The sequence below is a fragment of the Pseudofrankia sp. EUN1h genome (assembly GCF_001854645.1).
Lineage (GTDB): Bacteria > Actinomycetota > Actinomycetes > Frankiales > Frankiaceae > Pseudofrankia > Pseudofrankia saprophytica.
Window position 1 is genome coordinate 230686 of record NZ_MBLN01000025.1, and the last position, 115343, is coordinate 346028.

General features: G+C 72.3%; 92 protein-coding genes, 1 tRNA gene and 1 pseudogene (2 of these 94 only partly in view). 48 read left to right on the forward strand and 46 right to left on the reverse strand.

What is annotated here, in order from left to right; translation table 11 throughout:
- Together larC and larB are read right to left on the reverse strand one after the other, a co-directional pair.
- On the reverse strand, window positions 1-276 hold the start of the coding sequence (gene larC / locus BCD49_RS07290; protein ID WP_007518043.1) for a nickel pincer cofactor biosynthesis protein LarC. The gene continues 1266 nt to the left of window position 1, outside the view; only the first 276 of its 1542 coding nucleotides appear in the window; it begins with the start codon at window positions 274-276; its stop codon lies beyond the left edge, outside the window.
- Window positions 277-437: 161 nt separating this feature from the next.
- Window positions 438-1211 (reverse strand): annotated as a pseudogene (larB, locus tag BCD49_RS07295) (nickel pincer cofactor biosynthesis protein LarB); the annotation flags it as partial.
- A 364-nt stretch (window positions 1212-1575) separates the two neighbouring features.
- On the opposite strand from larB, the gene BCD49_RS07300 reads away from it, so the two are divergent.
- Window positions 1576-2616, forward strand: coding sequence for a glycine betaine ABC transporter substrate-binding protein (locus BCD49_RS07300; protein ID WP_007518046.1), 1041 nt, complete (start codon window positions 1576-1578; stop codon window positions 2614-2616).
- A gap of 39 nt (window positions 2617-2655) precedes the next feature.
- Here the strand turns inward: BCD49_RS07300 and BCD49_RS07305 are convergent, their stop codons facing one another.
- A complete protein-coding gene (locus BCD49_RS07305) occupies window positions 2656-4467 on the reverse strand; it encodes an MFS transporter (protein WP_007518048.1) in 1812 nt (603 codons plus the stop codon).
- Between the two features lie 129 nt (window positions 4468-4596).
- On the opposite strand from BCD49_RS07305, the gene BCD49_RS07310 reads away from it, so the two are divergent.
- The 3 genes from BCD49_RS07310 to BCD49_RS07320 all read left to right on the forward strand — a co-directional run bounded on the left by BCD49_RS07310 (window position 4597) and on the right by BCD49_RS07320 (window position 8874).
- Window positions 4597-5916, forward strand: a complete 1320-nt coding sequence (locus BCD49_RS07310; protein ID WP_007518050.1) for a DUF3027 domain-containing protein — start codon at window positions 4597-4599, stop codon at window positions 5914-5916.
- A gap of 517 nt (window positions 5917-6433) precedes the next feature.
- Window positions 6434-7333 (forward strand): futalosine hydrolase, encoded by a 900-nt coding sequence (mqnB, locus tag BCD49_RS07315; RefSeq protein WP_007518051.1) that lies wholly within the window; start codon window positions 6434-6436, stop codon window positions 7331-7333.
- Window positions 7334-7941: 608 nt separating this feature from the next.
- Entirely contained in the window at window positions 7942-8874 is a 933-nt protein-coding gene (locus tag BCD49_RS07320) for a 1,4-dihydroxy-6-naphthoate synthase (protein WP_007518052.1), read from the forward strand.
- Window positions 8875-8904: 30 nt separating this feature from the next.
- Here the strand turns inward: BCD49_RS07320 and BCD49_RS07325 are convergent, their stop codons facing one another.
- From BCD49_RS07325 to BCD49_RS07335, 3 genes are all read right to left on the reverse strand, one after another.
- Complete coding sequence (locus BCD49_RS07325) at window positions 8905-9300, reverse strand: cold-shock protein (protein WP_007518054.1); 396 nt, start codon at window positions 9298-9300, stop codon at window positions 8905-8907.
- Between the two features lie 215 nt (window positions 9301-9515).
- Window positions 9516-10946 (reverse strand): ATP-dependent sacrificial sulfur transferase LarE, encoded by a 1431-nt coding sequence (larE, locus tag BCD49_RS07330; protein WP_083401325.1) that lies wholly within the window; start codon window positions 10944-10946, stop codon window positions 9516-9518.
- A gap of 54 nt (window positions 10947-11000) precedes the next feature.
- Entirely contained in the window at window positions 11001-12818 is a 1818-nt protein-coding gene (locus tag BCD49_RS07335; protein ID WP_071041299.1) for a serine/threonine-protein kinase, read from the reverse strand.
- Window positions 12819-13232: 414 nt separating this feature from the next.
- Here BCD49_RS07335 and BCD49_RS07345 point away from each other — a divergent pair, with 414 nt between their 5' ends.
- Together BCD49_RS07345 and BCD49_RS07350 are read left to right on the forward strand one after the other, a co-directional pair.
- Entirely contained in the window at window positions 13233-14111 is an 879-nt protein-coding gene (locus tag BCD49_RS07345; protein WP_007518059.1) for an Fpg/Nei family DNA glycosylase, read from the forward strand.
- Between the two features lie 148 nt (window positions 14112-14259).
- Window positions 14260-14640 carry a rhodanese-like domain-containing protein gene (locus tag BCD49_RS07350; protein ID WP_007518061.1) on the forward strand — a complete coding sequence of 127 codons (381 nt, stop codon included), beginning with the start codon at window positions 14260-14262 and terminating at the stop codon, window positions 14638-14640.
- Between the two features lie 82 nt (window positions 14641-14722).
- Here BCD49_RS07350 and BCD49_RS07355 read toward each other — a convergent pair whose 3' ends face one another.
- Complete coding sequence (locus BCD49_RS07355; protein WP_241832276.1) at window positions 14723-15364, reverse strand: TetR/AcrR family transcriptional regulator; 642 nt, start codon at window positions 15362-15364, stop codon at window positions 14723-14725.
- A 267-nt stretch (window positions 15365-15631) separates the two neighbouring features.
- Here BCD49_RS07355 and BCD49_RS07360 point away from each other — a divergent pair, with 267 nt between their 5' ends.
- The gene (locus BCD49_RS07360; RefSeq protein ID WP_071041300.1) at window positions 15632-16375 is read left to right on the forward strand and encodes an HNH endonuclease family protein; all 744 of its coding nucleotides are present in this window, start codon (window positions 15632-15634) and stop codon (window positions 16373-16375) included.
- 1117 nt (window positions 16376-17492) lie between these two features.
- On the opposite strand, the gene BCD49_RS07365 is transcribed toward BCD49_RS07360, so the two are convergent.
- Window positions 17493-17575, reverse strand: a tRNA-Leu gene (locus BCD49_RS07365).
- 455 nt (window positions 17576-18030) lie between these two features.
- Between BCD49_RS07365 and BCD49_RS07370 the strand changes: the two genes are divergently transcribed.
- From BCD49_RS07370 to BCD49_RS07405, 8 genes are read left to right on the forward strand one after another with little or no spacing between them, the layout of a single operon-like run.
- The gene (locus tag BCD49_RS07370; protein ID WP_071041301.1) at window positions 18031-19653 is read left to right on the forward strand and encodes an FhaA domain-containing protein; all 1623 of its coding nucleotides are present in this window, start codon (window positions 18031-18033) and stop codon (window positions 19651-19653) included.
- A gap of 6 nt (window positions 19654-19659) precedes the next feature.
- The gene (locus BCD49_RS07375) at window positions 19660-20211 is read left to right on the forward strand and encodes an FHA domain-containing protein FhaB/FipA (protein ID WP_007518069.1); all 552 of its coding nucleotides are present in this window, start codon (window positions 19660-19662) and stop codon (window positions 20209-20211) included.
- Window positions 20208-21578 (forward strand): PP2C family protein-serine/threonine phosphatase, encoded by a 1371-nt coding sequence (locus BCD49_RS07380; protein ID WP_007518071.1) that lies wholly within the window; start codon window positions 20208-20210, stop codon window positions 21576-21578. Before BCD49_RS07375 ends, BCD49_RS07380 begins: the two co-directional genes overlap by 4 nt.
- Window positions 21575-23260: an FtsW/RodA/SpoVE family cell cycle protein gene (locus BCD49_RS40405; RefSeq protein WP_083401326.1), complete on the forward strand. Its 1686-nt coding sequence runs from the start codon at window positions 21575-21577 to the stop codon at window positions 23258-23260. The genes BCD49_RS07380 and BCD49_RS40405 overlap by 4 nt, the downstream gene beginning before the upstream one ends.
- 46 nt (window positions 23261-23306) lie before the next feature.
- On the forward strand, window positions 23307-24758 hold the full coding sequence (locus BCD49_RS07390; RefSeq protein ID WP_071041329.1) for a peptidoglycan D,D-transpeptidase FtsI family protein: 1452 nt from the start codon (window positions 23307-23309) through the stop codon (window positions 24756-24758).
- Entirely contained in the window at window positions 24755-26479 is a 1725-nt protein-coding gene (locus tag BCD49_RS07395; RefSeq protein ID WP_027140321.1) for a serine/threonine-protein kinase, read from the forward strand. Before BCD49_RS07390 ends, BCD49_RS07395 begins: the two co-directional genes overlap by 4 nt.
- Entirely contained in the window at window positions 26472-28574 is a 2103-nt protein-coding gene (gene pknB / locus BCD49_RS07400; protein ID WP_083401327.1) for a Stk1 family PASTA domain-containing Ser/Thr kinase, read from the forward strand. Before BCD49_RS07395 ends, pknB begins: the two co-directional genes overlap by 8 nt.
- Window positions 28575-28578: 4 nt before the next feature.
- The gene (locus BCD49_RS07405) at window positions 28579-29229 is read left to right on the forward strand and encodes an aminodeoxychorismate/anthranilate synthase component II (protein WP_007519348.1); all 651 of its coding nucleotides are present in this window, start codon (window positions 28579-28581) and stop codon (window positions 29227-29229) included.
- A 23-nt stretch (window positions 29230-29252) separates the two neighbouring features.
- Here BCD49_RS07405 and BCD49_RS07410 read toward each other — a convergent pair whose 3' ends face one another.
- The gene (locus BCD49_RS07410) at window positions 29253-30050 is read right to left on the reverse strand and encodes a DUF881 domain-containing protein (protein ID WP_007519350.1); all 798 of its coding nucleotides are present in this window, start codon (window positions 30048-30050) and stop codon (window positions 29253-29255) included.
- A 187-nt stretch (window positions 30051-30237) separates the two neighbouring features.
- On the opposite strand from BCD49_RS07410, the gene BCD49_RS07415 reads away from it, so the two are divergent.
- The gene (locus tag BCD49_RS07415) at window positions 30238-30501 is read left to right on the forward strand and encodes a cell division protein CrgA (protein WP_071041302.1); all 264 of its coding nucleotides are present in this window, start codon (window positions 30238-30240) and stop codon (window positions 30499-30501) included.
- A gap of 155 nt (window positions 30502-30656) precedes the next feature.
- Here BCD49_RS07415 and BCD49_RS07420 read toward each other — a convergent pair whose 3' ends face one another.
- Together BCD49_RS07420 and BCD49_RS07425 are read right to left on the reverse strand one after the other, a co-directional pair.
- Window positions 30657-31013, reverse strand: coding sequence for a hypothetical protein (locus BCD49_RS07420; RefSeq protein ID WP_071041303.1), 357 nt, complete (start codon window positions 31011-31013; stop codon window positions 30657-30659).
- Window positions 31014-31618: 605 nt separating this feature from the next.
- A complete protein-coding gene (locus BCD49_RS07425) occupies window positions 31619-33523 on the reverse strand; it encodes a glycoside hydrolase family 15 protein (protein ID WP_071041304.1) in 1905 nt (634 codons plus the stop codon).
- Between the two features lie 635 nt (window positions 33524-34158).
- On the opposite strand from BCD49_RS07425, the gene BCD49_RS07430 reads away from it, so the two are divergent.
- On the forward strand, window positions 34159-35289 hold the full coding sequence (locus tag BCD49_RS07430) for an SAM-dependent methyltransferase (protein ID WP_071041305.1): 1131 nt from the start codon (window positions 34159-34161) through the stop codon (window positions 35287-35289).
- A 56-nt stretch (window positions 35290-35345) separates the two neighbouring features.
- Here the strand turns inward: BCD49_RS07430 and BCD49_RS40410 are convergent, their stop codons facing one another.
- Together BCD49_RS40410 and BCD49_RS07440 are read right to left on the reverse strand one after the other, a co-directional pair.
- Window positions 35346-36548, reverse strand: a complete 1203-nt coding sequence (locus BCD49_RS40410) for a rhomboid family intramembrane serine protease (RefSeq protein ID WP_007519360.1) — start codon at window positions 36546-36548, stop codon at window positions 35346-35348.
- A 213-nt stretch (window positions 36549-36761) separates the two neighbouring features.
- Window positions 36762-37289, reverse strand: a complete 528-nt coding sequence (locus BCD49_RS07440) for a peptidylprolyl isomerase (RefSeq protein WP_007519362.1) — start codon at window positions 37287-37289, stop codon at window positions 36762-36764.
- Between the two features lie 729 nt (window positions 37290-38018).
- On the opposite strand from BCD49_RS07440, the gene BCD49_RS07445 reads away from it, so the two are divergent.
- Window positions 38019-39482 carry a hypothetical protein gene (locus BCD49_RS07445; RefSeq protein WP_007519363.1) on the forward strand — a complete coding sequence of 488 codons (1464 nt, stop codon included), beginning with the start codon at window positions 38019-38021 and terminating at the stop codon, window positions 39480-39482.
- Between the two features lie 131 nt (window positions 39483-39613).
- Here BCD49_RS07445 and BCD49_RS07450 read toward each other — a convergent pair whose 3' ends face one another.
- Window positions 39614-41596, reverse strand: a complete 1983-nt coding sequence (locus tag BCD49_RS07450; protein ID WP_051466162.1) for a GMC oxidoreductase — start codon at window positions 41594-41596, stop codon at window positions 39614-39616.
- Between the two features lie 53 nt (window positions 41597-41649).
- Window positions 41650-43488 (reverse strand): hypothetical protein, encoded by a 1839-nt coding sequence (locus tag BCD49_RS07455; protein ID WP_071041306.1) that lies wholly within the window; start codon window positions 43486-43488, stop codon window positions 41650-41652.
- A 719-nt stretch (window positions 43489-44207) separates the two neighbouring features.
- On the opposite strand from BCD49_RS07455, the gene BCD49_RS07460 reads away from it, so the two are divergent.
- Window positions 44208-44972 (forward strand): alpha-ketoglutarate-dependent dioxygenase AlkB, encoded by a 765-nt coding sequence (locus BCD49_RS07460; protein ID WP_007511852.1) that lies wholly within the window; start codon window positions 44208-44210, stop codon window positions 44970-44972.
- A gap of 132 nt (window positions 44973-45104) precedes the next feature.
- Here the strand turns inward: BCD49_RS07460 and BCD49_RS07465 are convergent, their stop codons facing one another.
- On the reverse strand, window positions 45105-47468 hold the full coding sequence (locus tag BCD49_RS07465) for a C2 family cysteine protease (RefSeq protein ID WP_071041307.1): 2364 nt from the start codon (window positions 47466-47468) through the stop codon (window positions 45105-45107).
- Window positions 47469-47650: 182 nt separating this feature from the next.
- On the opposite strand from BCD49_RS07465, the gene BCD49_RS07470 reads away from it, so the two are divergent.
- Window positions 47651-48871, forward strand: coding sequence for an acetyl-CoA C-acetyltransferase (locus tag BCD49_RS07470; RefSeq protein WP_071041331.1), 1221 nt, complete (start codon window positions 47651-47653; stop codon window positions 48869-48871).
- A gap of 365 nt (window positions 48872-49236) precedes the next feature.
- Here BCD49_RS07470 and BCD49_RS07475 read toward each other — a convergent pair whose 3' ends face one another.
- Complete coding sequence (locus BCD49_RS07475; protein WP_232793945.1) at window positions 49237-50367, reverse strand: phosphatase PAP2 family protein; 1131 nt, start codon at window positions 50365-50367, stop codon at window positions 49237-49239.
- Window positions 50368-50921: 554 nt separating this feature from the next.
- Here BCD49_RS07475 and BCD49_RS07480 point away from each other — a divergent pair.
- Entirely contained in the window at window positions 50922-51122 is a 201-nt protein-coding gene (locus BCD49_RS07480; protein ID WP_007511843.1) for a DUF1918 domain-containing protein, read from the forward strand.
- Window positions 51123-51230: 108 nt separating this feature from the next.
- Here the strand turns inward: BCD49_RS07480 and ahcY are convergent, their stop codons facing one another.
- Complete coding sequence (gene ahcY, locus BCD49_RS07485) at window positions 51231-52667, reverse strand: adenosylhomocysteinase (RefSeq protein WP_071041308.1); 1437 nt, start codon at window positions 52665-52667, stop codon at window positions 51231-51233.
- Window positions 52668-53003: 336 nt separating this feature from the next.
- Here ahcY and BCD49_RS07490 point away from each other — a divergent pair, with 336 nt between their 5' ends.
- The 3 genes from BCD49_RS07490 to BCD49_RS07500 all read left to right on the forward strand — a co-directional run bounded on the left by BCD49_RS07490 (window position 53004) and on the right by BCD49_RS07500 (window position 58081).
- A complete protein-coding gene (locus tag BCD49_RS07490) occupies window positions 53004-54086 on the forward strand; it encodes a GNAT family N-acetyltransferase (protein WP_051466161.1) in 1083 nt (360 codons plus the stop codon).
- 174 nt (window positions 54087-54260) lie between these two features.
- Window positions 54261-56813: an efflux RND transporter permease subunit gene (locus BCD49_RS07495; protein ID WP_007511836.1), complete on the forward strand. Its 2553-nt coding sequence runs from the start codon at window positions 54261-54263 to the stop codon at window positions 56811-56813.
- A 458-nt stretch (window positions 56814-57271) separates the two neighbouring features.
- Window positions 57272-58081, forward strand: coding sequence for a peptidoglycan recognition protein family protein (locus BCD49_RS07500; RefSeq protein WP_007511834.1), 810 nt, complete (start codon window positions 57272-57274; stop codon window positions 58079-58081).
- A 43-nt stretch (window positions 58082-58124) separates the two neighbouring features.
- On the opposite strand, the gene BCD49_RS07505 is transcribed toward BCD49_RS07500, so the two are convergent.
- Entirely contained in the window at window positions 58125-58769 is a 645-nt protein-coding gene (locus tag BCD49_RS07505) for a LuxR C-terminal-related transcriptional regulator (protein ID WP_027140317.1), read from the reverse strand.
- 98 nt (window positions 58770-58867) lie between these two features.
- Between BCD49_RS07505 and BCD49_RS07510 the strand changes: the two genes are divergently transcribed.
- Entirely contained in the window at window positions 58868-60211 is a 1344-nt protein-coding gene (locus BCD49_RS07510; protein ID WP_007511830.1) for an MFS transporter, read from the forward strand.
- Window positions 60212-60284: 73 nt separating this feature from the next.
- On the opposite strand, the gene BCD49_RS07515 is transcribed toward BCD49_RS07510, so the two are convergent.
- Genes BCD49_RS07515 through BCD49_RS07525 form a run of 3 tightly spaced genes read right to left on the reverse strand, consistent with a single transcriptional unit; the run spans window position 60285 to window position 62355 of the window.
- Window positions 60285-60986 (reverse strand): GOLPH3/VPS74 family protein, encoded by a 702-nt coding sequence (locus tag BCD49_RS07515; RefSeq protein ID WP_007511827.1) that lies wholly within the window; start codon window positions 60984-60986, stop codon window positions 60285-60287.
- Between the two features lie 33 nt (window positions 60987-61019).
- Window positions 61020-61352 carry a hypothetical protein gene (locus tag BCD49_RS44895; RefSeq protein WP_007511825.1) on the reverse strand — a complete coding sequence of 111 codons (333 nt, stop codon included), beginning with the start codon at window positions 61350-61352 and terminating at the stop codon, window positions 61020-61022.
- A gap of 10 nt (window positions 61353-61362) precedes the next feature.
- Entirely contained in the window at window positions 61363-62355 is a 993-nt protein-coding gene (locus BCD49_RS07525) for an SPFH domain-containing protein (RefSeq protein ID WP_007511823.1), read from the reverse strand.
- Window positions 62356-62750: 395 nt separating this feature from the next.
- Here BCD49_RS07525 and add point away from each other — a divergent pair, with 395 nt between their 5' ends.
- From add to BCD49_RS07545, 4 genes are all read left to right on the forward strand, one after another.
- Window positions 62751-63728: an adenosine deaminase gene (gene add, locus BCD49_RS07530; RefSeq protein ID WP_007511821.1), complete on the forward strand. Its 978-nt coding sequence runs from the start codon at window positions 62751-62753 to the stop codon at window positions 63726-63728.
- A gap of 629 nt (window positions 63729-64357) precedes the next feature.
- Entirely contained in the window at window positions 64358-65488 is a 1131-nt protein-coding gene (locus BCD49_RS07535) for a glycerate kinase (RefSeq protein ID WP_035924409.1), read from the forward strand.
- A 64-nt stretch (window positions 65489-65552) separates the two neighbouring features.
- On the forward strand, window positions 65553-65963 hold the full coding sequence (locus tag BCD49_RS07540) for an MmcQ/YjbR family DNA-binding protein (RefSeq protein ID WP_007511818.1): 411 nt from the start codon (window positions 65553-65555) through the stop codon (window positions 65961-65963).
- Window positions 65960-66472 carry a GNAT family N-acetyltransferase gene (locus BCD49_RS07545; protein WP_007511816.1) on the forward strand — a complete coding sequence of 171 codons (513 nt, stop codon included), beginning with the start codon at window positions 65960-65962 and terminating at the stop codon, window positions 66470-66472. Before BCD49_RS07540 ends, BCD49_RS07545 begins: the two co-directional genes overlap by 4 nt.
- Before the next feature lie 103 nt (window positions 66473-66575).
- Here BCD49_RS07545 and BCD49_RS07550 read toward each other — a convergent pair whose 3' ends face one another.
- The 8 genes from BCD49_RS07550 to BCD49_RS07585 form a co-directional block, all read right to left on the reverse strand.
- On the reverse strand, window positions 66576-67067 hold the full coding sequence (locus tag BCD49_RS07550; protein WP_071041309.1) for a hypothetical protein: 492 nt from the start codon (window positions 67065-67067) through the stop codon (window positions 66576-66578).
- A gap of 272 nt (window positions 67068-67339) precedes the next feature.
- Window positions 67340-68119, reverse strand: a complete 780-nt coding sequence (locus BCD49_RS07555; RefSeq protein WP_051466160.1) for a methyltransferase domain-containing protein — start codon at window positions 68117-68119, stop codon at window positions 67340-67342.
- 300 nt (window positions 68120-68419) lie between these two features.
- Window positions 68420-69145: a DUF4232 domain-containing protein gene (locus BCD49_RS07560; protein ID WP_007511810.1), complete on the reverse strand. Its 726-nt coding sequence runs from the start codon at window positions 69143-69145 to the stop codon at window positions 68420-68422.
- 195 nt (window positions 69146-69340) lie between these two features.
- Window positions 69341-70207 (reverse strand): protein phosphatase 2C domain-containing protein, encoded by an 867-nt coding sequence (locus BCD49_RS07565; RefSeq protein ID WP_007511807.1) that lies wholly within the window; start codon window positions 70205-70207, stop codon window positions 69341-69343.
- Complete coding sequence (locus BCD49_RS07570; protein ID WP_007511805.1) at window positions 70204-71496, reverse strand: glycosyltransferase family 4 protein; 1293 nt, start codon at window positions 71494-71496, stop codon at window positions 70204-70206. The genes BCD49_RS07565 and BCD49_RS07570 overlap by 4 nt, the downstream gene beginning before the upstream one ends.
- Before the next feature lie 129 nt (window positions 71497-71625).
- A complete protein-coding gene (locus BCD49_RS07575) occupies window positions 71626-73296 on the reverse strand; it encodes a tyrosine-protein kinase domain-containing protein (RefSeq protein WP_071041310.1) in 1671 nt (556 codons plus the stop codon).
- Between the two features lie 356 nt (window positions 73297-73652).
- Complete coding sequence (locus BCD49_RS07580; protein ID WP_007511801.1) at window positions 73653-74810, reverse strand: UDP-N-acetyl glucosamine 2-epimerase; 1158 nt, start codon at window positions 74808-74810, stop codon at window positions 73653-73655.
- A 41-nt stretch (window positions 74811-74851) separates the two neighbouring features.
- The gene (locus tag BCD49_RS07585) at window positions 74852-75901 is read right to left on the reverse strand and encodes an NAD-dependent epimerase/dehydratase family protein (protein ID WP_007511799.1); all 1050 of its coding nucleotides are present in this window, start codon (window positions 75899-75901) and stop codon (window positions 74852-74854) included.
- Between the two features lie 336 nt (window positions 75902-76237).
- On the opposite strand from BCD49_RS07585, the gene BCD49_RS07590 reads away from it, so the two are divergent.
- The 7 genes from BCD49_RS07590 to BCD49_RS07620 all read left to right on the forward strand — a co-directional run bounded on the left by BCD49_RS07590 (window position 76238) and on the right by BCD49_RS07620 (window position 83735).
- Window positions 76238-77281 (forward strand): glycosyltransferase family 2 protein, encoded by a 1044-nt coding sequence (locus BCD49_RS07590; RefSeq protein WP_083401328.1) that lies wholly within the window; start codon window positions 76238-76240, stop codon window positions 77279-77281.
- Window positions 77281-77937 (forward strand): acyltransferase, encoded by a 657-nt coding sequence (locus tag BCD49_RS07595; RefSeq protein ID WP_083401329.1) that lies wholly within the window; start codon window positions 77281-77283, stop codon window positions 77935-77937. Before BCD49_RS07590 ends, BCD49_RS07595 begins: the two co-directional genes overlap by 1 nt.
- Window positions 77938-78019: 82 nt before the next feature.
- Window positions 78020-79132 (forward strand): NAD-dependent epimerase/dehydratase family protein, encoded by a 1113-nt coding sequence (locus BCD49_RS07600; protein ID WP_007511794.1) that lies wholly within the window; start codon window positions 78020-78022, stop codon window positions 79130-79132.
- The gene (locus tag BCD49_RS07605; protein WP_071041311.1) at window positions 79120-80307 is read left to right on the forward strand and encodes a glycosyltransferase; all 1188 of its coding nucleotides are present in this window, start codon (window positions 79120-79122) and stop codon (window positions 80305-80307) included. The genes BCD49_RS07600 and BCD49_RS07605 overlap by 13 nt, the downstream gene beginning before the upstream one ends.
- Window positions 80298-81629 carry a glycosyltransferase family 4 protein gene (locus tag BCD49_RS07610; RefSeq protein ID WP_083401330.1) on the forward strand — a complete coding sequence of 444 codons (1332 nt, stop codon included), beginning with the start codon at window positions 80298-80300 and terminating at the stop codon, window positions 81627-81629. The genes BCD49_RS07605 and BCD49_RS07610 overlap by 10 nt, the downstream gene beginning before the upstream one ends.
- Complete coding sequence (locus tag BCD49_RS07615; RefSeq protein ID WP_007511790.1) at window positions 81626-82528, forward strand: dTDP-4-dehydrorhamnose reductase family protein; 903 nt, start codon at window positions 81626-81628, stop codon at window positions 82526-82528. Before BCD49_RS07610 ends, BCD49_RS07615 begins: the two co-directional genes overlap by 4 nt.
- Complete coding sequence (locus BCD49_RS07620; RefSeq protein WP_007511788.1) at window positions 82521-83735, forward strand: polysaccharide biosynthesis protein; 1215 nt, start codon at window positions 82521-82523, stop codon at window positions 83733-83735. The genes BCD49_RS07615 and BCD49_RS07620 overlap by 8 nt, the downstream gene beginning before the upstream one ends.
- Window positions 83736-83987: 252 nt before the next feature.
- Here the strand turns inward: BCD49_RS07620 and BCD49_RS07625 are convergent, their stop codons facing one another.
- From BCD49_RS07625 to BCD49_RS07640, 4 genes are all read right to left on the reverse strand, one after another.
- Window positions 83988-85658 (reverse strand): hypothetical protein, encoded by a 1671-nt coding sequence (locus tag BCD49_RS07625; RefSeq protein WP_241832280.1) that lies wholly within the window; start codon window positions 85656-85658, stop codon window positions 83988-83990.
- A gap of 95 nt (window positions 85659-85753) precedes the next feature.
- Window positions 85754-86773 carry a CgeB family protein gene (locus tag BCD49_RS07630; RefSeq protein ID WP_007511785.1) on the reverse strand — a complete coding sequence of 340 codons (1020 nt, stop codon included), beginning with the start codon at window positions 86771-86773 and terminating at the stop codon, window positions 85754-85756.
- Window positions 86770-88137 carry a lipopolysaccharide biosynthesis protein gene (locus tag BCD49_RS07635; RefSeq protein WP_027140316.1) on the reverse strand — a complete coding sequence of 456 codons (1368 nt, stop codon included), beginning with the start codon at window positions 88135-88137 and terminating at the stop codon, window positions 86770-86772. The genes BCD49_RS07630 and BCD49_RS07635 overlap by 4 nt, the downstream gene beginning before the upstream one ends.
- On the reverse strand, window positions 88134-89012 hold the full coding sequence (locus BCD49_RS07640) for an FkbM family methyltransferase (RefSeq protein WP_035924403.1): 879 nt from the start codon (window positions 89010-89012) through the stop codon (window positions 88134-88136). The genes BCD49_RS07635 and BCD49_RS07640 overlap by 4 nt, the downstream gene beginning before the upstream one ends.
- 278 nt (window positions 89013-89290) lie before the next feature.
- Here BCD49_RS07640 and BCD49_RS07645 point away from each other — a divergent pair, with 278 nt between their 5' ends.
- Window positions 89291-90601 (forward strand): glycosyltransferase family 4 protein, encoded by a 1311-nt coding sequence (locus BCD49_RS07645; RefSeq protein WP_051466159.1) that lies wholly within the window; start codon window positions 89291-89293, stop codon window positions 90599-90601.
- Window positions 90602-90772: 171 nt separating this feature from the next.
- Here BCD49_RS07645 and BCD49_RS07650 read toward each other — a convergent pair whose 3' ends face one another.
- Together BCD49_RS07650 and BCD49_RS07655 are read right to left on the reverse strand one after the other, a co-directional pair.
- Window positions 90773-91615, reverse strand: a complete 843-nt coding sequence (locus BCD49_RS07650) for a TylF/MycF family methyltransferase (RefSeq protein WP_007511780.1) — start codon at window positions 91613-91615, stop codon at window positions 90773-90775.
- A gap of 407 nt (window positions 91616-92022) precedes the next feature.
- The gene (locus tag BCD49_RS07655) at window positions 92023-93807 is read right to left on the reverse strand and encodes a polysaccharide deacetylase family protein (RefSeq protein ID WP_007511778.1); all 1785 of its coding nucleotides are present in this window, start codon (window positions 93805-93807) and stop codon (window positions 92023-92025) included.
- 491 nt (window positions 93808-94298) lie between these two features.
- Between BCD49_RS07655 and BCD49_RS07665 the strand changes: the two genes are divergently transcribed.
- Genes BCD49_RS07665 through BCD49_RS07675 form a run of 3 tightly spaced genes read left to right on the forward strand, consistent with a single transcriptional unit; the run spans window position 94299 to window position 95703 of the window.
- Window positions 94299-94763 (forward strand): VOC family protein, encoded by a 465-nt coding sequence (locus BCD49_RS07665; RefSeq protein ID WP_027140315.1) that lies wholly within the window; start codon window positions 94299-94301, stop codon window positions 94761-94763.
- The gene (locus tag BCD49_RS07670; RefSeq protein ID WP_007511776.1) at window positions 94760-95188 is read left to right on the forward strand and encodes an ArsR/SmtB family transcription factor; all 429 of its coding nucleotides are present in this window, start codon (window positions 94760-94762) and stop codon (window positions 95186-95188) included. The genes BCD49_RS07665 and BCD49_RS07670 overlap by 4 nt, the downstream gene beginning before the upstream one ends.
- A complete protein-coding gene (locus BCD49_RS07675) occupies window positions 95185-95703 on the forward strand; it encodes an SRPBCC domain-containing protein (RefSeq protein ID WP_007511775.1) in 519 nt (172 codons plus the stop codon). Before BCD49_RS07670 ends, BCD49_RS07675 begins: the two co-directional genes overlap by 4 nt.
- Window positions 95704-95832: 129 nt before the next feature.
- On the opposite strand, the gene BCD49_RS07680 is transcribed toward BCD49_RS07675, so the two are convergent.
- The 5 genes from BCD49_RS07680 to BCD49_RS07700 form a co-directional block, all read right to left on the reverse strand.
- Complete coding sequence (locus BCD49_RS07680) at window positions 95833-97269, reverse strand: OsmC family protein (protein WP_007511774.1); 1437 nt, start codon at window positions 97267-97269, stop codon at window positions 95833-95835.
- Window positions 97270-97341: 72 nt separating this feature from the next.
- Window positions 97342-97941 carry an HdeD family acid-resistance protein gene (locus tag BCD49_RS07685; protein ID WP_232793942.1) on the reverse strand — a complete coding sequence of 200 codons (600 nt, stop codon included), beginning with the start codon at window positions 97939-97941 and terminating at the stop codon, window positions 97342-97344.
- Window positions 97942-98072: 131 nt separating this feature from the next.
- Window positions 98073-99707: an ABC transporter permease gene (locus BCD49_RS07690; protein WP_007511771.1), complete on the reverse strand. Its 1635-nt coding sequence runs from the start codon at window positions 99705-99707 to the stop codon at window positions 98073-98075.
- Window positions 99704-100729 (reverse strand): ABC transporter ATP-binding protein, encoded by a 1026-nt coding sequence (locus BCD49_RS07695; protein ID WP_007511770.1) that lies wholly within the window; start codon window positions 100727-100729, stop codon window positions 99704-99706. The genes BCD49_RS07690 and BCD49_RS07695 overlap by 4 nt, the downstream gene beginning before the upstream one ends.
- Window positions 100726-101421, reverse strand: coding sequence for a TetR/AcrR family transcriptional regulator (locus BCD49_RS07700; protein ID WP_007511769.1), 696 nt, complete (start codon window positions 101419-101421; stop codon window positions 100726-100728). The genes BCD49_RS07695 and BCD49_RS07700 overlap by 4 nt, the downstream gene beginning before the upstream one ends.
- Window positions 101422-101584: 163 nt before the next feature.
- On the opposite strand from BCD49_RS07700, the gene BCD49_RS07705 reads away from it, so the two are divergent.
- On the forward strand, window positions 101585-102253 hold the full coding sequence (locus BCD49_RS07705; RefSeq protein ID WP_007511768.1) for an alpha/beta fold hydrolase: 669 nt from the start codon (window positions 101585-101587) through the stop codon (window positions 102251-102253).
- An 88-nt stretch (window positions 102254-102341) separates the two neighbouring features.
- The gene (locus BCD49_RS07710) at window positions 102342-104075 is read left to right on the forward strand and encodes a serine/threonine-protein kinase (protein ID WP_007511767.1); all 1734 of its coding nucleotides are present in this window, start codon (window positions 102342-102344) and stop codon (window positions 104073-104075) included.
- 53 nt (window positions 104076-104128) lie between these two features.
- Here the strand turns inward: BCD49_RS07710 and BCD49_RS07715 are convergent, their stop codons facing one another.
- Window positions 104129-104908, reverse strand: a complete 780-nt coding sequence (locus BCD49_RS07715) for a hypothetical protein (protein ID WP_007511766.1) — start codon at window positions 104906-104908, stop codon at window positions 104129-104131.
- A 287-nt stretch (window positions 104909-105195) separates the two neighbouring features.
- The gene (locus BCD49_RS07720; protein ID WP_007511765.1) at window positions 105196-105768 is read right to left on the reverse strand and encodes a TetR/AcrR family transcriptional regulator; all 573 of its coding nucleotides are present in this window, start codon (window positions 105766-105768) and stop codon (window positions 105196-105198) included.
- Between the two features lie 96 nt (window positions 105769-105864).
- On the opposite strand from BCD49_RS07720, the gene BCD49_RS07725 reads away from it, so the two are divergent.
- A complete protein-coding gene (locus tag BCD49_RS07725; RefSeq protein ID WP_071041313.1) occupies window positions 105865-106824 on the forward strand; it encodes an NADP-dependent oxidoreductase in 960 nt (319 codons plus the stop codon).
- Window positions 106825-107113: 289 nt separating this feature from the next.
- On the opposite strand, the gene BCD49_RS07730 is transcribed toward BCD49_RS07725, so the two are convergent.
- The gene (locus BCD49_RS07730) at window positions 107114-107725 is read right to left on the reverse strand and encodes a TetR/AcrR family transcriptional regulator (RefSeq protein ID WP_007511762.1); all 612 of its coding nucleotides are present in this window, start codon (window positions 107723-107725) and stop codon (window positions 107114-107116) included.
- Between the two features lie 151 nt (window positions 107726-107876).
- Between BCD49_RS07730 and BCD49_RS07735 the strand changes: the two genes are divergently transcribed.
- From BCD49_RS07735 to BCD49_RS07755, 5 genes are all read left to right on the forward strand, one after another.
- The gene (locus BCD49_RS07735; RefSeq protein WP_007511761.1) at window positions 107877-109409 is read left to right on the forward strand and encodes an MFS transporter; all 1533 of its coding nucleotides are present in this window, start codon (window positions 107877-107879) and stop codon (window positions 109407-109409) included.
- A gap of 154 nt (window positions 109410-109563) precedes the next feature.
- Entirely contained in the window at window positions 109564-109809 is a 246-nt protein-coding gene (locus BCD49_RS43090) for a TnsA endonuclease N-terminal domain-containing protein (RefSeq protein ID WP_157845179.1), read from the forward strand.
- Window positions 109810-109920: 111 nt separating this feature from the next.
- Complete coding sequence (locus tag BCD49_RS07745) at window positions 109921-111381, forward strand: alpha/beta hydrolase family protein (RefSeq protein ID WP_007511759.1); 1461 nt, start codon at window positions 109921-109923, stop codon at window positions 111379-111381.
- Between the two features lie 578 nt (window positions 111382-111959).
- Window positions 111960-112283: a YciI family protein gene (locus tag BCD49_RS07750; RefSeq protein ID WP_007511758.1), complete on the forward strand. Its 324-nt coding sequence runs from the start codon at window positions 111960-111962 to the stop codon at window positions 112281-112283.
- Window positions 112280-113512: an RNA polymerase sigma factor gene (locus BCD49_RS07755; protein ID WP_007511757.1), complete on the forward strand. Its 1233-nt coding sequence runs from the start codon at window positions 112280-112282 to the stop codon at window positions 113510-113512. Before BCD49_RS07750 ends, BCD49_RS07755 begins: the two co-directional genes overlap by 4 nt.
- 10 nt (window positions 113513-113522) lie before the next feature.
- Here the strand turns inward: BCD49_RS07755 and BCD49_RS07760 are convergent, their stop codons facing one another.
- Window positions 113523-114521 (reverse strand): ROK family protein, encoded by a 999-nt coding sequence (locus BCD49_RS07760; protein WP_083401332.1) that lies wholly within the window; start codon window positions 114519-114521, stop codon window positions 113523-113525.
- 215 nt (window positions 114522-114736) lie between these two features.
- Window positions 114737-115343, reverse strand: the 3' portion of a protein-coding gene (locus BCD49_RS07765) for a lipase family protein (RefSeq protein WP_232793941.1). It continues 578 nt past the right edge of the window; 607 of the gene's 1185 nt are visible here — the last part of the coding sequence; the start codon falls outside the window, past its right edge — the gene reads right to left on this strand; its stop codon occupies window positions 114737-114739.

Consider the following 115343-nt stretch of genomic DNA (forward strand, 5'->3'; position numbering starts at 1 on the left):
GACCCTGACCGGCTCGGCCAAGGGCGCGCCGGCGAGCAGCCCGCGGACGTCACCCCAGGTGCGGACGGTGTCGTCAGCGGGCACGACGACGTCGACCTTGGTCGCGGCGAGGCCGGCGCGCCGTACCTGGCTCGCCTCGAGCCTGATGGGCAGCCCCAGCGCGTCGACGGCGCCGGCGATGGCGCCGAGCGGCACCCCGGCACCAACCAGGGCGCCCAGCAGCATGTCGCCGCTCGCTCCGCAGGACAGGTCCAGCCAGCCAACCCGTCGCGTCATCGCGGCCCGACCGGCCCCACCGGTTCGGCCGGTTCGGCCGGCCCCACCGGCCTCGGGACGGCCGCGACCGGGGCCCGCGGCCCGCGGCCGTCGCGGCCGTCGTCGACGCCCGCTTCGGTGACGTCGGGTGTGACGGCCGTCGTGCCGCGGGCGCCGGCGGTGGCGCGGGCGACCCGCGCGGCGAACAGGCCGGCGCCGAAGCCGTTGTCGATGTTGCAAACGGCAATCCCGGGCGCACATGCCGTGAGCATCCCGAGCAGCGCCGCGAGCCCGCCGAACGCGGCGCCGTATCCGACGCTGGTGGGCACGGCGACGAGCGGCACTCCGACCAGGCCGCCGATCACGCTGGGCAGGGCGCCTTCCATCCCGGCGACCACCACGAGGCAGTCGGCGCCCGCGAGCACGTCGCGCACCGCGAGCAGCCGGTGCAGCCCGGCCACGCCGACGTCGCACAGCACCTCGACACCCGCGCCGCTGGCCGCGACCGTGAGGGCCGCCTCGTCGGCGACCGGCGTGTCTGAGGTCCCCGCGCAGACGACGACGACCCGGCCGCGGGCCGGCGGGAGCTGGCCGACGGCGACGGTGGCCAGCGGGCGGGCTCGGTCGGTCACCATGGCGTCCGGCCAGTGGGCGAGCAGAGCGTCGACCGTCTCCCTGCCGGCCCTGGTGACCAGGGTGGGCCGGCCGTCACCGCTCGCCGCGCGCAGCGCGGTCACGATGCCGACGGTCTCGGTCGCCGTCTTGCCAGCCGCGTAGACGACCTCCGGGTCCCCGGTGCGCACGCCGCGGTGGGTGTCGACCCGCGCGTACCCGAGGTCCACGAAACCGGCGCCGTCGCCGAGCGGCCCGGCCGCGAGCCGAGCCATCGCCTCGTCCGTGTCGACCCGACCGGCGGCCACCTCGGTCAACAGCGCGCGCAGCTGTTCGGTGTCCATCGGTGCCAGTCTCACCTCCGCCGCCGCTCCGCCGCCGTCTGTTCGGCGCCCGATCGTACGTTCGCCCGCCGGCAGCCGGGGGCCGGCGCGGATGTGGCCGCGGATGTGGCCGACGGCGTCCCTCGTCCCGCGGCTACTCGCTACGGCTGCTCATCCACGCTCCGCAGCCGGGCTCGTTTGTATGACACGAGGATTACAGTTCTGTGGTTTTCCACCGGGAATAGGCAGTATCTGGTTGCGTTGCCTCGATCGGCCGGACAACGTGTTGCGGACCGTTGCCCAGCCCACTTCCACACGACGAGGCCCGGCCAGCCGCCGGTGCACGGGGCAGGGCGCAGGGCGCCCACACTCAGGAGAGGTACCTGTGGCAGAAACGACACCGTTCGCCGACGATCCCGATCCGCGGCCACGCCGCCGCGGCCGCCCACACCTCGGCCGGCTGTTCGGCCGCGGCGTCGGGCCACGCGTGGTCGGCGTCGCGGCCGTGCTGGCAGTCACCCTGGGCGCGGCCGCCTGTGGCGGCTCCGACGACGACTCCGGGCAGCCTGCCGCCAGCGGTACCACCAGCGCCGCCAAGGGGCACCTGACCATCGCCGACGCCGGGTTCACCGAGAGCAAGATCCTGGCCGACATGTACGGCCAGCTGCTCACCAAGGCCGGCTTCGAGGTGGACCGGACCTCGGTGCAGAGCACCGAGATCGCCCAGTCCTCACTGGAGAGCGGCCAGATCGACGTCATGCCGCAGTACGTCGCCACCTACGCCGACCTGCTCAACTCGCTGGTCAACGGCAAGGACGCGGCGTCGGTCTCGTCGTCGGACCTGGACGCGTCGCTGGCGGCGCTGCGCAAGCTCGCCACCGGCAAGGGCCTCACCGCGCTGGACCCGGCGGACGCCGTCGACCAGAACGCGTTCGCCGTCAGCAAGGACTTCGCGTCCAAGAACGGCCTCAAGACGCTGTCCGACCTGGGCGCCAAGGGCCTCGAGGTGAAGATCGCCGCGGGTCCCGAGTGCGCGACCCGGCCGTTCTGCCAGCCGGGCCTCGAGAAGACCTACGGCATCAAGGTCACCGGGATCGTCGAGACCGGCGTCGACACCGCGCAGACGAAGTCCGCGGTCAAGGACAACACCGCCCAGCTCGGGCTGGTCCTGACCACGGACGCCACGGTCGACGACTACGACCTGGTCGTGCTCGACGACGACAAGAAGCTGCAGAACGCTGACAACCTGGTTCCGATCGTCAACACGAAGTCACTCACGCCCGAGATCAGCGCGGCGCTGAACGCGCTGGCGCCCGTGCTGACCACCGCCGACCTCGCCGAGCTGAACAAGAAGGTCGACTCCGACCGGGAGAAGACCTCCGACGTCGCCGAGGAATACCTGAAGAGCAAGAACCTGCTCGCCTAGCAGTCCGAAGCCGGCCCGGTCTCGACCGGGCCGCGGACGCTAGTCGGTAGGAAGATCGGCCCTGGGCGGCGGCACCTGCGGGTGCCGCCGTTCCTGGTCGAGGGGGCGGGTCGTGTCCGGGTCGGGTTCGATCGGCCGCGCGCTCGCGCGCGGCCCCCACCGGCGCCGGCGGGCCGGCAGGGTCACCTCCGCGTCTACGGCTGGCACCGGGCCGCCCGCCGCCGCGGCGGCGGGCGGCCAGTCGTCGCCTTCTCCCCAGCCCGGCCCATCCGTCTGCGACGGGTCCCCGGACCACGAAGACTGGGGCCAGTCCGAGGTCGACGGTGGTCGCGGAGCTGCCTGCGGCCGCGTGCGGCTTCCCCATCTGCGGGTGGGCTTCGGCTGGTCCCTGGGAACCGTGGCGGCCGCTGGCCAGCCAGCGGGCGGCGACTGGTCCCCGGGCGGCGGCATCATCGCCGGAAGAACCTCTCGCCCGGCCGACCAGGTCTCACCGCCCGACCAGGGCTCGCCGGTCGGCCAGTCGCCCGCCGTCTCCGGTGCGTCGGCCTCGGCGCGGCGCGCCGCGCGGATCCGCCGAAGCTCCCGCGCCTGCCCGAACACCGTCGCGCCGGCCGCCGCGGCCGCGAGGACGAAGCCCAGCGGGCCGGGCATCTCTATCAGCCCGACGGCGCCACCGCCGACCCAGCCGAGCTGCAGGACGGTCTCCGAGCGGGCGAACGCCGAGTTGCGCACGTCGTCGGCGGTGTCCCGCTGGATGATCGCGTCCAGGGCGAGCTTGGCCATCGAGGCGGCCAGCATCGCCAACAGCGCGGCGAGCAACGCCGTGAGCTTCGCGTAGGTGACCGCCGCGAGCGCGCAGCTGCCCGTCGTCAGCAGCAGCGCGAGGGTCAGGAGACGTTCGGGGCGACGCCGGCCGAGCCGCCCGCCGATGAGGACGCCCAGACCACTGCCGACAGCCGCCGCCGCGGCCAGCACGCCGAGCCACAGCGAGGTTCCGCCCTCGGCGCGCAGCAGGAAGGCCAGGTAGAAGGTCAGGAATCCCACAATCGTGCGCAGCACCAGGGTCGAGCGCAGCGCCGCCGGTGACCCGCCGAGCACCGCCCGCACGGCGGCGCGCGCCCGGGCCGGCCGGCTCTGGTTCCTCTGCTTCTTCTCCCCGGCGACCAGGGGAGCCCGCGGGCCGGTCGCGGAGGCGACCACGTCCCGCAGCCGGCGCTCTCCCTCGTTCGAGTCGACCCGCTTCGGCAGCTTGAACGCGTACGGCACGCCGGCCAGGTAGAGCACCGCGCAGATCCGCAGCACCCACGGGTAACCGACGTAGGGGATGTGCGCGACGCCGAGGCCGACCGGGGCGGCGATGGTGCCGGCAACGATGTTGACCATCGACATTCGCGAGTTGACCTTGACGAGGGTCAGCTCCGGCGGAGCCACCCGCGGGATGACCGCGCTGCGCGCGACCCCGAACGCCCGCGAGAGCATGAGCAGGCCGAGCGCAAGCGGGTAGACCGCGAGCCCGGTCAGCGAGGCGGCCAGCTGCCAGGCAAGCATGCCGCGGCCAAGGCAGAGCGCGGCGAGGGCCGAGCGCCGCCCGTAGGGAAACCGGTCGAGGACCGGTCCGATCACGGGCGCGAGCAGCACGAACGGCACCATCGTGATCAACAGATAAAGGGCGACTTTGGAGCGCGCCTCACCCGTCGGGACGGAAAAGAACAGCGATCCAGCCAGCACCACGGTGACCAACGCGTCGCCGGCGGCATTGATCACGGACAGGTCGAGCAGGGCCGCGAGCCCTGATCGGTCCGCGCCATCCCGTCTCGTCGACGCGCGCACCCGAGTCAGGCCCGTGCCCATCCCGGCGCGGGCCTTTCCCACCGTTCGGCCGATCCCGCCAGTACCCACCCTGCCGAGTGTGCTCGCGAAACAGCCGCTGGGCCACGACCACGCCGGGCGTACCGGTCACGGTTGGGCGAGAATGTATTCGTGGACGATGTGACAGGCGCTGACGACGCCGTGAGCGCAACCCCGGCGACGCCGGCCGCGGCCTCAGCTACGCCTGTGGCCGCGCAGCCGGATACGTCGATCGCGGCCGGGACGCCAGACCCCGTGACCAGCGAGGAGGCACCGGAAGCGCTCGCCGGCCAGGCCGCCGAGCCGGTTGCCGTTTCGGCCGAGGCCCCGACGAGTAACCCCCCGGTTCCCGATACGCCGGCCGCCGAGACACCGACCGTTGAGACACTCTCCGGGGAGCAGCCCACTGCCGAGACGGTGACGGTGCCGACCGCCGAGGCCTCCGAGGAACCCGAAGCAGTCACGCCACCCGAAGCCGAGCCCGAGACGGTGCCGACCGCCGAGGCCTCCGAGGAACCCGAAGCAGTCACGCCACCCGAGCCCGAGCCGGCTGTCGCCGAGATCCAGGGCGCGGCGGACGAGGACGAGACGGTCGACGAGGGGGGCCGTGGTCGCGCGGGGCGGGCCGTCCGGGCCCCCGACCCGGTCTGTGCGGCCGCGGTCGACGTCGCCCGCGAGGCCGCCGTCGAGGAGGCCGGCGACGCGGACGCGGTCGGCGAGCACCTCAGCGTCGAGGCCGAGGGTGAGCGACTGGTGCTGCACCGGTTCGCCTGCCGCACACCCGCCTACCGGGGCTGGGTGTGGGCCGTCATCACCGCGCGGGCGCCACGGGTTCGCCGGGTGACCGTCGACGACGTGGTGCTGATGCCGGGCGAGGGCGCGCTGCTCGCGCCGCCCTGGGTGCCGTGGTCGCAGCGGCTGCGCCCGGGCGACGTCGGCGTCGGCGATCTGCTGCCGACCGCCGTCGACGACCCCAGGCTCGCGCTGCGCCGTAGCGACGTCGACGAGCTCGTCGACACCGACGACTTCCTGGAGCTCGGCCTCGGCCGGCCGCGGGTGCTGTCGGCGATCGGCCGCGAGGAGGCCAGCGCGCGCTGGTACGCCGGGGAGCCCGGCCCGGACGCGCATGTGGCGAAGGTCGCCCCGGCCACCTGCCTCACCTGCGGCTTCCACGTGCGGCTGGCCGGCGCGCTTGGCCGCCTGTTCGGCGCGTGCGCCAACGAGCTGGCGCCGGACGATGCACGGGTGACCTCCATCGACCACGGCTGYGGCGCCCATTCCGAGGCGCTGGTCGCGCCGTCGGCGCATCCCGAGTCAGTGCCCTTCGACGAGGATCCATCCGATCTGACGCCGACGGACGTCGAGCTGGTCGGCGCGACGGCGGGCGGCGCTGGCGGGGACGCTTCCGGCATCAGCCACGCCGGCCGCCCGGAGCCATACGGTCACGCCTGAACCGGTCTGAACCGCGCGTGGACCGCCTTTGAAGCGCGCGCTCCGCCGGGCGGCCCAACCGGCCCCCCGGTGGGGCATCGACACCGCTCGGCGGAGGCCCCCGGGGCCGCCAGGCCGCCGGCGTCCCCGCCGCCCCCGGCATGCCCGCGGGATGCCCGGGGTCCGCGGCGGTGGCGCACGAGCCGGACGTGCCGATCCGGGTCGAGTCGCCACCGAGCCGGACATGGAGATGCGGGGCACCACGCACCGTCGACGGCGATGCTAAGGTCCGTCAACAAAGTCCTGTTTGCCCGTCTTGGAAACCCCGTGCTGTTACCGCGCCATCCGACACGGTGGCGCTTCCGGTGGGCATGTTGATTCCTTCGATGGCGCACGGAACCGACCCAGGGCCGCCAGGCCGACCCCGGACCCCGAAGGAACGTGACCGGCAGGACCGACCACGCGCCTCAGGCGTGACAATAGTGCGACGCAACGTAACAGCGACACGAAAGCCAGGAACCATGCCTCGGACACGCCGATGAGCCGCACCCTGATCGTCACCGCCGTGCAGGCGGAGGCGGACGCGGTGTGCGCGGGCCTGATGGGTAGCTGGTCGCGTTCCCGCGGACGTTCCGCCGAGGCGCCGAGCGCGCCCGTCTCGCCCGACTGGGACCGGCAGTTGCTGACCACGTCCACCCTCGGCCCCTACGTCGGGCGCCGCCGCGGCCCCGTGACGGTGCTCGCCGCCGGCACTGGCGGGCCGGCGGCCTCGGCCGGCACCGCGGTGGCGCTCGCGGTCGCGCAGGCGGCGGGCGACCCCTTCACCCTCGTGCTGTCCATGGGGGTCGCGGGCGGGTTTCGCGGCTGGGCCGAGATAGGCGACCTCGCGGTGGCGGGGCGGCTGATCGCCGCCGACCTGGGCGCCGAGTCGGGCCTCGACGACCTGCGCGAGCCGCAGGGCCAGATCCACGAGATGGATCGCAGCCTCGGCTTCCACAGCACCGGCGCGCCGCCGCTGCCACGCACCACCAGCTCGTCCGTCGACGGCAAGTTCCTCACCCTGGACGACCTGGGTCTCGGCTCGTCCACGATCGTCCCGGACCCCGAGCTCGTCGAACGGCTGCGCACCGTGCTCGGGCTGACCGGCCGCCGAGTGGCCGCCGGCCCGGTGCTCAGCGTCGCCACCGTCACCGGCACCGAACTTCGCGCGGCGACTCTCACCGCCCGCTTCGACCCGGTCGCGGAGGGCATGGAGGGCTACGCGGTCGGCATCGCCGCCGCGGCCTTCGGGGTGCCCGTCGGCGAGATCCGCGCGATCAGCAACCAGGTGGGCCGGCGCGACCGGGGCAGCTGGAACATGCCGTCCGCGCTCGCGAGCCTGCGCACCGCGGCGGGCGCCCTGGTCGCCCACCCTGACGGCCTGCTCCAGACGCTCTGACATTGGTTCGCTCCGTGCGGGCACGGCGCTCCGGCCCCGTACTCGCTTCGCTCCCACGGGACCTCCGCGCCGTGTCCTCCTCCGCGAACGTGCGCTCCGGCGACCTCGCTGCGGCCCGGCCCACTTCGCTTCGCTCGTGGGTCGGGCCTCCGCGAGGCGCGCCTCCGCGCCAGCTCGGTTGCGACCCGCTTGACCGGCGCTAGTCCAAGATCGGGGCCCGATCTGGAGCAGATCCTTGCGGGAGCCACCCACGAGCGAAGCGAACGTGGCCCTGGGAGCACAGCCGTTCGGGTTGGTGACGATCAACGGCGGGTGACCGTGCGGCGCGGAGGCGCGCCTCCGCGGAGACCCGACCCACGAGCGAAGCGACGTGGCCCTGGGAGCACAGCCGTTTCGGGTTGGTGACGATCAACGGCGGGTGACCGTACGGCGCGGAGGCGCGCCTCCGCGGAGGCCCGACCACGAGCGAAGCGAAGTGGTTGGGCCGCAGCGGAGGTCGCCGCAGCGCACGTGAGCGGAGGAGGACGGCGCGCGGAGGTCCCTTCCGCAGCGAAGCAAGGAAGGGGCCGGAGCGCGCCGCCCGCACGGAGCGAACCAAAATACACAGCATGGCAACCGAGCTGACCCAGCCCAGGCCGACCGCCGCGCCCGGGGGTGTGGCGCCGCTGAGTCTGGCTATCTCGCCGTGCCCGAACGACACCTTCGCGTTCCATGCGCTGGCGCATGGCCTGGTGGCGGGGATGCCGCCGGTGTCGGTGACGTTCGCCGACATCGACGTGCTCAACGCGCGGGCGGCCGAGGGCCTGGACGACCTGGTGAAGGTGTCCTACGCCGCGCTGCCGTGGCTGCTCGACGGCTACCGGCTCCTGCCGTCAGGCGGCGCGCTCGGCCGCGGCTGCGGCCCGCTGGTCCTGATGGCCGCCGGCCGCGCGCCCGGCGGCGGCCCTGACGCCGCCCAGGTGGATGAGCGGGCGACGGGCACGGCCGGCCCGGGAGTCCTGCGCGGCGCCAGGGTGGCCATCCCCGGCACCCGCACCACGGCGTATCTGCTGTTCCGGCTCTGGGCCGCCGGCGTCGACGTGGCCTCGGTCGACGTGCTCCCGTTCGACCAGATCATGCCCGCGGTCCGCGACGGCCGCTACGACGCGGGCCTGGTGATCCACGAGTCCCGGTTCACCTACCCGTCCTACGGGCTGGTGTCGGTGGCCGACCTCGGTGACTGGTGGGAGGGAGCCACCGGCCTGCCGATCCCGCTCGGCGCGATCCTCGCCCGCCGGGATCTGCCCGCCGCCGTCGGCGACCTCGGCGTCGCCGTGCGGACCAGCGTCGCGGCCGCCTTCACCGACCGGGCGGCGTCCGCGGGCTGGGTGCTGGCGCATTCCCAGGAGATGGCGCCCGAGGTCGTCCAGGCGCACATCAACCTCTACGTCAACGACTTCAGCCTCGATCTCGGTGACGAGGGCTACGCCGCCGTCGAGGAGCTCCTCGGACGGGCCGCCGCCGAGGGCCTCGTCCCCCGCCTTCCCACCGCCCTGCGCTGAACCGCCAGCCCTGGACTTCGAACGCCAGCCCTAGACTTCGAGCTCGCTGGCGACGGCGTGGACGACCTTGGCGACGCGCTGGGCGGCGCGGCGGTCGGGGTAGCGGCCGCGTCGCAGGTCCCGCTGGACCTCGTCGAGCATCTTGATCATGTCTTCGACCATGCTGTGCAGCTCGTCGGGGCTGCGCCGGGCGGCCTGTGCCGCCGCCTTCGCCACCGACGGGGGCGCCGCGAGCACCCGGACGGACAGGGCCTGGTCGCCCTTGCGGCCGGCGGCGACGCCGAACTCGACGCGGTCGCCCGCGCGGAGCTTCTCGACACCGGGCGGAAGCGCCGCCTTGTGGACGAACACGTCGCCGCCGTCGTCGCGGCTAAGGAAACCAAATCCCTTGTCGACGTCATACCACTTGACCTTGCCGGTGGGCACGGGCGACCTCGTTCTGTGACACGACGGGATGGAACAGGGCCAAAGAAGGCGCGGCCACCTGTACCCGGCCGCGCCTTCGCCGGCCTTCGCCCCGGGCGACCGGGGCGGCTCGACCAGCCAACGACGGTCATCAGGCTATAGGGCGCGCGCCCGTCAGGCGCAGGAATTCATCCGCGCCAGTCAGCGGTCGACAGCCGACAGCCGAAAGTCAGCGGTCAGGACAGCAGCTCGTTCATGGAGCCGGAGCGGAAGCCACGCGGGTCGACCTCGACGGCGGGGAAGCCCTCCACGACGGCGACCAGGTCCGGCCGGTCGGCGAGGGTCGTCACCAGCCCGGCGTCCACCTCGATGCGCGCCCGGTCACCCAGGTCCCGCACCCGCAGGTCGCTGTAGTCCAGCCCGGCTCCCGCCAGCGCGAGCCGAAGCGCCCCCTCCGCCTGCTCGACGCGGGCGAGCCGGCTGGGGGTCACCTCGATGCCGTAGGCGATCCGGCTGGCGAGGCAGGCGGCGGCCGGCTTGTCGGCGGTGACGAGGCCCAGCCGGCGCGAGGCGGCCCGCACCTGGCGCTTCGTGAGGCCGGCGTCGAGCAGCGGGGTGGCGGCCCCGCGCTCGGCCGCCGCCCGGATGCCGGGACGGAACCCGGCGACGGCGTCGTCGGCGTTGGTCCCGGTGACGACGTGCGCGAGGCCCAGCTCGGCCGCGAACGGCAGGAGAGTCTCGGTGAGCTCCGCCTTGCAGAAGTAGCACCGGTCGGCGCCGTTCGCCCGGTAGCCGGGCCGGGACTGCTCGTCGGTCGCGGGCAGCACGTGGCGCACGCCCAGGTCGCCGGCGAGCGCGCGCGCCCCGGCGAGCTCCGCCGCCGGCAGCGACGGCGAGACGGCTGTCGCCGCGACGACGGCGTCCGGACCGAGCGTGCGCACCGCCCACGCGAGCAGGAAGGCGGAGTCGGCGCCGCCGGAGAAGGCGACGAGCACCGAGCCGAGGTCGGTCAGCCTCGCGGACAGGGCCGCGAGCCGCCGGTCGAGCACGGTGTCGGCCAGCCAGTCGGGAAACGCGGCGAGCGCGCCCAGGACCACGTCGGCGCCCGCGGCGGCGAGGGCCGCCGCGTCGTGCGGCCCGGTGGTCAGCCCGACGGCGAGGGCGCCACCGGCACGGGCCCCGATCATGTCGCCCTCGTGGTCGCCGACGAAGATCTCGACGCCGAGTTCGCGGATCGCGTCACCCTTGGTGCTGGCGTAACGGTTGCCGACGACGACGTCCGGCTCGATGCCGATCGCCGCGAGGCTGGCACGGGCCTGCGGCTCGTTCTTCGCGGTGACCACGACCACCCGGCCACCCTCGCGGCGCACCGCCTCGATGGCCTCCACGGCGCCGGGCATCCGCTCGGACACCGGGATCGCGTGCACCGCGTACAGCTCGCGGTACAGCGCGGCGACCGCCGCGATCTCGCCGGGCGGGAACCAGTTCGCGAGCTCCTCCTCCAGCGGCGGGCCCAGCCGGCTGACGGCCAGCGCGCTGTCGACCGGGACGCCGGTACGCGCCGAGAGCTCCACGTATGTCGCCGCGATGCCGCGGCGCGCGTCCAACAGCGTCAGGTCCAGGTCGAACCCGACAACCAGCGAAGAAGCAGGCGCACCATCTGACACTCCCTGAGCCTAACGACCGCGCTCGCTCGCCGGCCGGCGCCGACCGGATCGGCGTCAGAGCTGGATGGTCACGCCGTCGCCGAGGAGTCCGTCGTGCAGCTCGAGACGTGACGGATGGGCCACCGACGGGATGTCGAACACGAGCGTGCCGCTGACTTCTCCGTCCGGCTTGACCGAGTTCCAGAGGCTCTCCAACGGGAAGTACCAGCGGGAGYTGGAGTAGGCCTCGTGCTTGCCGCCGTTCTGGTCGAACATGAACTGCTGGTTGGCGACCAGGCCACGCGCGGTGTTCCCGGCGTTGTGGACGCTCACCTTGACCAGGCAGTACTGCCCGTCCGGATGCTTCTTGATGATCACACCGATCTCGGTCACGCCGCAGCGCACGTCCTTGATGGTGAACTCCAGCGAACCGTCGCGGTAGACCCGCTCGGTGGGCGTCGGCGTCGCCGGCGTCGCCGACGTCCCGGACGAACCGGAGCCGACGTCGCTGGACGTGCCCGGGTTCAGCGCGATCGCGGCGATCGCCGCCGCTCCCAGGACGAGCAGCAGGACGGTGAGCCAGAGCCCGACGCGGCTGCCGCGGTTGCCCGGCCCGCGACGCCGGGCAGGCGGCGGACCGCCCGGCCCTCCGCCTGGTGGGCCGCCCCCGGGCCAGTGCCGTTCGCCCCCGACGGGGGTCGACGGCCGCCGCGGCGACACGATCCCCCCGGAAGCTCCGGGGTAGGCGGCGGCCTGGCCTCGGTTGGGTGCGGCCTGCCCCTGCCCCGCTTCCCGGGCCCCCGGTGGGCGCTGACCCGCAGGACCGTGACCGGCGGCGCCGTAGCCGGGCGGCGCGACCCTCGTCCTGGGCAGCCCTCCGGCCCGGCCCACGCCGCCCTGGTCCGGTCCTTGCTGGCCTGGGCCGTGCTGGTCGGGGCCGGTCAGCGCCGCCACGACGGGGCCGGCCATCACGTCCGCCCGATCCGCGGCGAGCCCGAGCAGCTCCTCCCCCGKGGCGAGGCCCGCGCCGCCGCTCGGGCCCGTCTCGACCAGGGCGAGCAGCAGGTCGCGAGCGCTGGGCCGGCCGTCGGGGTCCTTCGTGAGCGCCGCGGCGACCAGGCCGTACAGCGGCGGCGCGAGGCCGATCAGGTCGGGCTCGGCCGAGACGGTCCGGTAGGCGAGGTCGATGTCCTGCCCCTCACCGAAGGGGTGCCGGCCGGTACCGGCGTAGGCCATGAGGATGCCCCAGGTGAACACGTCCGCGGCCGGCCCGATCGGCTGCCCGTTGATCTGTTCGGGCGCCATCCAGCCGGCGGAGCCGAACCCCCAGGACGTCGGTTTGGCCTTGCTGTCCGCGGCCACGGCCTGGGCGATGCCGAAGTCGATGACCCGGGGCCCGGACAGCGAGAGCAGCACGTTGCTCGGCTTGAGGTCACGGTGGATCAGCCCGGCCCGGTGGATCGCGGTGAGCGCGGTGGCCACCCCGACCGCGAGACCGGTCAGCGTCGACGACGTGAGCGGGCCACCTCTGGCGATCGCCTGGTCCAGGCGCAGGCCGTCGATGAACTCGGTCACCAGGTATGGCGCGGACGCGTCGGGGTCGGCGTCGAGCACCTCGGCGGTGCAGAACGGGGCGACCCGGCGGGCGGCGGCCACCTCCTGGCGGAAGCGGCGGCGGAACTCCTCGTCCGCGGCCAGGTCGGGCCGGATGACCTTCACGGCGACCAGCCGGCCGGCTGGCCCCCGCCCGAGGTAGACCGTTCCCATCCCGCCGGTTCCGAGCCGGCTGAGCAGGGCGTACGGACCGATCCGGCGGGGGTCGTGCGCGGCGAGCGGCTCGCCTGGCACACCGGAGGCCGGGCGTCGCGCCGCGCCCGCCACGTCCTCCGTCACCCGCGCCCCCGGTCTCCTGGCCCGATGACCCCGGTCACCCTCGCCGTTGTCCCGCCCGCTCTCGCTTCCGTCCCGCCATGCCGCCAGCCAGTGAGCACCGCGCGACCTGGCGCGACCCACCAGCCGCAGTCTGCCCCATCACCCCGGTTCCCCGCCCCCCGCGTTCAGCTAGCCGACACCCCGGGCGACGACCTGTCGGGGTCGTCGGGGGGGAGGAACGAGACACGGCGACCGCAGTCGTCGCAGACGGCGACCGCGGCTCCCGGCTCCTCGTCGGAGGGAACGAGGTGAGCCAGCGGGACGATCCCGGAACACCAGGGGCAGGTCAGCCACGGGCCGTCGGTCTGGCCGTCGTGGACAGAACCGCCAGTTGTCATGCCTCCACGATCGCATGCGGTAGGAGACACTGGGCACATGCCGGAGCTACCGGAGATGGAAGCGCTTGCGTCGGTCCTGAGAGAGCGCGCGGTCGGCAAGGTGGTCGCGCGGGCGGAGCCGGTCGCGATCAACGCGCTGCGCACCGTCTCTCCGGGGCCCGGTGACCTGGTGGACGCGGCATTGGTCGACGCCACCCGGCACGGGAAGTTCCTGGACCTGGTCTTCGCCGCGGCGGGCGGCGAGCGGCTCGACCTGGTCACCCATCTGTCCAGAGCCGGCTGGCTGCGCTGGAAGGACAGCCAGCCGGCCGCGCCGGGACGCGCCGGCCGAGGGGGGCTCGCGTTCCGGCTGGTGTTCACCGACGGGTCCGGCTTCGACCTGACGGAGGCGGGCACCCAGAAACGGCTAGCCGTCTACCTGGTGCGCGACCCGGCCGAGGTGCCAGGCGTCGCGAGGCTCGGGATCGACCCCTTCGACGACGCGTTCACCGTCGAGGCGCTCGCGGGGCTGCTCGCGGCCGCCGGGCGGGCCCAGATAAAGGGGGTGCTCACCGACCAGTCGGTGCTCGCCGGGGTGGGTAACGCATATTCCGACGAGACGCTGTGGGCGGCGAGGCTCTCGCCGTTCGCGCCCGCGAGCGGTCTCGGCGCCGAGCAGGTCGCGGCGCTGCATGCCGCGGTGGTCGGGGTGCTGCGCGCCGCCGTCGACGCGGCCGGCGGCCTGGGCGCCGCGGACCTGAAGGCGGAGAAGAAGGCGAACCTGGCTGTCCACGGCCGCACCGGACAGGCCTGCCCGCGCTGCGGCGACACCGTGCGTCAGGTCGCCTTCGCGGACCGGAGCCTGCAGTACTGCCCCACCTGCCAGACGGGCGGCCGGATCCTCGCTGACCGCCGCCTGTCCCGCCTGCTCAAGTAGCCGCGGGCCGGAGCCACCTCTGGCCATGATCGGAGGCACTTCCCGGTGCCGGCCGGAGGCACTTCCGGGTCCCGGGGCCAGGCCGGCCACCGCGCCGACGGCGGGCCCCAGTCGCCGGATCGCCGTCTCGGAATGCGAGGATGGCGTGGTGGGAGCTGACCAACTGCCGACCGTCACGGTCGCTGACATCCCGCCGAACCATTCCTCCGACCTCGGCGCCGCCGATCCAAGAGGGACCTCGGCCGGATTGTTCCTGCTCGACGTGCGCGAGCCGGAGGAGTGGACGGCCGGTCACATCGACGGAGCGGTCCATATTCCGATGGGGGAGCTCACCGGCCGTCTCGACGAGGTCCCGCGCTCGGCGAGGGTGGTGGCGGTCTGCCGCTCCGGCCACCGCTCGGGCAGGGTCACCGCCTTCCTGGTCGACGGCGGCTGGGACGCCTACAACCTCGAGGGCGGCATGATGGCCTGGGCCTCGGCCGCCCGCCCGATGACGGCCGACACGTCAGTCCCGCCCTTCGTCCTGTAGCGGCGGGCCGGCCCGCCGCGAAGGCGTTCCCGCGAGGGCGTTCCCTGGCGGCGGTTGCCCGCGCTGTCCCGCGTCGGGTGGCCTACCTGAGCTCGGCGATGGTCACGGGCGCGCCGGCCAGCAGGGCGAGCGAGACCGGTGGGTCCTCGAGGCGACTGTTGTGGTCGCTGGGGCGCAGTCCGTCGAGCATCAGGTCGACATAGCGGCGCCAGGTGCCCCCGGTCGGCGCGTCGGTGAGCTCGAGGATCACCCGCAACGCACGTAGCAGCACGATCAGGTCCGCGAGCACCACGTCCGCGCGCAACAGGCCGGCCCGCTGAGCATCGGCGAACATCGTCCCGATCAGCGGCACCACCTCGTCGAACACGGCCGCTCGGGTGCGTCCGGTCCAAAGCCGGCGGGAGACGAATGCCCACCGGCAGGCGTCGTCGCTCAGTCCGGTCACCAGGAACTCGCGCAGCGCCCGCCCGGGCGGCTGTGCCTCGATGGCGACGACCGCGAGCTCACGCACCCGCCCGACCGCGGTCACGAGGGTCTCCTCCACGAGCGCGTCCTTGTTGGGGAACCGGCGGTACAGCGTGCCCATGCCGACGCCGGCGCGCCGGGCTATCTCGTCCACGCCCACGCTCAGGCCCTGCTCGATGAACAGTTCGCGGGCCGCCCGTAGGATGCGCTCCCGGTTCCGCTCCGCGTCGCGACGCAAGGGCCGACCCGGCCCAACCACCTTGACTACCTTGACCACCTGCGAGCCCCCCGGGTGCATGCGGCCACTGTAAGGGCCCCAAGCCAGCGGGATCGGCCCATTCGATCACACACCCGAATTCGTGGGTCGCAACCGGCGCCGGAGGTGCCAAAGTGCAGGATGGGGGGCGGATCGCGCTTCTCGTCGACTACCCGGAAGATTGGGCCGACGAGGCAGACTGCCCACGGACGATCGGGCGGCGGTCGCAGCGGCGGCGGCGGACAGCGGACAAAGGACAGGCGGGCGTAGATGAGCAAGTTGGTGTCGCGACGAATGAGCGTGGCGGCCGCGGCATTGGTGACCAGTGTGGTCGCCGCGATGCTGTTGACCTCGTGCGATGGGGTCCAGCAGGCCGTCGACAGTCTCTCGAGCCCAACACCCACGCCGGCGGCGGGCCCGGCGACGGGCGGCGCGGCCGGGGATGGCTCGGCGCTGGCGGTGCTGRCCACCCTGCAGGTGCAGCCGCTGAGCACCGAGAAGAAGTACGACCGCGACGAGTTCGGCACCGCCTGGAAGGACGTCGACCACAACAGCTGTGACACCCGCAACGACATCCTGCACCGCGACCTGCGTTCGGTCACGGTCGGCAAGAACGACGACTGCATCGTGCTCTCGGGCGAGCTGAGCGACCCGTACACCAACCGGATCATCCGCTTCAACCGGGGCCGGGACTCCTCGGCGGTGCAGATCGATCACGTCGTCGCGCTCGCCGACGCCTGGCGTACCGGCGCGTACGCCTGGACCGACGACGTGCGGGAGGCCTTCGCCAACGACCCGCAGAACCTGCTCGCCGTCGACGGCCCAACGAACATCGACAAGAGCGACCAGGACGCGAGCGAGTGGCTCCCGCCCGCCAAGGGCTACCAGTGCAGCTACGTCGCCCGTCAGGTCGGCCTGAAGGCCCGCTACCACCTTTGGGTCACCCAGGCCGAGGCCGATGCCATGCGCGGCGTCCTGTCCACCTGCCCCTCCCAGCCCGAACTGGGCGAGTAGGGCGGTCCCGCGGCCGGACGCTTCGCGCCCCAGCAGGGACCCCGGCCTCGCGTCGCCAGCGGTGGTCGGGTCGCGATCCCGGACGACCGGGAACCTCGCGTCCCGCCTCGTCGCCAGACAGCCGAGGCCATGAGATGTCCTAGGGCGGCCCGCGGAACGGCGGGCTCGTGGGGACGGCGGGCCCGTGCCACCACGCCGGTGGCGATCCGGACCAAGGAGTCCAGATCGCCACCGGTGACGCCGGCGTAGCGAGCGGGCGCCAGTAGCCGCGACGGACACGGCAACCCCGCCACTTCCGCTCACACCTACCAGTATTTCCCAATCCGGCAGTTTTCAAAAGATTTACCAATGTGCCCCTGCTCGCGAATGGGTACCAAAACTCGGAAAGGTAGCCGGAAAGAATCGCCGGGGAACATATCGACACCCGGCCGCGTCCCGTTCGGATCAGTGGCACCGCGACGACGGGTCCGAGGTTCGGTCACCTCACCCACCCGCCGGAGTTCACCTCATCCACCCCGTCACGGCCTCGAACGCCCTTTCGATCCAGCGCCACCGACGCCGACGAGAAGACGAGACCCAGCCTGCCGCCCACCCAAGCCAGGAACAGATCCACCGCACAACTTCAACCAACCTCGACCACATGCCCCGACCAAGGCCGATACAGCCACGACGAAAGCGTCGTCCAGCCGTCCCCGGTCTCCTCCCCGCCCCCTCCACCAACCCCGATCAGGAGGGACCAGGAGGCGAATCCCCAGCTCGACGCCCCGACTCCCCGCCAGAGCCCGCGTCAGCCAACACAAGAGCCGGGACCGCCCGACAAAAGAAGAGCTCCCGGAATACCGCACCCCCAGCCACCAGTCTCRCCGCGRCACCGGCTATCCGAGGCCCAGCGAAAGAGCCAATCCCATACGGCCCCAAAAAACACCGCAGCAACATCGCTAAAGCGATCCGAAGCCCCACCAACAGCACGCAAAAGCTGGAAACCAACCGAATGGGGGTTCCAGGGGGCGAAGCCCTCCCTGGCGCGGGGACCGGGGCTCGGCCCCGGAGCAACATAACGCGGGAGCCCAGGAGTAAATCCCGAAAGGGATTTACGAACAAGATTGAGCCGATCGCGTGGGCGAGGGGGGAGTTGAACCCCCACGTCCTTTCGGACACACGGACCTGAACCGTGCGCGTCTGCCATTCCGCCACTCGCCCGAGTGGTCTTATCTCGTGACCGGAGCTACCGTACCACGTCCGCGTGGGGCGGTGACGCGGGGCGGCCTCGCCATCGGACATCGGCGGTGCACGGCGGGACTGGTTGCGGGTCAGGCGGTATGGCGGCGCGCGGCTGGTCTCCGGCCGGGCCGGTGGACGGGCGGACGGGCGCGCGATCCGGCCCGGGGTGGACCTATGACATCGGGCTTGACGGGGTATCGGTAAGACGACCTACGCGAAGCACCCGAAGACGGTGGCGGCCAGCGCCCTGTCAGATAGCGTCCCCTGCCAACCAGCGTCCCCCGCCAACCAGCGTCCCCCGCCGCCGACCCCGGCTGGTCCCGCCATACACACTGACTCGTAACCAGTCCCGCCGGGCGCTGCCGGCGCCCGATGACGGGGGCGGCGCGCGTCCTCGTCATACGATCCACAGACCGGGCGAAGGGAGGTCGGGCATGGGCGTGCTGCAACGCTTCGAACGCCGCCTGGGCGGCCTCGTGGAGGGCGCGTTCGCGAAGGTCTTCAAGGGCGGCGTGGAACCGGTCGAGATCGCGGGCGCCCTGGCGCGGGAGACCGACGACCGGCGGGCGATCAGCTCGAACCGGGTGCTGGTGCCGAACCAGTTCGCGGTGGAGCTGGCGAACGGGGACTATGYGCGGCTCGCGCCCTATGCCCGGGCGCTGTGCGACGAGCTGGCGGAGATGGTCCGGGAGCACGCGGCGGAGCAGCGGTACACGTTCGTCGGGCCGGTCAGCGTGAAGCTGTCGGAGGCGCAGGACCTCGACGTCGGTGTGTTCCGGATCCGCAGCAGCGTGGCCTCGGCCGATCCGGGAGTTGTCGCCGGCCCGCGCGGCGCGGCGCCGCGCGCGACGCCAGGCACCCCCCACCTGATGATCACGAGCAAGGACGCGCCACCTGGGGCGGAGCGGGAGTACTCGCTGACAGGCGAGTCGACGCTGATCGGCCGCAGCGTGGAATGCGACATCCGGCTTACGGACACCGGGGTGTCGCGCCAGCATGGCGAGATCCGGCGCATGCCGGACGGCAATTTTCTCTATGTCGATGCCGGTTCGACGAACGGCAGCATCGTGAACGGTCGGCCGGCGACGCAGGTGAAGCTGGTCAACGGGGATCTCATCGAGCTCGGCAACGCGCTGATCACGTTCGTGCGCGAGGACGCGCGGCCCGCTCGGACGTCGACGCCGCCGCCACCGGAGCATTCTCGCCGCCCCGGTGGCCAGGAGCCTTATCGCCCCCGTGAACGGGATCGCGATCGGCGCCCCGAGCCGCCGCCCTACGCGGACCATGTCACCCCCCGCCCCGAGCCCTATGCGGACCGCGTTACCCCCCGCCCCGAGCCCGTCCGGGACATACCGCCGCCACCTGGCCGACCGGACCCGTACGCGGACCGGGAACGTCCCCACCCGCGCGGCGACCAGCCTCGCGACCGTTCCAACCCCCGCGGCGAGCCGTATCGGGACGCGCCGCCGCCGGTACCACCGCCCCCGGCGGCCCGGCCGGAACGGCCAGTGCGGCCAGGGCGRCCAGACTCATTCGTCGACCGCTCCGGTCCGCCCCGAGGCGAGCGCTATCGCGAGGAGGCCGACAGAGTCCCGTCAAACCCACGTAACGAGCCGTATCGGGACGGCGGCGGCCGGGACCCGCGTGACGGAMACGATGCCCGAAATGTCCGCTCCCGACAGGGCGTCGACACCGATCTGTACCCTGACGGGGAGGACGAATATGGCCCCGGTCGCCGTGCCGACGGACGCCCCCGTGGACGCTATGGATCCGAACGCTATGGTTCTGACCGGTCCAGCACTGAACGTCCCGGTGCTGAACGTCCAGGTACGGACCGTCCCGGTGCTGAACGTCGAGGTACGCCGCGGGGAGCGAACGGCTTCGACGGTCCTCCGGCCGAACGGGTGGGGCCCGGCCGCGGTGGCCGTGACGACCGTGCTCAGAACGAGATCTACGATGCCGAGACCGAACTACCCGGCCGGACCCCTGCTCGTCCTCGGCCCGACGACCACCGACGTCGGCCGGGCCCACCCCCTCCGAGCGACCGGAGCTGGTAAAGCCTGATGGATCCATCCCAGCCGAACGAGCTCGTCCTGCTGCTGGTGAAAATCGGTTACCTGACGTTGCTCTGGGCGTTCGTCCTGCTGGCGGTCCGCGCGGTGCGGGCGGACCTGCTCGGCCCGACGCGCCGACAGGCGCGTCGTGGCGCTCTCGACGGAGCGGGCGGTCGCGGCCCCGCCCCGCGAGGGCCGGCGAGGCCGCGGCCGGCTCAGCCACGGGGGGGCGTCCAGGTCCCGCCACCACTGAACGCGCCCAATGCATACCCGCCAAGCAAGCTTGTGGTCACAAAGGGTCCCCTCGCGGGCACCGTGATCCCACTAACCGGCGAACCGATCACCATCGGACGCGCGCCAGACTCGACGCTGGTTCTCGACGATGACTTCGCGTCCGGTCGACATGCGAGACTCGTCCATCACGACGGCCGATGGTTCGTCGAAGATCTCAACTCGACCAATGGAACGTTTCTCGAACACACGAAAGTGACCACGCCCATGCCGGTATCCCTCGGCGCGCCGGTCAGGATCGGCAAGACGGTCCTGGAGTTCCGCCGGTGAGCCTTCGGCTTCACTACGCGATCCGCTCGGACGTCGGCCACGTCCGAGAGGGAAACGAGGACTCGGCCTACGCCGGTCCCTACCTGCTTGCCGTCGCCGACGGCATGGGTGGTCACGCCGCCGGTGAGGTGGCGAGCTCGACGGTCGTGTCGGCGCTCGCCGACCTGGATACCGAGATCGACGCCGACGACCTCCTCGAGGCCCTCGTCGCCGCCATGCACGACGCGAACGCGCAGCTGCGCGCGATGTCCGCCCGGGACGGGACGCTCGACGGGATGGGCACCACGGTCACCGCGCTGCTCGCCTCCGGCGACCAGCTCGGCGTGCTGCATGTCGGCGACTCGCGCTGCTACCTCCTGCGCGACGAGGTACTGAGCCAGGTCACCCATGACCACACGCTGGTACAGGACCTCGTCGACCAGGGCCGGATAACCCCGGAGCAGGCGAACACCCATCCGCAGCGTTCGCTGCTCATGCGCGCGCTCGACGGCCGGGAGGTCGAACCGGACCTCACGGTGCGCCAGATCCGGGTCGGTGACCGCTATCTGCTGTGYAGCGACGGCCTGTCCGGCGTCGTCAGCGGCGAGACGATCCTCGAGGCCCTGCTCGGGACGACCCCGCGGGACGCCGTGGACCGTCTGGTCGAGCTGGCGCTGAAGGGCGGCGGTCCGGACAACATCACGGTCGTCGTCGCGGACGTCGTCGACGACGACGAGCCGATCGAGGGCGCGCTGGTCGCCGGCGCCGCCGCCGAGAAGGGCACGGTCCCCGGCGCGACCGCCGCGCGGGTCGGCCCGAACCCCCGTAACCCGGACACCGACTCCGCGGCCGCCAAGGCCGCGCGGATCGGGCGAGGCGCCCAGCGCGGCGGCCTGTCGGCCGAGGACTTCGCCGAAGGGACCGGGCGGGGCCGCGGCAAGCGGCGCCTCATCGTCATCGGCGCGACGGTCGTCGTGCTGCTGGTCGTCACCGCCGTGGCGGGCCTGGCGTGGATGCGCGACCAGTACTACGTCGGCGTCCACGAGGGCAAGGTCGCGATCTTTCAGGGCGTCCCGAGCCTCGGCGCGCTAGCCAACGTCAAGACCACCTTCGGCCCGATCTCCGAGATCGCGGAGCCGCAACGCAGCGCCGTGCAGTCCGGTGTGCGCGTGGACAGCCTCGCCGACGCAGAGGCCAAGGTCCGTGACCTGCCGAAGAACCCGAGCACCGACACCAAGGAACCGAACTCGTCGGCGTCCCCGACCCCGACACCGAGCGCGTCGGTGACAGGTCCGGGCGTCGTGGACCCGAACGCGGCGGCGGCCACCGCGTCCGCGTGCGCCGCCGACCCCGTCAACTGCCTGAACGCGTCCGCTTCGTCCCGATGAGTTTGCCGCCTCGCCGGCAATGGTCCGCGAACCTCACGGCAGCCTTCGCCCGCGTCCCGTCGCCACAGGGGGTAGAGCTACCCCCTTACCGGCGGAGCGAGCTGGTTCTGCTGGTGGCCGCGGGCATTCTGACGACCGCGGCGCTCTCCGCGCTGACGCTGGCGCATGACGGCCATCTGACCTACCACATCGCCACGTACGCGCTCGGGTTCTACGTCTTGTGGGGCTTTGTCCACCTGGCGATGCGCCGGTTCGCGCCGGCCGCCGATCCGCTGCTGATGCCGCTGTGCGCGGCGCTCAACGGGCTCGGCCTCGTCATGATCTACCGGCTGGACCTGGCCAGGTCCGACGCCGCGAAGCAGGCCGGACGCGCCATCCCCCCCAGCGCGGCGCACACCCAGGTCATCTGGACCGCGCTGACGGCCATCGTGTTCGTGGTGGTGCTGGCGCTGGTGCGCAACCACAGCACGCTCGCCCGCTACACCTTCACCGCGGGCCTGGCCGGCCTGGTGTTCCTGCTGCTGCCGGTGCTGCCTGGCATCGGTGCGACGATCAACGGGGCCAGGCTGTGGCTGCAGGTCGGCCCGTTCTCCTTCCAGCCGAGCGAGATCTCGAAGATCCTGCTGGCCATCTTCTTCGCCGGCTACCTGCGGACCTTCGGCGCGCTGATGTCGGCGCACGTGGTGACGAAGGCGCGCAGGCGCTCGGCCGGCAACGCCGCCGCCGCCCTCACCGGCGCGATCAGGCGGCTGCGGCCGGGGGCACACGGACCGGGCGAGCAGGCGGCGCCGGCCGGCGTCAGTGACTCGAGCGGCACATACACCGGCGTCATCAGCCGGGTGTGGTCGAAGGGGCCGCGCTTCTACGTGCCGGCGATCCTCACCTGGGTCGCCGGGCTCGGCGTCCTGGTCATCGAGCGTGACCTGGGTTCATCGCTGCTGTTCTTCGGGATGTTCCTGGTCGTCCTCTACGTGGCCAGCGAGCGGGCCCGGTTCGTCGTCGTGGGCCTCAGCCTGTTCATCGCCGCGGCCCTCGCCGCCTACCACCTGTTCAGCCATGTGCAGGTGCGGGTGGACATCTGGCTGCACGCGTTCGACGGGACGAACCCGAGCAACAAGTCCTACCAGCTGGTCCAGGGCCTCTACGGCTTCGCCGCGGGCGGGATCACCGGTACCGGCCTCGGCCGGGGCCATCCGAACAAGGTGCCGTTCGCGAACACCGACTTCATCATGGCCAGCCTCGGCGAGGAGCTGGGGCTCACCGGGGTCATGGCGATCCTGGTGATGTACCTGCTGATCGTCGTGCGCGGGATGCGGATCGCGCTGACCACCCCGGACCCGTTCGGGAAGCTGCTCGCCACCGCGCTGGCCGCGACGCTGGGCATCCAGGTCTTCGTGCAGGTCGGTGGCGTGATGCGGCTGATCCCGCTGACCGGTGTGACGCTGCCCTTCGTCTCCTACGGTGGGTCGTCCCTGGTCGCGAACGCAGCGATCATCGCCCTGCTGCTGCGGATCAGCGATACGGTCCGCCGCCGCCAGGCGGAGGCGCAGGACGTCCTGGAGGTCGAGCCCGACCAGATCGCGAACGTGCAGACCGAGATCGWCCGCAGGGTCGACGTCCAGGAGGTCCAAGCGATCCAGGAGGTTCCGGAGACCCAGGAGACCCATGAGCCAGCCGAGTAGTCCGGGCGACGCCCGGCGGTCCGGCCCGGACCAGCGCGCCGCCCACATGAACCGGCCGATCCGACGGGTCATGCTGGTCTGCGGCGCGCTGTTCGCCGGCCTGCTCGTCAACGCGAACTGGGTACAGGTCGGCGAGCAGCACAGTCTCAAGCAGGAGCCGACGAACAGCCGTGAGATCGCCGCCCGCCTGGACCGCCAGCGCGGGATGATCCTCGCCGGCTCCACCACGATCGCGTCGTCCAAGCCCGTGGACGACGAGTTCAAGTACCTGCGTCAGTACGCGGACGGCTCGCTCTACGCGCCGCTGACCGGCTACTACACGCTCTACAGTGCGACCGGCCTGGAGCAGTCGGAGAACCTTTTCCTCAGCGGTGACGACGACCGGCTGCTGGCCAGCCGGGTGAGCTCGTTGTTCTCCGGCTCGGACCGCAAGGGCGGTTCGGTGATCACCACGATCGACCCGGCGATCCAGCAGGCCGCCTCGCAGGCGCTTGCGGGCCGCAAGGGCGCGGTGGTCGCGATCGACCCGCGCACCGGCGCGGTCCTCGCCATGGTGACGGCGCCGACGTACGACCCGAACTCGCTCGCCGGCCACGATGTGAACGCCGTCCAGCAGCAGTACAACACCCTCAGCGGCGACGACGACGATCCGCTGCTGAACCGGGCCGCGCAGCAGACCTACCCGCCCGGCTCCACCTTCAAGATCATCACTTCCGCCGCGGCGCTCTCGACCGGCAACTACTCCCCGGACTCGGTCATCCCGGCGCCGGACCGGCTACCGCTGCCGCAGAGCACCGTCGAGCTGCCGAACTTCGGCGGTGAGCGGTGTGGCAACGGCCAGACCGACACCCTGATCCACGCCCTGACGATCTCCTGCAACACCGCGTTCGCGCAGCTCGGCATGGACCTCGGGGGCGACAAGCTGCGGGAGCAGGCCGACGCGTTCGGCTTCGACACCACGATCGACGGGTTCGAGCTGCCGCAGGCCAAGAGCGTCTTCCCGGACTCCCTGGACAAGCCGGAGACCGCGCAGTCCRCGATCGGCCAGTTCAACGTGCGGGTCACCCCGCTGCAGATGGCACAGGTGGTCGCGGCGATCGCGAACGACGGGCGGATGATGAAGCCGTATGTCGTCCAGGAGCTTCAGGGGCCAGACCTCAAGCGGATTGCCCAAACCAAACCGAAGGAACTCGGCCAGCCCATCAGCTCTCAGGTGGCCGACCAGCTGACTACCATGATGCAGTCCGTGGTCACGTCAGGCACTGGCCGGAAAGCACAGATCAGCGGCGTGTCGGTCGCAGGCAAGACCGGTACAGCCGAACATGGGGCGAACGAGCCGCCACACGCGTGGTTCGTTGGCTTCGCCCCAGCCGAAAACCCCACCATCGCCATCGCGGTCGTCGTCGAGGACGGCGGCGGGGAAGTCGGGACCGGCGGCGCCATCGCTGCCCCGATCGCGCAGAAGGTCATGCAGACCGCATTGGACGTTCGAGGATGAACAACCCGTCGGGTCAGCCCGCCCACCAGCCAGCCCAGCCGTTCGCCGGAGCCGTTCCGCCGAACACCGTTCTCGACAACCGCTACCGCCTCGACGGCCGGATCGCCACCGGCGGCATGGGCGAGGTGTGGCGGGGCGTCGACCAGACCCTCGGCCGCCCGGTCGCGGTCAAGCTGCTGCGCCCGGAGTACGCCAGCGACGAGTCCTTCCTCGTCCGCTTCCGCGGCGAGGCCCGCCATGCCGCCCGGCTCTCGCATCCGGGCATCGCCTCCGTCTACGACTACGGCGAGGTGGCGACGGTCGACGACCACCCGACGGCCTACCTGGTGATGGAGCTCGTCGAGGGCGAGCCGCTGTCGGCGGTGCTGCACCGGGAGAAACGGCTCTCGCCCGAGCGGATGCTCGACGTCCTCGGCCAGTCGGCGGACGCGCTGGAGGCCGCGCACGCGCTCAACATCGTGCACCGGGACATCAAGCCGGGCAACCTGCTGATCCGCCCCGACGGCGTGGTCAAGGTCACCGACTTCGGCATCGCGCGGGCCGTCGACGCGGCCCCGCTGACCGCGACCGGGATCATGATGGGCACGGCGTACTACGTCTCGCCCGAGCAGGCGTCCGGGCGCCCGGTCACCCCGGCCAGCGACGTGTACTCGCTGGGCGTCGTCGCCTACGAGTGCCTGGCCGGGCGCCGGCCGTTCGACGACCGCAACCCGATCGTCGTCGTCATGGCGCACCAGCAGGACACCCCGCCGCCGCTGCCGGCGGACGTGCCGTACCAGGTGCGCTCGCTGGTCGAGCAGGCGATGGCGAAGAACCCGGCCCGCCGGCCGTCGTCGGCCGGCGCGTTCGCGCGCAGCGCCGCCGGCATCCGCCGCGAGCTGTTCGCCTCCGAGCCGCGCTGGGCCTCCGGCGCCGGCGTGAGCCCCGACCTGACGGCGCGGCACCCCGCCCCCTCCGGACCGCCGCCGCGCGGCCGGAACAGGGCGCCCTCCTGGGTCGCCGACGGCCCCGCCGGAGGCCCGGGAGCGGCCTACCCTGGCGCACGGCCCGGCTACGCCGGTGCGGGTGGCACCGGGCGAGGCACCCCCAGCCCGGCGGGGGCACCCCAGCCGGGGGCCACCGCCTACCAGCCGGGCGCGACGGGTTACCAGCCAGGTGCGACGGGTTATCAGCCGGGTGCCGCCGCCGGCCAGCCGGGCGCGACGGCCTATCAGCCGGGCGGCGGCTACCAGCGCGGCGGGACCGGCTATCAGCAGGGCGCCAGCGGCTACCAGCCCGCCGCCGCGCCGGCCGGCTACCAGCAGGAGCAGCCAGGACACTCCGCCTACCAGCCGTCCCCGACGGCTTACCAGCCGACCGCCGGCGGCTCCTGGCCGCCGGGCGAAGCCGACGATCAGCTCGCCGAGACCGGGCTCGCCGCGGCGCATCCCGCGGCCGACGCCGAGGACGCCGAGCCGGGCGGCTGGCAGCCGGGCGGCCGGGCAGCGGGCGGCCGGGCGGCCAACCGCCGGGCCGGCGCGGCGGGCAGGCGCCGGCGCCGGCTGACCCTGCCGGTGCTGATCGTGCTGCTGTTGCTCACAGTGGCTGTCACCGCGCTCATCACCCGCTCCCTCGCCGGCTCGGGCGGTTCTTCGCACGCAGCGGCCTCCGTCACACAGGCGGTGACGACCGGTCCCAGTGGTGGTGGGATCGTCGTCGGGGAGGGAATCGCTGGTGTCTGATGTGACGGAGATGTACGGAACGGACCCACGCATGATCGGCGGCCGGTACGAGCTGGGCGCCGGCATCGGCTACGGCGGCATGGCGGAGGTCTACCGCGGCCGCGACATCCGGCTGGGCCGGGACGTGGCCGTCAAGGTGCTGCGCTCGGACCTCGCGCGCGACCCGAACTTCCTCAAGCGCTTCCAGCGGGAGGCGCAGTCCGCCGCCGGTCTCAACCACCCGGCGATCGTGTCGACCTACGACACAGGCGAGGACGTCATCAACGGCGTCCATCTGCCGTACATCGTGATGGAGTTCATCGAGGGACGCACGCTGCGCGAGGTGCTCCAGCAGGAGGGGCCGTTCCCCGAGCGCCGGGCGATGGAGATCACCTCCGACATCTGCGCCGCGCTCGACTACAGCCACCGTCTGGGCATCATCCACCGGGACATCAAGCCGGCGAACGTGATGCTCAGCCCGGACGGCTCGATCAAGGTGATGGACTTCGGCATCGCCAAGGCCAACAACGCGACCTCGTCGACGATGACGGCCACGCAGGCCGTCATCGGCACCGCGCAGTACCTCTCCCCCGAACAGGCCCGCGGCGCCAAGGTCGACGCGCGCAGCGACGTCTACTCGACCGGCGTGCTGCTCTACGAGCTGCTCACCGGCGAGCCGCCGTTCCGCGGCGACAACCCGGTCGCCGTCGCCTACCAGCACGTCCGGGAGCTGCCCGACCCGCCGTCGCGGCGCAACCCGCAGCTGTCCGCCACGGCGGACGCGGTGACGCTCAAGGCGCTGGAGAAGGAGCCGGACGACCGGTACGGAAGCGCCGGCGAGATGCGTGACGACCTCGAGCGCGCGCTGTCCGGCCGGCGGGTCTTCGCGCAGCTGCCGTCGCCGCGGCCGGCCGGCGGCGGGACCGGCGCCGCGGCGGCCACCCAGCTGGCCCCGGGCGGCTACGGCGACGACTACCGCGGCGGCACCGGCCCCCGCTACGGCGACACCGGGTACCGCGACACCGGGTACCGCGAGACGGGCTACCGCGACACCGGCTACGACGACCAGACCGGTCCCTACCCGACCGGGGGCTACGGCGGCGGCTACGACGACGACCAGCACACGCGGATCGGCGGCTACCCCGGCCGCTACGACGACGAGTTCGACCGGGCCGGCGCCCCCAGCGGCCCCGGCCGCTACGGCGCGGGGGGCGGTCCGGCCGGGMCGGAGCCCAGCCGCGGCTCCAACGCGTGGAAGTGGGTCCTCGCCGGGCTCGCGGTCGTGCTCACCTTCGTCGTCGTGTCGCTGGTAGCCACGTCGCTGCTCGGCGACAAGAAGGGCAACGACGGCGACACGGCGAGCACCGGCCAGGCGACGATCCCACAGGGCCTGCAGGGCCAGCCGCAGAAGGTGGTGGAGGCCCGGCTGAACGAGCTGGGCTTCACCAACATCACGATCGAGCAGAACAAGACGGCCGACGCTCCGAAGGACGGGAGCAACCCCGTCGCCAAGGTCGACCCGGCCGAGGGCAGCACGATCGACAAGACCGCGAAGATCACCCTGACGGTCGCGATCCCGACGGACTCGGTCGACATCCCGGACGTGACCGGCAAGGGCAGGAACGACGCGGTGAACATCCTGACGCAGGCGGGCTTCCAACCCGATGTCCAGGACTTCATCGGCCAGGCCACCCACAAGGCGGGCACGGTGGAGAAGACCGACCCGCCCGGCGGCCAGGCGGCCCCCCAGGGCAGCAAGATCACGATCTACGTAGTCAGCTCGAAGATCAACATCGGTGACTACACGGGCCAGCAGGCGGGCACCGCCCAGTCGGAGCTGGAGAAGCTCGGCCTCAGGGTCACGATCACCGAGCGAGCCCTCGCCGACCAGCCGGCGGGCACCGTCCTCGACCAGAGCCCGAAGAACGCGACCGTCAACCGCGGCGACACGATCACCCTGTTCGTCGCGGCGCAGACCGCCCCCACCGAGACGGCCTCGCCGACGGTGAAGCCGACCACCAAGCCGCCCACCAGCGAGCCACCGACCACGCCGCCGCCCACCACGCCCGACGGCGGCACCGGGGCGCCCACCACCGGCGCCGGCGGGAACGGGTAGCGACGTGCGCATCCTGGTCGTCGACAACTACGACTCGTTCGTGTTCAACCTMGTCCAGTACCTCGGGCAGCTCGAGGCGGAGTGYCTGGTCCGCCGCAACGACGAGGTGGACCCGGTGCTCGTCGGCGAGCTCGGGGTGGACGGCGTGCTGCTCTCCCCCGGTCCCGGCACGCCGGAGGCGGCCGGCGTCACCATCCCGATGGTGACGGCCGCCGCGTCGGCCGGCCTGCCCGTGTTCGGCGTCTGCCTGGGGCACCAGGCGATCGGCGTCGCGTTCGGCGCGACCGTCGACCGCGCGCCCGAGCTGCTGCACGGCAAGACCTCGGTCGTCCACCATGACGGCGCCGGGGTGCTCGCGGACCTGCCGAACCCGTTCATCGCGACCCGCTACCACTCGCTCGCGGTGGAGGAGTCCACGCTGCCCGCGGAGATCGAGGTCACCGCGCGGACGGACAGCGGCGTGGTGATGGCCATGCGGCACCGGACGCTGCCGATCGAGGGGGTCCAGTTCCACCCCGAGTCGGTGCTCACCCAGGGCGGCCACCTGATGCTCGCCCGCTGGCTGGACTCCTGCGGTGACGGCGGTGCCGCGCTGCGGCTGGCGCCGGCCCTGTCCACCGAGGTGGAGACCCTCCGCGAGGCCGCCTTCGCCTGAGCCCGCGCCACCCCGCTGCCTGGCTAGCCGGGCAGCGGGGTGGCGTAGTGGGCGCTGGGCAGGTCCGCGGCGGGGAACGTGGCGTTCCCGACCCTCTCCATGCGGTAGCCGAGGTCATAGGCGGCGACGTACTGGCGATACAGGACCACGTCGGGGTCGTCCTCGAGAGCCGCGACGAGGCGGTCCTGGTCGCCGATCGCTGAGATCGCGAACGGCGGGGCGTAGACGCCACCCTCCAGCCGCAGCGTGTTCCCGACGCACCGGACGGCGGTGCGCGCGGTCACCCGTATCCCCATGATCGTCATGGCTCGCGCCCCGCCGGCCCAGAGCGCGTTGACCACCGCCTGCACGTCCTGCTGGTGCACGACGAGGTCGTCCGCGACCGGCGGCCGGAACCGGGGGTCCCACGGCCCGGCGCGCCGCTCCCGCGGGGTGTCGTCCAGCGTCACCGTCACCGCGGGTCCGTGGGCCTCGGTCAGGCCCGCGCGTTCCAGCGCGCCGGCTGGCGACGCGGGTGCGGCGCCGGTCGGGCCGGCGGCGGTGGGCGACGCGTCCGGGCCGTTCGCGCGTAGCTGGGTGAGCCGGCCGCGCGCTCGGTCCACGCCAGCCTGGTCGGCGGCGGCGACGGCCGCGAGGCCGCTCCCGTAGGCGCTCAGACCGCTGGTCGCGGACGCGCTCCTGTCGCCGGCCTCGTCCCTGCTCCCTGCGGCGAGCGCGACGACCAGGCCGGCGAGCACGGCGCCGAGCATCCCCGCCAGCGCGCGCCGTGAGCGGGCACCCGGCGGGCGCGGCCGCCGCGCCCGCCGCCCCGTCCATCCCACACGCGCCACCCTCCTACGGTCGGGACAGCCGCGTCCACCTTGCCCGCCGGCACCGGCGGACTGGCCGCCCGACCGGACGGACCTGGAACACGTCGATAAGGGCCAAGCCCTCACATAGCCAGTCGGCGGGGGTGGGAGGGTAGCCTTCTCGCAGTGTTTGTGTAGCCCCCGACGAGGAGAACCTTCCGTGCCCGAGTCGCGACGTCGCAAGCCGAAGAAGTCCACCTCGGCCCGTCCCAGCACGACCGTCGCCGCGAAGCGCAGGGCGCCGTCGCCGCGCTGGTTCGGCGGGATGATCCTTGCGTTCTTTCTGATCKGGATCGCCTACCTGCTGACGTACTACTTCTCCAACGGTGGCGTTCTGGGGATGGAGTCGTTGGGCGGCTGGAACATCCTGATTGGATTTGGTTTTGTGGTAATTGGCCTGGGCGTGGCCACTCAGTGGCACTAGCCGTGCCATCCGCCCGAAGTCGGTAAACGTCCGGCGCCACGACCCCACAGGTCGTGGCGCCGGTGAAGTTGCACGGCCGAGATTTATCCACAACCGTTGTCCACATGTGTGGATAGAGGTCCACCAGAACAACGGAGCACAAAGTATCGACTTGGTTACCTGATGTGACGGGCCTGGATCCTGGCCACCGTCTCATCCGGGTCCTCGACGCCGACGATGAAACGCTCGAACTCGCTGCCGGCGGCGAGCTCGACGACGACCGCCGGCCGTCTGCGATAGATGGCGACGAAGTCCTTGCCGCCGCGGTGTCGYCAGGTACCGATCGCGATCACCCCCGGCACCCCCGTCCCAGGGGCGCGGATGCCGCGCAGCTCGCCGAACGGGTGCGGCGAGACACGCACGGCGGCGATCTCGTCGAGCGCCGCCGACACATCCCCGCGCAGCGCCGCGAGCCGCTCCTTCTGGCTGAGAACGACCTCGACCCGCCCGCCCGCGACCTCCACCTTCGCCACGCCCCCATGCTAGAAGCTGTGTTTCTGGTTCGCTCCGTCCGGGCGGCGCGCTCCGGCCCCGTACTCGCTTCGCTCCCACGGGACCTCCGCGCGCCGTCCTCCTCCGCTCACGGGCGCTCCGGCGACCTCCGCTGCGGCCCAACCACGTTCGCTTCGCTCCGTGGCCGGGCCTCCGCGGAGGCGCGCCTCCGCGCCGCACGGTCACCTACCGCTGAACGTCACGCACCCGGAGCAGGCTCGTCCGTAAGGCCACTTCGCTGCGCTCGTGAGGTGGCTGAACAGTGGCGAAGACCGCCACGAGCGCAGCGAGGTGCCATACGAGCGCTGTGGTTTCGGTTGGTGACGGCACAGCGGCACGCAACCGAGCTGGCGCGGAGGCGCGCCTCCGCGGAGGCCCGGCCACGGAGCGAAGCGAACGTGGTTGGGCCGCAGCGGAGGTCGCCGGAGCGCCCGTGAGCGGAGGAGGACGGCGCGCGGAGGTCCCGTGGGAGCGAAGCGAGTACGGGGCCGGAGCGCCGTGCCCGCACGGAGCGAACCAGAAACAGAGCGCCGTGCCCGCACGGAGCGAACCAGGCAATACAGCCCGCACGGAGCGGGCCAGGCAACTAGGTCGAGGGGGACGGCCKGGCGTAGGCCTCGGCGTCCTCGGCGCGGATGACGTACATCACCGCGGTGATCAGCGCCAGGTGGGTGAAGGCCTGCGGGAAGTTGCCCAGGTGACGCCCGGTCGCCGGGTCGACCTCCTCGGCGAACAGGTCCAGCGGGCTCGCCATGGACAGCAGGCGCTCGCACAGCTGCCGGCCGCGGTGCAGCTCGCCGATCTCCACCAGCGCGGACACCAGCCAGAACGAGCAGATCATGAAGGCGCCCTCCTCGCCGCCCACGCCGTCGTCGGTCTCGTCCGTGCGGTAGCGCAGCACGAGCCCGTCGACGGTCAGCTCGTCGGAGATCGCCAGCACGGTGGCCTTGACCCGGTCGTCGGAGGCGGGCAGGAAGCCGAGCAGCGGCACGAGCAGGGCGGACGCGTCGAGCGACTTCGACCCGTAGTACTGGGTGAAGACGCCTCGTTCGTCGACGCCGTGCGCGCAGACGTCGGCGTGGATCTCCTCGGCGATGGTCTTCCAGCGGGCCGCGGACTTCAGGTCGCCGCGCATCTGCGCGAGCCGGCGGCCCCGGTCGAGCGCGACCCAGCACATCACCTTCGACGTGGTGAAGTGCCTGGGTTCGCCGCGCACCTCCCAGATGCCGCGGTCCGGCTCCCGCCAGTGGGTGGCCGCGGACTCGACCAGCCGGACGAGCACCGGCCACAGCCGCTCGGAGAGGTAGTCCCGCGACTTGGTGTGCAAATAGACCGAGTYGAGCACGGTGCCCCACACGTCGTGCTGACGCTGCTTGTAGGCGTCGTTCCCGACGCGCACCGGGATGGCCCCGTCATAGCCGGACAGGTGCCCGAGCACCCGTTCCTGCAGGTCGGACTCGCCGCCAACCCGGTACATCACCTGGATGTCGCCGTTCTCCTCGCAGACGTCGGCGATGAAGGAGAAGAAGTCGTTCGCCTCGTAGTCCAGCCCGAGCGTGTACAGGCCCCACAGCGCGAACGTCGAGTCGCGGATCCAGCTGTACCGGTAGTCCCAGTTGCGCTGGCCCTGGGGGGTCTCCGGCAGCGAGGTGGTCGCGGCGGCGAGCAGCGCGCCGGTCGGGGCGTAGGTCAGGCCCTTGAGGGCGAGCGCGCTGCGCTGCAGGTGCCGCCGCCAGGGATGGTCGGGGAACATCCCGCGCGAGAGCCACTGCCGCCAGAACTCGGTGGTCGACTCGACAGCCGCCATGGCCTGCGCGTAGGTCGCGGGCAGCATCGGCTCGTGCGCCCGCCAGGTGAGCGCCACGAACGCCGCGTCGCCCTCCTTGAGGGTGGTGCGCACCAGGGCACGGCGACCGTCGAAACCGAGCCGCAGGTCGGTGCGCAGCCGCAGCGTGAGGCCGGTGCGGGCGTTGGAGATGACCCCGGACGAGTAGCCTTCGCCCTCGTACTCCCAGGACTCGGGCTGGCGGCCGTAGTCGAAGTTCGGCTCGCAGACGAGGCTCAGGTCGACCTCACCGTGCTCGCAGCGCGCCGTGCGCAGCAGCACGTGCTCGGCGTCCCAGTCCATCGGGGTGCGCCGCAGGGTCTTGGACCGGGCCGCGGTGCGGTGCCAGCGGCCGACGACCAGGCAGTCGGTGACGATCAACCAGCCGTTCGGCGTCTGCCAGGTCGTCTCCACGATGTTGGTGCCGGGCAGGTAGCGCCGGCCAGCCGGGATCATGATTCGTTCGGGACCGAACCGGAACCCGCCGGCCGAGCGGTCCAGGATCGAGCCGAACACGCTGGGGGCGTCCGGGCGCGGCGCGCACATCCACTCGACGTTCCCGCTGGGCGCCACCAGGCACGACGTCTCGCAGTCCGACAGGAACGCGTACTCGGCGATCGGCGGGAACGGGCTGCCCCCGAGCCGACGCGTCGGTGAGTGTGCCACCGCGACCCCCGCCTTCCGGGGCCCGCGGTGGCACCGGGGAAGAACCCTCTGCGCCTCGCGTGGCCCGTCCGCTACCTGGTCCGGAACGGGCCCCGGCGACCCGTCCGCCCACCGGGACCTCACGACCCCGAGCCATCGCTCATTGTATCGACGATGGGAGCGCATAGTAATCATGCGTCGGTCGCCGCGGCCGGCTCCCTCCCGACCCGGGCGATTCCGGGCGACTTCGCGCAGAAAACCGGCATCGCGATCGGGGGGAAGCCCTCATTCACGGCGGTGAGACACGCGGCTAATCTGACCCCGCGCACGGTGAGGGGACCGCATGCTCGGCCGTACCCATTGGGTCGACTACCCGCCGAGGTAGCAGGAATGCCTATATCGCACTCATTCCTGCCCAGGCATGGCGTCACGGCCGGCCCCACTCGTGGTCATCACTGGCTGTGCGTCCGCTGTCCCGGCGACGTTCGGATCCGTGCCCCGGATGCCGCCGACCCGTGTTCGGTCCCGCCATCGGGCCGCGTCCAGGGGCCTTCCCGTGGCCCGCGCGCCCGCTGTCGACGAACAGGGTGTTCCGACCACGGTGTCCGCCGCCCCGGCTGGTGGCCACCGACGCGCAAACACTGAAAGGTGATGACATGACGTCCACCGGGCCCATGCTCGCCAGAAGGCACGGCGGCAGCATTCCCATACCCGTGACGATCCCGGCCCGCTCCAACGGCCGGGATCGAGGCCTCGTCGACGGCCCCGTCCGTGGCGCCCAGCCGGCACGCCCGACGGGCCTCCCGGCCGTCAGCCTGCTCAGGTCCGCCAGCCCGTCGCGAACGGCCGAACCCCTCGGACCGGCCGGCCCGGCGTGGGTCTCGAACCTCATCGGTTCGCCCGGCTCGTTCTGGCAGGGCGGGCAGGACGAGTCGATGYGGCCCGTCGGGCCACGGCGTCCGGTCGAGCAGACCGGTCCGGACGGCGGCCTCACCGTCCCGATCCCCACCGAGTTCCACCCAGAGGGGGACCTCAACGAGCTCCCCACCCCGGGTGGAATCCACGACGCGCTGCTCGGCGGCACCTCCCACCGCCGGGTGGACCGGCAATGGGCGCTGCGGATCCTGCTGGAGTGGCCGGAGGCGCCCGCCGCCGCCCACGCGTCCAAGGAGTTCCTCGTTCAGGCGGTGAGGTTCGCCGCCCGCAATGGCGTGCGCCAGTTCCTCGCCCTCAGCGGCGGCGCGTACGCCGCCGACCCGGTCCACGAGATCGCCTGCGCCGTCGCGCCGGAAAGCCGGACGGTCTACGTGGAGCCGCGTTCGCAGACAATGACCCGCGTCGCGTCGAACGTCCCGGCGGAGTTGGCCACCGTCGTGCGAGCCGACCCCACCCGCCCGGCCGAGGTGCTGGCGCACCGGGGCGTACGCGCCCGGCTGGACGTCACCCGCCCGATCGCCCTGCTGGTCGTGCCCGGGATGCCGCACATCGCCGATCACGAGGACCTACGCGCCGTGCTGCTCGGCTACCGGGAGGCGACGGCCCGGGGCAGCTTGCTGATCTTCTCCCAGCTCTGCGACGAAGGCTCCGCGCGCGGTCTGCGCTGGGTCCTCACCCAGGCCGGACTGCCCGGCAGTCCCCGGCCGCACGCGCAGGCCGTCGACGTCGTCAGCACCTGGGAGCCGATCGAACCGGGCCTGGTCCCGGCCGAGGAGTGGCACGCGCCCGACGAGTGTTCCCGCCCGCACTTCGGCCGGCTTCCCGTGTACGCCTCGATCGGCTGGCACTGACGACCTCACCGCGCCTGGCCTCACCGCGCCTGGCCTCCGTCGCGATCGGCTGAGGATCAGCCGCCGGTCATGGACGTCAGGCTCTGGGAGTTCAGCACCGCGGCGACCAGTAGCACCGCCACGACGGCGCCGGTGCCCAGAGCCTGCAGGGCCACGCGGCGCGACGGCACATAGGCGTAGAGCAGGCCCAGCAGCAACCCGGTGCCGAGGCCGCCGAGGTGGCCCCACTTGTCGATGCCAGAGATCGTGAACGTGATCACCAGGTTGATGCCGACCACGATGAGGATCTGGTTCGTGTTCAGCCGCAGCCGGCGCGCGATCAGGTAATAGGCGGCGAAGAACCCGAAGATCGCCGTGGACGCGCCGTAGGAGAACGTCCGCTCGCCGGACATCAGGTAGCTGAGCGTGTTACCGCCGATCGCGCAGGCGAAGAACAGCGCGAGGTACCGCGCCCGGCCCAGGACCGCCTCGAGCTGCGTCCCGAGCAGGAACAGCGCGTACATGTTGAACAGGATGTGCAGGACGCTGCCGTGCAGGAACGCGGCGGTGACCAGTCGCCAGTACTCGTCGTCCAAGGCGATCTTGACGCCGATCAGCGAGTAGTCGATGGTGAACTGGTTGATCCGACTGGTGCCCGTCAGCCCGGGCACACCCTGCAGCACATAGGCGACCAGGCACAGGCCGATGAGGATCTTCGTGACCAGGCCCGACGAGGCCTGGGCGCGGCCACCGAGCGCGGTGCGGGGCTGCCGCTGCGGCCTCGGCGAGGCGCCCTGCTCCTCCGGGCAGTGGAAGCCGACCGAGGCCGGGCGCATGCAGTCGGGGCAGATCGGCCGGCCACAGCGCTGGCAGAAGACGTACGCCTCCCGCTCCGGATGGCGATAGCAGCGCGTCTGCTGCCCGGAGGGCCCGGAGCCCGGAGCCTGCCCGGCGTTACCCCCACCGCCCGGCCGTGCGCCCTGGCCGGGACCGCCCTGGGCGGGACCGTCTGGCGCGGCGCCATCAACCCTCGGCGCGCCCCAGGACACCTGAGCGGGCGGCGGCCCGGGCGGCGTCCCCCAGCCGGGATGCCCGTGCTGCCCGGGTGACGCGGCCGGCGCGGACTCGGCGGGCGGCTCCCCGGCACCGGTCGGACGAGCCCAAGGGGAGCGCTCGTCGCCCGCGGTCGGCGCGCCGTGGCCGGGACCCGCGTCGCCGGTGCCTGATGCCGCCCGCCCAGAGCCGGCTGCCGGCTCGGGCTCGATGCCCTGCGCCGTCACCAGCGCCACCCCCTCCGGGCCAGCCGGCCCGCGATCCTGTCCGTCCGAGCTTCTCGGCCTGTCCAGTGTGGTCCAGTTCAGGGCCTCCGGTCGCGCGAGGCCTCACCCGGCGCCGCTGGGCGAGCCTCGGCCGCGTCCGCCGAGCTCCCAGCCGAGGTCTGCCCCGGGGAGGTGGGCCGTGGTCATGGCCCACCTCCCCGGCCGTGCGGCGAGCTAGGCGGGGCGGCGCTCGATGGCGATCTTCTCGATCACCACGTCGGTGCGCGGCCGGTCCTGCGGGCCGGTCGGGGTCTTGCTGATGGCGTCGACGACCTCGGTGCCGCGGGTGACCTCGCCGAAGATGGTGTGCTTGCGGTTCAGCCAGTCGGTCGGGCCGACGGTGATGAAGAACTGCGAGCCGTTCGTGCCGGGGCCGGCGTTCGCCATGGCCAGCAGGTACGGCCGGTCGAACGACAGGTCCGGGTGGAACTCGTCGGCGAACTTGTAGCCCGGGCCGCCGCGGCCGCTGCCGAGCGGGTCGCCGCCCTGAAGCATGAAGTTCGGGATGACGCGGTGGAAGATCGTGCCGTCGTAGAGCGGGGTGCCGGTCTTCTTCTCGCCGGTGCTCGGGTCGGTCCATTCCTGCTCACCCGTGGCGAGACCGACGAAGTTGCGGACGGTCTTCGGAGCGTGATCCGGGAACAGCCGGATCTCGATGTCGCCCTGAGTCGTCCGCAGCGTCGCGTACAGCTCCTCGGCCATGTGTCTCTCTTCTCTTCATGTCGCGGGCCGCCTGGCCCGCGCCGGATTGGCGTCACCGGCCGCATACCCAACCGGAAGACGGCTGCGCGCCACGCGACGTTCCCGCGAGGCACGACGTGCTGTCCCTGGGGCAGCGACTCCCTGGTGTCGGCTCGGCTCGGCGCGGCCGAGCGCAAGGCTCGACATCGGGGCTCGCCCGCGGGCGTTGTTCGCGGGCTCGAACGGGCTGACCCGGATCAGGGAACCGCGGCCGGCCCAGCCCGGCACGGCTGCCCCGAGCTGGCCGCGCCGAGGACGATCGTATGTGCCGCTCGCCCACCTCGGACGCGGCGCCCGATCACAGGGCGCCGCTCCCCGCCCGCCACCCGGCCCGCGCCGGCGCCGGCACCCGCCGCCGACCGAGTCGGGATCAGCATGCCTGGCCGCCGATGTCCGGCGAAGCCGGCCGACCGGGCGGTGGGCGCGACAGAAGCGGGCCGAGGCGCGAGAGTGCTACCAGCACTACGCAGCGTGAAAGTGATGTTTGGCGGTGGTCAGGGGACATCCCCGGGGCGGACATCGCTGGCCCGGGCTCCCGCCACGACGCCGGCCCGCCCGGCGCCGGACCTCCAGATCGGCTTCGCCGATCCGGCAGGAACCCCGGTACCGACCGGCGGAGGCCAGGCGGCGAGCGGGCGGTAGCCAGGTCGCCCCACCACGCCAAGAGGCAACGCCAGGAGAGGGAGACCGATGGGTAGCAGTATGCGGAACCGGCTCTCACGCGTCACCGAGGCGGCGCCGGGCGACGCGAGGCGAGGCCGGGACGCACGCGGCCAGGAGCGGGGCGGCCTGATGCGCCGCCTGCGCCCCGACAGCGTGGTCGAGCAGCGGTCCGGCCGCGGCCACGAGGGCGGCGGCCCCATGGCGGGCCTGCTCGGGGCGTCGCACCTGCTCGGCGGCGCCGGCTCGGGTGCCCCCGGCAGGGCGGGGATCCGGGGCGCCTTCGGCGAGGACGGGCAGCGATCGGCCGGTCTCCAGCTGGCCGCCCGCGGCGCCGCGGGCCGGGCTGGCTCGGCGGTCACCGGCGCGGCCGGGATGGCCGCCCGTGCCGGGCAGTCGGCGGCCTCGGCGACCCGGGACGCCAGCACCACGCTGGCTCACCGGATGTCGGACGTCTCCACCCGCATGTCGGAGCGGTCCGAGCGGGCGTCGGAGCATTCCGACGCCGACCTGGACTGGGCGGCAAGCCGGCTCGGCGAGCGGCCGAGGCGCGAGCGCGGGCGGTCCTGGGACGAGCCGCGCGACCAGCCATCCTGGGAGACGCCCGGCCAGCGGCCGTGGAGCGAGCCGGCCGGCGGCGGCCGGACGGGCCGGACGGCCCGGCTGGGTCGGCGGCGGGAGCTGATGATGCCCGGCGAGGAGCTGGCAGGGCGCGTCGAGGACCGGCCCCGCCGGATGCCGACGCGTGGCCAGCCGTGGGACCAGGATGGCCTCCGGGAGCGGCTTCCGGCCGATGGCGGGCAGCGCTGGGAGCAGCCCGGCGGGCGCGGGCGGGGCGTGGGCCGGCGCGAGGAGCAGGGCCGGCGCGTGGCGCAGGGCGAGCGGATGCGCGCCGGCGACCGTTCCTGGCGGGAGCAGGGCGGCGAGCCGCCCCGGTGGGCACTGCCGGAAGGGCTGTCCTGGGAGGAGCTCACCAGGGGGCAGGCCCGGGTGCACGGCGTGTCCAAGCGGCAGCAGCGGCGGATCGAGAAGGCCCAGGGCGCGGCCGACGACCTGACCCAGCGTGCCTATGAGGCGAGCGAACGGGCCATGCGGCATGGCCACTCGCGCCGGGCGCGCCGGTCGGAGCACAAGGCGACGACGCAGGCCGACCGTGCCCAGCGCGCGCTGGAGCAGCACCTCGTCCGCGCCGAGCGCCGGATGGCCCAGTCGCACCAGCGCCGTCGGCGTGGGTTGGGACTGCTGCTCCTGGCCGGCGCGGGAGCCGGCGCCGCCGTGGCCGCCCGCCGATTCCTGGGGCAGCAGGGCGTCAACCAGCCGGCCATGCCGCGCGAGGAGCAGGCCGGCCAGCGGCCGATGCCGACGACTCCCGGCGGGTTCCCCGGCACCGACCGGCTGTCGGAGCGGATGGCGAGCGATGCCACCTCCGGTCGGATGGAGGAGATGCCCGGCGTCGACACGCTGAGCGATCCGTCGACGTCCCGTCGTTTCTGAGGACCTGGAGTCTCTGAAGAACTGGAGTCTCTGAGGACTGGACAGGAAGCGACCCTCGCGGCTCCCGCCGCGAGGGTCGCTTCTGTCGTGTGTGCCAGGTGCCGGGGGCCACTACGTCCGTACGTCTGGGGTCAGTGCTTCTGGGGCACCTTGGGGATCGCGACCACCGGCAGGTCGCCAATCCGGTAGGCGGCGGGGGCGTCCGCCGGGACGACGGGATGACGCGGCGCCACCGGGTCGATCTGGCGATACGGCGCGCCCAGCGGGGGACGTGGGTCGGAGTCACCCTTGTTCGGCCACAGCGACATGGCGCGCTCCGCCTGTGCGGTGATCGTCAGCGACGGGTTCACCCCCAGGTTCGCGCAGACGGCGGCACCGTCCGCGATGTGCAGCCCGGGGTGCCCGAACACCCGCTGGTAAGCGTCGACGACCCCGCGCTCGGGGCTGTCCCCGATGGGCGCTCCGCCCAGGATGTGCGCCGTCAGCGGGATGTTCGCGATCTCGGTTATCGAGCCGGCCGGGTGGCCGCCGATCCTGGCGGCGACCCGCCTGGTCGCCTCGTTGCCCGCGGGGATCCAGGTCGGGTTCGGCTGGCCGTGGCCCTGGCGGCTGGTCAGCCAGCTGGTCCGCAGCGGGCCGCGGCGGCGGCGCACGACCAGCGAGTTGTCCTGGGACTGCATCACCAGAACGATCATCGTCCGCTCCGACCACCGCCACGGCAGCCCGGCCGCGACGGCCAGGTGCGGCCGGCGCAGGCAGGCGCCGAGGAACCGTGCCCACCGCGGCAGCCGCCCGCCGCCGTCGGTCATCGGGGCGCCCAGCGGCGCCAGCACGTTGCTCCCGCGGCCGTAGCGGACTGGTTCGACGTGGGTGTACGGGTTCGGGTAGAAGCTGGACGTGATCGCGACACCACGCGTGATCCGCTCGTCCGGCCGCAGCCTCATCGCGCCGAGGATGGCCTCCGAGTTCGTCCTGGTCAGGTGACCGAGGCGGTCCGACAGGCCTGGTAGCTGGCCGCCGTCGCGCATCGCGTGCAGCAGCCGCTGGGTGCCGAGCGCGCCGGCCGCGAACACCACCTGCCCGGCTCGCCAGCGGCGCTGCCGCCGCCGAGCCTTCGCCCGGCCCCAGGCCGTGACCGTCGGCCAGGCACCGGTCGGCTCGCCGACCACCTCGTAGCCGCCGCCCGGCAGCGGCGTCACCGAACTGACGGTGGTGTCGGCGACGATCGTGACGCCAAGTCGCTCCGCCAGGTACAGGTAGTTGCGGTCGAGGGTGTTCTTGGCGTTGTGCCGGCAGCCGCTCATGCACTCGCCGCACTGCAGGCAGCCCACTCGCCGCGGGCCGACACCGCCAAAGTACGGGTCGTCGGCGGGCTCGCCCGGTGCCGGCCGCCCGTCCGGGCCGAAGTACACGCCCACGTCGGCCAGCTGGAAGGTGTCGCCGACGCCCATCTCCTCGGCGACCGTCTGGAACACCTGGTCGGCGTAGGTGGTCGTCGGGTTACGGACGACGCCGAGCATCCGCTCGGCCTGGTCGTAGTACGGCGCCAGCTCGGCCCGCCAGTCGGTCAGGCCCGCCCACTGCGGATCGGCGTAGAACGGCTCCAGCGGGCGGTACAGCGTGTTCGCGTAGACCACCGAGCCGCCGCCGACCGCGGCGCCCGAGAGCACCAGCACCCGGCCGAGCAGGGTGATCTTCTGGATACCGTGGCAGCCGAGCCGCGGCAGCCAGAGGTAGCGCCGGATGTCCATGCTGGTCCGGGGCAGCGGGGCGACCACGTCGCCACGAGAACGCCGCTTCTCCGGCGCATCGCCACCAGCCGCGGGCCCCTGGCCAACGCCGCTGCCACCGTCAGGGTGCTCTTCGCTGGTGGCGCCGGAGGCCTTTGGCGGCGCCTGGCCGAAGGCGCCACCAGAATGCCTTTCGCTGGTGGCGCCGGAGGCCTTTGGAGGCGCCGTGTAGCGGCGGCCGGCCTCGACGACCGTCACGCGGTAGCCCTTCTCGGCCAGGCGCAGCGCGGTCACGCTGCCGCCGAACCCGCTCCCGACGACCAGGACATCCACATCGAAACCGCCGGTTTCGTCAGGTTCGAGACCTGAGCTGGCGTTGCCCATGGCTCCATCATGTCGCCCGGGCCGGCGGCCGGCAGACGAGCCGACCGGGAGAGTCAGGAGGCGCGTGCCCGGGCGAGCAGGGCCGCCTGCTCGGCGCCGACGGCGGCGGCCCGCTCGATCTCGGCCAGGTCGGGCAGCGCGGACGCCGCCCCGTCCCCGCCGGGTTCCGACCGGTCGGAGGTGGCCCGCGGCGCGGGTGTCACCGCGCGCCAGGACCGGCAGGCGCCGCACGGGCACTCGACGCTGGTTCTCGGCAGATGCTTGAGCCGCCAGGTGAGGCCGTCGGCGGGACTGTCGGAGCCGACCTTCACCCCGCCGACCACCAGGTGGACGAGGTGCGTGGCGAGCGTGGGCGCCGACCAGCCGCCTTCGTTGAGGATGTCGGTGAGCGGCCCCACGCAGTCGGCGAAGGCGTCCGGTTCACAACGCATCGCGCTGGCCAGGGTGACGACCACCTGCCCCGCCGCCTCGGCCACGGGGTCGCGCGGCACCTGGACCACCGGCTCGGCAGGCGCGGGCGGTTCGACGGGCGCGGGCGGTTCGACGGGCGCGGTCAGGTCCGAGGCCGACACGGCGGCCGCCCTGGTCTGCGCCGAGGGCGACGTGTCCACCAAGGGCGACATGTCCACCGCCGGCGGACCGCCAACGTGCGCGCCGTCCGCCAGCGGCCCGCCGACGGGTGGGGAGCCACCGCCCACCGGCGCGGATGAGACATCTTCGGAACCCGCGTCCCCGGCGACGGCATCCGCCGRCCCGACGTTTCCGGGCCGGGCACTCACCGGCTCCGCGTATGCGGCGTACGGGGACGAAGAGTCCGAGCGGGCGGCCTCCCTGACCGCGTAACCCCAGTCCTGGCCGGCGACAGGCGAGGAGGTGGGCGCGGTGGGCCTGAGCCCGGCGGTGGAGGCGGGCCGCGCCGGCCTGGTCACGGCGGGCAGCGTGGTCAACGGCGTCCAGCGCGGCGGGACCGGCCGGCGGCCGGCTGCGCCGGTCAGCAGCTCGAGCGCGTCGGGAATGAGGTTCGGCGGCAGCCTGTCCCCATCCTCGGCGAAGTCCTGGCGGGAGGCCGAAGCGTTCGGGCGCGCGCCGAGGCGCGTCAGCGTGCCGGCGATCCGGGCCCGCCCCCGCTCGCTCGAGGCGGACCGAGGTGGCCGCGGGCGCCCGCCCGCCCGTCGGCGTACCCGGCCGCCGGCGTTGGCCGCCGGGGCGCCGGCCACGCCGGCCAGAGGTTCGGCGTCCGCCATGGGGTCGGCGTCCGCCTCGGCGATCGCCGCCGCTTCGCCCTGCTCCTCCTGACGGGCCGCCGCTGGGCGGCTCGAGGCCTCCACCGCGTCGGCCACCGCCCCGAGGGCGACGGCCGCGAGGCGGCCGCGCGACCGCTCGGCCGGGTCCGCGGTGGCATTCGTGGCGCTGGCGGCCGGGGCGGCGCCGGCGGCCGGCCGGGCGCGATCGGCGTCCCCGGCCTTGGCCCGCGCGGCTGGCTCGGCCAGTCCCACTCCGGCGCGGCGGGCGACCTCCGCCGGCAGCGTCAACACGAACCGCGCCGGTCGGCCGGCCGCGGGCCGGCCGACCGAGGTGAGCCAGCCCAGCCTGCGCAACAGCGCGAGCTGGCGCTGGACGTGGGTCCGGCTGTACTTGGTCTGTGTCACCAGCACCCGCAGGCCAGGCGCGCAGACGGCGGAGCCCGCCGGCAGCTGCGGATCGGCACCGCTGGCCGGTTCGACGTGGCTCGCCAGGATGAGCGCGACCAGCTTGGTCGCGGGCGGCAGGCCCGCCTGCGCGACGGCGCGCTGCCAGCCCACGTTGTCCGCGACGATGGCACCGGAAGGCGGGGTGGAAACCAGGACGAGGACCCCGGGGAGCGGGAGCTGACGCATCGGGTCGGTCGCCACGGAGTCTCGCCTCCTTCCTTCGTGCTGCCTTCGCGGGTGGGCCTGGACGCCATGTCCGCGCCCTCGCGCGAATGGACCGAGGTGCGTGGGTGGAGCCGCTGGCCGCGTGGCGGGTGGACGTCGGACCGGAGAGCCGGGTGAGCGGCCGGGCCTAGGGACTCTGGGTCAGTTCGGGTCGTGTCGGGCGTCGGCGGGCTGTGCGACGCGCTGGCTGGCTATGCCGGTTGAGGCACGTTACCCCGCGCTGGCGAAGGGGTAAGGGGAGCGCGACCAAGGGGCACACATAACGGCAACATGCCTACGCGAGCGCGTTGAGAGCGCTCGACCAGCGCTTATGCACATCCGCGATGTGCTCGTGGGGGGTCCAGCCGACGGCCAGTCCGCCCGCGACCCGACGAGAACCGGCGGCGGGAAACACCGACCCACCCACAGCCCACGCGACCGCAACCATCCACCTACGACGGCCCCTTACCTCTCRATTGCCCCTTTCCCAACGATTGYCACCTTTTTCACCGATTGGCCCTCACCATCGGTCGCGCCGCCCCACCAACGTCCGGATCGAGGATCAACGCCGACCGGCACGCCCGAGCCTGTCTGACCCGGCAGCCAATCCTGGACTTCACTCTGCGTGAACAGGCGACGGCGACAAGGCCGTGGGGCGGAACCCGTAGGCCTTCGGAAGTGCCAGAGGTGTCAGAGGTCGCCGGTACCGTCGAGGCATGTCCGCCGAGCGGGCCGGCCAGGCCGGCGAAGGCCCGGCCCTCACCGGTCCGGTCGGCGAGGGGGACGTCTCGGCGCCGGCCGGCCGCACCGACGTCGCCGCCCTCGTCAGGGTGCTGACGGCGGCTCCTGTCGAGCGGCACTGGCTCGACCGGACGTCCTGGGTGGACGTTGGCCGCGGCTGGCTGCCGGCCGCCGACGAGCTCTACCAGCGGGTCCGTGACACCACCCAGTGGCGGGCCGGCGCGATGTGGCGCTACGAGAAGTATGTGACCGCGCCGCGGCTGAGCGCCTGGTACGAGGCGGGCCGGCCACCGCCCATCCCCGAGCTCACGGCGGCACACGCCGCGTTGCGCCGCCGCTATGGCGTCGAGTTCGACGGCTACGGCATGTCCTACTACCGAGACGGCGCGGACTCGGTCGGGGTGCACCGCGACAAGGAGCTGCGGTGGCTCGACGACACCGTGATCGCGATCCTCACGCTGGGTGCCCGCCGGCCGTGGACCGTGAAGCCGGTGCGGCTCGGCCAGGGCCGACGCATCCTGAACGACCCGAGCGACGCCGGCGGCCTGCTCGATCTCGCGCCCAGCTCGGGTGACCTGCTCGTGCTCGGCGGGCGTGCCCAGGCGGACTGGCTGCACGGCGTGCCCAAGATCGCCGGCCACGTCGGCGGCCGGATCTCGGTGCAATGGCGTTGGACGGCGCGGACCGGCAGGCCCCTGCAGGGCCCTGGCTACATGGCGTCCCGGCACTTCGGTCGCTGAGCCGGGCCGGGCCGGCGAGCGCTCGGCTCGCATGTGGCGTGCGCTAGCCGAGCGCTCGCGACCAGGGGGCGACGTCATCGCGGCCGCGCCCGGCGGACCCAATATGCCCAACTGTCATCTGCACGTCGTGCCTCAGGCCGTCGAGGTCAGGGTGACCGCACGGAGGCAGGGACGCAGCTCGTCCCAGCGGTACCACCGGACCAGCTCCTCGTCGGGGCTGYCCCACGGGTTGCGCAGCAGCAGCCGGCCGCCCGCGGCATCCGCGGCCAGGACCGCGTAGGCGTGCCGCTCCACGAGACCGCCCGACGGTCCGTCCGCCGCGCCCGGGCGAGTGGAGACCGTGATGACGTCGCCCGTGGCGAGTCGGGACGCGATGTCCGCGACGCTGAGCGAGCCCGGCGGCACCGCGTGATGCGGGCGGCCGGTGAGGTCGCTCGCGGCCACGCCGGGATCACCGCCGCTGATCGCGTCGTAGCCGCCGTGGAGCCGGGCGTACGCCTTCTCGTAGACGGCCGCCCACAGCTCCGGGCGCCCCGTGAGGTCGAACGCGGCGATCGAGGGCACCGGCCGCGCGCCGCCGRCTTCGCCCCCTCCACCGCCTCCCGCCGCGCCGCCGGCGGCGTCGCCCGTGGGCAGGCCGGGCAGGGCACGTGTCACGGTGACCGGGAAGGGTCGGCCGTCGCGGTAGAAGGTGACCGTGAACGTGCCGTTCGGGTTCTCCCGGATCCCCTCGACGAGCAGGTCGGGACGCTGTCTGGCCAGGCCGATGAGCGTGGCGGCGAGGTAGCAGTCGCCGAGGCCGCCCTGGCCGACGTCGGAGGTGCTGACGCCGTCCCGGACGACCGGGTCGGCCCGGTTCGCCTCGTCCGCCCCGGCGGAGGCCACGGCCCCGTTGGCGGCGGCCGCGCCGCCGGGCGGGGCGGGCTCGAGGTCAGGCAGCAGGCGGACGAGCTCGGCGACCAGCGCGGCCGGCGCGCTCGCGAGCAGCAGGTCCGGCACCGCGGCCAGGGCCTCGAGCTCGTGCCGGGAACGGCCGCCCGCCCGCCGCAGCAGGCGGGTGAGAGCCCCCGTCAGCGCCCGCAGTGGCTGGCCGCGCAGCCGGCTGACCACCGCCTCACGGACGGCCGGCGGCAGGGCGGCCAGCCGCCGGCCGGCATCCCGAACGTCCGCCGCGGACAGCGCGGCGGGGTCGGTCCCGACCAGCGCGACCAACCCGGCGGCGGCCGTCCTGATCCAGCCGAGGTCCGGCGGTGGGGCGTCGTCGAACCAGGAACGCGGGTCGATCAACACGCCGCCGGTCCGCACCGCTTCCTCGGCCGCCACGAGATGCGCCGTCCGACGCTCGATCGCCGCGGCGAGATCCGGCCCGCCGACGGCGAGGGCGTGCGTGCCCAGCCGGAGCACGTCGGTCGGCACGGGCAGGCCGGCCAACCGGAACGAGCCTGGCGGCCTGGCCGGCGCGGCGACGCCGAGTGCCTGGGCAAGGCCGCCGCCCGCCGCCGCGACCGTCGCGCTCAGGCCGACGACGACCGCATCCAGGGCCGTCTCGTCCGTCCGGCCGACGGCCGTGGCGAGCCCGGCCGCGGCGGTGCCGGCGACGCGCAGTCTGCCGGCCAGCGCGCCGAGCAGGCCGGGGTCGAAGGAGACGGGACCGCCTCCGCCCAGGTCGCCACCGTGGCCGCCCCCGTCCCCGCCGCGCCCGGCCGCGGCCGCGCCAGCCCAGGCGTCTCCCGACCAGACGTCGCAGGCTGGCGCGACGCGACCGCCCCGCCGGCCGTCGGCGCCCAGCGAGCCGTCGAGAAACGGGTCTGCCGGGACGGTGCCGTCGTCGGTGCTCAGCTCACGCAGCAGGGCCGCGTCGGGGACGTCCCAACCGGCCGGCATCCTGGGAATCTCGGGCAGGCGCGGCTCTAACTCGGCATCCGGAGTCCCCGCCGATCCGGCCCTGTCGACCGTGCTGCCCTCCCCGGCCGCGCTGGTCAGGCCGGTCGCCGCGGCGGCAGCGAACTCGAACGCCTCGGCGGTCCTCACATACCAGTGAGCGCGGGCGGCCATCGCCTCGGCGCCACCGCGCAGCGCCCGCAGCCAGCCGTCGACCCGGGCCGTCGCGCGCCGCTGCCACGGCGACGACCAGGTCTCGGGAGTGTCCAGGGTCAGCACCGGGCCGAGCAGACCGGAGGCTGTCGTGGCGAGCCCACCCAGCTCGACCGCGGCGGCGCGCAGCTCGGCGGCCGCGGTCCCGAGCACGGACGGAGCCCGCCCCACCAGGGCATCCGCGTATCCGGAAGGCATCGCGTCACCGACCTCCTGACAGCCACCCGGCCCTGACCGCCGGCGTACGAACAGCGCCGCCGGCGTGCGGCGGCCCGCGACGCCCGCGCACCCCACGCACTCCCGCGCGGCGCGCGCCAGCCAGAACGCGGCCGACGAAACGATCATGTCTTGCTGATCGACGTCAGGGTAGGACGCGGTGGCGGCGGTGTCGTGGGGCCGCATGATCGCGACCCCACGAGATCGCGGGCTCGAACGGACGAACTGCGCTAGCTTGGGCGAGGTGCCCGTTGCCCGGCGACGGCCCGTTCCGGCCAGCGCCGGGCGAGCCGCGCGAGACCGGCGCGGGAGAGCACGGGAAGGGGCCGCGAGGCTCCATCGCCCGGACACCGCGGAAGGAGCCCGACGTGCCCGAGGCCGTCATCGTCGCCACCGGCCGGTCCCCGATTGGTCGCGCCTACAAAGGATCGTTGAAGGACCTACGGCCGGACGACCTGGCCGCGACCGTCGTGCGCGCCGTCCTCGACAAGCTGCCCGGGCTGGATCCCACGACGATCGACGACCTGATGCTCGGCTGCGCGCAGCCCGCCGGCGAGCAGGGCTTCAACATGGCGCGCGCGGTCGCGGTCCAGCTCGGCATGGACTTCCTGCCCGGCACCACGGTGAACCGCTACTGCTCCTCGTCGCTGCAGACCACCCGGATGGCCTTCCACGCGATCAAGGCCGGCGAGGGCGACGTCTTCGTGTCCGCCGGTGTCGAGACGGTCAGCCGGTTCGTGAAGGGCAACGCGGACGGCCTGCCTGACACCCACAACCMGCTCTACGCCGAGGCCGAGGCCCGCACGAAGGCCCGCGCCGAGGCCGGCTCCGCGGGCTGGACCGACCCGCGCGCCGACGGGGTGCTGCCCGACATCTACATCGCGATGGGCCAGACGGCCGAGAACGTCGTCCAGCACACCGGCCTCACCCGGGCCGAGCAGGACGAGTTCGCGCTGCGCTCCCAGCAGAACACGGCCAAGGCCATCGCGGACGGGTTCTTCGAGCGGGAGATCATCCCGGTCACGCTGCCGGACGGCACGGTCGTCCGGGCGGACGACGGCCCGCGGCCGAGCACCACCCTCGAGGCGCTCGCCGGCCTGAAGCCGGTGTTCCGCCCCGACGGCACGGTCACCGCCGGCAACGCCTGCCCGCTCAACGACGGCGCCGCGGCGGTGGTCGTCATGAGCGACACCAGGGCCCGAGAGCTGGGGCTGACCCCGCTGGCCCGGATCGTGGCGACCGGCGTCACCGGCCTGTCACCGGAGATCATGGGCCTCGGGCCGATCKAGGCGGTGCGGCAGGTGCTCGGCCGCGCCGGCATGACGATCGACGACATCGACCTCGTCGAGATCAACGAGGCGTTCGCCGCCCAGGTCGTGCCGTCCGCGCGTGAGCTCGGCATCGACTTCGACAAGCTCAACGTGCACGGCGGCGCCATCGCGCTGGGCCACCCGTTCGGCTCGACCGGCGCCCGCATCCTGACCACGCTCCTCAACGGCCTGCGCACCAGGGACAAGACCATCGGTCTCGAGACCATGTGCGTCGGTGGCGGTCAGGGCATGGCGATGGTCATCGAACGGCTCGATTAACTGGTTCGCTCTGTCTCTGGTTCGCTCCGTGCGGGCGCGGCGCTCCGGCCCCTTGCTCGCTTCGCTCCCAAGGGACCTCCGCGCCGCGTCCTCCTCCGCTCACGTGCGCTGCGGCGACCTCCGCTGCGGCCCAACCACTTCGCTTCGCTCGTGGCCGGGCCTCCGCGGAGGCGCGCCTCCGCGCCGCACGGTCACCTGCCGCTGAACGTCACCGATCCAAGACCAGCCCGATCCAGAGCCATCGCCGCGGGGGCACTTCGCTGCGATCGAGGCGCGCCTCCGCGGCAGCATGGACCTGGCTCGACTAGAGCGTCCTGGTGATCTTCACTGGGACGCTCTCGTTTTCGGCGCTCGTGTGTGCGGCCTCAGCTGGCGGGTGGGTCCGGGGGCGCTGCTCGGGGGCGCGGCACCCGGTCCGCGGCGGCGCCCTGGGCCGAGGCCGGTTGGGCTGTTGGACCGACCCTGGCGGTCCTGGTGACGGCCTGGCTCTGTATCCGGGCCTGGGTGGACGCCGCGGCGGCGGCGAAGCCGGTGGTCGTCTGCCTGGCGGACGGTACGGACCTCGCCACCACGGACGCCAGCTCCAGCCATGGGGGGCCCGCCGGCGGGTGCCCGGCCGGCGCGCCGCGGCGGAAGGCGTCGCGGACTCGACGCGCCGGGGCGAGCGTCACCCCGGTGACGCGGTCCCAGCGAGGCTGCCGGGTCAGGACGATGGCGCCCCAGACCAGGCCGCCGCCGATCAGGCCGTCGAGCCAGTAGTGGTTCGCGGTGATCACGACGACGAGCGCGGTGACGACCGGGTGCGCGACGGCGAGCCAGCGCGCCCGCCAGCGCAGGATCGTGATGACCCCCCAGGCCTCCAGGATCGCCCAGCCGATGTGCAGGCTCGGCATCGCCGCGTACTGGTTCGCCTGCGCGGCGCCCACCTCGTTGTAGGCCGAGGGGCCGATCACGACGCCGGTGTCGACGAAGGGGATGTTCGGGCTCACGGCCGGCAGGAACCGCGGCGGGGCCAGCGGGTACAGGATATGGATCACGAGGGCGACACCCGTCGAGATCATGATCACGTTCCGTACCCGCTGCCAGTGCGCCCGCTGGAAGAACATGACCCAGAGCAGGAACCCGATGGCGGCCGGGAAGTGCACGGTTATGTAGAACCGGTTCGCGAACTCCAGCAGGTCGGTGGAGCGCAGCGCCAGCCGCTGGATCGACGACTCGTCGGGCAGGTCCAGCAGCCGCTCGAAGTGCCAGACCGCCAGCGCGTGCCGCAGCGCCTCGACCCGCCGGCCGTCCGCGAGGGTCCTGCCCAGCCGGTAGACCATGAACAGCCCGCCCAGCAGGGCGATCTGGCCGAGGAAGTAGGACGACGTCAGGAGCGCGCGGCGCGCCCGGGAGGGCGCTGCGCGCTCGGAGGCGTCGGAGGCGGCAGCTTCGGCCGGGCCGCGGAACCGAATGCCATCACCCGCCTGCGGGCCCGATGGACACGGAATGCTCACCACATCGCACCCCTACGCATGAGAATGCCTCCCCATCCCACGGGGATCCGACTTATACCGTCCTACTAACCGACCGGTAAGCACAACCAGCCAGCCGGTGACACATCTCTCGCCTCCGGCGTCAACCGGCCAGTCGCCCTCCGCAACGATTCGACGTCGAAGTCGTGACTTAGTGAAGTCATCTCGACGCGAATTTGCCACATAGAGGCTTCAGGTGCGACCCGCGACTCGGTTGTGATGACAAAACCGAACGGAAGTGTCACGCAAGGTAGCGATACCGTGATCGCTCGCCGTTACTAAACAGCAAACGCCAGGCAACTATTTCCCTCAGATCTTCTGAACGGCTGACCACTCGCGCCTACGAATGTCATCTATCGGACATCCGGTCGTCATCCAGACCAAGCGTCAGACATCCAGAGCCGGCCGGGCCTCGATCCGGGCGCCGCGAACGGACCGCCMGGTCGACGTTACTCAGAGAACTCAAAGGGTAACTATCTTCACATGATCGCCTGAACAAACCCTGCTGGCGACCGCCACAGTCGAGGAGGATCGCGATGCACGCGAACGTCGGCGACCGCGTATGTGTCCACAGCCGCACCATCGGCCAGCCCGAACGACACGGAGTCGTTCTGGAGGCCCGCGGCGAGACCGGGCCGCCCTACCTGATCCGCTGGGACGACGGCCATGAGGGGCTGCTCTTCCCGGGCGCCGACTCGGTGCTGGAGGTCTTCGCCTTCCAGCACGCCGGAGTCTGACGGGCGGCCGGAGCGGCCCGCAAGCGGCGAAGGCCGCTCCCGATAGCGGGAGCGGCCTTCGTGTCGAGCGGTTGGGCGGCCGCCGTCGACGACGGCGGCCGGCCCCGATCAGTAGCGGTAGTGGTCGGACTTGTAGGGGCCGTCGACGTCGACGCCGATGTACTCAGCCTGGGCCTTGGTGAGCTTGGTGAGCTTCACGCCGAGGGCGTCCAGGTGCAGGCGGGCGACCTTCTCGTCGAGGTGCTTCGGCAGCGTGTAGACGCCGACCGGGTACTGGTCGGTCTTCGTGAACAGCTCGATCTGGGCGATCACCTGGTTGGTGAAGCTGTTCGACATCACGAAGCTCGGGTGGCCGGTGGCGCAGCCGAGGTTCATCAGCCGGCCCTCGGCCAGCACGATGACCGAGTGGCCGTCCGGGAAGACCCACTCGTCGACCTGCGGCTTGATGTTGATCTTCTCGACACCCGCGATCTTGCCCAGGCCGGCCATGTCGATCTCGTTGTCGAAGTGGCCGATGTTGGACACGATCGCCTGGTGCTTCATCGCCGCCATGTGGTCGGCGGTGATGATGTTGAAGTTGCCGGTGGTCGAGACGAAGATGTCGGCGATCCCGACGACGTCCTCGAGCACGGTGACCTGGAAGCCGTCCATCGCGGCCTGCAGCGCGCAGATCGGGTCGATCTCGGTGACGATGACCCGGGCGCCCTGGCCGCGCAGCGCGTCCGCGCAGCCCTTGCCGACGTCGCCGTAGCCGGCGACGAGCGCGACCTTGCCGCCGATGAGCACGTCGGTCGCCCGGTTGAGGYCGTCGATGACGGAGTGGCGGCAGCCGTACTTGTTGTCGAACTTGCTCTTGGTGACCGAGTCGTTGACGTTGATCGCCGGGAAGAGCAGCGAACCGCCCTTGTGCATCTCGTAGAGGCGATGCACGCCGGTGGTGGTCTCCTCGGTGACGCCCTTGATCGCCTCGGCGGCCGCGGTCCAACGGCCGGGCTTCGCCGCGATCGTGCTGCGCAGCGTGTCGAGGATGATCGCGTACTCCTCGGAGTCCGAGGGGTCGGTCGCCGGGACGGCGCCCGCCTTCTCGAACTCGGCGCCCTTGTGGACGAGCAGCGTCGCGTCGCCGCCGTCGTCGAGGATCATGTTGGGAGCGCCGCCGTCCGGCCAGGCCAGCGCCTGGTCGGTGCACMACCAGTACTCCTCGAGCGTCTCACCCTTCCAGGCGAACACCGGGACACCGGCGGGAGCGTCCTTGGTGCCGTTCGGGCCGACGACGACCGCGGCGGCGGCGTGGTCCTGGGTGGAGAAGATGTTGCAGGAGACCCAGCGGACGTCGGCACCGAGGGCGACGAGGGTCTCGATGAGCACGGCGGTCTGGATCGTCATGTGCAGCGATCCCATGATCCGCGCACCCTTGAGCGGCTGGCTCGCGGCGTACTCGGCACGGGTCGCCATCAGCCCCGGCATCTCGTGCTCAGCCAGCCGGATCTCCTTGCGGCCGAACTCGGCCAGCGCAAGGTCCGCGACCTTGAAGTCGAAGCTCATCTCTCTCCTTCGGCGCTCGAAACGCGCCCCGTCCCAGGGATCAGGGCGCGCGAGAGCGCGGGGTAATCCGTGCCCGTGCCGTACCGCACACGGTACTGGGTGCGCCTGGGCGCCACGCCCTCGGGCGCGCAGCGCCTCGCCTCACATTCGCCGGTCGGCGCCGGCGCCGCGGCTACGTGCCCGGCCGGTATCAGGGGCCCCTGCCGTATGCCTCTCAACCGGGAAGCAGGCGGGCAGGGTGGGTGGGCGGGCAGGCGCCTCAGCTCCCGACAGGCCGGCTCGTGGGAGGCGCGGAGCAGCCTCCCGACCCGGTCAGCTCTTTCTAGACTCCGGCGCATGGTTGTGCCGGCTTCTACCAGTCCGCATGCTGATGACCCCGCTGTCGCAGACGTCGCCGTCCTGCCCGGGCCGCCGCCCGCCGCGGCGCGCGCCCTGCGGACCGCCGTGTTCGTGGGCGAGCAAGGGGTCCCGGCCGAGCTCGAACACGACGACGCCGACGCGTATGCCGACCACGCGGTCGTCTGGGACGTCCGGACCTCCGAGGGCGGGAACCCCGGGCGGGCGCTCGCGACCGGGCGGCTGCTCGACCCGGCGGCCGTCCCCGGCCTGGATACGGGTCCCGAGCCGGGCCCGGGCGAGGTGGTACCCGCTGGCCTGTCCGCGGGGCTGGTCGGCGTGATCGGGCGGGTCGCGGTCCGGCCGGACATGCGGGGGCGCGGCCTCGCGCGGGTCGTGATGGCGGCGCTGGAGCGGCGCGCCGCCGAGCGCGGCCTCCCGGTGATCCGGCTGCACGCGCAGGCCGCCGTCACCGGGCTGTACACCGGCCTCGGCTATCGCGCGTTCGGGCCGCGTGACCTGACCGCCGGGATCGAGCACGTCTGGATGGCCCGCTCGATCCTGCCGGGTCTGCGGGCGGTAAGGGATGCCGACGGCCCGGCGCTGGAGCGACTGATCGGCGAGATCTGGGCCGAGTACCCGGGCTGTGTGCTCGACGTCGACGGCGAGGAGCCGTGGCTGCGCGCGCCAGCCGCCGCCTACATCGGCGACGCGGTTCCCGGCCGCTACCGCGGTGCGATGTGGGTGGTCACTCAAGGTGAAGGAGCCGGCAAGGACGAGCCGCTCGCCGCCTGCGTCGCGGTGCGGGAGACCCGACCGGGCTGGGTGGAGCTGAAGTCGCTCTATGTGGCGGCCTGGGCGCGCCGACGCGGCCTGGGCGTGGCGCTCGTGCGCCTGGTCGAACGCGAGGCGCGTCGGCGGGGCGCCACGTTCGTAGAGCTGTGGACCGACACGCGGTTCGCGGACGCCCATCGCCTTTACGAACGACTCGGTTACCTAGCGACAGGTGAGGTCCGAGAGCTTGGCGACCGTTCCAACACTGCGGAGTTCCGGTATACCAAGGAGCTACCAACGCAGCCCTGACCGGTTCGTATGGTGATGCCGCGACTCCGTCGTGAAGTTGTTGTGCCGGGTGGCCCGTCGGGGCTCCACATATCGCTGTCATCTGGGCTATACAGCTTGGAGTCTGTTGTCTAACTCACAAGTAACCTGCGGGGCTGCCACCATCGCCCCCACCGATCCGCTGGGAGCCCGCTCGTGTCCACACCCCCAGGTCCCGCCGAGCCGCGCGGACCCGAGCCAGCTGATCGCTCCGACGCCTTCTGGACGTCGGTCGCACAGCAGGCTGGGAAGCGTGGCGGCATTGTCGCGATCATCGCGGTCCTGCTCACCGTGGGCCTCGGCTTCGGCATCACCCAGCTGGAGTTCAGCACCGACCAGAGCAACTACCTGAACTCCGACTCGCAGATCGCCAAGGACAACGTCTCGTACCAGTCGTTGTTCGGCGGCGAGGCGATGATCTCCGACCTGACGGTCGACAAGGGCAAGAAGCTCACCGACCTGTTTACCCAGCACAACCTCGCCGAGTTCGACGCGGTGACCAAGCAGCTCGAGGCCGACCCGCGGATCGTCGCGGTGATCACCCCGGTGACCGCCCTGCAGTTCACTCACAACCTGGTCACCAGCTCCGACGGCAACCCGGTGAACAGCCCGGCCGGAAAGATGCTCCTCAGCGCGCAGCAACGGGACACCGATCCCACCTCGCAGGCAAAGCGCCTCCAGGACTCGATCGCGACCCTGACCCGGATCAACCAGATCCCGCCCGCGCAGCAGACCCTCAGCAACCCGGCCTGGGTCGACTTCCTGCTCCACGACAACACCGGCAAGATCCGCACCTCGCTGCTGCCGTTCTTCCCGAACGACGACAACGCCCAGCTGGTGGTGCGGCTCGCCGGCAACGCGGACATCAAGACCGAGGGCGGGGCGGCCTCCCTCGTGGAGGACGCGATGGCGGCGCGGCACTTCGACAACGCGCACGTCGTCACCACCGGCGCCACGGTGCTGCTGCGCGACATCAACGACTACCTGCGCAGTGGGTTCCTCACCCTCGGCGCGATCGCGGCCGCGCTGATGATCGGGCTGCTGCTGGTGGCGTTCGCCGTGCGCTGGCGGCTGCTGCCGCTCGGCGTCGTCGTCATCGGCCAGGTCTGGGCGTTTGGTCTCGCCGGCTACGTGGGCCTTCCACTCAACATCGTGACGATCAGCGGGCTACCCGTACTGCTCGGCGTGGGCATCGACTTCGCCGTCCAGCTGCACAGCCGGGTGGAGGAGGAGGCGCAGCTCGACCGCGCCGACCATCCGGTCGCCGAGACGCTGCGCCGACTGGTGCCGAGCCTGGCGCTCGCGACCGTCGCCGCCGTCGTCGCCTTCCTGGCGCTGGAGTTCAGCGCGGTGCCGATGATCCGCGACTTCGGCGTGCTGCTGGCCATCGGCCTGCCGGTGATCGTCATCGCGACCATACTGCTGACGTCCACGTCGCTGGCGTGGCGCGAGCGACGCAAGCCGACGCCCGCCAGGGACTACACCCGCGGGCCACTGGGGCGCGCCACGGTCGCGCTCGGCTCGCTCCCGCGCGCCGCGGCCATTCCGCTGGTCGTCATCGCGGTCGCGCTGTTCGCCGGTGGCGCGGTCACCGAGGGCAATCTGAAGGTGCAGACGGACCCGCAGAAGTGGGTCAACCAGGGCAGCCAGGTGGTCAAGGACCTCGACTACCTGAGCGACCACACGGGCACGACCAGCGAGCTCGGCGTCTTCGTCCAGTCGAACAACGTCTTCGACGACCAGACGGTGGCGTTCGTCGACGGCTTCGCCCGTCAGCAGCTCGCGAAGCACCACGATGACCTGACCAACGCCTCGAGCCTGGTCACCACCGTCGGCTTCCTGCTCGACGTCCCGGGCGCGAAGACGGTGCCGCCGACCGGAGACGACGTCCGCGCGGCCTACCAGGTCGCCCCCGAGGCGATCAAGCGCAGCACGGTGAACCTCTCGAACGCGAACGGCGACGCCGGCGCACTCAACCTGATCTTCCAGACCGGCCCGCGCACGCTCGAGCAGCGCGCGGTCGTCGTCAAGGACATCAGGGCGACGGTGAACCCCCCGGAGGGTGTGCGGGCCACTCCGTCGGGCCTCGCTGTGGTCGGCGCCGGGCTACTGGACAACATCGGGAAGAACCGGGTCGAGTTCACCTACTTCGCGCTGCTGGGCGTCTTCCTGGTGCTGCTGCTGCGCTACCGCGGACCGGTCAAGGCACTGCTGTCGGTGGTGCCGGTCCTGATCGCGGTCGGGCTCACCTCGCTGATCGCCTGGCTGTCCGGCCTGGAGCTCTCGCCGCTGACCGTCGTCAGCGGTCCGCTGGTCATCGCGCTGTGCACCGAGTTCACCACGCTGATCGTTCAGCGCCATCTCGAGGAGCGGGCCCGCGGGCGCTCGCCGCGGGAGGCGGTCGACGAGGCGGCGGCGCGTACGGGGCGGGCCTTCCTCGTGTCCGCGGCCGCGGCGGTCATCGGCATCCTGGTGCTGGCGTTCAGCTCGTTGCCGCTGCTGCGGGACTTCGGCCTGCTGGTCGCCGTCAACGTCGCGGTTGCCTTGCTGTCCGCCCTGGTCGTGCTGCCGCCGCTGTTGGTGTGGATGGATGACCGCGGCTGGGTCCACCGCCCGAAGAAGGGCACCGGCCCGCGGGTGCCTGACCAGCCGCCGACGGGCGAGGCCCGGACGCTGGACCCCTCGGTCCCCGGCGACGCGCTTTCCTGAGCCTGGCCGGGGGCGGGGCGCCGCGCGCCCCGCCCCCGGCCAGGCCACCTGCCAGGCACCCACCGGCCCCGTGGGTGTGTGGACCTACACCGCCCTCGACCAGCCGCGGATAGGCGGACTGTCACCGTTCGGGTCATGAGTGCACTGCTTGTGGACACTCGCGCGGGCCGCGTGGATCAGACCGGCGCAACGTATCTCCGCTGGTAACGGTCCTATTAGTCGATGGCCTGTCGAGCCGGCAGCTAAGGCGTGACGGATACCACAGGCGATGTTTGCCGCAAGTTGCGCTTTTCTGGTCAGGGCCGGCGACGGCACGGCCGGCGCGGCACGCCAGGATTTCCGAAACAGGCAAAGGCGGCAACAGGGGTTCTCATGGACACACGGACGAGTACGGCAAGGGCGGCACGGGGCTCGCGCGGCGCGATGGTCGCGACCGTCACACCGCGACGGCGGGGGCGATGACCGTGGCCGCCACCCGATACGCGCCCGCCACCTGGCGCCCGGTCCGCAACACTTCCGGCACGATGCTGCAGCCGACCAGGGGTTTGATCCCGCACGTCCAGGTGGGCAACGGCTCGCTGTACGGGATGTTCAACAACCCGGCGACGGAGGTCTCCAGCCACCTGTGGGTGTCCAAGGGCGGCGCGCTCGAGCAGTACGTCGAGCTGGACAAACGCGCCTGGGCGCAGGCCGACGGCAACCCGTACTGGATCTCGGTGGAATGTGAGGGCTACGACACCGAGGACTACACCCCCGTCCAGGTTCAGCGGATCGCCGAGTTGTACGCGTGGGGAATGGCTGAGTTCGGCTGGAAGGCCGAGGTAACCGACAGCGTGGACGGGTACGGCCTCGGCACCCATCGCATGGGAGGTGTGCCCTGGGGCAACCACTCCTGCCCCGGCACCATCCGCGCGAACCGCCGGCCGGACATCCTGGCGGCCGCGCTGGCGATGAGCGGGGACTCCAGCACCACGCAGGCGCGGCAGCGCTATGTCTCGATGCCGACCCTGCGACAGGGTGACCGCGGCCCGGCGGTCGTCACCCTCCAGAACGCACTGAACATCATCTTCGGCCACGAGGCGCCGACCGGCGACCCGAACCGGCTCACGCCCGACGGCGCCTTCGGCCCGAAGACCGTGGCCAGGGTCGGCTCGCTGCAGCGGCTCAACTCGCCGTACTACGGCCCGATCTCCCCGGACGGCGTCGTCGGCCAGGAAAGCTGGCTGAAGATCGGCTACATCCTCACCGGCATGAACCGCTGGGTCTGACGCGGGCTTGGGTGAGGCGCCGGTCGCCTCACCCAAGCCCGCGTCAAGAGTTCAGATAGGCGAGGACGGCGAGCACGCGGCGGTTGTCGTCAGCGGACGGCGGCAGGCTCAGCTTGCTGAAGATGTTGTTGGTGTGCTTGCCGACGGCTTTCTCGGTGACGAACAGGCGGCCGGCGATGGCCGCGTTCGAGCGTCCCTCGGCCATGAGCCCGAGAACCTCGCGCTCGCGAGCCGTCAGGGTGCGCAGAGGCTCGTCCCGGGAACGCCTGGTCAGCAGCTCGGCCACCACCTCCGGGTCCATCGCGGATCCACCGGCGGCGACCCGGCGAATCGCGTCGACGAACTGGCCGACGTCGCTGACCCGGTCCTTGAGCAGGTAGCCGACCCCGCCTCCGGGGCTGGCCAGCAGCTCGCGGGCATACAGCGGCTGCACGTCCTGGGAGAGGACGAGTACCGGAAGGCCGGGGATGCGCGAACGGGCCTCGATCGCCGCGAGCAGGCCCTCGTCGGTGAAGGTCGGCGGCAGCCGGACGTCGACGACGGCGACATCGGGCCGGTGCGCGGTCAGCGCGCGCACCAGTGACGGACCATTGTCGACCGCCTCGACCACCTCGAAGTCGTAGGCCGTCAACAGCCTGATCAATCCGTCACGCAGCAGGGCCAGGTCCTCGGCGAGCACGACACGCACGCTCATAGCCTTCCACCTCACCCGGACGGCCGGTCGATCAGCCCGGATTGACCGATTCGACCCGTGTCCCCATCCTGGCTACGAGCCAAGGAGGGCACGTGGAGCGGCAGGCCAACCGTGACGACGCACCCGGCGCCCCCCGGACGGCACCCGAACCCGACGCCGCGAGCACGCCGGCGGCGGGTGGCGAGCCCGTGAGCCGCTGGGCAGCGCTGGCCGGTTACGCCGCGGTCGCCGCCTGTACCCAGATGCTCTGGCTTACCTATGCGCCCATCACGACGGACGCGGCGAAGCACTATCACGTGTCCGAGGGCGCGATCGGAACGCTGGCTAACGTCTTCCCGCTGTTGTACGTCGTTCTCGGGATTCCAGCAGGCAAGCTGCTGGACCGGTCGTTCCGCACCTGGCTCGCCGTCGGCGCGGTGCTCACCGCAGCGGGCGGCCTCGCGCGGCTCGCGGGCGGCGGGTTCGGCGCGGCCATCGCCGGGCAGCTGCTGGTGGCCGTCGCACAGCCACTGGTCCTGGGCGCGGTGACGACGCTCGCCGGCGGCTACCTGGCGCACCGGCACCGGGCGACCGGCATCGCCCTCGGGTCGGCATCGCTGTTCGTCGGCATGATCTGCGCCTTCGTGCTCGGCGCGGCCGTCGGCGCGGACCGGATGACCACCCTGCTCACCGTCCAGGCGGTGCTCGCCGTCGCCGCGGCGCTGGCGGTGCTGGCCGTGCTCCGCCACCCCGGACCCTTCACCGACGAGGCCGAGTCGACCGTGGCCGGTGGCACGGCGCCTGGCAGCGCACGACCGGGCGCCGTGCGCCGGCTGTGGGGGGACGGCCGGGTCCGCCGGCTGGTCATCCTGGTCACGCTGGGTTTCGGGGTGTTCATCGCGCTGACGACCTGGTTGCAGGCGCTCCTCGAACCCGCCGGGGTGTCCGCGGACGCCGCCGGCGCGCTGCTGCTCGGGATGGTCGTCGCCGGCACGGTCGGCTCAGCGGTGCTGCCGTCCTGGGCGGCCCGCCGCTCGCGGCGGACCGCCGTCGTACGGCTCTCGGTCGCGGTGACGGTCGTGGGCTGCGTGGCGCTCGCGGCCGCGCCGGGCGTCCTGACAGCCGCCGTCGCGGTCAGCGCGATAGGCCTGCTGCTGCTCGCCGACCTGCCGGTCCTCCTCGAGGTCGCCGAGACCCGGCAGGGCGGCGACACGGCTACGCTCGCCGCCCTCGTCTGGCTCGCCGGCAACGCGGGCGGCGTCGTCGCCTCGCTGGCCGTCCAGGGCCTGCTCGACCATCCGGCGATCGCGTTCACCCTGCTGGCGGTCGTGATCACGGCCGGCCTGCCCCTGCTGCGCGAGCCCTGGCTCGACGCGCCGATGACGGCCGGCGTCCTCGATGACGTTCCCGGCGTCGGCGTCGGCGCCGACGCCGACGCCGACGTCAGCCGTGCCTGAGCTCGCCCCACCGCTCCTCCCGAAGGCCCGCCGAGTGACGGTCGACCGCCCGGTCAGCCCTGTCGGGGCTGGCTCATCCTCCGGCTCCGGCGCTGTGCTCGGCCTTCTGGGCCTGGACGACCTTGTGCAGGGCGTGGCCGGCCGGGGCGATGGAGGCGGTGAGCTCGCCGATACGGGCCTTGTGCGCGCGCCGCTCCCGCCAGGTGGCGAGGACGCGAATCTCGGCCAGGGCGCCGAGCGCGGCGAGCTGGCGGTCACGGCCGTCGAGGCGGTCCACCGAGGTCGGGCCGCGAAGCGCGCGGCGCACATCGTTGATCAACGCCCGCACCGTTCGCGGGTCGCGAACGGTCACGACCGTGCGCGGGAAGATCCCGAGAACTCGTGTCCGATCCACTCGGATCCAGCGGCCGGCCTCCAGGTAGTCGCGGGCACACCGGGTCGTACGCCGGTTGTCCTTGCCGATCCAGTGCTTCCAGGAGCGCTGGCGCCCGGAAGCCCCGACCTGCTCCAGTACCCGCGCCAGGATCGGGTCGTCGAGCGTCAGCCCGCGGGCGGCACCGGGCGGGCCGATCCGGCCGGTGGCACGGGCTCCCGAGACCGGGGCCACCTTGCCGGCCTCGTCGAGGATCCGGCCGCGCCGCCGCAGTTCCAGCAGGGCCGCGGCGCGCAGCGCCGGTCCGAGGTAGCCGCTGGCGACGCAGCCGTCCATCCGTTCTTTCTCGGGGTTGTAGGTCAGCAGGTAAAGCTGGGCTGGCAGCGAGTCGGGCAGCTCCACGGCATGCTCCTCGGGTCCATGCGGTGCTGGGAGTCATGAGTCGTCGTCATCGGCTGGGTGGTCGTGGGAAGCCTCGAGCTCGGCCTCGTCGGCGACACCGGCGGTGAGCTCCGCCTCGTCGGCGACGCCGACGGTGAGCTTGTCCTCACCGGCCGGTGAGGATGTCCCGGTGGCCGACTTGGGCGGCCGACCGCGGCGCGGTATCCGGCCGACGGTGCCTGGCAGGCGGCCGGCGGACGACAGCGCCCCCCGCAGCAGGAACTCGATCTGGGCGTTCGTGCTGCGCAGTTCGTCGCCGGCCCACCGCGCCAGCGCGTCGTGGACGGCCGGGTCGAGCCGTAGCAGGATCTTCTTCCGCTCCGTCACGGGCCGCGGATCAGTGGTAGAGCGATCCGGCGTTCACCACCGGTTGGGTCGACTGCTCACTGCACAGCACCACGAGCAGGTTGCTAACCATGGTCGCCTTACGCTCCTCATCCAGTTCGACGACGTCCTGGCTCTCCAGCCGGGCCAGCGCCGTCTCCACCATGCCGACCGCGCCCTCGACGATCCGGGACCTGGCGGCGACGACCGCGTTCGCCTGCTGACGGCGCAACATCGCCTGGGCGATCTCGGGTGCGTAGGCAAGCCGGGTGATCCGCGACTCGATGACATGGACACCGGCTGACGCCACCCGAGCCCCGATCTCGACCGACAGCTTGCCGGTGACCTCGTCGGCGTTCTCGCGCAGCGACATCTGCCCTGTGTCGTGCGCGTCGTACGGGTATCGGGTAGCGATGTGCCGAACGGCGGTCTCTGTCTGGATGGCGACGAACTCGACGAAGTCGTCGACCTCGAACAGAGCCTGGGCGGTGTCGGCGACCTGCCACACCACCACGGCCGAGATCTCGATCGGATTGCCGTCGGCGTCGTTGACCTTGGCGACGCCGGTCTCGTGGTTGCGGATCCGTGTCGAGACCTTGCGCCGGTTGGTGAACGGGTTCACCCAGCGCAGGCCGGTGACCCGGATCGTCCCGACATAGCGGCCGAACAGCGTCACGACCCGCGCCTGCCCCGGAGCGACGGCGGTCAGCCCACCGAGGAACACGAAGCTGGCGATCAGGGCGAGGATGCCGACGACGAGTGCGGCCGCGCCGCCGCCACCTGTGCCGTTGTCGAACAGCAGGCCCGCGAGCACGATCAGCGCCACCCCGATCACGAAGATCAGGAGCGCGCCCAGGAAGCCGACCGCGCCCGAGAGGCCTGTCATCGCCCGTTCCCGCACCCGCGGCTGGGGCATGTCGACCACGTCATCAGGCTCGAGGGTGTCCCGGTGTGCGTCCGGGCCTTCTGGGCCCATCGGCGCCTGGGGCGGGTTACCCGTGGTCATGGCGGTCTCTCCTCCGATCCGACGAGCGAGCCACCCCGATGGCGGCACCCGCTCGGCGTCTATCAAAGTGATAGCACTTTTTCGTGGAACCCGTAAACCCGTGTCGCGCGACTCGCGTCGTCGCGCACCGGACAGCCACTCGGCCGCGAGGTACGCCGCGATCTCCGCGGCCGGGTACCGGGAGCGCGAGCCCGCGGACGCGGCACGCGCCTGGCCCACGAACACTTGTGTCCAGGCGGTAAATACCAAGCGATGATCTCCCGGATAGACGGTTCGGTCCGTACCGTCGTCGCAGGCACGCCACGGCGGGCTGGCACGGCTCCGCCGGCTCGCCGGTCCGGCCCGCGCGGCGTCAACGCGACGGCGAGCCGACCCACGCGGCGTGAGGACTGGTGATGCGAGAACTGCGCGACCTGCCCAAGGGGCATCTGCATCTGCACTTCGAGCTCGGCATGCGTCCGTCGACACTTGCCGAGCTCGCCGCGCGCAATGGCATGCCAACACCCCGGACCACCGGTTTCACGGAGTTCGGCGGCTTTGGCGAGGTAGTCGGGGGCATCCTGCCGATTTTTCGGGAGGTGGCCGACTTCGAGCGGCTCGTCGACGAGATGGTCGAGGATGCCGCTAGCGAGGGCATCGTCTACCTGGAGCCGAGCTTCTACCCGTACCCGTATCTGCAGATCTTCGCCTCCGCCGAGGCGGCCTGGGAGACCGTGCTCACCCGCGGCGAGGAAGCCGGCGCCCGCCACGGCGTGACGGTGCGCTGGATGGCGGCCGTCGACCGGGTCCTGGACACCCCCGAGCACGGGGTGGAGGTCGCCAAGACGGCCGTTCGCTTCCGGGACGCCGGCATCGTCGCGCTCGGACTGCACAACGACGAGAACGGCTACCCGCCGGAGCCGTACGTCGACGCGTTCCGCTACGCGAAGGACGCCGGGCTGCTGTCCACCCCACACGCCGGCGAGCTCGACGGGCCGGCGTCCGTGCGCAGCGCCATCGACATCCTGGACGCCGACCGGGTCCAGCACGGCATCCGTGCGATCGAGGACCCGGCGCTGGTCGAGGTCCTCGCGCAGCGGGGAACGACGCTCGACGTCTGCCCTACCTCGAATGTGCAGCTGTCCGTGGTGCCGTCGCTGGCCGAGCACCCGCTCCCCGCGTTGCTCGCCGCCGGCGTGCGCTGCTCGATCAACGCCGACGACCCGCTCATCTTCGGGCCGAGCTGCCTACAGGAGTACGAGCTGTGTCGCGAGGCGTTCGCCCTGACCGACGAGCAGCTCGCCACCTGTGCCCGCAGCTCGATCACCGGCGGCGCCGCCCCCGCCGACGTCCAGGCGCGCGCCCTCGCCGGCATCGATGCCTGGCTGTGTTGATGGTTCGCTCCGTGCGGGCGGCGCGCTCCGGCCCCGTCCTTGCTTCGCGGCGGACGGGACCTCCGCGCGCCGTCCTCCTCCGCTCACGGGCGCTCCGGCGACCTCCGCTGCGGCCCAACCACGTTCGCTTCGCTCCGTGGCCGGGCCTCCGCGGAGGCGCGCCTCCGCGCCGCACGGTCACCTAACGCCGAACGTCACGCACCCGGAGCAGGCTCGTCCGTAAGGCCACTTCGCTGCGCTCGTGAGGTGGCTGAACAGGCGCGAAGACCGCCACGAGCGAAGCGAAGTGCCCATACGAGCGCTGTGATTTCGGGTGGTGACGGCACAGCGGCACGCCACCGAGCTGGCACGAAGGCGCGCCTCCGCGGAGGCCCGGCCCACGAGCGAAGCGAAGTGCCCATACGAGCGCTGTGATTTCGGTTAGTGACGTCACAGCGGCGGGTGACCGTGCGGCGCGGAGGCGCGCCTCCGCGGAGGCCCGGCCACGAGCGCAGCGAAGTGGTTGGGCCGCAGCGGAGGTCGCCGCAGCGCACGTGAGCGGAGGAGGACACGGCGCGGAGGTCCCGTGGGAGCGAAGCGAGTACGGGGCCGGAGCGCCGTGCCCGCACGGAGCGAACCAGAATTACAGCATGACTGGTCGGCTGAAGGTCGTGATCGCGCCGGACTCGTTCAAGGGGTCGCTCGCGGCCAACCGGGTGGCGGCGGCGCTGGCGGACGGCTGGCTGTCGGTGCGGCCCGATGACGAGGTCGTCAGACTGCCCATCGCCGACGGCGGGGAGGGCACCCTCGACGTGTTCGCCGCAGCCGTGCCCGGCGCGTGCCGCCGGGCCGTCAAGGTCACCGGCCCCGATGGCGCCCAGGACACCCGCCTGGTCGACGCCGAGTGGCTCGCGCTGCCGAACGGGACGGCCGTCGTCGAGCTCGCCAGCGGCAGCGGCCTGCCACTTCTCGGCGCCCGGCGGGACCCGCTCGGCGCGCACACCGTCGGCCTCGGCCAGTTGCTCGCCGTGGCGCTCGACGATCCGGCGACCCGCCAGATCATCGTCACGCTCGGGGGCTCCGCGTCGACCGACGGCGGCACCGGGGCCCTGACGGCCCTCGGCGCCCGCTTTCTCGACGACGCGGGCGTTCCCCTGCGGCCGGGTGGCGGGTCGCTCGCTCGGCTCGCGTCCGTGGACTCGCGCGGGCTGCGCCCCGCACCGCCCGGCGGCGTGCTCTGCCTGACCGACGTCGACGCGCCCCTGTGCGGCCCTCGTGGGGCCGCGGCCGTCTTCGGCCCGCAGAAGGGGGCGAGCCCCGACGACGTACCCCTGCTCGACGACGGCCTGCGCCGGCTGGCCGCGCTGCTCGGCGGCGAGCCTGACGCGCCGGGCGCCGGTGCCGCCGGCGGCACCGGCTACGGTCTGGCCGCCGCATGGGGCGCCCGGCTCGTCCCCGGCGCCGCGACGGTGGCCGAGCACGCCGGGCTGCCCGCCGTGCTGACGGACGCCGACCTCGTCATCACCGGCGAGGGTCGCTTCGACGCGACCTCGCTGTCGGGCAAGGTCGTCGGCGGGGTTCTGCGCCTCGCCGCCGCCCGCGGCGGCGAGGCCGGCCCGGTGCCGGTCCTGCTCGTCGCCGGCCAGTTGGGCGCGCCGTCACCGCCAGGCGTCGACGCCGCCGTCGCGATCGCCACGCTGGCCCGCGGTGTTCCCGCCGCGGTCGCCGAACCCGAGCGATGGCTCGCCGCCGCGGCGGCCCAGCTGGCCGCCGCCAGGTGAGCCGCCGCGGCTCGGCGCCGCCCGGCGGTTTGGGATTGGTCGGGCTTCTGGCGAGAATCGAAACATGGTCGACGATCGGGACCCACTGACGGAGCTGCGCCGCGTCTGCCTCGCGCTGCCCGAAGTGACGGAACGGCCGAGCCACAGCTCGCCGACCTGGTTCATCCGGGACAAGAAGACGTTCGTCAGCTTCGTCGGCGAGCACCACGGCAAGCGCCTGGCCTTCTGGTGCGCCGCCCCGCCCGGCACCGCCGCCGAGCTGATCGGCGAGGATCCGGGCCGGTTCTTCCGCCCGCCCTACGTCGGCCACCGCGGCTGGCTTGGCGTGTACGTCGACACCCCGGTCGACTGGGCCGAGATGACCGAGATCATCCTCGACGCCTACCGGGCCGTGGCCCCCAGGCGTCTGCTCGCCGAGCTGCCGGAACGACTGCCTGACCCGCCCACCGCGTGGGCACCACCCGACGCGACGTGATCGAGACCGAACGGCTACTGCTGCGCCCGCTGCGGGTCGACGACGTGGACGCCTACGTCGGCCTCCACGCCCATGACGAGGTGAGCCGTTTCCTCGGTTCCTACTCCCGCTCGGAGGCGCTGGACCGGCTGACGGCGGTCGAGCAGGGGTGGGCCGAGCGGGGCCACGGACGCTGCGCGGTCGAGCTCAGGACGACCGGGGACTTCATCGGTGTGTCCGGCCTGCGGTACTGGGAGTCCTTCGACGAGGTGGAGATCGCCTGGACCCTGCGGCCCGACCGCTGGGGCCACGGCTACGCGACCGAGGCGGCCGGCGCCTGGCTCGACTGGGGCTTCCGCAACCTGACTGATCGTTACTTCACGGCGATGATCAGGCCGGCGAACACCCGGTCGATCCGCGTCGCCGAACGCCTCGGCTTCCGGCCCCTTCGCGAGGACACGCTGTTCGACCGCCCCACAACCGTCTACTTCCTGCCCCGGCCAGAGGACCGGAACAGCGGGGTGCCGTGATCGTCGCGCGGCCCGGTCTTCCGGTCCCCGGTCTTCCCCCGGTCGTCCGCTCCCCGACACCGTCTGTCGACCGCGGCGTTGCGGCCAGCGAGCCTGGCGAGGATCAGAGGTGGTCGCGCGCGGGGCKGGCGGCGGGGCCGGGCTGGGTGGTGGCGCAACGGGGGCAGACCACCGTGGCGGCGGCCGCCGGGGCGGAGAAGCGGTGGGCGCAGGCGCCGAGCCAGCGGTGCGCGAGCCAGCGGTCGGGGACGAACCGGCTCACCGGCCAGGGGCGTGGGCCACGGGCGGCGCAGGTCAGCTCGGTGCCGAGCGGCGGCTCGTCGTCGACGACGCGTGGGTGGACCGAGGCGCAGATGCCGCAGACCACCTCGGGCGGCGACGCGACGAACGTGGGGTCCCGGAAGGTCGCGGAGAAGATCTGGACCTCGGCGTGATGCGGCGTAGGACCCCCGCACGTGTCGCACTGGATGTACCGGATCGGCGTCGACTCGTCGCCACGGGTGTCCCGCACGAGGGCGACCAACGCGGACAGCATGCCGCGGCCGGCCGGGTCGACGCGGGCCGGGTCCTGGTCGTCACTGTGTCTGGGCCCCACACCTCCATGGTCGCCGACACGAGGCCGTCCGGTCGCACCGCCCGGCAGAACGCGTGGCGGACTCCTCCGGTCCCGGTGCCGGTCGGGCGGGGAAACCTCGCCGCGCGGCCATCGGGACCGCCGCGAGCCCAACCGGTCGCCGGGGCGGCGGCAACACCCCCGGTCGCGCGAGAGGAACGCGGACCCGCGGCGAGCAGGACATGTGACGCTGTTGCTCACCGCGCCGGCCCGCCGCCGGCCCCCGCCCCGCCGTCGACCCCCGCCATCCACCGTCAGCCGGTGGGGGCCTGGCGGCAGACGGCTATCAGTCCGCTCGCGAGGAAGGGCGCGAACAGCCTGGCGGCACGTTCGGCCGCCAGTGCGGTGCGCGCGCGGCCGGGCATCTCTCGCTCGGAATCCTCATAGGGGTGGAAGGCGACGACCTGCCATGAATGCCTTTCCAGAACGCTGACGAGCGTGTACCACGAATAACGGGAGACGTGTCCTGGATGCGCCAGCTCGCGGCCGGTCAGTGTGGCGGCGAGATTCATCAGCCGGAATGCGTTCGACGTGGTGACGACCATCGTCCCGTCAGGTGTGGTCAGAGCACGCAGGCCGTCGAGGAAGGCCCCGACGCTGTCGACGTACTCGATCACCTCGCTGACGACGACGAGCTCGGACGGGCGGATCGCCGCCCTGGCGACATCGGCCGGGTCACCGCAGTCGATCGCATGTGCCTCGTAACCCGCGGCCCTCGCCTCAGCGACGCCCTCCACGTCGATGTCGACACCAACCAGGTCGCGCGCGACGCCGGCCAGCCGGGCGTGCAGCCAACGGCCGTCGCGGCGTGCGACGTCGCGCATGGTCGCGTCGGCGAACCCGACATGGGTCACCGCCCGCCCGGCGGCCGCGCCGAGCAGGAACTCGTCGCGGTCCACCACGCGCACCCGCGGCAGTCGGTGTGTGGTGACGAGCGCCTGGTCACCCGCCCGCCCGGTCCTCGGCTGCGTGGGTACCCACGCAGCCGCCGTCCGGGCATTCCGTGACCCCGGTGTCACCAGCGCGTCCGCCATCTTTGGACTTCTTCCGGGAATTGTCGTCGCTTCGTCCATCACGACTCCCTCCGTACACCGCCCCCGCAACCCTAGGATTTACCAGGAAACCAGCGGAGGGCGTCGCCAGGAAGAAGTCGCGCGTTTCGCCGGCCCGCCGCCGCACTCCCGGCAACTCCGGCAAGGCCGGTAACGCCGGTAACGCCGGCGAACGGACCTCCAGTGCCGCGCCCGGCCCGCCAGCCGGTCAAGGACCTGGCCGGCTGCGCCATCACTCACGCAATGGCGCGAGGTCGCGCGGACGCGGCCCGGCGGCGGGCGTCAGGCGCTCAGGGGGCCGATCAGAAGTTGGCGGACGTCGGTGGAGACRCACGCTGTGACGCCACCGGCCAGTCCGACCGATACGGTGCCCGCTCCGCCGGGAGGTGTCACCTCCAGGGCGGACGCCTCCCTGGTCACGTCCGAGCTGAGGCAGCCCTCCTGGATGCCCGGCTGGGTGATGCGCAGTACAGCCGTCGCCGTGCCGCCCGGCGCCAGCAGGACCGGCCCTGGCATGGGCCCGGAGTCGTCATGGTCCGCCGGCGCACCGAACTCGGCCCCGCCGGCGTCGGCGAACCGGACGCCGGGGAAGCCGCTCAGCTTGCAGGCGGCCGGGCTCGCGTTGGTGAGCACCAGCTTTCCGTATACCTGTCCGGCCGCGCCCTCGATGTCGTCGAACTTGCCGGTGAGGGCGCCTGCCGCGCAGACGGCCGCGGCCGCTACCTCCTCGGGCGCGGCACTGGATCCGGCCACGGCCGCCGGCACGCCGGGACCGCCCCGGCCGGACGCCGAGGGGGCGACGGATTGCGCCGGCCCTCGCGAGCCCGCTCCCGACGAGCCCGCGGCCACGGTCGCGGAGCTGCCGCCGGCCATCGTCGAGCCGCACCCGGACCCGACCGCGACCAGCCCGAGTGCGACCGCGGCTACCGCGGTGGCCTTCGCCCTTCCGGCGCGGGGCGCCCCGGCATGCCGCCGGCATGCCGGCGCCCTGACCCGATCCGTCCGCATCGCGGGCTCCTTGGTCTGGCAGGCGGCAGCCTTGTGACCTGCTGCTGACGCACCGCATTCAAATACTGACGGAAATGACCGTAGCCAGCGAGCAGCGGCCAGGGAAGCTCTACACACCGTAGGGCGCGTGTCGCACCTAGTTCCACGTTCCCGCGGTTACGTTCGCGGCCCCGACCGAGACAGCGGAACGCCGCGTCAGCGGCGCCAGCGAGCCCGCCATGACGGCGCCGCGGCGGGCAGCAGTACGGCCGCCGTGATGTTGTCGCCGGCGCCGGCGGCCCCGGCCCGACCGACGAGGGCTCGGCCGACCGCGGGAGCGTCGGGAGCGGACCGCCCGTCGCCGCGCAGAACGGCCCCCACCACTTCCGGGAAGGCACGGCCCAGGTAGTCGGGCACGCCGTCGGAGACGATCAGAACGGCGTCTCCCGGCCGCCGGTGGCGGCGCTGGACGGACCGGTCCTCATCCTCGCTCCCGCGGGTACCCGGGCCGAGGAACTCGGACGGCGTGCTGATTACCCGCGGGCGGCCTCGACGCACCAGCGCCGTCAGCGTGTCACCGTAGCCGATCGAGAAGATCGACTCGTCGACGGCGAGCACGAGGCCCAGCGCGGTGCGCGCAGGCTCCGCGACGTCCGCCACGCCGTCCACGGCGGCCGCGGTGAGCGCGCGCACGAGTCGGGCGCCGCCGCCGCGACCGGCGGCCCCTTCCGCTGGAGTGGCGAGCAGGTCGGCCGCCGCGGCGGCCAGCCCGCGCAGGGCCGCGGTCGAGGCGGCCGAGCCGCCGTGGCCGTCCGCCACCGCGAGCAGCAGCCCGCCGGGGCCGGCCGCCAGCAGGACGCCGTCCTCGTTGGGCTCGACGGACGGCACCGCCTTCGGCATCCAGCCGGCCGACAGCGCCGCGCCGAGTGCCGCCGGGTCGCCCCGAGGGCCATCGATGCCGTCGACGCACGCCGAAATGCCGGCGATGACCGTCTCGCGCCGGGTCGGATAGTCCGGGCCCAGCAGCAGCACCGAACGGACCGTCGACGCCGCGCGCGGGGGACGGGCCGCCACGTCGGTCACGTGCTCAGGGTCGGCACGGCAGCGCTCGCGCCGACGGCCGGCCCACCGACTGGCACCCGCTCCGGCGCGGCCGACAGACCCGCGGCGGCGCGCAGATGYCGCTCGACCCGGTCGAGCAAGGCGGCCCGCTGGTAATGGGTCACGTAGTACCGCCGCGCGGCGGCACCCATCGCCGCCCGCTCGGCTGGCCCTAGCGCCGCCACCTTCGCGATCGCGCCCGCGAGCGCCACCGGGTCCTCGGCCGGTACCGCGATTCCGCCAGCCGCCGAGACCACACGGGCCGTCGCACCGCCGGCCGATGACACCATCGGCCGGCCGCAGGCGAGGAACGACTGCACCCGGCTCGGAACCGTCAGCGCCCACACGGGGTCGCGGCGCAGTGTCGTGACCAGCACGTCCGCGTGTGCCAGCAACTCCGGCGTCCGCTCGAGCGGGGCACGTCCCAGCAGGTGGACCCGGTCACCGAGGCCCCTTCTGCGCACCTCGTCCGCCAGCCACCCAGCCCGCTGGCCGTCGCCGAGGACCACCCAGCGCACCCGCGCGCCATGAGGATCCCCTCGCAGTCGATCGGCCGCCGCGACCAGCGTCTCCAGCGACTGGCCGACGCCGAGGTTGCCGGCGCACATCGCGACGAACCCGTCGGGGATTCCGGCCGCGCGGCGGACCTCCGGGTCGGCCGGAACGGGGCGGTAGTGCTTCTCCGCCCAGTTCGGCAGGTAGTCGAGCCGGTCGGCCGGGATGGCGGCCTCACGAAGCAGCGGCAGGAAGTCCTCGGACCGCCCGAGCACCCGGGCGCAGCGCCGGTAGCCGGCGCGCGCCGTCCAGTCGAGCAGAGTGAGTACCCGTTCGGAGCGGACCGTGCCTGTCGCGTACTGGCTCCACGGCCACAGGTCCTGCACCCACAGCACCACCGGAGTGCCCCGGACCTGCCTCAGCAGCAGCGCTGGCACCAGCGTCACCGGCGAGATCTGGTAGACGAGCACCACGTCGGACGGTGGCAGCCGAGGCGCGCCCAGCACGCTGGCGCTGGCCGCGAAGGACAGGTGGCTCAGCGCGAGACGCCATGGCTCGCCGCCRCCGCGCGAGGCCAGCGGCACCCGCACCACCTCGACGCCCTCGTACCATTCCCTGGCCGAGCGCCGGCGACCCGCGAACGCCTCCCGGTCCGGGTAGCCAGGCTGCCCGGTCAGCACCGTCACCCGGTGGCCTCGCTCGCGCAGACCAACGGCGAGGTCGTTGACCCGGAACCGCTCAGGCCAGAAGTACTGGCTGACGATCGTCACCCGCATCGGTTCGCCCTTCCTCGAGGCGCCATGCGTGTTCCGGCCGCGCGGGCGGCGGGGATGAGCCGTCCCGGGCTCCTTGAGGGCCTGGGTTGGCGCGGCCGAGCCGCGGAAGCCGCGGCGCCGGGTCGATCGTCATCGGCTGGTCTTGACCGAGCTGTCCTCATCGAGCCGCTGGTCGGGAACCCGGTGGCGGCCAGACGGTGCCGTTGCGGATCGGGCCGCCGAACGCCCGTAGCCGTAGCCRTAGCCGTAGCGCCGCCCGGACCCGACCGACTTGTTGAAGACGTAGCCGAGCACCGGCGTGCCGACGAACTCCAGTCGGTGGCGGGCCTCGGTGAGTACCCGCAGCGGCGTCCCGCGCCCGACCACCAGCACCACCGCATCGGCCTGCGAGGCGATCGCGGCCGCTTCGCTGGCCGCCAGCAGCGGCGGCGAGTCGACGATGACGACGTCGGCGTGGCTGCGCAGCCGGCCGACCGCGCGGCGGAACCGGCCGGTCCGGAAGAAGCTGGCCGGGTCGTCGAGCGCCGTCCCGGCGGGCACCACGTCGAGCGCCTCGGCACCGTCGAGGTCGAGGTGGCGCACGGCGGCGCTTACCGACACGTCGCCGCCCAGGTCGGACAGGCCCGGCTCGTGGGAGACTGCGGCGAGCCCGGTCAGCCCCCGCATCCGCTCGTCACCGTCGACGACCGCCACCTTGCGATCGTCGCGCGCCATCGCGATCGCGAGGTTGAGCGCGGTCACCGTCTTGCCATCACCAGAGCGTGGGCTGGTCACCGCGACAACGCTGCCGCCGCCCTCGGCGGCAAGCGCGAACCCGATGCTCTCCACGAGGAAGTTGTAGGCCTCGGCCGCCGGGGACGTGGGTTCGCGCGCGGCGGGCAGCGCCCGCCCGCCGGTGGAGACGGCGAACTCGGGGACGTCACCGAGCAACGGGACGCCGAGAATGGCCGCCGGGTCCTGCTTCTCGTCCGCCTTACGGCGGAACTCATCGCGCCACCACACCGCGGCGGCGGCGAGCAAGAACCCCAGGAAGGCGCCTACGACGACCGCGCGCAGCGGCCTGGGCTGCGCCGGCGCGCTCGGCGGGTTCGCCTGCTCGAACATCTGCACGCCGTCGCCGTACGTCGCGGTGTCCACCGCGATCTCGTCAGCCCGGCTCTGCAGCGTCAGCAGCTGGGTGGCCGCGGCCTGCCTGGCGGYGGACAGGCTCGGGTCGGCCGGGCCCTCGCCCGAGTTCAGCTGCTCGTCCAGGTCGCTGATACGTCCGCGCAGGTCGGCGATCGTCTGGTCGAGCTCGTCGGTGGTGGACTTCGCGTTCGTCTGGGTCAGGTTCCGGATGGTCTGGCGGTAGGCCTGGCAGACGGCATTGGCCACGGCGGCGGCGCCCTCGGCCGTCGGGTCGGTGGCGGTCACGCTGACCTGGTCGAGCTGGTCCGAGGAGGTCGCCTGCACGCGGCCGCGCAGCTGGTCGACGGTGAGCCGGTTGTGAAGGAGCGAACGGGCGGTCGTGAGCACCTCGGTGGAGGTGAGATAGCGCGCCTGGGAACGGACATACCGCGACGGGTCGCCGATAAAGCGGTTGTTGTCGTTGAACACGCTGGAGATGCGCGGGTCGTTGAGAAGCATGGTCGCGCTGCTCGAGTACAGCGTCGACTGGAGCGAGGCGAACAGGAACCCAGTCGAGCCGAACAGGATGGTCACGACAAGTAGCAGGTGCCATCGCCGCGCAAGCAGCGCGAGCAGGCTCCGACCACTGCGGGCAAGATCGCCCCGAGTGTCCGCGGTGGGGTCCGTCTCCACAGRCTCGCTTCTCCTTTCCGTGGTGGCACGTGCGACCGACACCGGCCACCCGCCACCTTGGTCTCTCCAAGAGAGCAATCGACTACCTGGAGTGACAGTACGGTCGTTGTGTCGAAGCCGGGGGAGGCGCGCCGAAGGCCCCGCCGCACGCAATGGATGGCCACATTCCGGGCTCGAATACCAATGCCATGGGGTACGGCTTCGAGCGGCCGATCAATTACCAAATGGCAATATGTGTCGACCAATGTCCAACAAGTGCGCGAACGGCGATCGTCGATATTGACGGTATGCCTGCGCGCGCCAGTCGCCGTGGAGCACGCCGTGGCGTTCGCCGGTCTCCGCGCGCCGGTGATGGTTCAGGACAGGATCCCAGGACGCTCGTACCAGACCGTCCGGCGGACGTTGTCGACGTAGCTCATGATGATGTGCAGAACTCGCCGCGAGACGTCGTCGACGTCGTAGTCCGTGACGATACGCGGGTGCGACCGGTTCGGCGTCGTCATGAGCTCGACCGCGGCCAGCACCCTGTCCGGGTGCAGGACGCTCGACACGAGCACGCCGTGGTCCATACCCTCGGGCCGTTCGTGCGCCGCCCGGATCATGACGGCGGGAAAGCCGAGGAGCGAGGACTCCTCTGTGATCGTCCCGCTGTCCGAAACGACACAACGGGCATCGCGTTGCAGCGCTACGTAGTCGAAGAGGCCGAACGGCTTGCAGAATCGCACCCGTTCGTCGAGCGCGACCGCCGCCCCGTCGCGGCGCAATTCCTCCAGCCGGTCGCGGGTGCGCGGATGCGTGGTCACGATGACCGGAACCTGGTACGTGACGGCGAGCCGGTCGAGCGTCACCAGCAGGGCGCGCAGTAGTTCCGGCTGGTCGACGTTCTCCTCGCGGTGCGCGCTGACCACCATGTACTCGCCGGCGCGCAGCCCCAGCACCGACAGGATATCGCTGCGATCGATACCCGGCCGGTAGTAGGTGAGAACCTCATTCATCGGCGAGCCGGTCACGAACGTCCGTTCCGGCGGCAGGCCCTCGGCGAGCAGGTGCCGGCGGGCGTGCTCGGTCAACGGGAGGTTCACGTCGCTGAGGTGGTCCACGAGCCGCCTGTTGATCTCCTCAGGTACACGGTCGTCGAAACACCGATTACCCGCCTCCATGTGGAAAACGGGAATGTGGCGCCGCTTCGCCGGGATCACGGAAAGACAGGTGTTCGTGTCTCCGTAGAGGAGAAGGGCATCCGGGTTTTCCGCGGCCATCACCGCGTCCGCCCGCGCGATTACCTGCCCGATCGTCTCGGCGGCGGTGGCGCCGACGGCGTCGAGGAAATGGTCTGGCTTGCGGACCTCCAGCTCCTCGAAGAAGAGCTGGTTCAGCTCGTGGTCGTAGTTCTGACCGGAGTGGACGAGGCAGACATCAAGGTGCCGCTCGAGCTCGGCGATCACCCGGCTCAGCTTGATGACCTCCGGCCTCGTGCCCACCGTGATCATGACTTTCAGGCGGTCGAGCGACATCGGCGCCTCTCCCGAATACGTCGGTCCGGTGCGGAAGGTGATCAGGCCGCCAGGCCCGCACGGCTGCGGCGGGCCAGCTCGGCCCACTCGGCGTGCCCGAGTGGCAGCACGAACCGCTGGCCCTCAAGCCAACTGGTTGCCTGCGCCTGGCCGAGCAACAGCAGCTCCGGGCGCCGGCTCGCCGCCGCCACCGGAGGGAAGACCCGGCCCACGGGCTCCAGCGCGCGCAGGACCGCACGGACCACCCCCGGCGGCAGCGACCAGATTCGCCGGCCCGGCGCGAACGACCCGTAGAGCGAGCGGACCGTGTGTCCCTCGGACGGGTGCGACACGATCAGGGGCGGGTCGTCGGCTGTCACGAGCGCCGCGAGCGCCGCCGCGACGTTGCCGATCAGAGCCACCGGAACCGGCTGGTCCCCTCGTCCGCTGACGACCAACGGGAAACGGTCGCACCACCGGGCGAATGCCCGGGTGAGGTCCCGTCCCGCTCCGTGCACCGACGGAGGCCGAAACAGAATGACCGACAGCCGGCTGGTCCCGGCGAGGCCGGTGAGCAGTCGTTCCCCGAGCGCCTTCGCCTCCGCGTACGGGCTGACCGGCGCATACCGCGGCCTGTCATCGAGGACCCGGATCCTGCCCTGGACCGCGGCGGTGCTCACGTGGACGAGCCGAGCGACCCCGGCACGTTCGCAGGCCAGGCCAAGGACGAGGGGCCACAGCGCGTTCGCGCCGAACAGCTCGGGCGTCGCGGGCGCCGCCGCGTCCGGCAGCCCGGCCGCGTTGACGACGACGTCATGCCCGTTCAGCGAGGCGGCCACGTCGTCGACGAGGCTGGCGTCGACAAGTCCAGTCCTGAGCACCCCGTCGAACGTCGTATCGAAACCCGACGCCGTCGATGAGCCTGTCTGCCTGGCCGCAGCGTCTCCGGCGGCCGTCGCCGCGAGGAAGTCCGCCAGTTCGACAACGCGGGTCGGCCTGGCGCGCAGCCGATGGGCAGGCAACGGCGTCACCTCGTCGCCTGAGGCGGCGATCGCCTCGGCTACCGCTCGCCCGACGAACCCGGTGGCGCCGAACACCACGACCTTCGCCATCCAGCCGCTCCTCTGATCGTCTCGGGTTCCCAGCGCGGACACACCCACAACCCTGCTACACAGAGTAGTTGTCAAATTACACTAGGCCACGAAGTCTGAGATCCTCGACAGCCCACGCCGCCGCCGGCACCCTGGCCGGTGGCCTCCGGCCACGACTTCCCGGTCGGTGACGTCAGCCGGCCCACAGACCGCCTGGCCGCGGCCGCGTGCCACGCGACCGACCTGCGACACGCTTCCCAGCGAGCCTCGGATTGACAGCCAGCTGGCCTACGCTCGATCACTGATAGTAAAGATTCGGTGACACATCTGCGTGTCCCGCCTGGAGGTCAAGGTGCGATGAGCCTGCGGACGATTTCCCCACCCAAGGTCGACGGCCGCGAACAGTCCCTTGGCACCGCGGACGGGACGGACCCGCCACTCGTTGACCGCGCGGTCGACGCCCTGGACCCGACAGCCCGGGAGCCGCGGACGACCGCCGTCATCGTGCACTGGGGACCGACCGAGCCGACCGTGGAACTTGCCCGACGGCTCGACGAGATGTCCACGGTGACGGACGTGATCGTCGTCGCCAACGATGGAAGTACCCGCCCGGGCGATCTGCCGGCTGCCGCCAACTGGCTCGTTCCCGAGGCCAACCTCGGGTTCGCCGGCGGCTTCCGGTTCGGCGCTGACGCCCGGCAGGACACCGACGTGTACCTGCTGCTCAACAATGACGTGCTGCTGCCCGAGCGGACGGTCCTGGCGTGCCTCGATCTCGTTTCCCGCGAAGGCGTCGGCATCGTCGGCCCCACCCTGCTCAACGCGGACGGGATTCACCCCGGAGCGGACCGCCTGACTCCGCTGTTCACGGTGCCGCGCCGCCGTCGCCGAGGGCGCCCCGAGCCGGCGGACGTCGTGTTCGTGCCCGGCGCGATCCTCTTCGTGCGAGCCGAGTGCCACCGCCAGGTACCGATGGACACCCGTTACTTCCTCTACTACGAGGAGACCGACCTGGCGCACCGCGCCGCCGCCGCCGGCTGGCGGGTCATGGTCAGCCCCTACCAGGCCTGGCACACCGGCGGTGGGACCGTCCCCAGCAACGCATACGCGTACTACACGGTGCGCAACCGCCTCTGGTTCGCACGGATCCACGGCCACCCCTGGCGGGCCCGCGCCGTCGCGCTCTGGCTGGCATTCMTCGCGCTTCCCCGCTACGCGGTCTCCGACCTGGTACATGGACGCGGGCTTTCCCGCTGCCGTTCGTATGGGCACGGCCTGGTGGACGGCGTCGGACCGCTGCCGCCGGCCGACTCCCCGCTGCCGGACGAGCCACGACCGACGCGCTGGGGACGCGCCGCGGCCCCGACAGGACGGCGGACGACGTCGGGACCACCGGCCTGATGGCCGCCTACGCGCATGCCGTGCGGCGTTGCCTGCGTGGCACGGCGCGGGTCGCCTCGTGGACGAGGATCATCCTGCTGCGGATGACACAGCCGGGGGTCCGGATAGGGTTCGATTCCTTCCTCGGGCCACGCTGCGTGATTCTCTGCGCCCCACGCGGGACGATGATCATCCGGGGAGCCGTCCTCGCCCGCGACGTCCATCTCGAGGTCGAGGACGGAGCACTCCTGGACCTCGGCGCGGACTTCGTCGGTCCCCACTCCGTGGTGGTCGCCCGCCGGCAGGTGGTGATAGGCGCCGGCAGTCTGCTGGCGGAGATGAGTGTGGTCCGCGACCAGGACCACGTGGTCGCACCCGGAGTCCCAGCCTCCGCGATGCGGTTCGCGGCGTCACCGGTGAGGGTCGGCCGCGACGTGTGGCTGGGGGCCAAGGCCACCGTCCTGCGCGGCGTCACCGTCGGCGACGGCGCCATCGTCGGAGCAGGTGCGGTGGTGACCTCCGACGTGGCCGCCGGCGCCCGGGTCGGCGGCGTGCCGGCGGCCCCGTTGCGGTCCTCTCGTGYCGGCCAGGTCGCTGGCGGTGGTGAAATMGACGTCCCGGCCAGGGCTACCCGGACCGGCGTCCCCACGCCACGCCCCACACCACAGACGCGCTAGTCCGGGGCGGTACGGAACTCGGCTCTGCCCTCGCCATCACAGGTCAGTCACTTTAAGTGTTGCAAGTGATACAAGAAGTGACGTGGATAAGCCCGCGGAGTACCTCGCCCGGCCGCTCGCCACGAGTGCGGCGCTGCCGGTCGCGACACCGGTGCCCGGCCCCCGGCGAGATCTGGCCGGGTCAGAGGTGGTGCTCACCGGGGGCAGGGGGTTCCTCGGCGGCCACGTCCGGGCGGCGCTCGCCGGCCGGGGCGTGGTGCTGCTCGGCCGGCGCCGACCGGAGGTGCTCGCCGCGTACGAGCGCTGGGCCTCGGTGGATCTCGCCGCCGGGGCGCTGGTCACCCACCATCTCAAGGCCCTCGACGCACCGGCGGGCACGGCACTCTGCCACCTGGCGCACAACTTTGGTGACCCCGAGCAGGCGGTGACGATGTCGCTCAACCTGCTGTCCGCGGTCAATGCCTGCCCGCAGATCACACGGATGGTGCTGATCAGCACGGTCTCGGTGTATGGACCGCGCCACCGTGGCCTGGTCGAGGAGACCACGGCCTGCCGGCCTCGCTCGGCCTATGCCCGAGCCAAGCTCGCCGCGGAGCAACCGTGGCTGACAGAGTTGCGCGCCGACTGCGAGCTGGTGGTGCTACGGATGGGCTCGGTGATCTCCGCCCAGCGGCCGACCTCATACCAGCCGATCTTTGATGCGCTGCGCAGACCGGTCCGGGCGGCCGCGCTCGGCTCGCTCCGGCGGGGCACCCCCGTGTCCTACGTGACGGCGGGCAATGCCGCCGCCGCCGTCCGGTTCGCGCTCGACACCCCGCTGGTCGCGCGCCGGGCGGTGTTCAACGTCGTCGACGATCTGGGCCGCGCGGGTGCGGCGCTGGCGCGGGCGAACGTCGACTACGCGGCCATGCAGGACGCCGTCCGGCGGCTCGCCGGCCTGCCCGCGCTGTGGCGGTTGCCATTGCCTACGGCGGCGGTCGACGGCGCTGCCCTGGTGATCGGCCGCCCTCGGCCGGGGCAGTGGTACAGCTCCGCGGCGCTGCGGGCTGCCGGGTTCGCCGCTCCGCGCGCGCTGGCCGACGAGATCGCCCAGATCGTCGACGGCCAGTTCCCGGACCGAGCCCGCGCCGGGGGCATCGGCGCGGGCGGTGAGGCCGACATCGCCTCTGGGGGTGGCGCGCCGTGCGGGTGCTGACAGTGGTGATGATGGCCGACGCCCGCCGTGGCGGCGGCCTGGCCGAGCGGGCCTACCAGCTGACCCGCGCCTACGCGCGGGCCGGGGAGCCGGACCTGCGCGCCGAGTTGCTCACCCTCGATCTCGACCTGACCGACACCCGGATCGGGTCGCTGGCTCCCGCCGCGCTGACCACGGTGCCCTGCCCGAACCGCCGTTTCTACGTGCCGGCGCGGCCGGATCGGGTGGCCGAACGGGTCGCCGCCGCCGACGTCGTGCATCTGTTCGGGCACTGGACGGCACTGGGCGCCCTCGGTTACCGCGCCGCCCGCCGCCACGACGTCCCGTGGGTGGTCTCGCCATGCGGCTCACTGCCGGTCGCTGGCCGCAGCCGCGTCGCGAAGCGCGCCTACAACGCGGCCGTCGGTACTCGGATGGTGCGCGACGCGGCGGCGGCGATCGCCGTCACCGCCGACGAGACGGCGGACTTCGCGCGGTACGGCCGCGATTCGGCCGCCGTGCGGGTGATCCCCAACGGGGTGTCCGCCGCCGACCACGAGCGGGACGCGGGCGGGGCGTTTCTGCGCCGGCACGACCTCGCCGGCCGCCGCTACCTGCTCTTCCTCGGTCGGCTCAACCGGATCAAAGGCGTCGACCTGCTGGTCGAGGCGTTCGCGGCGTCCGACGCGGCCGCCGACGGCTGGCTGCTGGTGCTCGCCGGGCCGGACGAGGGGCTCGCCGCGGAGCTACACGCCAGGGCCTCGGCGCTCGGGGTGGCCGACGYGGTCCGGTTCGTCGGCGTCGTCGCCGGCGCCGAGCGCACGGAGGCGCTGCGAGCGGCGTCGCTGCTGGTCGTGCCGTCGCGGCGGGAGGCGATGTCGATCGTCGCCCTGGAGGCCGGGGTGAACGGCACACCGGTGCTCATCACTGATACCTGCGGTTTCGACGAGGTGGCGCGGTGCGGGGGCGGGCTGGTGGTGGAGGCGACGGCGCCCGGCCTGGCCGCCGGGCTGCGCCAGCTGCTCGCCCGGCCCGACGCACTGGCCCAGCGCGGCGCGCGGCTGCGCGCGCTGGTGCTCGCCGAGCTCACCTGGGAGCGTGCCGCCGCTCGCCACCTCGAGGTGTTCGCCGACGTCGCGCCGGCCGCCAGGGCCGCGACCGAGCTTGTGGGAAGGGGACTACGCCGGTGYGGGTGACCATCGTCAGTCAGTACTTCTGGCCTGAGCAGTTCCGGGTCAACGACCTGGCCGTCGGGCTGCGGGAACGCGGCCACCAGGTGACCGTCCTGACCGGGCAGCCGAGCTATCCGCGTCGCGAGGTGTTTCCCCGCGGTCGGCGGCCCAGCTGGGAGTGGTACGAGGGCGTCCAGGTAGTGCGGGTGYCGCTGGCCTCCCGCGGAGATGGCGAGCGATGGCGGCTCGCACTGAACTACCTGACGTTCGCCGCGAGCGCCAGCGTGTTCGGCGTACCGCGGCTGCCGCCGTCCGACGTCGTGCTCGTCTTCCAGATATCGCCGGTGACGATGGTGGTGCCGGCGTTGTTGCTGCGCCGGATCCGCGGGACCCCGGTGGTGCTGTGGGTGCAGGATCTGTGGCCGCACACCCTTCGCGCGACCGGTGTGRTGCGCTCCGAGCGGGTGCTCGACCTGCTCGAGAAGGCGGTCGGCGCGGCTTACCAGCGCTGCGCCCGGGTGCTCGGCCAGTCCGAGGACTTCCTGCCGCTGCTGCGCGCGGCCGGCGTGCCGGCCGACCGGCTTGACTACCTGCCGAACTGGGCCGAGGACCGCTACCGCCCGCTGCCTCCCGACCCCCAGGTCCGCCGGGAGGCCGGGATGCCGGCGGGGTTCGTCGCGATGATCGCCGGCAATCTCGGCGTGGCGCAGGCCCTCGAGACGCTGGTCGATGCGGCCGAGCGGCTGCGTGACCTGCCCGCGGGCGCCGACGTGCACTGGGTGGTCCTCGGCGACGGCCAGCGCGGCGAGTGGCTGGCGGACGAGGTGCGCCGAAGGGGCCTCGGTGACCGGGTCCACCTGCTGGGGCGCGCGCCGCTCGAGCGGATGCCCGCGTTGCTCGCGCACGCGGACGTGGTGGTCACGACGCTGCGCCGGGACCCGGTGTGGGCGCTGACGATCCCGAGCCGGGTGCAGTCGTTCCTGGCCTGCGGCCGGCCGGTGGTGGCGGCGGCGGACGGGACGACCGCCCGGGTCGTGGCGGCCGCCGGCGGGCTCGCGGTCCCAGCACAGGACGCGGCGGCACTCGCCGACGCGATCGCGTCCGTGCGCGCGCTCGCGCCGGCCGAGCGCGCGGCGATGGGGAACGCCGCCCGCGAGTACTACGTGACGCATTACGAGCGGACCGCTCTGCTTGACCGGGTCGAGCGGCACCTGCGCGCCGCCRCGGCCCGCGCGCCTGGACCCGAGGGGATCCCGGCCGCACGGCCCGCGGAGATGGCCGACCAGCCACGACCACCACATCCGGATCGGCCAGCGGCGACCGCCGCACCCGGGAGGGCCAGATGAGAGTCCTCGTTCTAGGCGGTGACGGGATGCTTGGCCACGAGCTCGCCGGCACACTCGCCGACCACCATGACGTCGCTGTGACGGTGCGGGGCGCCGGCCGGCTGCCGGCGGCGCCGGGCGCGCTGCCGGGCGACCGGATCGTCACCGGCATCGACGCTCGCTGCCACGATGACGTGGCCGACCTGCTCGACCGATTCCGGCCGGACGCGGTGCTCAACGCCATCGGTCTGGTCAAGCAGCGTAGCGAAGGACAGACGGCGCTCCCCGCCGTCGAGATCAACACGATCTTCCCGCACCGCCTTGCCCGGCTGTGCCGGATAGCCAACATCCGGCTGGTGCACGTCAGCACCGACTGCGTGTTCTCCGGCCGGCGGGGCCGCTACACCGAGGACGACCAGCCGGATCCGGTCGACGTCTACGGGATGTCCAAGCTGCTCGGCGAGGTCCGGGAGGCGCCTGCCCTGACGCTGCGGACCTCGATCATCGGGCTGGAGCTGGCGGGCCGGGCCAGCGGTCTGGTCGAGTGGTTCCTCGGCCGCAGCGGCCAGGTATCCGGTTACCAGCGGGCGGTCTACACAGGGCTCACGACGATGGAGATCGCTCGACTCCTCGACCGGATCCTCACCAAGCACGAGGACCTGACCGGGCTATGGCACGTGGCCGCGCCGGAGCCGATCACCAAGTTCGATCTGCTCGTCCGGCTGTCGGAAAGATTGCGCGCGGCCGGGCGTCCGGCGGCCGAGGTGGTGGCCATCGACGGCCCGCCGTGTGACCGCAGCCTGCTTGCCGACCGGTTCGCGGCCGCGACCGGTTACACCGCCCCCGGCTGGGACTCGATGCTCGACGAGCTCGCCGAACGGATCATGCTGAGGGACCACGGAGGACGCAGCGATGACTGAGAGCACAGCGAGCGCGATGGACAGCGCCGGAATGCTTACCGGCCGGCGCGTTCTGGTGACCGGTGGCACCGGGTCGCTGGGACAGGTGCTGGTCCGGCGGATCCTGTCCGGCGAGGTTGGGATACCGGCCAAGGTGATCGTGCTGTCCCGGGACGAAGCCAAACAGCATGCGATGCGGCTGGCCTACCTGCGTCAGCGGGTCACGACCGACGAGACGATCTACCGGAACTTCGACCGGATCCTGGAATTCCGCCTCGGCGACGTCCGGAATTACTGGGATGTCGCCGCGTGCGTGCGCGACGCGGACGTCATCGTGAACGCGGCCGCGCTCAAGCAGGTGCCCGCGTGTGAGTACTTCCCCGAGCAGGCCATCCTGACGAACTGTTCGGGCGCGTCGAACATCGTGCGCGCGGTCGCCGAGCATGGCTACCAGGTGGACTGCGTCGTCGGCGTCGGCACGGACAAGTGCTGCAAACCGGTCAACGTCATGGGCATGACCAAGGCGCTGCAGGAGCGGATCTTCACCGCCGCGAACGTCGGCGTGCGCGAGCGGTCCGGGCGCTCCCGATTCGTCGGCGTGCGTTACGGCAACGTGCTGGCCTCGCGCGGCTCGGTGATCCCGCTGTTCCTCGACCAGATCGCCCGCGGCGGGCCGGTCACGGTCACGGTCACCAGCATGACCCGGTTCCTGGTCACCCTGGACGAAGCCGTCGACATGATCTTCCATTCAATCCAGCGTGGAAGGCCCGGGGAGATCCTCGTACCGCGGACGCCCGCCGCGACCGTCATCGACATCGCACACGCGCTCATCGGTGACCGGGACGTGTCGGTGGAGGTCGTCGGGGTGCGCCCCGGCGAGAAGATGCACGAGGTCATGGTCTCCGAGGAGGAGTGCCACCGGACCCGCCGCGACGGGCAGTACTACGTGATCTCGCCGATGCTGCCCGAGATCAGCGAGCCGTCGCTGGCCAGCGAACTGGCCGGTGAGTACAGCTCGGCGGACAACGTCGTCGGGCTGGCCGAGACCACGGCCCTGCTGCGGCGCAACAACCTGCTACCGCCGCTGCCCACACCGGCCACGGGCTCGCTCGGCCCGAGCGTGGTGCCCGACCAGCGGACCGGCGCCGGCCCCGTGGCTCACCCGGCCGCCGAGGCAGGCGGGCCAGGCGAGCATCCGTCGACCGACCACCTCGACCTGCTGCGGTAGGCAGAGAAGAAGGTCTCGCGGCGGTACCGCTCGAGGCCCGGCCCTCGGCGTTGGCCGCTGCTCCGAGGGCGCTGACCAGACGCACCCGGGCCTACTGGGCCAGGTCATGAAGGGGGCCCCGTACCCGGGCCTAACCGGCCCGGGTACGGCCCCCTTCACGCTTCACGGTCCTGGAGGCCCTCGGCATCGTGGTTACCGCCCGTGACCTGGCTGTCGTTGAGGCACTGGGCCCACGCGCTGCACGATTCCCGGTCAGTAGTCCCGCCGAGACCCGGTCGTCGTCAAGGGCGTCCGCCGCGGAGCCGGTCGGCTGTCCCTGCCACGTCCGGACGCGCCAGGAACCCCTGGATAGCCGGAAACACGCCAGGCGCCTTGTCCACGATTGTCGGCCGGTGCACCATCGCGACCGACACGGACCCGGTCCCTCGCCGCCTGCCCGCCATACACGAACCGGCAGGCCGCGACCATGATTCCGATTTTGATGGGCAGCGACACCAGAAGGTCTGTCACGGTCCACTCCGAGGTCAGCAGCAGGGTGAACAGCGACACATACAGCGCGGTCAGCCRCAGGTCGCGCGCCGGGTGCAGAGTCTCGTCCACGAGCCGGTAGCCSGCGCCGATGATGGCGGAACCGACGAGAACCACGAGCAGCCCGCCGTGCCGGAACAGGTCCRCCTGCGGCGAGATCGCGGCCGCGCTGTACAGGTTCGCGGGCGTGTCGTAGTACTGCTGGTTGAAGGTGTAGCCGGCGGTCCGCACCGGCTTGTCCGGCCAGAGCGCGCGTGGGACCAGACCCAGCACCGGGTCGGTGATCAGCTCGAAGATGCTCTGGTAGGGCACCAGGTTCGGGGTCTTCTGGACGACGGCGGCGAGGCTGTCTACAGACCGACTGCGCTCCGTTACGGTCGAGCCGACCAGGGTCGTCAGGGGTGGCTGATCCTTACCGTCGTCGTCGCCGTCGCCGCCGCCGCCGCCCTCCACCGTCTGGACGACGACCTGCGGTGCGATGGCGACCGCCGCCGGTGCCGACATGTTCTCTCTTCCGTGCGTCCGGACCAGGTCCCGATAAGCGGCGTTGAACGGCACCACGACAAGCACGAAGACGGCCGCGGCGCCCAGCAGTGCGCGCAGCGGCAGYCGTCCGCGGGCGACGGTGAAACTGACGCACACAGCGAGCAGGGTGAAGACGAACTGTCCTTTCATCCCGCTGATCAGCCCGAAGCCGACCTCGGTCCCGAGCAGGACCAGGAAGGCCGTCCGCCGACGGACGCCGCCGAACCGGGCCAGCTCGACCGACGCGATGGCGAGCGCGGCGAGCCCGAGGCCGCCGGCCTGTACCAGGATCTGCGCATACCACGACGAGCCACTCACAGCCTTGGACGGGTCGGCCAGGTAGCCGAACTGCCCGAGGGCGATCTGGGCGACCCGCGCCACGATGGACACACCCGCGAGAACCCACACGGCCCTCGGTCGGTACCTTCCACCGCCGTCGCCGTCGCGTTCCGAGGTCGCGACCGCGGCCAGCCGCTGTCCCATACGAAGCGCGAGCAGGCCGGGACCGACGAGATAGCCGATCGCCCAGAGCGGCGCGGTCAGGCCGATGATGGCCAGCGCGTGCGCGACGCTCGACCGGTCGATGGTCGCCAGAAATCCGGACTGCGGGTTCCGCCACGCGATGGACGCGAGCCCGGTGGTCACGGCGGAGACCAACAGGGACCATGGTCCGAGTCGGAACTGGCGCAGACCGCGCCCTCGGCGGCGGCGGCCGCGGCCGCCGCCGACCAGCGCCGCGACGGCCAGGTACTCAACCGTGACGGCGAGGGAACGCAGAACCACCCGATCGGGAACAGCCGGCACGATGGCGAGGTCGACCAGCCACAAGACGATCGCCACCGCGGCCAGCACGGTCCACGCCGCCGGCATACCCACACGGGCCGCGTTGTCTCCCGGCTTGGAAGGATTCTTCGCCCCAGAAGGCACGGGCTGAGCCAGCGCGGCCCTACGGGTGTCGACCGTGGTCACAGGACGGCCTCGAGCAACTCGGTGAGCCGATGCTGGTACGTGTGTTCGGCGTGGCTCCGTCGTGACGCGGCATCGCCGACGGCGCGCGCCGCCGCCCGGTCGTCCACGCACCATTTGATCCGATCGAGCAGCTCGCCGAAGGTGCTGAACGCGAGAACCTCGCGCTCCTCGTCGAACAGCCCGGGCAGCGCCTCCCGCCGCTCACACAGAACCGTGCCTCCACAACCCGTCGCCTCGAACAGTCTGCAGTTCACGCTCTGCATCTCCGTCGGGTGCAGGGCGTTGACGACGGCACAGGCCCCGCGGAACACGGCCGCTTTCTCCTCACCGGCCACGTAGCGCCCGGTGTGCTGCCGGACCAGCCGAGGCTCCCGAAGCCAGCGGGTTATCGCCGGCCCGTAGATCCGCACGTCGACGCCGTGGTCGAGGAGCTGCCCGATCAGCCGGGCACGGGCGCTGTACATGTTGCCCACGAACACCACCTGCGGCAGTTCCGGCGCGGTGTCCGGTGGCCGGTGGCGGACCGGGTTGCACGCCTCCGGCAGGTAGTACGCCGGCAGGTCAAGCAGGTCGGACAGCCGGCGGGCGAGGAGCGGGTCCTTGAAGAACAGCGCGTCGTAGTCGCCGAGCAGCATCCGCTGCCGTTCGAGGTTGGCCACGGCGTCCGGGAACCACAGGCAGACCCGGACCCCTCGTCGGCGCAGCTCGCGCACCGTCGCCGGCAACAGGTTGAGGTCGACCGAGACCACCAGGTTGATCCCCGCACGCTCGGCCGCCGCCACCAGACCGCGCTGGTACGCGAGGACGGCGTGGTCGGAGGCACGCCGGACGAACTCGAGGGTGGCCGCGACGGCGCGGCTGGCGGGCTGTGGGAAGGCCGGGCCGAGCGCTACCGGGTGAGCGCCGACGTCCGGCAGGCACTGCAGGATGTTCTCCGCGAAGCTGTCGCCACCGATCGGCCCGATCACGCCCACCCGAACCGAGCCACTGACCGGAGCCGGGCCGTCGTCTTTCATGCGTTACCTCTTCCCGATTCGGAGGGGACGGCGAGCCAGTCCTTGCGACCCCGTCCGGTGACCCGATGCAGCCTGGCCGGCACGGACCTGGCCGTGATGTCGACGGCGCGCAACGCCACCCGGAGCAGGAGGACGAAGGTGACCAGGTAGGCGATGCTGGAGGCGATCGCGGCTCCGGCGACGCCGATCGTCGGCACCAGCGTGGCGAGCAGCGCCACCGTCAGGGCCGAGCCGGTCCACTCACAGCGGGCCACCGCGAGCGTCCGCCCAAGCCCACGCAACACGTCATCCATCGCCCGGTTGCAGCCGAGTACCGCCGCGCCCGGCGCGAGCAGCCAGAACAGCCAGATGCTCGGCCCGTAGTCGGGTCCGAGCATCACGTGCACCGCCAAGGGCGCGGCGACGCTGAGCACGCCGATGCACAACGCGCCAACGGCGAAGCTCGCACCCACGGTGGCCAGCACCATCCGACGGTCGACCCCGGAGGCCGGGCCGTGCGCGAGGTTCGCTCTCCCGGCCGCGAGGCGGGGCATCGCGACGTTGCCGAAAGCGGAGCACACGGGCTGAGGAAGCATCGCCATCGAGACCGCGACGGCGTAGTGCCCGACCTGCGCTGGCTGGACGATCACCGCCAGCAGGAGCAGATCCAGAGTCGTGTTGAGCAGATACGAGATCGACGAGAGCATCGTCTTGCCGCCATAGTCGGCCAGACTCCCGCCCATGGAGCGACGCAGCCGACCCCGCCCGGGAAGCGCCTGACGACACAGCACCGCGGCCGCGACGGCCTGCAGGCCGATCGAGCCGATGAGACATAGCACCGCGCGCTCGACGGTCAGCAGGTCGGTGACGGCCAACGCGACCACGGCGGCGGAATAGCAGACCGGTTGGAGCGTACGGGTCACGTTCCAACTGCTGATCCGGGTTGCCTGCAGCGCGAATATCCAGGCGGAGGCGCCGAACACCACAGGCTGGGCGGCGAAGGCCACCCGAAACGCTGTCACCGTGGGGTCATCGACCACCAGAGGCGCAGCCGCTATACCCGCCGCGCCGACGAGGATCCCCAGCCCCAACAGCATTGCCCCGCCGGTGCGGACGGCGTCCCGGGCGCCGGGGCGGTTCCGTGCCACCACGTAGCAGATTGCGTAGGTCAGGCCGCACTCGCCGACCGTCGTGGCGGCCAGCATGTAAGACGTGATGACGGCGTAGGTGCCCCGCCCGGACGGCCCCAGGTAACGAGCGAGGATCAGGCCGCCTGCCGCGCCCAGCCCACTGACGGCGACACTCGTCACTGCCGTCACTCCGACGGAGGCCAGATATCCGCCGCGTCGTTGGGCTTTGGGTACGCGGTGCTTGGCCCGGGTCACGTCGTCTGGTTCCGCGGGAACGGCATGCGTTCCAGGGTCGCGACGACACGGTCGAACCGCTCCCACCGAGGCGCGAGCGCCAGCACATTCGACGTGAACTGGCCATGCGTGGCGAGGCCCTGCGGGGTCAGGTTGAAGATCATGTAGCCGAGCTCGGCGAGCCAGGCGACCAGTTCCGCCTGGCTTCGGCCCTGGCGGGCCAGGTGCCCGGGCAGCATCTCCAGCAGTAGCGCCGGCGACCGGGCGAGGAGCAGGTTCTCGGCGCCACGCAGTACGTCGATCTCGAAGCCCTCGACATCGATCTTGACGAGATCAGGGGGCCGGTGCCGCTCCGTATGGGCGTCGAGGGTGGTGAGAGACGCGACGCGGTCGGCGGATCCGATGTCGGTGACAGGATGAGCGAGGCCAGAGGCGTCACGGTAGACCCGCATGCCGATCTCGCCGACCGTCGCGCCGACGGCGCAGGACTCGAGCCGCACCTGCGACAGCCCGTTGCGCCGGACCATCGCTTCCAGGACCGCCATCGTGTCCGGCACCGGCTCGAAGGCATGCACCTGCCCGGACGACCCCACGAGACCCGCGGCCCACAGGGTGTACACGCCGATGTTCGCGCCGACGTCGTAGCAGCAGTCACCGGGCCCGAGCACGGCGGCGAACACCGGGGCCAGCGCTGGCGGACGGTAACGCAGCGCGGACAGCTCTCGCGCCGACCCGTCCCGGGAGCTGTCGACGTCGAAGAGCATGCCGTTGACGAACCGGCCGCGAAGCGGGCCGGCGTACTCATCGGTCGACCCCTGGGCCCACCCGACGACGCGGTCGCGACCACGCACCTCGGGAAGGTTGGCGGCCAGCCGGCCGGCGAGGCGCCAGCGCAACGGGCCCCGTCCGTGTCCTTGGCCGGGCCGCCGCGATGTCAGATCGGGCCGTCGGTCGGTCACCGCCGCGCCCTTTCCTTGTCGCTGTTCTCGCCGTTCGATGACGCACAGTGAAGGGCCGAGGCCGGGGCCGGCGACGAGGTCGTCAGAAGATCCACATGGCGAACCCTAGGTGGGACCTGTCAGTTGCGTCCGCTCCGCCTGATTCGGTCAGGCGGTGTCGGCGTGCCGTGGCCGCGCTCCACCATCCCGATGTTTGGACACTTACAGTCACCGCTGTGCTCGCTACGCATCGCATCAATACCGAGGCCGAGACCAGGGCCCGCCGCCCTCGCGTCCTGCTGCTGGCGCCGTCCGGAGGGCTCGGTGGCGGCATCGAGCGCTACCTTGGCGCCGTCGAGGAACGGCTGCGCGCCGGCGGCGCCGACGTTCATCGGGTGGACCTGCTCGGCCCGGCGAACTCTCTCAGTCTGCGGACCCGGTTGCGGTTCACGGCCGCGGCGCTGCGTACCGCCCTGCGGTCCGGCCCGTTCGACACGGTCTTCGCCGGCCTCCCCAATCTCATCCCGGTGGCCGCGGTGGCCACGCCCCTCGCCAGGGCGCGGCGTGGCCTGGTCCTGTTCCACGGAACGGACATCTGGGCGATGAGAGACGTGGACCGGGTGATACTCACCCACCACCCGGTTCTGCGCCCCATGACCGTGAGCTCCTACAGCTCCGGCGCGCTCGCCCGCATCGGCATGGCACCGGTGCTGCGACCCGGCATCGCGACCTCGTGGCGCGCGGCCCTGATCGCCGCCGGTGACCGACGGTCCACGCCGGGCGCCGTCCCCACGCTGCTCAGCGTCTTCCGGCTCAACGACGCCGACTGGGTGGGCAAGGGACTGTGCGAACTGCTCGCGGCGCTGCCGACGGTCCGCACTCACATCGGCCCCGTGCGTCTCGTCGTGGCCGGCCAGGGCCCGGTTCTCGACGCGGTGCGCCGAGCGGTCGCGGGGCATGAGGACGTCGACCTGGTCGAATCGCCGGACGACGCGACGCTGGCCGAACTGTATGCGGCGGCGGACCTGTTCGTGCTGTGCACCCGGACCCGGGTGCAGCCGCCGCGCAGCGGCGAGGGCTACGGACTGGTCCTGACCGAGGCGCAACTCGCCGGATGCCCGGTCGTCGGACCGGCGTACGGTGCGCGTGACGCGTACGTGGACGGCCTCACCGGCGCCACMCCCGCCGACGAGTCCCCGGCGGCGCTCGCCGCGGTGCTGGTGGATCTGCTCTCAGACCGGGCTCGGCTCACCCAGATGCGGCAACGTTGCGCCGAGTGGTCGCGGATGACCACCGAGCCGGCGGAACACATCCGAAACGTGTTCAGAGCCATCCTCGGTACTCCTCCACCCACGCCGCACCCTCGACCGACGCAGTCGACGCAGTCGACGCAGTCGACACAGTCGGGGCAGTCGGGGCAGGCGGGAAGCCCTGCCAGCCAAGCCCCTGTGCCGTCCCCACTGTCCATCCCCGCGATCCCAGCGCAGCCGACTCCTACCGCATCGCGGTCCGCCCGCCCCGCGGGAAGCGACGTCCGGCACCGATGACGTCGCGACGGCGACGGCGACGGCGATTTCTGATCATCAGGATGAGCGCTCACCGCACCGCGGGCGGCACGGCGAGCAGCCTCGACCAGGTTTGTCAGCCGGCTTGGGGGCTCGCCCCGGCTACGCCCGCGGCTGGGGCACCCCCTCGGACCCGACGTGCTGAGGCCATGGTCAGCGCAGCGGGTCCTTCGTGTTCTTGCGCCAGTACACGCCGGTCCAGTCGATCTTGACCAGCGGATCGTCGATCTGGTGCGCGTTGCGGTAGTCCTCGACCGCCCGCCGGCATCCCTCTACGGCGCCGTAGTCGTCGATGATGCAGAAGCCTCCGTCTGACAGCCGCGGGTAGAGAGCGTCCAGCGCCTCGCTCGTGCTCTCGTACATGTCACCGTCGAGCCGGAGCACGGCGAGCCGCTCGACCGGCGCCGTCGGCAGCGTGTCGCGGAACCAGCCGGGCAGGAAACGCACCTGGTCGTCGAGCAGGCCGTATCGCCGGAAGTTCTCCCGCACCTCGGCCTCGGACACCACGAGCTCGGTCCATTTGTGGTGGGGATCTCCGGCATCATCCGGCCACCGCTCAGGATTGGGCGCCGGCAGACCGGCGAACGAGTCGGCGACCCATACCGTACGGTCGCGTACACCGTGTGCCGCCAGGACGCCGCGCATCATGATGGCGGACCCACCCCGCCAGACACCCGTCTCGATAAGGTCCCCGGGAACATCATCGGCGAGTACCTGCTCGACCGCCTCCTGAAGCTGCTTCAGGCGACGGCTTCCCGTCATGGTGTGCGCAAGCCGAGGCCAGTCCCCACCCACGTCACGCGCGCCGGCGGCGCTGTATCGGACCAGTTCCAGTCCGCGCGCCTCGAGAAGTCGGAAAAGGACGCGGTGCGCCGCGCGGCGGGGCCGCCAGATCCTGCCGTCCCGCCCCTCCCAGAGTGAAAAAGTGAGGGTTTCTCGCAGCAGGTCCAGATAACGGCCCGCCAATTCGGCGGAATCGACATGCGAAAGTTCCATTACTGCTCCTAGTCCGTATCGTCCGTCGAGACGCCGATATCAGCGGAACCAGTCGGCCTCATGGCGCGCCAAACCGGCGGGTGTCGCGTCCTCCCCTTGGCCCGTCAAGTCTGGCGGATATCCATCGCGACATCGCGGAGGACACGCTGAAGGCGGGAGTCCGACTCCGCCGGACAAGCCCGAGGTAAGGTACGGCGGCGGCGCGGGGCGGGTTTTTCTCCAGACGTCCTCGGCGCGTAGGCCATGAGGTTATGCCCGATTGGCGGAATGATCCCGTGGTGTGGCGTGGACGCAGCCCGACCGCGGGCTTCTCCGCCAGGACCGTCTCGGTTCCTTCCGCCCCGGGCCCCCGTCCCCTCAGGACATGGCAAGAATCCGGAGCAGTATTCCGGCGGGACCGTGGAGTTTCAGGCGGGCTCCACGATCATCCAGCCGATGGTCGAAGTGTCGCTCGAGGAAGCCGACGTGATCGTGAAGCTCGTTCCCGCGACTCTCGCGGACACACCTATCGGCTGAGGTGTGCCGACCCCGGACAGGTTCTGCGGGGTCAGGAAGATCCGGCTGTTCGCGGTGACGGCGCTTGTGGTGACCGTGGCCGCGCCGCTGGACAACGTGGCGGCACCGAGGCGCGCGTTGGTCCCCTCCTTGACCAGGAGCCCGTTTCCGGCGTTGCCTACGATCAGGTCGCCACCCGTCTGGAGAGTCACATTGGCGAGGAGGTTTCCGCTCCCGTCCCGTTCGAGTGTCACGTCCTCGGCCGCGCCGAAATCGATTCCATCCTTGGCGGCACCCAGACGCAGATGTATCGTGTTGGCCTCGCTTCGGATTCTGGTCGCGAACGCCTTGATGTTCACGTATGATCCGCCGGTACCCGAGTCGACGGTCATCTCCCCACCGGAGCCGGCCGTACCGTTGTTGAGCCACTGGTTCGCGCTGATGGACCCTTCCAACGTCGATTCGAGGCGCCCGAAGGACACCGCCTGCGACGTGGTCCCGTAAATGGCCAACCCGTTGTACAGACGCATTTCTCCCGCGGACGTGACGCCACCCGACACGGGCCGGTTGACCGTGACCGTCACGTTTGTGGCAGTGGCCGTCGCAGCAGCCGACATGGTGGCCGCGGTGGGGGACACGATGGACGCGATCGTCGTGGCGCCCGGGATGCCGGCACCGCTGATGGAGAGACCCACGTCATCGGCCCGGAATCCCGCGCTCCCCGACGAGACGGTCGTCGAACTGTTGGTCGTCGTGAAGTCCTCGAACACCCGACGGCGCCCCACATAAAATGTGCCGAGCGCGAGGAGGTCCTTTCTGAACTCAAATGGCGTTCCACTCGTCGCGTCCATGAATGGTGCGTTGGTCGATTCGTCCAGATCCAGAACGTAGTGGTCACCGATATTGTCGTTGCGGTCGACGATCAGCTCGTTGGTGTGGACGACCGGATGGAAGGCGTTGCCCTGGGCATCGATCAGCGCACGCGTCGACAGCCATTTGCTCCGCTGGCTCATCGCCCGGTAGAAAGTCCCCTGGTCGCATCCCACGCCAGCCGCGTAGGAAATCAGGTTCGACACCTTGGTCAGCTGCGTCGAATCAATGGATCCATGATGGAAGAGGACGACGATGCTGCGGTTCGCCACGGCCTCGTCGATGTACCCCTCGATGGTCGCCTGGGACGGGGCGAGGATGTCTATTCCCGGGACGTCGAAGGGATCCGGCGCGTTTCGGCTGACCACACCMCGGCTACAGCGGAAGAACTCGTGCCGCCGGCTGACTATTTCTTTCACCCGGTCGTTCGCCGACCCGCCTGGGTAGGAACCCGTCTTGACCGAGAAGCCGAATTTCGATTGAATGTCGCCGATGGCGGCACCTAGCAGGAGATCGAGCGCCACCGCACCGTATGTCAGGTAGTAGGTCCCAAGATCTTCATGATTCTTGCCGTGCGTGGCGATCTCGTGGCCGGCGGAGACGATYGCCGCAACCTGTGCGGTGGTGATGTACGAGTCCCCGTATACCGGAGACGTCCCGGCCTGGTCCACCCAGTCAACCGACAGGAATAATGTTCCCTTGATCCCGTTGGAGGCGAGCAGGGAGAAATATCCCGCCTGGGTGTCGTAGCCGTCGTCGCCAGCCCAGACCACGAAAGGTCCAGGCTCATCGCTTGTCAGGCTCACCGGAGCGACGTCAAATTGCATGCGTTCCTCCCTGAAAATGGATTGTTCGGTCGTATGCGGTCATCACAAGGACGGGCCGCATGTCGCCGTGATCGACAGCGATGTTCTCCTGTCCAGGTTTTCCCGGATGTCCTTGGCCGAGCGGAAGATGGCCCGGTCGGTGGCGCTGACGCGGCGCGGGCGGGCGGGCGCGATAGCGGTCAGGGGGTGCCAGGTACCAAGTGGTGGCGAAGCCGCGTTCACCATGGGCTCGGACGGCGCGGGCGCCGACGTCCGTGAAGATGACGGGCCGGGGCAGGGCGGGACCGATCGCTGGCCGTGGGTGGGTGTACCCCGGCGCCGCGCGCCTGATGGGGCCGTGTTTCTACTCGTCCTCCTGGCCGCGGGGCTGTGGAGGCAGCGGGCCAACGACTCGGAGGTGTGCCCCCGACAGGCGGCCGACGCTGGACCTCTGGACAGCCCGTCGAGCCAGCCGCTTGACAATGTTTCCAGATTGGGAAACTGTTTCCAACATGGATGACAACGTGTTCACGTCGAGCCTGCACTACCGGGACCCGAAGGCGGCGCTGTCCTGGCTGGCCGAGACGTTCGGGTTCGAGGTCACGATGGCGATCGACGGGCCGCCGGACGCCCCGGAGATGTGCCACTACGAGATGAGCTGCGCCGGCCGCGGGCGGATCATGATCGGCGGCGAGTGGGCCGAGTGGGCGCGCAGTCCGGCGAGCGTCGGCGGAGCCAACACACAGCGGGTACACGTCCAGCTGCCCGACGGTCTCGACGAACACTGCGAGCGGGCCAGGGCCGCCGGCGCCCAGATCCAGGCCGAGCCGGCGGACCAGTTCTACGGCGACCGGACCTACCGGGCCGTCGACCCCGAGGGGCACTCCTGGACGTTCTCCGCGCACATCCGCGACGTCACGCGCGCGGAGGCCGAGGCCGAGCTGGGACAGCCGATCATGGCCACCGGCTGGGCATGAGCGAGCCCGCGCTCGCGGGGCTGGACGGCACGCTTGCCGCGCTGGCCGACCCGGTCCGGCGCCGCGCCGTGGAGCTGCTCGCCGAGCGGCCGCGCCGGGCCGGTGAGCTGGCGAAGGAGCTCGGCACCGCGCCGTCGACGATGAGCAAGCACCTGCGGGTGCTGCGCCAGTCCGGCCTGGTGACCGAGACGAGCCCCGAGTTCGACACCCGGGTGCGGATCTACGCGCTCACCTCGGCGCCGATGGCGGAGCTGCGGCGCTGGCTGGTCGGCGCCGAGCAGGCCTGGGCGGAGCAGCTCAGCTCCTTCGCCGCCCACCTGGAACACGACGCGGACGTCACGCCCCGGGCGCTCGATCCGGACGGCGCGCCTGATGCCGCCGATGCTCCCGGCGCGGGCGACGCGGCCGAGAGGTCGCAGCCATGACCGAGGGATCACGCGTCCTGGTCGCGCTGCGGGTACCGGCTCCCGCGGCGCGGGCGTTCACCGTGTTCACGGCGCAGATCGCCGACTGGTGGCGGCCCAACGGCCTCTTCTCGTTCAGCGACCGAACGGGAACCCTCGCCTTCGAACCGGGCCCGGGCGGCCGGCTGGTCGAGACGTATGACGACGGCGGCTCGTTCGTCGTCGGCCACATCCGCGTCTGGGAGCCGCCCAGCCGGCTCGTGCTCAGCTGGCGCCACGCCAGCTTCGCCCCAGACCAGGAAACCGAGCTGCACGTCCGGTTCGACGAGATCCGTGACGACGCCGCCGGCCAGCCCGTCCAGACGCGCGTCACCGTGGAGCACTTCGGCTGGGACCGGCTGCCACCCGAGCACGTGGCCCGGCATGGCTTCCCGCTGGCGGTCTTCCAGCTGCGCTTCGCCGAATGGTGGCAGTCGCTGCTGCAAACCCTCGCCCGCGTCGCCGTCGAGGCGACCGGCGCGGGAGGCTACTGGTGATCTGGTGGGATCCTCGGACCCCGAGCTCCGAGGATCCCACCAGATCATGAACCGGGCCATGATCCGGTGAAACGATGATCCGGTGGAGTCGTCGGCACCGTCCCGATCAACGACCACAGGATTTTCCCGCTAAGGCACCGGGTCCGCGCGGGCGCCAGCGGCGGCGGCGGCGTGGGCATCAGTGCCGAGGCGCCGAACCGCGACGCGACGCAGGGTCCAGGTGATGACGCCGGTCTCCGGCGGCGCGGACGCCAGTGCCGCCAGGTCGGTGGCGAGCCGGTCGAGCTCGGCCTCACGATCACCGAACAACGGGTCTACCCGCCAGACGCCGAGGTTCATGGCGAACATCGCCGCCGCGGCGGCGACCGGCGGGCTGAGCCGCTCGGTGGCGTTGTACTCGACCTCGAAGTCCGGCGTCGACTGGCGAGCGGCCAGGTCGTGCAGCGCGGTGTTGAGCAGCCGGCCCGTGTGCAGCGTCGTACCACGGGCGGCGAGCAGACGCCTGGCATGGTCAAGGTAGGCGGCGAGGACAGGCTGGTCGGTGTTGATGGACTCGATCTCGTCAAGCAGCAGCACACCGTGCGGCGCGAGCTGGGTGATCCAGCCGTCGACGGCGGTCGTGACGTCGGCCAGGTGTGCCAGCAGGAGCCGCGCATAGACCACGTCGGCGCCGCGAGCCTGAGCTGGGAACGGGACACGTCGGACGTCGTGCCGAACGAACTCGATCTCGCCCGCCTCACCGGTACCGCCGCCGGTTCCACCCTCGACGCCCGCCTGGCCGGCCTGACCCGCCTGGTCGTCGACGTGGGTGGAGCCGGCGACGGCGAGGAACGCCCCTGAAGCGTCCAGCCCGACGGTGCGCCGCGCGCCCGTGGCGGCCGCGAGCAGACGGGTCGTGTGGCCGGGCCCGCAGCCGAGGTCGACCGCGAGCGCCGGCCGGGTCCCCGCGGGCACCCGCGCGGCGACGAACGCCCGCGACCCCGGATCGAAGACCTCGGAGACGAGGGCGAGCCGGCGTACCGCCGCCTCGGTGTCCCGGAAGGCATACGGGGTGAGGATCTCGAACGTCGGCTCGACGGTGACCGGGCAGGCGAGCGACGCGGCGATGTAGCACTGCCGGTGCGCCAGCTGGACGAGTCGGCCCAGCCGGTCCTCGGTCGTGTCCGTGACGGCCGTGATCCGTGGCCGCAGCACGATCTCGGTGATCCGGCCGCCGCCCCTGCCGTCCTCGGTCAGGACGGCGTGACCGGCCTCCTGGTAGTCGCGCACGTCGATCCGGGCACGGGCGGCGACCGCGAGAAACGACAGCAGCTGGCAGGACGCCGCCGACAGGACCAGGAGCTGCTCGGGGTTCAGCAGGGCCGGGTCACCGCGGAACGCCGGGTCCGAGGACAGCCGCAGGGCCGCCGCGGCGGTACTCGCGTGCCCCACGTGGGCCCGCGAGTACCGCTCGTACCCGGCGCCGGTGGATCCGGACCACGAGCAGGTGACCGAGTAGGTGTGCGTCGGCGGACGAGGCTGGGTGGCGTGGGTCTGCGCGGCAGCGACCATGCCCGCCATCTTCATCCAGGCACCGGCTCCTCGTTAAGGGGAAATGTCGTGGCGGCGCCCAGGCGACCGATCCGTGTGTGTTGTCTCTCAGCGCGGGCTCGACGTCGGACGGTCCGCCCGCTGCGTCGCGTCCGCGCGCCGGCCGGCCCCACTCCAGCCCGCGGCGCCGACGGCAGGACGTCCGCCGGCCAGGTCGCCACGGTGCATCCGGCTGCCCGTCACCAGCAGATTCACACCGTAGACGAGCAGGAACAGGCCGAACAGCAGCGCCAGAGTTAGTGCACCGGCGTAGGGGTGGGCGAACACGACKATCCCGAACAGGATGCTGGCGACGCCGAGCAGCCCAAGGCTGAGGCGAAGACCGCCGGTCCCGTGGGAGGCGACGGCCGACCCGATCTCGACCACCCCGGTGACCACCGCCCAGGCCGCGATCCAGATGGCCAGCACGAACGCGGTGATGCCGGGCCACACGAGCGCCACGATGCCGGCTGTGATGTCCAGCAGTCCGAGCAGAACGTGGCCGGCGACCGGGCCGGCCCGGTCGCTGGCGAACGCGCGGTGGAACTGGCCGAACGCATCGCAGAACACGTAGACCGCGAACACCACCACCAGCGCGGCGATGGTGATGTGGGGCCACGCGATGGCGAAGATCCCCAGAATCACCGCGACCGTGCCACGTACCAGCATGGACGTCGATGTCGACCTGACCAAGTCCGTCGACGTGACCATGACTGCTCACCCCCTGAGTTTGTCCACTCTCTTTCCGTGTGCATGCCCAGTTGAGATTGGACGACGCCCACGACAGCCGACCGGCCGGTTCAGGCGATGGGGATGTCGCGGCGACGCAGGCCAGCCAGACCAGCGGCGGCCAGGGCCAGGGCCAGGACGCACAGGATCGCCAGCGGCGCGGCGGTGACGGAGCCGCCGGGAGGGCGGGTGGCGTGGGTGAAGGGCGAGACGTCGAGGAGCCAGTGGCTGAGATTCAGGCCGGAGCCGACCAGGCCGATGAGCAGGCAGGCGGCGAGTGCCGCCCAGCTGACCGGCCACAGACGCGGGACCAGGCCGAACAGGGCGAACGCGAGGGCGGCGAGCACCGCGACGGCGGGCAGTTGCACCGCGGCGGAGCTGAGCCCTCTGGCCGTCTCGTGGCCGATGCCGCCGGAGCTGGCCCCGTAGACGAGTCCCGTGACAGTGCCGGCGACCAGCATCGCGAACGTGGGGCCGAGGACGGCGAAGACGAGGTGGCTCGTGGCCCAGCGCAGCCGGCCGACGGCCGTGGCCAGGACGGGCTCCGCCCGGCCGCTCGCCTCCTCCGCGCGCAGGCGCAGCACCGCCTGGATGGCGTAGCCGGCGGCGATCATCCCGAGGATGGACATGATCGAGGCCAGGTAGGAGTTCACGAGCTCGGCACGGCCGCCGAGGCGGGTGAACACGTCACGCAGGCCGGGGTTGTCACTGACCAGGTCCGTCACGCCGCTCGCGACGCCGCCGAAGACGACGCCGAGCAGCGCGAACCCGGCCACCCAGCCGGCAAGCAGCCCTCGGTGCAGCCGCCAGGCCAGTGCCAGCGGTGAGCCGAACGCGGGCCGAGCCGCCGCCGAGCCGAGCCGGTCGGGCAGCAGCCCGGCGCCGAGATCGCGCCGCGCCGACAGCGTCACGGCGACCGTGACGAGAACCGCGACGATGGCCGCGGCCACCGCGAACACCCACCAGTGCCGGGCGCCGGACGGTCCCGCGAACGGGTAGACGCGCTGGAGCAGCCCGATCGGCGAGACCCACGACAGCCATTCCAGCGTGCCCCCGGAGCCGCCTGGGGTGGTGGAACCGCCGCGATCGCCAAGGATCCGCGCGGCGTAGGCGGCCGCGAGCGCGGCGGCGCCGATCCCGCGCGCGGCGCCGGCGCCGGTCGTGAGCTGCGCGGCCACCGCCCCGACACCGGCGAAGATCCAGCCGGCCGCCGCCCATTCCAGGCCGACGGCGACCGACCCAGCCACGGGCAGGCCGCGCAGACTCAGCGCGACCGCCGTCACCAGCGCGACGCACAGGTTCGCCGCGAACGTGACCATGAGTGCGGCCGCCAGGCCCGCCTGGCGGCCGACGACCGTCGAACCAATCAGCTCACGCCGGCCAGCCTCCTCCTCTGTCCTGGTGTGCCGGATGACGACGAGCAGGCTGATCAGGCCGACGACGACCGGGATGAACCCACCGCGCCAGGTGACCAGCTCGCCCAGGCTGGAGCCGGAAAGCCGGCCGTAGAGCGCCGTGAAGGTGCCGTTGTGCGCGCCGGTCGCCGCGAAGCGCGCCCGGTCCGCGGGCGTCGGGTACAGGTCGGCGAACGCCACGGCGAAGCTGACCGGGAGGATCCCGACGATGTAGACCCAGATCGGCAGCAGCACCCGGTCGCGTCGCAGCACCAGCCGTGCCAGCGCGCCGGTCCCCCGCAGGCTGGTCATCGCCGCGCCTCCGCACGCCCGTCGGCGGCGGGGGTCGCCTCGGCGTCCGCACCCGCCTGCTTCGCACCGCTGGTCGCGTCCGCGGTCGCGCCGCCGGACTCCACCGCGTTCTCCCGGCCTGTCCGGTCGTAGTGACGCAGGAACAGCTCCTCCAGCGTGGGCGGCTTGCTCACCAGGCCGCGAACCCCGGCCGAGGCCAGCCGCGACAGCGCGGGGGTGAGCGCGTTGGCGTCCGCCTCGAAGCTGACCCGGTCGCCGTCGGTCACCAGGGCGTGGACGCCGGGCAGGGCGGCGAGACCGGCGGCGGTCACCGCCGGGTCGGCCGAGGCGACGAGGTCCGCCGCCACGACGGTCCGGGTGAGGTGGCGCATCTCGGCGAGCGTGCCGGCCTCGACCGTCCGCCCGTCACGAATGATCGTGACCCGTTCGCACAGCGCCTCGACCTCGTCGAGGAGGTGACTGGACAGCAGCACCGTGCGCCCGTCACGGCGCTGCTCCTCGCGGACCAGCTCACGGAACTGGTCCTCCATCAGCGGGTCGAGGCCGCTCGTCGGCTCGTCGAGCAGCAGCAGCTCGACGTTCGAGGCGAACGCGGCCACGAGCGCGACCTTCTGCCGGTTGCCTTTCGAGTAGGACCGGCCCTTCTTGCGCGGGTCGAGATCGAACCGCTCCAGCAGCTCGGCGCGCCGTCGCGGGTCCAGCCCGCCGCGCAGCCGGCCGAGCAGGTCGATGGCCTCGCCACCGGACAGGTTCGGCCACAGCGTCACGTCGCCGGGCACGTACGCGAGCCGGCGGTGCAACCCCGTCGCGTCCCGCCAGGCGTCCTCGCCCAGCACGGTCGCAATCCCGGCGTCGGCCCGCATCAGCCCGAGCAGAATGCGCAGCGTCGTGCTCTTGCCCGCGCCGTTGGGCCCCAGGAAGCCGTGCACCTCACCGGGGCGTACGACCAGGTCCAGCCCGTCGAGCGCCCGGGTCACCCCGAACGTCTTGACCAGCCCTTCCGCCCGGATTGCCTCACTCATGGTCGTGGCCCTTCGCCACCGTGCCCGCCACCGTCGCCGGCGAGGGCCGACGAGAACGGCGGGCGTGCCTGAAGCTGGTCATAGGCGGCCCGCGCCTGGGCGGCCTGGTCCTCGGTGAGCAGGGGGTGCGTGTAGAGGTCGACGATTGCCCTGCCGAGGCGGATGTGCCCGCTCGCGTCGAGGACGTCGGCGCCGAGCGCGCGCGAGACCTGGTCGTGCAGCATGAGCAGCCCGGTCTGCATGGCGACCAGCGCGGCGGCGAACGCCCGCGGGTCTTCCGGCTTCGCCGGCAGCCGCTCGTCCCGCGCCCACTGCTCGGCGAGATCGACCATGCGGTCGAACAGCGCGGCGGCCGACGGGGAGCCGTCGACCAGCGATCGCGCCAGGTAGCGCTGCATCAGCAGTACCGACGGGTAGACGGCGGCCATGTACGCGGAGTCGGCCAGCCTGCCGGCGAGGACGGCTTCCTCCTTGATCGCCATCGTGTGGTCGAGCGCATGCGCGTCACACGCTTCGCGCAGCGCCTCCTTCGACCCGAAGTGGTGGCGCACCAGGCCCGACGACACCCCGGCCGCCGCGGCGATCCCCCGGATCGTCGTCGCCTCGAAGCCCTGCTCGGCGAACAGCCGCAGCGCCGCGTCTCGGATCCGCGCCTTGGCGGTCAGATCCTCGTCCGCTCGCTCCATCCGCATCGTCCTCTCCCCCTCCTGACCGGGACTATACGTCGAAGCAGTTGGCTACACACCTGTGTAGTGTTACCCGTGCCGAGCTGACCTATGCCCCGGGGAGCGAGGGCCTTTCGGGCCCCAGGTGGCAGTTCGAGCGGGTGCGGGGGGATCGCGTTAGCGTGCCGGAGTGGCTGATTCCGCGCCGGTCGTCCTGGTACACGGCTTTGCGTCCTCGAGCGAGCACGGCTGGCGGCCCGCTGGCTGGATCGACCTGCTGCGGGAGACGGGACGGGACGTCATCGCCGTCGACCTGCCGGGACACGGCACGGCCCCGCACTCGACCGACCCGGCGGACTACGCCGACGTCGCGGCGACCGTCGCCGACGCGTTCGCCGACCGCGGCCCGGTCGACGCCGTCGGCTTCTCCGCCGGCGCCCGCCTGCTGCTCGAGTGCGCCGCGCGCGGGCTCGCCTCGTTCGAGCGGCTGGTGCTGATGGGCATCGGCCCGGCGGTTCTCGAGATCCGTGAGGCCGTCCCGTTCGCGATCGACAATGCCGACCCGGCCGACGTCCGGGCGCGCCTGTTCCGCGGTCTCGCGCGCAGCGCGGGCAACGACCTGGACGCGCTGGCCGCGTTCGCCCGCCGCCCCGTCGAGCCGCTCACGGCCGTGGAGCTGGCCGCCGTCACCTGCCAGGTCCTCGTCGTCACCGGCGAGCGCGACAGCGTCGGCTCGCCCGAGGCCCTGGCCGCGATGCTGCCGAACGCCACCGGCGTGACCATCGAAGGCGCCGACCACTTCTCCCTGCAGTCCAACATGCGCGCCATGGACACCGTCCTGAGCTTCCTCGGCGCCTGACACCCCCGGCTGCCTTGCACCCCCGCCGCCATTCCCGGGGCCAGCACCCGCGACACTGGCCCGCGGGGGCGAGGAGGGATGACGCCGCGTGAGACCGCTCCGTGCAGACGACCCCCGCGCCGTCGGCGGCTACCAGTTGCTTGGTGTCCTCGGTGGCGGGGGCATGGGCCGGGTATACCTGGCTCGCGGCGCCGGCGGCAGAACCCTGGCGGTCAAGGTGATCCGCCCCGAGTACACCGACGACCCCGCGTTTCGCGCCCGGTTTCGGCGGGAGGTCGACGCGGCCCGGAGGGTCGGCGGCCCATGGACCGCCCCGCTGCTCGACGCCGACCCGGACGCCGAGCACCCCTACCTCGTCACCGCGTACATCCCCGGGCCGTCGCTGACGCAGGCGGTGTCCGAGCACGGCCCGCTGCCAGCGCCCACCGTGCGCGCGCTCGGCGCCGGCCTCGCCGAGGCGCTGGTCGCCATCCACGGCGTCGGCCTGGTCCACCGGGACCTCAAGCCGTCGAACGTGTTGCTCAGCCTGGACGGGCCGCGGGTCATCGACTTCGGGATCTCCCGGGCGATCGACGCCTCGGTGCTCACCAGGACCGGCTCACCGATCGGCTCGCCCGCGTTCATGTCACCCGAGCAGGTCAGCGGCCTCGACGCGGGGCCGGCCAGCGACGTGTTCTCGCTCGGCTCCGTGCTGGTGTTCGCCGCGACCGGCACCGGCCCGTTCGACGGCTCCATCGTCGCCGCCGTGCTGCACAGCGTGGTCACCCGCGACCCGAGCCTCGCCGCCGTGCCCGCCGATCTGCGCGACCTCGTGCGGGCCTGCCTGGACAAGGACCCGGCGGCCCGGCCCACCCCGCCCGCCGTGCTCGCCGCGCTCGCGCCGGGCGGCGACGCGACCGCGCTGGTCGCGGCCGGCTGGCTGCCGGCCGACCTCGTCACCGGCATCAGCCGGCAGGCCATCGCCCTTCTCGACCTGGACGCGCCCGCTCCAGCCACCGGCCAGGCTTCGGGCCGCGCGACGGGTTCCTGGGGCAGCCACACGTGGAGCCCCGCGACGGCCACCACGCCGTCATCGCCTCGACCCGAGGCCGCCTCGATCCCCCCGCCTCCGCCCCCGGCCTCGCCGACGCGGACACCTACGCCGATGCCGGGGCCGGTGCCGGTGCCACCCGCGGGCGACCCTCGTCGGCGCCGGCTCATCACGGCCGCGGCCGCGGGCTTCCTGAGTCTCGCGATCGCCGCCCTGCTGGTCGTCGTCCTGCTGGTGGTGCCCGGCTCGAGGGGTGACGACGGACTCGAGGGCCTGGAGACGACCAGTCCCACCGGTTCCCCGGCCGTCTCCTCCCCGGCCGTCACCAGTGCGGCGCGCACCTCGAGCTCCGACGGCGGCTCCACGCGACCGAGCGAGACCGGCACGCCACGGCCCGGTGTCCTGCCCGCGGGCTACGTGGGGACCTGGGAGGGAGACGTGACCTCCCAGGATGGTCTCGTCTCGAAGGTGGTGATCACCTTGCGGGCAGGCGAGAGCGGGCAGACCCTCGGCAACGCGGAGTCCATCCTGACCAGGGTCCTCGGCGTGGACGTAAGCCCGCTGCGCTGCACGGGAGACCTGCGGTTCGCCGGGTTCGGCGGCCCCGGTGGCGACGAGGTGATCGTCGTGGACATCCCCGGCTCCGGTGAGAACCCGACCATCCTGGGCATGCAGGCGTGCACCCAGGGTGACGCCGTCCACCTGCGTCTGGAGCCCGACGGCAGGCTGACCTACATCTCCGGCTCCTCCGCCGCCGGCCGGCCGACCGGCGCCCTGGTCCGCCGGCCCTGACCGGCTCGGCGCCGCCGTCCGATGGATGGCCCGCCGGCTGCTCGCCGGGTTCGCTAGCGGTCGCGAAGGCGGTAGCGGCTCCAGGGCAGGGGGTCGCTCGGGCCGCGCCGCGGTGGAGGCTCGGCCGTGCCGGCGGTCGCCGGGTGCCGTGGCGCGGGAACCGCCGGCTCGACACCGGTGACGCGGGCGCCGGCGGCGACGGCCCGGGGGGCGGAGGCTCCGGCCGCGGACGCGACGCCAGCAGAGGCGGTGGGCGCCCGGCCGGTCTGGTAGCCGAGGGCGATCTCCGCGCGGGCCAGCCAGTCCAGGTCGAGCGCGGGGGTGACCCGCGTGAGCAGGGCGTCGAGGCGCTCGACGAGCGCGTCCGCCTCGGGGCCGCGGCGCTGGCGGCGGGCGGCGAGCGCCCAGCGGCTGGCCGCGTCCTCCAGGTCGCTCAGCGGGCTGGTGTCGTGCAGGCCGCGTCGGACGATGCCGGACAGCTCGCCGGACAGCCGGTTGGAGCCGGCCCGCTCGGCGAGGGCCACCAGGTCGGACGCGACGGCCAGCGCCCGCCCCCAGGCGAACAGGCCGGCGTGGCGGCGGGGCAGCGAGGCCAGCTGGCTGACCCAGCTGGTCGTCACGCCGAGCGCGCGAGCCAGGTCGCCGAGGCCTCGGCGGGAGCCGTCCTCCGGAAGCAGCTGGTGGATCGTCATCGCCTGCAGGCTCGCCCGGTTGTCGGCCAGCTCGCGTAGCGCCCGCCACCGGACCGCCGGGGGCGCCTCGGCCCACAGCCGCATCATCCCCGTCAGCAGCTCGTCCACCGCCGGGTCGATCTGATCATCACGCCGACTCATCCGTGAAGACGCCCCTCACCTCGTGTACTGCCGCTTAACCTCCATTAAGTCACAATAAACGATGACGCACTGTCGCCGATAGATACGAATCTGTAGGTTCCCGTGCCGCGCGTCGTTTCCCAGGCCGGATGTCGCCTCCCTGGCGAAAACGACAAGATCCAGGCAGGCGATCTTCTGTGCGCTTCGGCTCGTGGTCGCGGGCGCGGGCTCGACTAGGCGCTCTCTCTCACGGGGTTGTTGACATCGCCTCGCCTCGAACGCCGCGCTGTTCGCGCCAGAGGAGCGGCTCAAGGTGTAGGCCGTAGGCCGTCCATCAGAATGTTCAGCAGCCGACCTGCTCTGGCGTCGTCGGGTGGGTGGGCCACGGTGAAGATGCCGATGAGGCTGGCGGCGATGTCTTCGGCGGTGACATCGGAGCGGAGCTCGCCCGTCGCACGGCCGGCGGCGAGGATGGCGTCGATGGCTGCGAGCAGCTCGGTCCTGGTCTGGGCATGGGCGATCTCGCCTGATTCGATCATCGCGAGCAGTGTGTCGAGCATGCCGTTCTTGGTCGCAATCCAGTCCCCGAACAGGTCCATCCAGCGTCGTAGCGCCGCGGGCGGGGGAAGCTGGGCGAGTAGCTCGCGGGCGCCAGCGGTGAGCCGCGCGACCTGATCACGGTAGATCGCGTCGACGAGAGACTCGCGGGTGGGGAAGTGTCGGTAGAGCGTGGCGATGCCGACCCCAGCTTCGCGTGCGATCGCGCGCATGGACGGCTCAGTGCCGTCGGCAGAGACGAACACGCGGGTCGCCACGTCGAGGAGCTGGTTGCGGTTGCGGGTCGCGTCCGCACGCAGCGCGCGAGTGTCTGACTCTGCCAAAACGGAACACGCTCCGATTGTGGTACGGTGCCCACTCCAAACGGAGCATAGTCCGTTTTCGTCGCCGTCCGTCGCCGCCAAGGGAGACACGCGAGCATGCAGGAACCGGGCGTCCACACGTCGGCGACCACCAGCCGAGCGATCCGGCTCGAGTCCTTCGGCGGACCCGAGGTCCTGAGCCTCCGCGAGGTACCCGCGCCGCGGGCCGCCTCCGGGCAGATCCGCGTGCGGGTCACCGCGGCTGGACTGAACCCGATGGACTGGATCATCACCTCCGACGCGGACACCGCCACACGATTCGGCCTGACCCTGCCGTCCGGGTTCGGAACCGACTACGCCGGGGTCGTGGACCAGGTCGGTGACGGCGTGACCGCGTTCGCGGTCGGCGACCGGGTGTTCGGTGGCGCCCTTTCCCGCGCGGTCGCCGACCATGTCGTCATCGACGTGGCAGGGGCCATCGCGGTGGGCGGCGACGCGCACAGGACCCCCGACGGAGTCGACGACCGCACCGCCGCCACCCTCGCCATTGCGGGGTGCACGGCCGCGGCCGCCCTTGCCGTCGTCAACCCGGGACCGGGCGACACGCTGCTCATCGGCGGCGCGGGAGGTGGCGTCGGCGTGTTCGCCGTCCAGCTCGCCCGCCTCGCGGGCGCACGAGTGATCGGGACGGGATCGGCGACATCAGCCGACGCCCTGCGCGCCCTCGGGGCCGAGCCGGTCGCCTACGGCGACGGCCTGCTCGACCGAGTCCGCGCCATGGCTCCCGCCGGCGTCACCGCGGCGATCGACCTGTACKGGACAGAGACAATGCAAGTGGCACGAGAACTTGGCGTGCCTGACGAGCGCATCACCACCATCGCCGCACAGGTCGACGGGATCACACCAGCGAACGGCGCCAACGCCGCCCCCGGCGCCATCGAGGAGATCGCTCACCTGGTCGCGGCGGGCCAGCTCCGTGTGCCCATAGCGGCGAGTTTCCCGGTGGAGCAGATCCGCGCGGCAGTCGAGCTTCAGGCCAGCCGGCATGTGCACGGCAAGGTCGTCATCGACCTCTAGCCTTCGCCTGTCGAGGCAATTGTGATCTTGGGAGGTCTCGCGCGCATCGGTTGTTCACGTGGCTGCTGCTCGGTGGCGGCACTGGGGTCGCAACAGATGGGGCCGTGGTGCACCACTGATCAGGGGCGGCCGCAGATGACCTCGGTGCCCGGGTGTTCTYGCAATAGCCTCGCTGTCGCACCCAGGTCGCAATTGTCGATCAACGGGCCGAGATCGGTCCGATCACAAGATCAGCTTTAGATTCCGAGGGTTGGTCCAGGGCGTGGCCTGGTGGACGCGCCGGCGCCAGTCAGGCCGCGGCGGCCGACGAGGGCGGCACGGGCAGGCCGGCCAGGGTCGCGTCGACGACGGCGACGAGTTCAGCCCGGTCCAGCCCAATCCCGATCAGGGAGCCGATGCCCCGGAAGTCGACGACCAGCAACGTCGCCAGCGTGACCGGCTCGGCCGCTGGATCGAGGTCGCCGTTGCGCTGCGCCGCCCGCAGGCAGTCGGCCAGGGCCGCCCGCTGCGCTTCGAAGCCCTGGCGTAGCCGTGCCGTGGCGTCCCGGTCGCGGCCGGCCAGCTCGACGGTGAAGCGGCTGGTCATGCAGGCCAGCTGCTCGGGGTCGTTCAGCTGCCGGTCGACGGAGTCGATGAAGTAGGCCCGCAGGCGCTCCATCGCGGTCTCGTCCGGGCCGGCCAACGCGGCTGCGCCGGACGCCTCGTCCTGGTCGCAGTAGTCCCCCAACGCGGTCAGGAACAGCGTGCGCTTGTCGCCGAAGGCGGCGTAGAGGCTGCCGCGGCCGAGCCCCGTCGCGGCCGAGATGTCATCGAGGCTCGTCCCGTCGTAGCCGTTCTTGCGGAACTCGCGCTCGACGGCCGCCAGCACCTCCCGCCGGTCAAAGCCAGGTGGGCGCCCCATCGGGCGATCGTATCCACGGATCTGATTGTTGGCGGAATAGTCCAGAACCCTCGGAGTTCTTTACTGAACAGTCCAGATCGTTGGGCCTCCATGCCGACCGGGCGCCGCGCCGCACACGCCGGGCCCCCGACCGCGAGATGCGAGCCACCTCATGACTCAGCAGGAAGCCCAGCCCGACCGGGCCGGTCCCAATCTCGGCGCCGTCCCGCCCATCCCGAGCCAGCGCCGTGCGGGCGCCGGCGCCCGGCCCGTCTCCCCGGCCCTGCTGCTGGCGATCCTGTCGATCGCGAGCTTCCTGGCCCAGCTCGACGTGTGGGTCACCAACGTCGGCCTGCCCGACATTGGGCGCGGCACCCACGCCGGTTCCCTGGCCGACCTGAGCTGGGTGCTCAACGGCTACGCGATCGTCTACGCCGCGCTGCTGGTGCCGGCCGGCCGCCTCGTGGACCGGTTCGGCCGCAAGGGTGGCTTCCTGCTCGGCCTGACCGTGTTCGCCGTCGCCAGCATCGGCGCCGGCCTGTCCGGCGACATCTGGGTGCTGGTCGGGTTCCGGGTCCTGCAGGCCGCCGGCGCGGCCCTGCTCACCCCGGCCAGCCTCGGCCTGGTGCTGCTGACCGCGCCGGCGGCGAAGATCGGCACCTACGTGAAGATCTGGTTCACCACCGGCGCGCTGTCGGCCGCCTCCGGCCCGGTGCTGGGTGGCCTGCTCGTGGAGGCGTCCTGGCGGTGGCTGTTCCTGGTGAACATCCCGGTCGCGGTGGCCGCGATCGTGCTGGGCGCCCGCTACCTGCCCAGCAGCCGGGACGCCGGCGACCACCTGCCCGACCTGCGCGGCGGCGGGCTGCTCATCGTCGCGATCGGCGCGCTGGCCCTGGGGCTGGTCAAGGCGCCGGACTGGGGCTGGTCGAGCGTCCAGGTGGTCGTCGCGTTCGTCCTCGCGGCGGTCGCGCTGGCGTCGTTCCTGGCCAGCTCCGCCCGCCACCCGGCGCCGGTCGTCACCCTCTCCCTGTTCCGGGACCGGGTGTTCACCACCGCCAACCTGGTGGCCACCGTCGCCTTCATGGCCTTCGGGATCGAGCTGCTCTCGACGATCCTGTGGCTCCAGGGTCACTGGCACTACTCGGTGATCCGCACCGGGCTGGCCTCCACGCCTGGCCCGGTGATGTTCGCGGTCGGCTCGGCGGTCGCGGAGACCCTCCAGGCACGTACCCGGCTGCGAGCGGGACGGATCGCGGTCGCGGGCGCGCTGCTGGCCGCCGTCGGTACGATCATGCTGACCCGCCTGGTCACCGACGAGCCCCGGTTCGTGGCCGCGTTCCTGCCGACCTGGGTGGTCCTCGGCCTGGGTTACGGCCTGGCGGTGCCGACCGCGATCACCCGGGCCACGGTCGGCCTGCCACCAAAGGACTCCGCGACCGGCAGCGCGATCGTGACGATGGCCACCCAGCTCGGCTCGGTCATCGGGATCAGCGTCCTGGTCGCGATCCTGGGCCGCGCCTCCGGCGCGGCGAGCCACGCGGTCTTCCAGCACGCCTGGTACGTGTCGGCCGGAGCGCTCGTGGCAGCGGCCCTCGCCTCGTTCGGCCTGGACTCACGAGCCACGCCGCCGTCCCGACCCGACCTCCCACCGGCCGGAACGAGTGCCGCCGACGCCAGCGAACCGGAGGCAGCGGCCCGGGTGTGAGGACGCCGCCGGCTCAGGCCGGCTCGGTATCCACGGCCGCCGGCGCGGCGGGCGTGGCATCCGGGCCGGCACCGCCGAGCCGCCCCGGGCCGGTCCGCGCCGGCGACTGGCCTGGCTGCTGCTGGCGGACCGGGACAGCCGGTTGCGGAGGATCGTGTCGCAGCCGTTCCAGCTCGTGGCGAGGGTCGAGGGCGCGGCGCGTCGTCATGTGCCGGACTTCGTCGCGGTCCGCGAAGATGGCCTGGTCACGGTGGTGGACGTGAAGCCTCGTCGGCGGCTGGCCGACGAGAAGGTGGCGTTCACTTTCGCGTGGACCGGGCAGGTCGCGACCGCTCACGGCTGGGCGTTCGAGGTCTTCAGCGAGCCGGACGGCCACGCCCCTCGCCGTGTCTTGGCTTGATCCCCTCGACAGTACGCACTGAGGCGGATGCCGAGCACACCTTCGGTAAGCCCCAGGTAGCACACGATTTCGATCTTGCGGCCGATGTGGCGGCGTGCATGTGGATCCAGCATGGTGCACGTGACCCAGATCGTCGAGGGACTGCGGATGTCCCCCCTGGAAGTCCTGCTGGTGCTCGGCGCGGTCGCCCTGGTGGTGGCGCGCTGGCTCCCCGCGGCTGCCCGTCGGCCACTGACGTTCGGCTCGGTGGCAACCGTCGCGCTCTCCGGACTGGTGCTGGGCGTGGTGGGGCTGCGCTGGCAGGTGGTGCCGGTACTCGTCGGCGCGGCTGCGGCCGCCCCGTTCGCCCTCGCTCCGCTACTGCCCCTACGCGATGACCGCTCGCCGCGCCGGGCCCCATGGTGGCTCGCGCTGCCAGGATCGGCGCTGTGCCTCGGTCTGATCGCCTCGGGCCCCGCGACAGCCTGGGCACTGCCCAGGCCGGTGTTCCCCAAGCCGTCGGGGAGCTCCGCCGTTGGCACCAGCGTGGTGCAGTGGACGGACCCGGCGCGCGCCGAGACCGCCACGGCCGACCCCCACGACCGACGCACGGTCGTGGTCCAACTCTGGTACCCCGCGCGGCAGAGCCCCGCAGGCGCGCAGCGCGCCCCGTACCTGGGACGCACGCAGGCCGAGGCGCGCACCGTCTCCGACGCGCTGGCGCACTATGTCGGCGTCCCCGGCTTCCTGCTCGACGGCCTTCCGCGGGCGCGCACGCACGCGGTGCCCGACGCCCCGCCGGCCCCCGGAGGCGAACGGTTCCCCATCGTGCTGTTCTCCCCCGGGGCGGGAGGAGTGCGAACGCAGAACACGGCGTGGGCGGAGGAGCTGGCCAGCCACGGCTATGTCGTCGCGGCCCTCGACCACCCCTACGACTCCGCGGCCGTCGTGCTCACCGACGGCCGCGTGATCCGTACCAGGCTCGGCGCCACCAGCGACCGGGCAGAGGGCGAAAATCAAGCGGCCTCCGCGACCGCGATCCGCGCCGCCGATCTCAGCTTCGTCCTCACCCAGCTCGACCGCGTGGAGCACGGGCAGATCCCTGGCCCCCTGTCCGGACGTCTCGACACCGCGCGGGTCGCGGTGACCGGCCACTCCTTCGGCGGCAGCGCCGCACTGCAGGCAGCCCACCAGGACCCCCGGTTCGCGGCCGTCATCGACCTGGACGGCTATTCCCACGACCCCACCCCGCGCCCCTACCACCAACCGGCGCTCGCCCTCACCAGCACCATCGGCACACCCAGCCCGGACTACCTCCCCCGCCTCACCAAGGTCCTCAGCCTCAGCGCCGGGCCCAGCTACCTGCTCACCGTCCCCGGCGCCGCGCATCTCACCTTCACGGACGCGCCCCTCTACCTACCGCCCGTGCCTTCGATCGTCGGCTCGCCGGGCCGCACCGGGGGTCTGCGGGTCACCGCCGGCGCCTGTCTCGCCTTCCTGGACCACGTGCTCCTGGGCAGGCCCGGCGACACGGCCGACGCGCTGTCCAGCTACGGCGACCTCAGCGTCGTCCAGCCGGACAGCCGGCGCTAAGCCAGCTTGGCTTCAAGCCCCGCCAAGATCAATTATTGATGGGACTTGTCGTTCGCCATACTGCAGACGCTGATCGGCTCGCTGACCGGTCTCCCTGACCCCAGCGGCTCGGGGCCATGCTCTCCGTCGTGGGCGCGGTACCGCACCCGCATCCGGCGAGTCCGTGGCCCAAGATCAGTCGGCACGCCGCTGATCGTCCTTGGTCGACCAGGCGACCGCTGCCCGACGCTGTCCGTAGGTGCGACCGGCGTCCGGCCGCCCGAAACCGCGATCCAATGAGAAGGTGTCAGCTTGCCCGGGACGCCGAACTATCGCAAGCGCGCGTCATGCCAGGCATAGCGACCACCCGCCAGCCAGACGGACGGAGAATCGGCCAGGTCCGGCGACGTCGACACCGAGTGGGCGCCCGAGTAACCCGGCCGTCGACCTCGCCGCAGAACTGCTTGGAAGATCAACCGGGGACCTACAGGGGTTCCTCGAAAAAGTCCGGGAGCTGTGTCGGATCGGGGTGGAGGTGTTCGTAGTAGGGGTGAGGGCCGCCCACGAGGGGCACCCCGAAACGCAGGAGATGATCAGAGATGCAGTACCTGGTTTCCGTGATCTTTGACGGGCCCGGCCTCGCCACTCCGGACGAGGAGGCCGCGATCGACGTGTTCAACGAGGGGCTCGTGGCCAAGGGCCACTGGGTCTTCGCCGGCGGCCTCGGGGTGCCCGACACGGCCACGGTGATCGACAACCGAGGCCAGGAGGCGATGGTCACCGACGGGCCCTTCGTGGAGTCGAAGGAGTTCCTCGCCGGCTTCTGGATCATCGAGGCCGCGGACCTCGACGTGGCGCTCAAGCTGGCGGCCGAGGGGTCGAAGGCCTGCAACCGGAAGGTCGAGGTCCGGCCGTTCCTGTGAACCGAGCCGACGTCCGGGAGGCGATCGCACGGGCCCACCGCGAGGAGTGGGCGCGGGTGGTCGCCTCCCTGACCAGGCGTTTCGGTGATCTCGACATCGCCGAGGAGGCCGCGGCCGAGGCGTTCGCGGCCGCGGTGGAGCACTGGCCGGCCGACGGCGTGCCGCCCAACCCCGGCGCCTGGCTGACCACCACCGCKGGCCGCAGGGCCATCGACCGGATCCGGCGCGAGAGCAAGCGCGATATCAGGCAGAAGGAGGCTCAGCTGTTGTACGACGACGACCCGCCCGAGCCTCTCGGCGCCATCGACGACGAGCGGCTTCGGCTGATCTTCACCTGCTGCCACCCGGCGCTCGCGATGGAGGCCCGCGTGGCGCTGACGCTGCGCATGGTCGCCGGTCTGACCGTGCCCGAGATCGCCCGCGCCTTCCTGGTCCAGGAGACGGCCATGGGGCAGCGGATCACCCGCGCGAAGGCCAAGATCAAGGCGGCCCGCATCCCCTATCGGGCGCCGTCCGCGGAGGATCTCCCGGCACGCGTCCGCGGCGTGCTGGCCGTCCTCTACTTCGTCTTCAACGAGGGCTACCTGGCGACCGGTCCCGACACCGATCCCGTACGTCATGACCTGACCGCCGAGGCGATCCGGCTCGCTCGCCTGATCCGTGCCCTCATGCCGCGGGACGGTGAGGTGGCCGGGCTGCTGGCGCTGATGCTCCTGACCGAGGCCCGCCGCACCGCCCGGGTATCGGCGAGCGGCGAGCTGGTCGCCCTTGGCGAGCAGGACCGCGGCGCCTGGGACGCGGCGCTGATCGCCGAGGGTCATCGGCTGGTGCGCGAGCGCCTGGCCGCCGCGGTGGCCCCTGGCCGCTACCAGATCCTCGCGGCGATCAACGCCGTGCACACCTCCGCCCGCGACATGCGCGACACCGACTGGTCGCAGGTCGTCGCGCTGTACGACCAGCTCGCCCGTCTCGACCCCTCGCCGATCGTCGCCCTCAACCGGGCCATCGCGATCGCCGAGCTCGACGGCCCGGAGGTGGCATTGGCGGCCGTCGACCGCCTCGAGGGCAGGCTGGCCGGATATCACGCCTACCACGTGACCCGCGCCGACCTCCTACGCCGCCTCGGCAACAGCCAGGAGTCCCGCGGCGCCTACGACAGAGCCATCGAGCTGGCGGGCAACACCGCCGAGACCGCCTACCTGAGGCGCCGCCGCGACCAACTGGGGTAACGAGTCGACGTCAGCGGACGCCGGGGGCGATCGCGGGCGGGTAGCCGACCGGCGGTTCGGCCGCCCAGGCGCCGGCGCCGACCGCACCGGCGAAACCGTCGATGGCGGTGGCGATCCGCGGGTTCTCCACGAGCACGGTGTAGCGGGACATGATGTCGTCGAGGTGCGGGCGGAAGGCCGACAGACCGGCCGACACCCCGCCGCCGAACACGATGATCTCGGGTGCCAGCGCGTTCGCCAGGCAGGCCAGCACGATGCCCAGCGCCCTGCCGGCTCGGGCGACGAGGCGCGCGCACGCCGGCTCGACGGAGGCGAGCTTGACCACGTGCCCGGGCGTGACCAGCTCGGGCCGGCCCTCGACCGCCGCGGCGAGCGCCGGCGCGGAGCCGGTCCGGACCAGGTCGGCGCCCATCTCGGCCAGCGCCCGACCACCCGCGATGGTCTCCAGGCAGCCGATCGCCCCGCAACCGCACTTGCGGCCGTCCTCGGGCTCGACCGGCACGTGCCCGATCTCGCCGCCACGGCGGTGGTAGCCGAGTCGCAGCTGGCCGTCGGAGGCGATCGCGCCGCCGATGCCGGTGCCGAGCGTCACGAAGATCGCGTCGTTGGCCGCCGCGGCGGCGCCGTGGCGCAGCTGGCCATAGGCGAAGGCACGCGCGTCGTTGGCGAGGTTGACCGGCCGCCCGATGGCGTCCGCGAGCTCGGGGCCGATCGCTCGGGTGGGCCAGTCCCCGGGGATGTTCGGGACGACGAGCAGCTTGCCGGCGACCGGGTCGAGCGCGCCCGCCACCGCGATGCCGATCGCCCGAGYCTCCGGGACCTCGGCGGCGAGACCGGCGAGCGCGCGCAGCACGTCGTCGACGCCCGTCCGCGGCGTGGGCACCTGACCCTTGTTGGTCACCGTGCCATCGACCATGGTCACCCACTTGATCGACGTGCCGCCGAGGTCGAGGCCAAGAACCGGGTCCGTGCCCGCGCCGCCCGCGCGTGGTACGCCGTCCTGAGTCACCGCGCCATTCTCCGTCTCTCCCAGCGAGGCCGAACCACCTTCGGCCCAGTTGCCACCCAGTCGACGCGAGTGTCACCCAGTCGACGCGAGCCGCGGCCCATATCAGCCAGTAGCGCCMCGACTTTGGTGCCCAGTGCGCCACCCAGGGCCGCGCTATCGTCGCGCAGCCGCCGCCGGGTCGACCGGGCGGCTCCGACTGGCCGGCGGGAAGGTCGCTAGAGGCCAGCGCAGATGTTGTGGACCGGCGGTGCGACGGCGGCGAACCGGTCCGCGATCCAGCTGTACATCTCGGGAGAGGACGCGCCGACGACCGTGCTGTGATCCGCGATCGCGTAGCGGTGGTATTCGACCGCCGTACCGGCGGCGCACAGGTCGCGCACCACACCGTCCGTGATGGGCTGACGGATGACGTCGTCGATGTCGCCCTGCAGGACCAGCACAGGCGGCATCGGCGCTATGACCGAGGCGTGCTGGGCGGCGAACACCGAGGCGTAGGGCTCGGTGGTCAGCGGGTCGTGGACGAACACCGTCGTACCGGTCTGCCCGGCGCTTGCCACGAGCAGGTCCAGCGCGCACTTGTTCCGGGCGATCGACAACAGCCGCTTCCCCTGCGGGGTGAGGTCGTCGGAAAGCCGTACGCCGGGATCGATCACGGAGACACCTAGCGCCGCCAGCAGCAGGTAGGCGACCCCGTTGGGCTCGGCGAGCAGGCTGCGCAGCGAGTTCGGCAGGTCGGCCAGGGGCGCGGTCGCCACCACCCCGCGGAGGCGGAGTTCGGGCGCGTAGCGGGCGGCGAGCGCTCCGGCGGCCAGAGCGGCCTGG

What these genes read in the sequence shown, in the direction of transcription:
- BCD49_RS07730 (WP_007511762.1), bottom strand. Translation starts at nt 107,725, where the DNA reads ATGGGGCGCCCACCTGGCTTTGACCGGCGGGAGGTGCTGGCGGCCGTC.
- BCD49_RS07700 (WP_007511769.1), bottom strand. Translation starts at nt 101,421, where the DNA reads ATGCGGATGGAGCGAGCGGACGAGGATCTGACCGCCAAGGCGCGGATC.
- BCD49_RS07580 (WP_007511801.1), bottom strand. Translation starts at nt 74,810, where the DNA reads ATGTCGCTCGACCGCCTGAAAGTCATGATCACGGTGGGCACGAGGCCG.
- BCD49_RS07630 (WP_007511785.1), bottom strand. Translation starts at nt 86,773, where the DNA reads ATGAAAGACGACGGCCCGGCTCCGGTCAGTGGCTCGGTTCGGGTGGGC.
- BCD49_RS07585 (WP_007511799.1), bottom strand. Translation starts at nt 75,901, where the DNA reads ATGGCGAAGGTCGTGGTGTTCGGCGCCACCGGGTTCGTCGGGCGAGCG.
- BCD49_RS07480 (WP_007511843.1), top strand. Translation starts at nt 50,922, where the DNA reads ATGCACGCGAACGTCGGCGACCGCGTATGTGTCCACAGCCGCACCATC.
- BCD49_RS07745 (WP_007511759.1), top strand. Translation starts at nt 109,921, where the DNA reads ATGGTGCACGTGACCCAGATCGTCGAGGGACTGCGGATGTCCCCCCTG.
- BCD49_RS07440 (WP_007519362.1), bottom strand. Translation starts at nt 37,289, where the DNA reads ATGGCCGAGGAGCTGTACGCGACGCTGCGGACGACTCAGGGCGACATC.
- BCD49_RS07555 (WP_051466160.1), bottom strand. Translation starts at nt 68,119, where the DNA reads ATGGCGGACGCGCTGGTGACACCGGGGTCACGGAATGCCCGGACGGCG.
- BCD49_RS07525 (WP_007511823.1), bottom strand. Translation starts at nt 62,355, where the DNA reads ATGACCACGGGTAACCCGCCCCAGGCGCCGATGGGCCCAGAAGGCCCG.
- BCD49_RS07650 (WP_007511780.1), bottom strand. Translation starts at nt 91,615, where the DNA reads ATGGAACTTTCGCATGTCGATTCCGCCGAATTGGCGGGCCGTTATCTG.
- BCD49_RS07735 (WP_007511761.1), top strand. Translation starts at nt 107,877, where the DNA reads ATGACTCAGCAGGAAGCCCAGCCCGACCGGGCCGGTCCCAATCTCGGC.
- BCD49_RS07750 (WP_007511758.1), top strand. Translation starts at nt 111,960, where the DNA reads ATGCAGTACCTGGTTTCCGTGATCTTTGACGGGCCCGGCCTCGCCACT.
- BCD49_RS07690 (WP_007511771.1), bottom strand. Translation starts at nt 99,707, where the DNA reads ATGACCAGCCTGCGGGGGACCGGCGCGCTGGCACGGCTGGTGCTGCGA.
- BCD49_RS07395 (WP_027140321.1), top strand. Translation starts at nt 24,755, where the DNA reads ATGAACAACCCGTCGGGTCAGCCCGCCCACCAGCCAGCCCAGCCGTTC.
- BCD49_RS07680 (WP_007511774.1), bottom strand. Translation starts at nt 97,269, where the DNA reads ATGAAGATGGCGGGCATGGTCGCTGCCGCGCAGACCCACGCCACCCAG.
- BCD49_RS07715 (WP_007511766.1), bottom strand. Translation starts at nt 104,908, where the DNA reads ATGAGTCGGCGTGATGATCAGATCGACCCGGCGGTGGACGAGCTGCTG.
- mqnB (WP_007518051.1), top strand. Translation starts at nt 6,434, where the DNA reads ATGAGCCGCACCCTGATCGTCACCGCCGTGCAGGCGGAGGCGGACGCG.
- BCD49_RS07665 (WP_027140315.1), top strand. Translation starts at nt 94,299, where the DNA reads ATGGATGACAACGTGTTCACGTCGAGCCTGCACTACCGGGACCCGAAG.
- BCD49_RS07445 (WP_007519363.1), top strand. Translation starts at nt 38,019, where the DNA reads ATGGGTAGCAGTATGCGGAACCGGCTCTCACGCGTCACCGAGGCGGCG.
- BCD49_RS07490 (WP_051466161.1), top strand. Translation starts at nt 53,004, where the DNA reads ATGGTTGTGCCGGCTTCTACCAGTCCGCATGCTGATGACCCCGCTGTC.
- BCD49_RS07460 (WP_007511852.1), top strand. Translation starts at nt 44,208, where the DNA reads ATGTCCGCCGAGCGGGCCGGCCAGGCCGGCGAAGGCCCGGCCCTCACC.
- BCD49_RS07305 (WP_007518048.1), bottom strand. Translation starts at nt 4,467, where the DNA reads ATGGGCACGGGCCTGACTCGGGTGCGCGCGTCGACGAGACGGGATGGC.
- add (WP_007511821.1), top strand. Translation starts at nt 62,751, where the DNA reads ATGCGAGAACTGCGCGACCTGCCCAAGGGGCATCTGCATCTGCACTTC.
- BCD49_RS07620 (WP_007511788.1), top strand. Translation starts at nt 82,521, where the DNA reads ATGACTGAGAGCACAGCGAGCGCGATGGACAGCGCCGGAATGCTTACC.
- BCD49_RS07535 (WP_035924409.1), top strand. Translation starts at nt 64,358, where the DNA reads ATGACTGGTCGGCTGAAGGTCGTGATCGCGCCGGACTCGTTCAAGGGG.
- BCD49_RS07695 (WP_007511770.1), bottom strand. Translation starts at nt 100,729, where the DNA reads ATGAGTGAGGCAATCCGGGCGGAAGGGCTGGTCAAGACGTTCGGGGTG.
- BCD49_RS07540 (WP_007511818.1), top strand. Translation starts at nt 65,553, where the DNA reads ATGGTCGACGATCGGGACCCACTGACGGAGCTGCGCCGCGTCTGCCTC.
- BCD49_RS07320 (WP_007518052.1), top strand. Translation starts at nt 7,942, where the DNA reads ATGGCAACCGAGCTGACCCAGCCCAGGCCGACCGCCGCGCCCGGGGGT.
- BCD49_RS07500 (WP_007511834.1), top strand. Translation starts at nt 57,272, where the DNA reads ATGACCGTGGCCGCCACCCGATACGCGCCCGCCACCTGGCGCCCGGTC.
- BCD49_RS07450 (WP_051466162.1), bottom strand. Translation starts at nt 41,596, where the DNA reads ATGGGCAACGCCAGCTCAGGTCTCGAACCTGACGAAACCGGCGGTTTC.
- BCD49_RS07675 (WP_007511775.1), top strand. Translation starts at nt 95,185, where the DNA reads ATGACCGAGGGATCACGCGTCCTGGTCGCGCTGCGGGTACCGGCTCCC.
- BCD49_RS07670 (WP_007511776.1), top strand. Translation starts at nt 94,760, where the DNA reads ATGAGCGAGCCCGCGCTCGCGGGGCTGGACGGCACGCTTGCCGCGCTG.
- BCD49_RS07375 (WP_007518069.1), top strand. Translation starts at nt 19,660, where the DNA reads ATGGATCCATCCCAGCCGAACGAGCTCGTCCTGCTGCTGGTGAAAATC.
- BCD49_RS07345 (WP_007518059.1), top strand. Translation starts at nt 13,233, where the DNA reads ATGCCGGAGCTACCGGAGATGGAAGCGCTTGCGTCGGTCCTGAGAGAG.
- BCD49_RS07615 (WP_007511790.1), top strand. Translation starts at nt 81,626, where the DNA reads ATGAGAGTCCTCGTTCTAGGCGGTGACGGGATGCTTGGCCACGAGCTC.